This window comes from Romboutsia sp. LXY-2 (assembly GCF_056171995.1).
Window position 1 is genome coordinate 1 of record NZ_JBKFGI010000016.1, and the last position, 108,611, is coordinate 108,611.

107 protein-coding genes and 10 tRNA genes are annotated in these 108,611 nt (G+C 29.6%); 92 read left to right on the forward strand and 25 right to left on the reverse strand.

Annotated features, from left to right (window positions below):
* Positions 1 to 223: 223 nt before the first annotated feature.
* The 11 genes from ACI48P_RS19520 to dnaA all read right to left on the reverse strand — a co-directional run bounded on the left by ACI48P_RS19520 (position 224) and on the right by dnaA (position 10,827).
* Positions 224 to 1,000: a SigB/SigF/SigG family RNA polymerase sigma factor gene (locus ACI48P_RS19520; protein WP_475218826.1), complete on the reverse strand. Its 777-nt coding sequence runs from the start codon at positions 998 to 1,000 to the stop codon at positions 224 to 226.
* Positions 1,000 to 1,407 carry an ATP-binding protein gene (locus ACI48P_RS19525; RefSeq protein WP_475218828.1) on the reverse strand — a complete coding sequence of 136 codons (408 nt, stop codon included), beginning with the start codon at positions 1,405 to 1,407 and terminating at the stop codon, positions 1,000 to 1,002. The genes ACI48P_RS19520 and ACI48P_RS19525 overlap by 1 nt, the downstream gene beginning before the upstream one ends.
* A gap of 3 nt (positions 1,408 to 1,410) precedes the next feature.
* Complete coding sequence (locus ACI48P_RS19530; RefSeq protein WP_475218829.1) at positions 1,411 to 1,722, reverse strand: STAS domain-containing protein; 312 nt, start codon at positions 1,720 to 1,722, stop codon at positions 1,411 to 1,413.
* Positions 1,723 to 1,737: 15 nt separating this feature from the next.
* Positions 1,738 to 1,995 carry a DUF948 domain-containing protein gene (locus ACI48P_RS19535; protein ID WP_475218831.1) on the reverse strand — a complete coding sequence of 86 codons (258 nt, stop codon included), beginning with the start codon at positions 1,993 to 1,995 and terminating at the stop codon, positions 1,738 to 1,740.
* Entirely contained in the window at positions 1,995 to 2,279 is a 285-nt protein-coding gene (locus tag ACI48P_RS19540) for a YtxH domain-containing protein (RefSeq protein WP_475218832.1), read from the reverse strand. The genes ACI48P_RS19535 and ACI48P_RS19540 overlap by 1 nt, the downstream gene beginning before the upstream one ends.
* Positions 2,280 to 2,352: 73 nt before the next feature.
* Positions 2,353 to 4,782: a DNA gyrase subunit A gene (gyrA, locus tag ACI48P_RS19545; protein WP_475218833.1), complete on the reverse strand. Its 2,430-nt coding sequence runs from the start codon at positions 4,780 to 4,782 to the stop codon at positions 2,353 to 2,355.
* Between the two features lie 18 nt (positions 4,783 to 4,800).
* The gene (gene gyrB / locus ACI48P_RS19550; protein ID WP_475218834.1) at positions 4,801 to 6,702 is read right to left on the reverse strand and encodes a DNA topoisomerase (ATP-hydrolyzing) subunit B; all 1,902 of its coding nucleotides are present in this window, start codon (positions 6,700 to 6,702) and stop codon (positions 4,801 to 4,803) included.
* Positions 6,703 to 7,818, reverse strand: coding sequence for a DNA replication/repair protein RecF (recF, locus tag ACI48P_RS19555; RefSeq protein WP_475218836.1), 1,116 nt, complete (start codon positions 7,816 to 7,818; stop codon positions 6,703 to 6,705).
* A 15-nt stretch (positions 7,819 to 7,833) separates the two neighbouring features.
* A complete protein-coding gene (gene yaaA / locus ACI48P_RS19560) occupies positions 7,834 to 8,040 on the reverse strand; it encodes a S4 domain-containing protein YaaA (protein ID WP_475218838.1) in 207 nt (68 codons plus the stop codon).
* A gap of 119 nt (positions 8,041 to 8,159) precedes the next feature.
* Positions 8,160 to 9,266, reverse strand: a complete 1,107-nt coding sequence (gene dnaN / locus ACI48P_RS19565) for a DNA polymerase III subunit beta (protein WP_475218840.1) — start codon at positions 9,264 to 9,266, stop codon at positions 8,160 to 8,162.
* Positions 9,267 to 9,507: 241 nt separating this feature from the next.
* Positions 9,508 to 10,827, reverse strand: a complete 1,320-nt coding sequence (gene dnaA, locus ACI48P_RS19570; RefSeq protein ID WP_475218841.1) for a chromosomal replication initiator protein DnaA — start codon at positions 10,825 to 10,827, stop codon at positions 9,508 to 9,510.
* A gap of 657 nt (positions 10,828 to 11,484) precedes the next feature.
* Between dnaA and rpmH the strand changes: the two genes are divergently transcribed.
* The 37 genes from rpmH (at position 11,485) to ACI48P_RS19755 (ending at position 36,231) form a co-directional block, all read left to right on the forward strand.
* Positions 11,485 to 11,619 (forward strand): 50S ribosomal protein L34, encoded by a 135-nt coding sequence (gene rpmH / locus ACI48P_RS19575; protein WP_007285206.1) that lies wholly within the window; start codon positions 11,485 to 11,487, stop codon positions 11,617 to 11,619.
* Between the two features lie 78 nt (positions 11,620 to 11,697).
* On the forward strand, positions 11,698 to 12,042 hold the full coding sequence (rnpA, locus tag ACI48P_RS19580) for a ribonuclease P protein component (protein WP_475218843.1): 345 nt from the start codon (positions 11,698 to 11,700) through the stop codon (positions 12,040 to 12,042).
* Between the two features lie 39 nt (positions 12,043 to 12,081).
* On the forward strand, positions 12,082 to 12,333 hold the full coding sequence (gene yidD, locus ACI48P_RS19585; RefSeq protein ID WP_475218844.1) for a membrane protein insertion efficiency factor YidD: 252 nt from the start codon (positions 12,082 to 12,084) through the stop codon (positions 12,331 to 12,333).
* A gap of 32 nt (positions 12,334 to 12,365) precedes the next feature.
* Positions 12,366 to 13,085, forward strand: a complete 720-nt coding sequence (locus tag ACI48P_RS19590) for a YidC/Oxa1 family membrane protein insertase (protein WP_475218845.1) — start codon at positions 12,366 to 12,368, stop codon at positions 13,083 to 13,085.
* Entirely contained in the window at positions 13,057 to 13,680 is a 624-nt protein-coding gene (gene jag / locus ACI48P_RS19595) for an RNA-binding cell elongation regulator Jag/EloR (protein WP_475218846.1), read from the forward strand. The genes ACI48P_RS19590 and jag overlap by 29 nt, the downstream gene beginning before the upstream one ends.
* A 120-nt stretch (positions 13,681 to 13,800) precedes the next feature.
* Complete coding sequence (gene mnmE / locus ACI48P_RS19600; RefSeq protein WP_475218847.1) at positions 13,801 to 15,180, forward strand: tRNA uridine-5-carboxymethylaminomethyl(34) synthesis GTPase MnmE; 1,380 nt, start codon at positions 13,801 to 13,803, stop codon at positions 15,178 to 15,180.
* A gap of 79 nt (positions 15,181 to 15,259) precedes the next feature.
* Entirely contained in the window at positions 15,260 to 17,155 is a 1,896-nt protein-coding gene (mnmG, locus tag ACI48P_RS19605) for a tRNA uridine-5-carboxymethylaminomethyl(34) synthesis enzyme MnmG (protein WP_475218849.1), read from the forward strand.
* The gene (gene rsmG / locus ACI48P_RS19610) at positions 17,148 to 17,867 is read left to right on the forward strand and encodes a 16S rRNA (guanine(527)-N(7))-methyltransferase RsmG (protein WP_475218851.1); all 720 of its coding nucleotides are present in this window, start codon (positions 17,148 to 17,150) and stop codon (positions 17,865 to 17,867) included. Before mnmG ends, rsmG begins: the two co-directional genes overlap by 8 nt.
* Before the next feature lie 201 nt (positions 17,868 to 18,068).
* Positions 18,069 to 18,854 (forward strand): nucleoid occlusion protein, encoded by a 786-nt coding sequence (gene noc / locus ACI48P_RS19615; RefSeq protein ID WP_475218853.1) that lies wholly within the window; start codon positions 18,069 to 18,071, stop codon positions 18,852 to 18,854.
* 56 nt (positions 18,855 to 18,910) lie between these two features.
* Positions 18,911 to 19,684, forward strand: coding sequence for a ParA family protein (locus ACI48P_RS19620; RefSeq protein WP_475218854.1), 774 nt, complete (start codon positions 18,911 to 18,913; stop codon positions 19,682 to 19,684).
* A 1-nt stretch (position 19,685) separates the two neighbouring features.
* Complete coding sequence (locus tag ACI48P_RS19625) at positions 19,686 to 20,561, forward strand: ParB/RepB/Spo0J family partition protein (RefSeq protein WP_475218856.1); 876 nt, start codon at positions 19,686 to 19,688, stop codon at positions 20,559 to 20,561.
* A 20-nt stretch (positions 20,562 to 20,581) separates the two neighbouring features.
* Complete coding sequence (locus ACI48P_RS19630) at positions 20,582 to 21,724, forward strand: aminotransferase class V-fold PLP-dependent enzyme (RefSeq protein ID WP_475218858.1); 1,143 nt, start codon at positions 20,582 to 20,584, stop codon at positions 21,722 to 21,724.
* Between the two features lie 156 nt (positions 21,725 to 21,880).
* Positions 21,881 to 23,173 (forward strand): helix-turn-helix domain-containing protein, encoded by a 1,293-nt coding sequence (locus ACI48P_RS19635; RefSeq protein WP_475218860.1) that lies wholly within the window; start codon positions 21,881 to 21,883, stop codon positions 23,171 to 23,173.
* Positions 23,174 to 23,243: 70 nt separating this feature from the next.
* Positions 23,244 to 24,263, forward strand: coding sequence for a hypothetical protein (locus ACI48P_RS19640; RefSeq protein WP_475218862.1), 1,020 nt, complete (start codon positions 23,244 to 23,246; stop codon positions 24,261 to 24,263).
* Between the two features lie 96 nt (positions 24,264 to 24,359).
* Positions 24,360 to 24,950 carry a sulfurtransferase-like selenium metabolism protein YedF gene (gene yedF / locus ACI48P_RS19645; RefSeq protein WP_475218864.1) on the forward strand — a complete coding sequence of 197 codons (591 nt, stop codon included), beginning with the start codon at positions 24,360 to 24,362 and terminating at the stop codon, positions 24,948 to 24,950.
* Positions 24,951 to 25,025: 75 nt separating this feature from the next.
* Positions 25,026 to 25,289, forward strand: coding sequence for a putative Se/S carrier protein (locus ACI48P_RS19650; protein WP_475218866.1), 264 nt, complete (start codon positions 25,026 to 25,028; stop codon positions 25,287 to 25,289).
* Positions 25,290 to 25,303: 14 nt separating this feature from the next.
* The gene (locus tag ACI48P_RS19655) at positions 25,304 to 25,489 is read left to right on the forward strand and encodes a DUF951 domain-containing protein (protein WP_475218867.1); all 186 of its coding nucleotides are present in this window, start codon (positions 25,304 to 25,306) and stop codon (positions 25,487 to 25,489) included.
* Positions 25,490 to 25,587: 98 nt separating this feature from the next.
* Positions 25,588 to 26,790, forward strand: coding sequence for an aminotransferase-like domain-containing protein (locus ACI48P_RS19660; protein ID WP_475218868.1), 1,203 nt, complete (start codon positions 25,588 to 25,590; stop codon positions 26,788 to 26,790).
* Between the two features lie 289 nt (positions 26,791 to 27,079).
* Positions 27,080 to 27,358 carry a 30S ribosomal protein S6 gene (gene rpsF / locus ACI48P_RS19665; protein WP_475218869.1) on the forward strand — a complete coding sequence of 93 codons (279 nt, stop codon included), beginning with the start codon at positions 27,080 to 27,082 and terminating at the stop codon, positions 27,356 to 27,358.
* A gap of 37 nt (positions 27,359 to 27,395) precedes the next feature.
* Positions 27,396 to 27,842 carry a single-stranded DNA-binding protein gene (locus ACI48P_RS19670; RefSeq protein ID WP_475218871.1) on the forward strand — a complete coding sequence of 149 codons (447 nt, stop codon included), beginning with the start codon at positions 27,396 to 27,398 and terminating at the stop codon, positions 27,840 to 27,842.
* Positions 27,843 to 27,867: 25 nt separating this feature from the next.
* Positions 27,868 to 28,095: a 30S ribosomal protein S18 gene (rpsR, locus tag ACI48P_RS19675; protein WP_042277459.1), complete on the forward strand. Its 228-nt coding sequence runs from the start codon at positions 27,868 to 27,870 to the stop codon at positions 28,093 to 28,095.
* Positions 28,096 to 28,191: 96 nt separating this feature from the next.
* On the forward strand, positions 28,192 to 28,512 hold the full coding sequence (locus ACI48P_RS19680) for a MazG-like family protein (RefSeq protein ID WP_475218873.1): 321 nt from the start codon (positions 28,192 to 28,194) through the stop codon (positions 28,510 to 28,512).
* A 7-nt stretch (positions 28,513 to 28,519) separates the two neighbouring features.
* The gene (locus tag ACI48P_RS19685; RefSeq protein ID WP_475218874.1) at positions 28,520 to 29,476 is read left to right on the forward strand and encodes a DUF2232 domain-containing protein; all 957 of its coding nucleotides are present in this window, start codon (positions 28,520 to 28,522) and stop codon (positions 29,474 to 29,476) included.
* A gap of 10 nt (positions 29,477 to 29,486) precedes the next feature.
* Positions 29,487 to 31,481: a DHH family phosphoesterase gene (locus ACI48P_RS19690; protein ID WP_475218876.1), complete on the forward strand. Its 1,995-nt coding sequence runs from the start codon at positions 29,487 to 29,489 to the stop codon at positions 31,479 to 31,481.
* Entirely contained in the window at positions 31,482 to 31,931 is a 450-nt protein-coding gene (gene rplI / locus ACI48P_RS19695) for a 50S ribosomal protein L9 (RefSeq protein WP_475218877.1), read from the forward strand.
* A gap of 22 nt (positions 31,932 to 31,953) precedes the next feature.
* A complete protein-coding gene (gene dnaB, locus ACI48P_RS19700; protein ID WP_475218879.1) occupies positions 31,954 to 33,282 on the forward strand; it encodes a replicative DNA helicase in 1,329 nt (442 codons plus the stop codon).
* A 459-nt stretch (positions 33,283 to 33,741) separates the two neighbouring features.
* Positions 33,742 to 35,031, forward strand: coding sequence for an adenylosuccinate synthase (locus ACI48P_RS19705; protein ID WP_475218880.1), 1,290 nt, complete (start codon positions 33,742 to 33,744; stop codon positions 35,029 to 35,031).
* Positions 35,032 to 35,389: 358 nt separating this feature from the next.
* Positions 35,390 to 35,465: transfer RNA gene (locus ACI48P_RS19710), tRNA-Lys, on the forward strand.
* 5 nt (positions 35,466 to 35,470) lie between these two features.
* Positions 35,471 to 35,545 (forward strand) — tRNA-Glu (locus ACI48P_RS19715).
* Positions 35,546 to 35,552: 7 nt separating this feature from the next.
* Positions 35,553 to 35,628 (forward strand) — tRNA-Val (locus ACI48P_RS19720).
* Between the two features lie 11 nt (positions 35,629 to 35,639).
* Positions 35,640 to 35,716 (forward strand) — tRNA-Asp (locus tag ACI48P_RS19725).
* A 15-nt stretch (positions 35,717 to 35,731) separates the two neighbouring features.
* Positions 35,732 to 35,806 (forward strand) — tRNA-Thr (locus tag ACI48P_RS19730).
* A 7-nt stretch (positions 35,807 to 35,813) separates the two neighbouring features.
* Positions 35,814 to 35,889 (forward strand) — tRNA-Lys (locus ACI48P_RS19735).
* A 6-nt stretch (positions 35,890 to 35,895) separates the two neighbouring features.
* A tRNA-Glu gene (locus ACI48P_RS19740) sits at positions 35,896 to 35,970 on the forward strand.
* 7 nt (positions 35,971 to 35,977) lie between these two features.
* Positions 35,978 to 36,053 (forward strand) — tRNA-Val (locus tag ACI48P_RS19745).
* Between the two features lie 11 nt (positions 36,054 to 36,064).
* Positions 36,065 to 36,141, forward strand: a tRNA-Asp gene (locus ACI48P_RS19750).
* Positions 36,142 to 36,156: 15 nt separating this feature from the next.
* Positions 36,157 to 36,231: transfer RNA gene (locus tag ACI48P_RS19755), tRNA-Thr, on the forward strand.
* 133 nt (positions 36,232 to 36,364) lie between these two features.
* Here the strand turns inward: ACI48P_RS19755 and ACI48P_RS19760 are convergent.
* Together ACI48P_RS19760 and ACI48P_RS19765 are read right to left on the reverse strand one after the other, a co-directional pair.
* Positions 36,365 to 37,357 carry an ATP-binding protein gene (locus ACI48P_RS19760; RefSeq protein ID WP_475218882.1) on the reverse strand — a complete coding sequence of 331 codons (993 nt, stop codon included), beginning with the start codon at positions 37,355 to 37,357 and terminating at the stop codon, positions 36,365 to 36,367.
* A gap of 8 nt (positions 37,358 to 37,365) precedes the next feature.
* A complete protein-coding gene (locus ACI48P_RS19765; RefSeq protein WP_475218883.1) occupies positions 37,366 to 38,415 on the reverse strand; it encodes a DnaD domain protein in 1,050 nt (349 codons plus the stop codon).
* A 167-nt stretch (positions 38,416 to 38,582) separates the two neighbouring features.
* On the opposite strand from ACI48P_RS19765, the gene ACI48P_RS19770 reads away from it, so the two are divergent.
* The 5 genes from ACI48P_RS19770 (at position 38,583) to ACI48P_RS19790 (ending at position 44,473) form a co-directional block, all read left to right on the forward strand.
* Positions 38,583 to 40,055 (forward strand): M1 family metallopeptidase, encoded by a 1,473-nt coding sequence (locus ACI48P_RS19770; RefSeq protein WP_475218885.1) that lies wholly within the window; start codon positions 38,583 to 38,585, stop codon positions 40,053 to 40,055.
* Positions 40,056 to 40,142: 87 nt separating this feature from the next.
* Positions 40,143 to 40,937, forward strand: a complete 795-nt coding sequence (locus ACI48P_RS19775) for an MBL fold metallo-hydrolase (protein ID WP_475218887.1) — start codon at positions 40,143 to 40,145, stop codon at positions 40,935 to 40,937.
* Between the two features lie 37 nt (positions 40,938 to 40,974).
* On the forward strand, positions 40,975 to 41,454 hold the full coding sequence (gene rlmH / locus ACI48P_RS19780; protein ID WP_475218888.1) for a 23S rRNA (pseudouridine(1915)-N(3))-methyltransferase RlmH: 480 nt from the start codon (positions 40,975 to 40,977) through the stop codon (positions 41,452 to 41,454).
* Positions 41,455 to 41,698: 244 nt separating this feature from the next.
* Positions 41,699 to 42,097, forward strand: coding sequence for a hypothetical protein (locus ACI48P_RS19785; protein ID WP_475218890.1), 399 nt, complete (start codon positions 41,699 to 41,701; stop codon positions 42,095 to 42,097).
* Positions 42,098 to 42,718: 621 nt separating this feature from the next.
* Positions 42,719 to 44,473 (forward strand): methyl-accepting chemotaxis protein, encoded by a 1,755-nt coding sequence (locus ACI48P_RS19790; protein ID WP_475218892.1) that lies wholly within the window; start codon positions 42,719 to 42,721, stop codon positions 44,471 to 44,473.
* 103 nt (positions 44,474 to 44,576) lie between these two features.
* Here the strand turns inward: ACI48P_RS19790 and ACI48P_RS19795 are convergent, their stop codons facing one another.
* From ACI48P_RS19795 to ACI48P_RS19805, 3 genes are read right to left on the reverse strand one after another with little or no spacing between them, the layout of a single operon-like run.
* Positions 44,577 to 45,272 carry a YjjG family noncanonical pyrimidine nucleotidase gene (locus ACI48P_RS19795; RefSeq protein WP_475218893.1) on the reverse strand — a complete coding sequence of 232 codons (696 nt, stop codon included), beginning with the start codon at positions 45,270 to 45,272 and terminating at the stop codon, positions 44,577 to 44,579.
* A gap of 27 nt (positions 45,273 to 45,299) precedes the next feature.
* The gene (locus ACI48P_RS19800) at positions 45,300 to 45,755 is read right to left on the reverse strand and encodes a DMT family transporter (RefSeq protein ID WP_475219002.1); all 456 of its coding nucleotides are present in this window, start codon (positions 45,753 to 45,755) and stop codon (positions 45,300 to 45,302) included.
* A gap of 17 nt (positions 45,756 to 45,772) precedes the next feature.
* Positions 45,773 to 46,201 (reverse strand): DMT family transporter, encoded by a 429-nt coding sequence (locus tag ACI48P_RS19805; protein WP_475218895.1) that lies wholly within the window; start codon positions 46,199 to 46,201, stop codon positions 45,773 to 45,775.
* 86 nt (positions 46,202 to 46,287) lie between these two features.
* Here ACI48P_RS19805 and ACI48P_RS19810 point away from each other — a divergent pair, with 86 nt between their 5' ends.
* Positions 46,288 to 46,977 carry a Crp/Fnr family transcriptional regulator gene (locus tag ACI48P_RS19810; RefSeq protein ID WP_475218897.1) on the forward strand — a complete coding sequence of 230 codons (690 nt, stop codon included), beginning with the start codon at positions 46,288 to 46,290 and terminating at the stop codon, positions 46,975 to 46,977.
* A 90-nt stretch (positions 46,978 to 47,067) separates the two neighbouring features.
* Here the strand turns inward: ACI48P_RS19810 and ACI48P_RS19815 are convergent, their stop codons facing one another.
* Positions 47,068 to 48,396, reverse strand: a complete 1,329-nt coding sequence (locus ACI48P_RS19815; RefSeq protein WP_475218899.1) for an MATE family efflux transporter — start codon at positions 48,394 to 48,396, stop codon at positions 47,068 to 47,070.
* A 93-nt stretch (positions 48,397 to 48,489) separates the two neighbouring features.
* Between ACI48P_RS19815 and ACI48P_RS19820 the strand changes: the two genes are divergently transcribed.
* On the forward strand, positions 48,490 to 49,320 hold the full coding sequence (locus tag ACI48P_RS19820) for a MerR family transcriptional regulator (protein WP_475218901.1): 831 nt from the start codon (positions 48,490 to 48,492) through the stop codon (positions 49,318 to 49,320).
* Positions 49,321 to 49,448: 128 nt separating this feature from the next.
* Here the strand turns inward: ACI48P_RS19820 and ACI48P_RS19825 are convergent, their stop codons facing one another.
* Positions 49,449 to 50,075 (reverse strand): GntR family transcriptional regulator, encoded by a 627-nt coding sequence (locus ACI48P_RS19825; protein WP_475218903.1) that lies wholly within the window; start codon positions 50,073 to 50,075, stop codon positions 49,449 to 49,451.
* A 313-nt stretch (positions 50,076 to 50,388) separates the two neighbouring features.
* On the opposite strand from ACI48P_RS19825, the gene ACI48P_RS19830 reads away from it, so the two are divergent.
* The 4 genes from ACI48P_RS19830 to ACI48P_RS19845 all read left to right on the forward strand — a co-directional run bounded on the left by ACI48P_RS19830 (position 50,389) and on the right by ACI48P_RS19845 (position 55,984).
* A complete protein-coding gene (locus ACI48P_RS19830) occupies positions 50,389 to 51,921 on the forward strand; it encodes a BCCT family transporter (protein ID WP_475218905.1) in 1,533 nt (510 codons plus the stop codon).
* Positions 51,922 to 51,943: 22 nt separating this feature from the next.
* The gene (locus ACI48P_RS19835; protein WP_475218907.1) at positions 51,944 to 52,690 is read left to right on the forward strand and encodes a hypothetical protein; all 747 of its coding nucleotides are present in this window, start codon (positions 51,944 to 51,946) and stop codon (positions 52,688 to 52,690) included.
* Between the two features lie 429 nt (positions 52,691 to 53,119).
* Entirely contained in the window at positions 53,120 to 54,547 is a 1,428-nt protein-coding gene (locus ACI48P_RS19840; RefSeq protein ID WP_475218909.1) for a potassium/proton antiporter, read from the forward strand.
* A 171-nt stretch (positions 54,548 to 54,718) separates the two neighbouring features.
* Positions 54,719 to 55,984, forward strand: a complete 1,266-nt coding sequence (locus tag ACI48P_RS19845; RefSeq protein WP_475218911.1) for a hypothetical protein — start codon at positions 54,719 to 54,721, stop codon at positions 55,982 to 55,984.
* A gap of 36 nt (positions 55,985 to 56,020) precedes the next feature.
* On the opposite strand, the gene ACI48P_RS19850 is transcribed toward ACI48P_RS19845, so the two are convergent.
* On the reverse strand, positions 56,021 to 56,416 hold the full coding sequence (locus tag ACI48P_RS19850) for an HsmA family protein (protein WP_475218912.1): 396 nt from the start codon (positions 56,414 to 56,416) through the stop codon (positions 56,021 to 56,023).
* A gap of 235 nt (positions 56,417 to 56,651) precedes the next feature.
* On the opposite strand from ACI48P_RS19850, the gene ACI48P_RS19855 reads away from it, so the two are divergent.
* The 9 genes from ACI48P_RS19855 (at position 56,652) to ACI48P_RS19895 (ending at position 65,814) form a co-directional block, all read left to right on the forward strand.
* On the forward strand, positions 56,652 to 57,371 hold the full coding sequence (locus ACI48P_RS19855; RefSeq protein ID WP_475218914.1) for a response regulator transcription factor: 720 nt from the start codon (positions 56,652 to 56,654) through the stop codon (positions 57,369 to 57,371).
* A gap of 3 nt (positions 57,372 to 57,374) precedes the next feature.
* Positions 57,375 to 58,769, forward strand: a complete 1,395-nt coding sequence (locus ACI48P_RS19860; protein ID WP_475218915.1) for a sensor histidine kinase — start codon at positions 57,375 to 57,377, stop codon at positions 58,767 to 58,769.
* A gap of 155 nt (positions 58,770 to 58,924) precedes the next feature.
* Positions 58,925 to 59,980, forward strand: coding sequence for an ABC transporter substrate-binding protein (locus ACI48P_RS19865; RefSeq protein ID WP_475218917.1), 1,056 nt, complete (start codon positions 58,925 to 58,927; stop codon positions 59,978 to 59,980).
* A 306-nt stretch (positions 59,981 to 60,286) separates the two neighbouring features.
* Complete coding sequence (locus ACI48P_RS19870) at positions 60,287 to 60,628, forward strand: zinc ribbon domain-containing protein YjdM (RefSeq protein WP_475218918.1); 342 nt, start codon at positions 60,287 to 60,289, stop codon at positions 60,626 to 60,628.
* 199 nt (positions 60,629 to 60,827) lie between these two features.
* Positions 60,828 to 61,475 carry an HD domain-containing protein gene (locus ACI48P_RS19875; protein WP_475218920.1) on the forward strand — a complete coding sequence of 216 codons (648 nt, stop codon included), beginning with the start codon at positions 60,828 to 60,830 and terminating at the stop codon, positions 61,473 to 61,475.
* Between the two features lie 69 nt (positions 61,476 to 61,544).
* Positions 61,545 to 62,192 carry a YitT family protein gene (locus tag ACI48P_RS19880; RefSeq protein WP_475218922.1) on the forward strand — a complete coding sequence of 216 codons (648 nt, stop codon included), beginning with the start codon at positions 61,545 to 61,547 and terminating at the stop codon, positions 62,190 to 62,192.
* A gap of 193 nt (positions 62,193 to 62,385) precedes the next feature.
* Complete coding sequence (locus ACI48P_RS19885) at positions 62,386 to 63,876, forward strand: phytoene desaturase family protein (protein ID WP_475218923.1); 1,491 nt, start codon at positions 62,386 to 62,388, stop codon at positions 63,874 to 63,876.
* Positions 63,877 to 64,000: 124 nt separating this feature from the next.
* A complete protein-coding gene (locus ACI48P_RS19890; RefSeq protein WP_475218924.1) occupies positions 64,001 to 64,939 on the forward strand; it encodes an NAD-dependent epimerase/dehydratase family protein in 939 nt (312 codons plus the stop codon).
* A gap of 17 nt (positions 64,940 to 64,956) precedes the next feature.
* Positions 64,957 to 65,814 carry a metallophosphoesterase gene (locus tag ACI48P_RS19895; protein WP_475218926.1) on the forward strand — a complete coding sequence of 286 codons (858 nt, stop codon included), beginning with the start codon at positions 64,957 to 64,959 and terminating at the stop codon, positions 65,812 to 65,814.
* A gap of 88 nt (positions 65,815 to 65,902) precedes the next feature.
* On the opposite strand, the gene ACI48P_RS19900 is transcribed toward ACI48P_RS19895, so the two are convergent.
* Positions 65,903 to 66,628, reverse strand: a complete 726-nt coding sequence (locus tag ACI48P_RS19900) for a tRNA 2-thiocytidine biosynthesis TtcA family protein (RefSeq protein WP_475218928.1) — start codon at positions 66,626 to 66,628, stop codon at positions 65,903 to 65,905.
* A gap of 199 nt (positions 66,629 to 66,827) precedes the next feature.
* Here ACI48P_RS19900 and ACI48P_RS19905 point away from each other — a divergent pair, with 199 nt between their 5' ends.
* The 5 genes from ACI48P_RS19905 to ACI48P_RS19925 all read left to right on the forward strand — a co-directional run bounded on the left by ACI48P_RS19905 (position 66,828) and on the right by ACI48P_RS19925 (position 72,850).
* Entirely contained in the window at positions 66,828 to 67,283 is a 456-nt protein-coding gene (locus ACI48P_RS19905) for an S-ribosylhomocysteine lyase (protein ID WP_475218930.1), read from the forward strand.
* 1 nt (position 67,284) lies between these two features.
* The gene (locus tag ACI48P_RS19910; protein ID WP_475218932.1) at positions 67,285 to 68,001 is read left to right on the forward strand and encodes a vitamin B12 dependent-methionine synthase activation domain-containing protein; all 717 of its coding nucleotides are present in this window, start codon (positions 67,285 to 67,287) and stop codon (positions 67,999 to 68,001) included.
* Positions 67,991 to 70,372: a homocysteine S-methyltransferase family protein gene (locus ACI48P_RS19915; RefSeq protein WP_475218934.1), complete on the forward strand. Its 2,382-nt coding sequence runs from the start codon at positions 67,991 to 67,993 to the stop codon at positions 70,370 to 70,372. The genes ACI48P_RS19910 and ACI48P_RS19915 overlap by 11 nt, the downstream gene beginning before the upstream one ends.
* Positions 70,373 to 70,582: 210 nt before the next feature.
* Positions 70,583 to 71,542, forward strand: coding sequence for a carbohydrate kinase family protein (locus ACI48P_RS19920; RefSeq protein WP_475218936.1), 960 nt, complete (start codon positions 70,583 to 70,585; stop codon positions 71,540 to 71,542).
* A gap of 387 nt (positions 71,543 to 71,929) precedes the next feature.
* A complete protein-coding gene (locus tag ACI48P_RS19925; protein WP_475218937.1) occupies positions 71,930 to 72,850 on the forward strand; it encodes a gamma-glutamylcyclotransferase family protein in 921 nt (306 codons plus the stop codon).
* Between the two features lie 120 nt (positions 72,851 to 72,970).
* On the opposite strand, the gene ACI48P_RS19930 is transcribed toward ACI48P_RS19925, so the two are convergent.
* A complete protein-coding gene (locus tag ACI48P_RS19930) occupies positions 72,971 to 74,200 on the reverse strand; it encodes an aminopeptidase (protein ID WP_475218939.1) in 1,230 nt (409 codons plus the stop codon).
* Positions 74,201 to 74,472: 272 nt separating this feature from the next.
* Here ACI48P_RS19930 and ACI48P_RS19935 point away from each other — a divergent pair, with 272 nt between their 5' ends.
* The 5 genes from ACI48P_RS19935 (at position 74,473) to ACI48P_RS19955 (ending at position 81,435) form a co-directional block, all read left to right on the forward strand.
* Positions 74,473 to 75,288, forward strand: coding sequence for a nitroreductase family protein (locus ACI48P_RS19935; RefSeq protein ID WP_475218941.1), 816 nt, complete (start codon positions 74,473 to 74,475; stop codon positions 75,286 to 75,288).
* 404 nt (positions 75,289 to 75,692) lie between these two features.
* Positions 75,693 to 76,409 carry an orotidine-5'-phosphate decarboxylase gene (gene pyrF / locus ACI48P_RS19940; protein ID WP_475218943.1) on the forward strand — a complete coding sequence of 239 codons (717 nt, stop codon included), beginning with the start codon at positions 75,693 to 75,695 and terminating at the stop codon, positions 76,407 to 76,409.
* A gap of 13 nt (positions 76,410 to 76,422) precedes the next feature.
* The gene (gene carA / locus ACI48P_RS19945; RefSeq protein WP_475218945.1) at positions 76,423 to 77,469 is read left to right on the forward strand and encodes a glutamine-hydrolyzing carbamoyl-phosphate synthase small subunit; all 1,047 of its coding nucleotides are present in this window, start codon (positions 76,423 to 76,425) and stop codon (positions 77,467 to 77,469) included.
* A 34-nt stretch (positions 77,470 to 77,503) separates the two neighbouring features.
* Complete coding sequence (gene carB / locus ACI48P_RS19950; protein WP_475218947.1) at positions 77,504 to 80,719, forward strand: carbamoyl-phosphate synthase large subunit; 3,216 nt, start codon at positions 77,504 to 77,506, stop codon at positions 80,717 to 80,719.
* Between the two features lie 266 nt (positions 80,720 to 80,985).
* Positions 80,986 to 81,435, forward strand: a complete 450-nt coding sequence (locus tag ACI48P_RS19955; RefSeq protein ID WP_475218949.1) for a MarR family winged helix-turn-helix transcriptional regulator — start codon at positions 80,986 to 80,988, stop codon at positions 81,433 to 81,435.
* Positions 81,436 to 81,482: 47 nt separating this feature from the next.
* Here ACI48P_RS19955 and ACI48P_RS19960 read toward each other — a convergent pair whose 3' ends face one another.
* Together ACI48P_RS19960 and ACI48P_RS19965 are read right to left on the reverse strand one after the other, a co-directional pair.
* Entirely contained in the window at positions 81,483 to 82,121 is a 639-nt protein-coding gene (locus ACI48P_RS19960) for a nitroreductase family protein (protein WP_475218950.1), read from the reverse strand.
* A 209-nt stretch (positions 82,122 to 82,330) separates the two neighbouring features.
* Positions 82,331 to 83,074 (reverse strand): DUF3298 and DUF4163 domain-containing protein, encoded by a 744-nt coding sequence (locus tag ACI48P_RS19965; RefSeq protein WP_475218951.1) that lies wholly within the window; start codon positions 83,072 to 83,074, stop codon positions 82,331 to 82,333.
* Between the two features lie 227 nt (positions 83,075 to 83,301).
* Between ACI48P_RS19965 and ACI48P_RS19970 the strand changes: the two genes are divergently transcribed.
* From ACI48P_RS19970 to ACI48P_RS19995, 6 genes are all read left to right on the forward strand, one after another.
* A complete protein-coding gene (locus ACI48P_RS19970; protein ID WP_475218952.1) occupies positions 83,302 to 84,174 on the forward strand; it encodes a class I SAM-dependent methyltransferase in 873 nt (290 codons plus the stop codon).
* The gene (locus ACI48P_RS19975) at positions 84,174 to 84,842 is read left to right on the forward strand and encodes an RluA family pseudouridine synthase (RefSeq protein WP_475218954.1); all 669 of its coding nucleotides are present in this window, start codon (positions 84,174 to 84,176) and stop codon (positions 84,840 to 84,842) included. Before ACI48P_RS19970 ends, ACI48P_RS19975 begins: the two co-directional genes overlap by 1 nt.
* Positions 84,843 to 84,866: 24 nt before the next feature.
* Entirely contained in the window at positions 84,867 to 85,571 is a 705-nt protein-coding gene (locus ACI48P_RS19980) for a peptide arginase family protein (RefSeq protein ID WP_475218956.1), read from the forward strand.
* A 164-nt stretch (positions 85,572 to 85,735) separates the two neighbouring features.
* On the forward strand, positions 85,736 to 86,233 hold the full coding sequence (locus ACI48P_RS19985) for an SEC-C metal-binding domain-containing protein (protein WP_475218958.1): 498 nt from the start codon (positions 85,736 to 85,738) through the stop codon (positions 86,231 to 86,233).
* A 6-nt stretch (positions 86,234 to 86,239) separates the two neighbouring features.
* The gene (locus ACI48P_RS19990; RefSeq protein WP_475218960.1) at positions 86,240 to 86,401 is read left to right on the forward strand and encodes a hypothetical protein; all 162 of its coding nucleotides are present in this window, start codon (positions 86,240 to 86,242) and stop codon (positions 86,399 to 86,401) included.
* A 188-nt stretch (positions 86,402 to 86,589) separates the two neighbouring features.
* On the forward strand, positions 86,590 to 87,528 hold the full coding sequence (locus tag ACI48P_RS19995; protein ID WP_475218962.1) for a dipeptidase: 939 nt from the start codon (positions 86,590 to 86,592) through the stop codon (positions 87,526 to 87,528).
* Between the two features lie 143 nt (positions 87,529 to 87,671).
* On the opposite strand, the gene ACI48P_RS20000 is transcribed toward ACI48P_RS19995, so the two are convergent.
* Positions 87,672 to 88,595 carry a pseudouridine-5'-phosphate glycosidase gene (locus tag ACI48P_RS20000; RefSeq protein ID WP_475218964.1) on the reverse strand — a complete coding sequence of 308 codons (924 nt, stop codon included), beginning with the start codon at positions 88,593 to 88,595 and terminating at the stop codon, positions 87,672 to 87,674.
* Positions 88,589 to 89,683, reverse strand: a complete 1,095-nt coding sequence (locus ACI48P_RS20005) for a PfkB family carbohydrate kinase (RefSeq protein WP_475218966.1) — start codon at positions 89,681 to 89,683, stop codon at positions 88,589 to 88,591. The genes ACI48P_RS20000 and ACI48P_RS20005 overlap by 7 nt, the downstream gene beginning before the upstream one ends.
* Before the next feature lie 175 nt (positions 89,684 to 89,858).
* Between ACI48P_RS20005 and yabG the strand changes: the two genes are divergently transcribed.
* From yabG to ACI48P_RS20100, 19 genes are all read left to right on the forward strand, one after another.
* The gene (yabG, locus tag ACI48P_RS20010) at positions 89,859 to 90,719 is read left to right on the forward strand and encodes a sporulation peptidase YabG (protein WP_475218968.1); all 861 of its coding nucleotides are present in this window, start codon (positions 89,859 to 89,861) and stop codon (positions 90,717 to 90,719) included.
* Between the two features lie 144 nt (positions 90,720 to 90,863).
* Positions 90,864 to 91,130 carry a Veg family protein gene (locus tag ACI48P_RS20015; RefSeq protein ID WP_475218970.1) on the forward strand — a complete coding sequence of 89 codons (267 nt, stop codon included), beginning with the start codon at positions 90,864 to 90,866 and terminating at the stop codon, positions 91,128 to 91,130.
* 93 nt (positions 91,131 to 91,223) lie between these two features.
* On the forward strand, positions 91,224 to 92,774 hold the full coding sequence (locus ACI48P_RS20020; protein ID WP_475218972.1) for a DUF3794 and LysM peptidoglycan-binding domain-containing protein: 1,551 nt from the start codon (positions 91,224 to 91,226) through the stop codon (positions 92,772 to 92,774).
* 108 nt (positions 92,775 to 92,882) lie between these two features.
* Complete coding sequence (gene ispE / locus ACI48P_RS20025) at positions 92,883 to 93,764, forward strand: 4-(cytidine 5'-diphospho)-2-C-methyl-D-erythritol kinase (RefSeq protein WP_475218974.1); 882 nt, start codon at positions 92,883 to 92,885, stop codon at positions 93,762 to 93,764.
* Positions 93,757 to 94,437, forward strand: coding sequence for a GntR family transcriptional regulator (locus ACI48P_RS20030; RefSeq protein WP_475218976.1), 681 nt, complete (start codon positions 93,757 to 93,759; stop codon positions 94,435 to 94,437). The genes ispE and ACI48P_RS20030 overlap by 8 nt, the downstream gene beginning before the upstream one ends.
* Positions 94,438 to 94,529: 92 nt before the next feature.
* On the forward strand, positions 94,530 to 95,183 hold the full coding sequence (gene spoIIR, locus ACI48P_RS20035; RefSeq protein WP_475218977.1) for a stage II sporulation protein R: 654 nt from the start codon (positions 94,530 to 94,532) through the stop codon (positions 95,181 to 95,183).
* 31 nt (positions 95,184 to 95,214) lie between these two features.
* The gene (locus ACI48P_RS20040) at positions 95,215 to 95,757 is read left to right on the forward strand and encodes a cell wall hydrolase (RefSeq protein ID WP_475218979.1); all 543 of its coding nucleotides are present in this window, start codon (positions 95,215 to 95,217) and stop codon (positions 95,755 to 95,757) included.
* Between the two features lie 143 nt (positions 95,758 to 95,900).
* Positions 95,901 to 96,968, forward strand: coding sequence for a D-alanine--D-alanine ligase (locus ACI48P_RS20045; protein ID WP_475218981.1), 1,068 nt, complete (start codon positions 95,901 to 95,903; stop codon positions 96,966 to 96,968).
* Between the two features lie 13 nt (positions 96,969 to 96,981).
* Positions 96,982 to 97,791 (forward strand): glutamate racemase, encoded by an 810-nt coding sequence (murI, locus tag ACI48P_RS20050; RefSeq protein ID WP_475218983.1) that lies wholly within the window; start codon positions 96,982 to 96,984, stop codon positions 97,789 to 97,791.
* A gap of 127 nt (positions 97,792 to 97,918) precedes the next feature.
* The gene (locus tag ACI48P_RS20055; protein WP_475218985.1) at positions 97,919 to 98,332 is read left to right on the forward strand and encodes a YwiB family protein; all 414 of its coding nucleotides are present in this window, start codon (positions 97,919 to 97,921) and stop codon (positions 98,330 to 98,332) included.
* Between the two features lie 202 nt (positions 98,333 to 98,534).
* Entirely contained in the window at positions 98,535 to 99,920 is a 1,386-nt protein-coding gene (gene tilS, locus ACI48P_RS20060) for a tRNA lysidine(34) synthetase TilS (protein WP_475218987.1), read from the forward strand.
* A gap of 32 nt (positions 99,921 to 99,952) precedes the next feature.
* Positions 99,953 to 101,938 carry an ATP-dependent zinc metalloprotease FtsH gene (gene ftsH / locus ACI48P_RS20065; protein WP_475218989.1) on the forward strand — a complete coding sequence of 662 codons (1,986 nt, stop codon included), beginning with the start codon at positions 99,953 to 99,955 and terminating at the stop codon, positions 101,936 to 101,938.
* Between the two features lie 231 nt (positions 101,939 to 102,169).
* The gene (locus ACI48P_RS20070; protein WP_475218991.1) at positions 102,170 to 103,147 is read left to right on the forward strand and encodes a biotin--[acetyl-CoA-carboxylase] ligase; all 978 of its coding nucleotides are present in this window, start codon (positions 102,170 to 102,172) and stop codon (positions 103,145 to 103,147) included.
* Positions 103,148 to 103,318: 171 nt separating this feature from the next.
* The gene (locus ACI48P_RS20075) at positions 103,319 to 103,915 is read left to right on the forward strand and encodes an ECF transporter S component (protein WP_475218993.1); all 597 of its coding nucleotides are present in this window, start codon (positions 103,319 to 103,321) and stop codon (positions 103,913 to 103,915) included.
* 18 nt (positions 103,916 to 103,933) lie between these two features.
* Positions 103,934 to 104,704 carry a type III pantothenate kinase gene (locus ACI48P_RS20080; RefSeq protein WP_475218995.1) on the forward strand — a complete coding sequence of 257 codons (771 nt, stop codon included), beginning with the start codon at positions 103,934 to 103,936 and terminating at the stop codon, positions 104,702 to 104,704.
* Between the two features lie 119 nt (positions 104,705 to 104,823).
* Positions 104,824 to 105,798 (forward strand): tRNA dihydrouridine synthase DusB, encoded by a 975-nt coding sequence (gene dusB, locus ACI48P_RS20085; protein ID WP_475218997.1) that lies wholly within the window; start codon positions 104,824 to 104,826, stop codon positions 105,796 to 105,798.
* Between the two features lie 99 nt (positions 105,799 to 105,897).
* Complete coding sequence (greA, locus tag ACI48P_RS20090; protein ID WP_475218999.1) at positions 105,898 to 106,377, forward strand: transcription elongation factor GreA; 480 nt, start codon at positions 105,898 to 105,900, stop codon at positions 106,375 to 106,377.
* A gap of 15 nt (positions 106,378 to 106,392) precedes the next feature.
* On the forward strand, positions 106,393 to 107,898 hold the full coding sequence (lysS, locus tag ACI48P_RS20095) for a lysine--tRNA ligase (RefSeq protein ID WP_475219000.1): 1,506 nt from the start codon (positions 106,393 to 106,395) through the stop codon (positions 107,896 to 107,898).
* Between the two features lie 316 nt (positions 107,899 to 108,214).
* The gene (locus ACI48P_RS20100) at positions 108,215 to 108,400 is read left to right on the forward strand and encodes a hypothetical protein (RefSeq protein ID WP_475219001.1); all 186 of its coding nucleotides are present in this window, start codon (positions 108,215 to 108,217) and stop codon (positions 108,398 to 108,400) included.
* Positions 108,401 to 108,611: the final 211 nt, after the last annotated feature.

Sequence of the window (108,611 nt, forward strand, 5' to 3'; positions counted from 1 at the left end):
CCAGGATCAAACTCTCAAATAAAAGTTTAACGGGCTCAGATACTGTTATATATCTGGCTTTGTTTGGTTGTTTCAAATTCTATAAATTAACCTACTGTTTAATTTTCAAAGTTCATTATTACTTGCCACTCTGTGGCTTTTATGTTGTTGCCCTTTTCTTAAGGACAAGTAATAATATACTATATATCTAACAGTAGGTCAATACTTTTTCTATATTTTTTTATTAAATATTTTTTTCGTACTCTTTTCTTAATTTTTCTACGATCTTTTTCTCTAATCTAGAAACAGTCATTTGTGATGTTTCCAATTCTTTAGCTAATGCTGATTGAGTTTTGTCTAAGAAAAATCTCCCTTTAAATATTTTTATTTCTACCTCATTAAGGTTCTCCATAAATTTATTTATAAAGTCACTTTGTTCTATATTTCCAAAATTACTTTCTTCTTGCCCTAGTTTATCGCTTAGAGTAAGATCTTTTTCTTCTGAGTCATCATTACTTGATGCATCTAAAGATACCGGTTGATACCCGTAACTTGCTTCCATAGCTTCTAGTACGTCTTCTTCACTGCACCCTATATAATTAGCAATATCTTTTACTTTAGGATGTCTTTTATTTTCCTGCTCTAATGCTAATTTAGCTTCACTTATTTTTTTGCTTAACTCTTGAACTCTTCTAGGTACCCTTAAGGTCCATACTTTATCTCTAAAGTACTTTTTTATCTCACCTACTATAGTAGGTGTTGCAAAACTAGAAAATTCAAATCCTTTTTCAATATCATATCTATCTATTGCATATATCAGTGCTACTGATGCAACTTGATATATATCTTCAAAGTCTACACCCTTATTTATGTACTTTTTTGCTAATAAATTGGCTAAATACAGATGTCTTTCTATAAGAATATTTCTAACTTCTCTATTATCCTTATCATTACTATATATCTTGAATAGCTCTTTTGTATCCATATTTAGGTAAATTGTAGCATTAGCTACATTCTTCATTAGAAATCAACTCCTAAATATTTAGTCATTTTTATTATTGTTCCTTCTCCAGCTTTAGATTCCATACTTACATCATCCATTAATGCTTGTATTATGAATAATCCTAATCCGCTTTCTTTAGGTTCTTCTAAATTAGGTGTACTTATTGAGTTAATGTCATATCCTTGTCCATTATCTTTAATTTCTATGTTAATTCCATTTTCTAAAATATTAAACGTTATTATAAACTTCATATCCTTACTATGCTTTATTGCATTTGTGCAAGCTTCTGATACAGCAACTTTTAAATCTTCTATATCGTCAACAGAAAATCCTATCTTGTTAGCTATTCCTGAAGTAGTTAATCTTATAATACCTACATAATCGGGATTTGCAGTAAGCTCCATTTTTATAGTTTCACAAGTCAAAATCTATCCCTCCATCTTAAATATTTTATCTAGACCTGTTATGGTAAAAATCTTTTTCACATTGCTTCTAGGGTTTAGTATATATATTTCTTTATCATTTACTCTTAATTTCTTTAATACCCCTATAATAACTCCTAAACCAGTTGAGTCAATATATTCCAAATTCGTTAAATCAATTTTTACATCTAACATCTTTTCATCTACTATTTTGTGAAGCTGATCTTTTAACTTGTCTGCACTAGATACATCTAATTCTCCTTCTATACTTACATTCCAGAAATCATTATCTAGTTTAGAGTTTATGTTTATTGACATTCTTAGTCCTCCTAGCTATCTTTTAAAAATTCTAAACATCTTAGTTATGCTAGTTATATTACTAACCATATCCATTATTTCATCTGTGTTTCTTGTTATTGATGCCACATTTTCTATAGTTTCATGTATGTGTCTTTCATTATAATCTACAATTTTATAAACTTTGTCTGTGATTTTAGTAGCACTATTAAGTAGTTTGGCTATATATATTCCCACAATTAGTGCTGATGCACCAATTAAAACAGCCCCTATTTGCCATCCTAATGCATCCATTATCTAATCTCTCCCTCATCATCAAAACTCTTACTAATTATTATCTCATCTTCTGATATTTTTATATTATCTTCTTCTCTAGTATCATCAATAATATCAGTTATTTTTTCTCTAACACTAATAATAGTTTCTTGTAGAACTTCTTTTGGATTTTCTTTAACTTCGTCTAACTTTATTTTTGCTTCTTGTCTTAATTCAGAACCTTTTTTAGGTGCAAAGAATAAACCTGCTAAAAATCCTAGTATTGCTCCAAAGAATAAATATTTCCCTTTTCTACTACTCATACTACTACTCCTCTCATATATCTAAATCTATATGTATATCATTAATATTGAGAAAAAGAATAGGATAAATATCCTATTCTTCCTCGTTATTTATTTTAGCAATAGAAACCACATTAACTTCATCATTAGTCTTCATTAGTTTAACTCCACTTGTTACTCTTCCGAATAATGATATTTCACTAACTTTTATTCTGATTAGTACTCCGTCAGAGTTGATGATCATTATTTCATCATCTTCATTTACTAGTTCAGCTCCAACTATTGTTCCTGTCTTTTCTGCTATATTATAAGTCTTTATACCTTTTCCGGCTCTTATTTGACTTCTATATTCTTCTATGTCTGTTCTTTTTCCAAATCCATTTTCACTAACTACTAATACTTCTGTTCCTTCATCGCAAAGACTCATAGATACAACTTTATCATCATCTTTTGATAATGTTATACCCTTAACACCCATAGCAGTTCTACCCATAGGTCTTATATCATTTTCATCAAATCTTATAGACATACCTTCTTGAGTAACTAATAGAACTTCTTTTGAACCATTAGTTAATTTAACACCTATAAGTTCATCATCTTCTCTTAAACCTATAGCTATAAGTCCAGATTTATTGATATTTTTAAATTCTTCACGGTTAGTTTTCTTAACTATACCTTTCTTAGTAGCTAATAATATGAATTTATTATCATCTTGTACATCTATAGGAATTAGAGTAGCGATCTTTTCACCTGGAGCTAATTGTAATAAGTTTACAATAGCAGTTCCTTTAGCTTGTCTCTTTCCTTCTGGTATATCGTAAGCATTTAATCTAAATACTCTACCTTTATTTGTGAAGAACAATAATCTACTATGAGTAGTTGTCGATACAAGATGCTTAACGAAATCTTCTTCTCTTGTTGTAAGAGCTGATATACCTCTTCCGCCTCTTCTTTGACTCTTATAAGTATCTGCTGGTAATCTCTTGATGTATCCGAAGTGAGTAAGAGTTATTGCTATCTCTTCATCGCTTATAAGATCTCTCATGTCGATTTCCCCTTCAGCATGTCTTATTTCTGTTCTTCTTTCATCTGCATAGTTTTCTTTGATTATTAGCATCTCATCTTTTATTACGTTTAGAAGTAATCTTTCATCTGCTAATATTTCTCTTAATCTATTTATTTTCTTCATTAACTCTTCATACTCAGCTTCTATCTTATCTCTTTCTAAGCCAGTAAGTCTTTGAAGTCTCATATCTAAGATAGCTTGTGCTTGTATTTCTGATAATTTAAACTTAACTACTAATCCTTCTTTAGCTTCTTGAGTTGTCTTAGAAGCTCTGATTAAGCTTATAACTGCATCTATATTATCAAGTGCGATTCTTAAACCTTCTAATATGTGCGCTCTAGCTTCAGCTTTGTTTAATTCAAATTTAGTTCTTCTAGTAACAACATCTTTTTGATGCTCTACATAATGATATAATGCTTGCTTAAGGTTTAATACTTTAGGTTGTCCGTTAACTAATGCTAACATAATTATACTAAATGTATCTTCCATTTGAGAATGCTTATATAAGTTGTTTAATACTATATTAGCATTTGCATCTCTCTTAAGCTCTATAACTATTCTCATACCATTTCTGTTACTTTCATCTCTTAAGTCAGAGATTCCTTCTAACTTCTTATCTTTAACTAATTCAGCTATTCTTTCAACTAACTTAGCCTTATTTACTTGATATGGTATTTCAGTTACTACTATTTGTTGTCTACCTTTTGCTAGCTCTTCTATGTACGCTCTAGCTCTAACCTTAACTTTACCTCTACCTGTTTGGTAAGCTTGGTTTATATTTTCCTTACCCATTATTATTGCTGAAGTTGGGAAATCTGGTCCTTGTATAAATTGCATTAAATCTTCAACCATACATTCTGGATTTTCTATTAAATGCACAGTAGCATCTATTACTTCTCCTAAGTTGTGAGGAGGTATTGATGTTGCCATACCTACTGCTATACCATTAGATCCATTAACTAAAAGGTTAGGATATCTTGATGGTAATACTGACGGTTCTTTTAAAGATTCATCAAAGTTAGGTGTGAAATCTACTGTTTCTTTATCTATATCTCTTAATAATTCAAGAGCTAATTTACTCATTCTCGCTTCTGTATAACGCATTGCCGCTGGCGAGTCACCATCTACAGAACCAAAGTTACCATGTCCATCAACTAAAAGTCCTCTAGTTGAGAAATCTTGAGCCATTCTAACCATTGCAAAATAAACTGCAGTATCTCCGTGTGGATGGTACTTCCCTAGAACGTCCCCAACAATACGGGCAGACTTTCTATATGGTTTATCTGGTGTTAAGTTTAACTCACTCATTGAGTATAATATTCTTCTATGAACGGGCTTTAATCCATCTCTTACATCAGGAAGGGCACGACCAGCTATAACACTCATGGCATAATCAATGTATGAGTTTTTCATTTCATCAGCAATTTCAATAGGGAGTATTCTATTGTTTTCTTCCATTGTTACTTATCCCCTTTCTTATATATCTAAGTTTCTAACGTATTTCGCGTTTGTCTCTATAAATTCTTTTCTAGGAGCTACTTTATCACCCATAAGCATAGAGAATACCTCATCTGCTACAGCTGCATCTTCTACAGATACTTGTAATAAAGTTCTAGTGTCTGGGTTCATTGTCGTATCCCATAATTGCTCTGCATTCATCTCTCCAAGCCCCTTATATCTTTGAAGCTCTACACCTTGTCTACCTATTTCATCTAATAATTTATTTAATTCCTTCTCAGAGTAAACATAGTGTTCTTTCTTTTGCTTCTTAACTTTGTATAAAGGTGGTTGAGCTGCATATATATAACCATTATCAATAAGTGGTCTCATATATCTGAAGAAGAATGTTAATAATAGTGTTCTTATGTGAGCACCATCCACATCGGCATCGGTCATGATTACTATTTTGTGGTATCTTGCTTTTTCTAAATCGAAATCATTTCCTACACCACATCCAAATGCAGTTATCATATTCTTTATTTCATCAGAAGATAATATCTTATCTAATCTAGATTTTTCAACGTTTAATATCTTACCTCTAAGTGGTAATATTGCTTGAGAGTGTCTATCTCTACCTTGCTTAGCAGAACCACCGGCAGAATCCCCTTCGACTAAGAATATTTCACTCTTAGATGGATCTTTTTCAGCACAGTCAGCTAATTTCCCAGGTAATGAAGTACTTTCTAGTACACTCTTTCTTCTTGTTAATTCTCTTGCTCTCTTTGCAGCTTCTCTAGCTCTTTGAGCTCTAAGTCCCTTATCAACTATTATTCTAGCTGTTGTTGGGTTCTCTTCTAAGAATGCTCCTAACTCTTCTACTGTTACACTATCAACGATTCCTCTCATCTCAGTATTACCTAGTTTAGTCTTAGTTTGACCTTCGAATTGAGGCTCAGGAAGCTTAACAGATACAACTGCAGTAAGACCTTCTCTTATATCTTCTCCTAATAAGTTAGGATCACTATCTTTTAATAACTTGTTTCTTTTAGCATACTCATTTATAGTTTTTGTAAGAGCGGTTCTGAAACCAGCTAAGTGAGACCCACCTTCGTGAGTATTGATGTTATTAGCAAAAGAATATACGTTCTCTGTATAGCCATCAGTATATTGCATAGCTAACTCAACTACACAATCTTTCACTTTTTTATCTATATAAACTATATCTTCATGAATTCCAGTTCTTGTCTTATTTAAATATTTTACATATTCAACTAATCCACCAGTATAATGGAACTCCTTCTTTTTAGGATTTTCACTTCTTTTATCTTCAAATATGATTTTTATACCTTTATTTAAGAAAGATAATTCCCTAAGTCTATGCTCTAATGTTTCATATTTGAATTCTATTTCATCAAATATAGTTTCATCAGGCATAAACATTGTTACAGTTCCTGTATGAGTAGATTCTCCTACTATCTCAAGCTCTGATGTTGGTATCCCCTTCTCATAAGTTTGTCTATATACTTTACCATTTCTACTTACTTCTGCTACTAACCACTTAGATAACGCATTAACAACAGAAACCCCAACTCCGTGAAGACCTCCAGATACCTTGTATCCTCCTCCACCGAATTTTCCTCCTGCATGAAGAACAGTTAATACTGTTTCTAATGTTGATTTTCCTGTTTGTGGATGTATTTCAACAGGTATACCTCTTCCGTTATCCTTAACAGTTATACTTCCATCTTCGTTTATCGCTACATAGATATCAGTACAATAACCTTGTAAGGCCTCATCTATACTATTATCTACTACCTCATAAACTAAATGGTGTAAACCTCTAGGACCAGTAGAACCTATGTACATACCAGGTCTTTTTCTAACGGCTTCTAACCCTTCTAATACCTGTATCTGACTTGCACCATATTCTTGTTTCATTTAGTTCCCTCCATTCTCTATGCTAACAACGCATCCTTTGTCGATGTTGAAAATAGTAGTATTTTCTCTATCAAAGATATTTTTATGTGAAACTTCAGCCGTAGTTATAAACATTTGAACTACACTCAGGTTATCTACTAATAATTTTTGTCTTGTTTCATCTAGTTCACTAAAGACATCGTCTAAAATCAATACAGGGTATTCGCCTACTTCGTTGTTTATCAGCTCTATTTCTGATAATTTCAGAGATATAGAAGCTGTTCTTTGTTGACCTTGAGAGCCATAAAGCCTTACATCCAGGTCATTTACGAATATATTTAAATCATCTTTATGAATACCATATCTTGTAGTTCTTGTCTCTATATCACTATTTCTACTAGATGCTAACTTTTCAATAAATTTGTTGCATACAGTTTGTACACTATCTTCATCACATACGTTTATCTGATTCTTATATGTAATCGATAAATTTTCAATATCGTTAGTAAGGTTTTTATGCATTTCTCTAGCAATGTCTGCTATTTTTTTTATGAAATCTCTTCGAATTATATAAATATAGCTTCCATATTGGGCTAAGCTTTCATCATATACGTCTAATAACGCTTTATCTATATGATTACTTTTTAGCAATTTATTTCTTTGAAATAAAACCTTATTATAACTAGTAAGGTAGTTATAATATTTAGGCATTATTTGACTTATTTCTTTATCTATAAATAATCTACGTTCTTTTGGGCCATCTTTAACTAATTTTAAATCTTCAGGCGAAAAAATAACAACATTTAGATTCCCAAGTAATTCATGAATTTTTTGTATGTGTATTTTATTAACTTTAATACCTTTTTTATTTTTCCCAATACCAATTTCTATTAGACCATTTGTATGCATTTTGGAATAACTTCCTCCTACATATAAATTTTCGGTATTAAACTTTATAATCTCACGGTCTTTATTAGTCCTAAATGATTTTCCAAAAGATAACATGTAAATAGATTCTACAATGTTGGTCTTTCCTTGTCCATTTTTACCAACAAGAAGATTTACTTTTTCATTAAATTGTAAATGTAAATTATCATAGTTCCTAAAATTAACTAGCTGTAAACTATTTAGTCGCACAAAAGGCACTCCTTTTTACACTACTTTTATTAAATTTCCTTCTACTTCCACTAAATCTCCAGATCTTAGCTTTTTTCCTCTTCTAAGTTCAATTTCTCCATTAACTTTAACTAATCCTTCTTGAATTAAGAACTTAGCATGTCCTCCTGTTGAAGCAAGGTCCACTAATTTAAGGAATTGATCTAGCTTAATGTATTCTGAATCTATAGATATTTCGATCATGTTAATTCCTCCTATTTTTATATTTATAATTATTTTTCCAAACTTGTCTAAAAATATATTATATCACAAAATTACCTACAAAAACCCAACTTTATGATTAGTTGGGTTTTCTGTCTATACTATATGTTTGATGATATTCTAACAGGAAGTAATAAATAAGTATATTTTACACCATCTGCTGGTCTGATTATACATGGATTTACATTTGTCGTAAATTCTAAGAATATTTCTTCGCTATCTATATTTTTTAAACCTTCTAAGAAGTATCTAGAGTTAAATGCTATATCTAAATAATCTCCTTCTAGTTCTAAAGAAACTTCTTCGTATACATTACCTTTATCAGTATTTGAAGTTATAGCCATAGCATTATCTCTTATAGATAATTTTATAAGGTTATTCTTCTCTGATTGAGATAATAAAGAAGCTCTCTCAATACTATTTAAAAGTTCTTTAGTTTTTAATTTAACTTTAGAGTTATGTTCTCTAGGAAGTAATTTTTTATAATCTATAAAATCACCTTCTAGAAGTCTTGTTATTATTTTAGTCTCGTTTATTATAAATATTGCATTTTTATCGTCAAATCCAACTTTAACATCTTCCTCTGATGATAAAAGACTATTTACATCATTAAGTGCCTTACCTGGTATTATTACTTTTGTATTGTTCATAATATTATCAACAGAACAACTTCTTACTGCAAGTCTATAACCATCAATAGCAACTAAACTTATGTTACCATCTACTATCTCTAAAAGTTCACCCATTAATACAGGTTTAGTTTGATCTTGAGAAATAGCGAATACTGTTTGCTTTATCATATTTTTTAGTAAATCTTGAGGAATATTGTATAAATCTTCTTCATTTACTTCTGGTAATCTAGGATATTCTTTTGGAGAGTCTCCTTTTATTTTAAATCTAGAGTTTAAACAGTTTATATAAACATTATTTTCAGCATCTGTTTCTATTTCAACAAAAGAATCAGGTAATTTTCTTATTATATCTCCAAAAAGTCTAGCATTTACTACTATATCCCCTTCTTTTACTACTTCTGCTTGAGTATATGTTTCTATTCCGATTTCTAAATCATATCCAGTTAACTGTAATTGATCTCCTTTAGCAGATAATAGTATCCCTTTTAAAAGATCTAAAGTAGTTTTTGAGTTAATAGCTTTTTGAGCAATTCCTATTTTATGAGCTAAAAGCTTTTGATTACAAATTATCTTCAATGTGGATAACCTCCTTGTGGCATTTATATAAAAAAATAAATAAAAAAATTAGTAGTCATAGTAGTAGGTGTTGTTGATAATGTGAATAACTATCTACACCGTAATAAATGGAAAGATATCAACATGTGTATAAAATGTTAATATCTTTGTGAGTTTGAATATGATATTTTGTGTGTAATTTTTTGTCCAAAAAACTATGAACATGATATTAAGACGATACTAACAGACAAATGTGTATAACTTATCCCTTTAAATCAGAGATTATTTTGTCTATTTTCGTCTTTACGTCTTCCACTTCTTGGATATCTTTACTTATCTTGTCATGAGCATGAATAACTGTAGTATGATCTCTTCCTCCAAATTCTTCACCGATCTTAGGAAGTGATAAATCTGTAAGCTCACGAGATAAATACATTGCTATTTGTCTTGGGAAAGCAATAGATCTTGTTCTTTTTTTCGAATTAAAATCTTCCATTTTTAAATTAAAAACAGAAGCTACTTTTTCTTTTATTCTATTTACTGTGATTTCTTCATTTTTTGAAGTAGTTATAATATCTTTAAGTGCTTCAGCTGCAAGATCTAAAGATATCGTTCTATTTGTAAGAGATGAATATGCTACTACACGTGTTAGGGCACCTTCTAATTCTCTTATGTTTGATTTAATATTTTTCGCTATATAAGACATTACCTCATTTGGAACTTCTATGTTCTCCATTTGGGCTTTTTTTCTAAGAATAGCTATTCTAGTTTCAAAATCAGGAGCTTGAATATCTGTTATAAGTCCCATTTCGAATCTTGATCTTAATCTATCCTCTAATGTAGGTATTTCTTTTGGTGGCCTATCACTAGATATGATGATTTGCTTATTAGCTTCGTGAAGAGTATTAAAAGTATGGAAGAATTCTTCCTGAGTTCTCTCTTTGCCAGCTATAAACTGAATGTCATCTATTAGAAGTATATCTACATTTCTGTATTTATTTCTAAATTCTTCGTTTCTATCGTCCTTAATTGAGTTTATAAGCTCATTTGTGAACTTTTCTGAAGAAACATAAACAACTTTAGGATCCTTTTTTTGAGTCATTATATGATGCCCAATTGCATGCATTAAATGAGTTTTTCCTAATCCAACGCCTCCGTATAAGAATAATGGATTGTATGCTCTAGCTGGAGATTCAGCAACTGCAACGCATGCAGCATGAGCAAATCTATTACTATTTCCAATTACGAACGTATCAAAAGTATATTTAGGATTTAAATTTGGATGGTTCTTTTTTGTTGTTGCGGTATTATTTTCTTCACCTAAGCCTTCAACCTCTTGCTCACTTAAGACGAATTTAATATTGTATTTTTTTAATGATAGCTGATTTACTGAACTTTCTATGAGAGTTAAATATCTATCTTCTAATATGCTTTTGGTAAATTCATTAGGAACTAAAAGTATTAGATCATTCATGTAAACCTTTAAAGGTACTATTTGCTTGAAAAAAGCATTGAAACTAGGTGGAGATAACTCACCTTTTATTAATTGTAGTGTTTTGTCCCATAAAGAAACTATATCCATAATATAAACCTCCGAACAGAATAATTAACATTTTCCACAAAGTTATTAACAAAAAACAAAAAAATATATATAAATTTGAATAAATAACTAATGTTATGGATAAGAATGTGGATAAAATACTAATAACATAAATTATTCTAAAAAACTAAAAAGATATAAACAATATGTATATAAAGTTATAAATAGTATCAATATATAATAAGCATAGCTTATATCTAGATTATTAACATAAAGAAAATAAGTTATACACATTTATATCCACAGCTTGTGAATAAATTTAATAAGTTAATATATTTTATAAACATTATCAACAGGTATAATAATAATATCAGAATAAAAGCCAATTTTCAATAATTTATGGGAATTTATCCACAATATTAAACGGCTGTTGATAAATTTATACACTATATTATAAAATTCTATTTTTTATGAAAAATAATAACAGTTCATATTTGTTGGCAAATATTATTTCTAGGCTAACTTTGAAATTAAAAATATACATTAATATATATATAGCAATTTTATGATTTTCATAGTCCAAAAACTCGTTGACAAGCATTATAAAAGCATTTATAATTGTATGTGTTATGTTTACTTTTGAGGGTAAAGTTATTATTTTTATAAACGGAAAAACAAACCTGAAAGGCGGTGCAATAAATGAAAAGAACTTATCAACCAAAGAAAAGACAAAGAAAGAAAGAACATGGTTTCAGAAAGAGAATGAAGACGTCTAACGGAAGAAACGTGTTAAAGAGAAGAAGAGCTAAAGGAAGAAATAGATTAACTCATTAATAATTAAAAAGGCCGCTAAATAGTGGCCTTTTTGTGTAGGAAATAATATTTATTAGCTGTGTTTATGGAGGATTTAGCATGGACTTTAATAGAACTAAAGGATTGAGAAAAGACTCTGATTTTAGAAAGGTATATAAACACGGCAAGTCTTTTGCAAATAAGTATTTAGTAATGTATATACTTGAAAATAAATCAGAAGAGAGTAGACTGGGAATTTCAGTTTCTAAAAAAGTTGGAAAAGCGATTACAAGAAATAGAGTGAGAAGATTAATTAGAGAAGTATACAGACTAAATGTTGATGATAAAGTTAAAGCAGGATACGATATTGTGTTTATTGCTAGAATAGCAAGTAAAGATGCTACTCATAAGGATATAGAAAAATCAGTTAATTATTTAGTAAAAAAATCAGATATGTTTATATAGGGTGCAAATATTGAGTATTGACTCATGGAGGTTTTTAAATTGAATAAAATATCATATATATTGAAGGAAATGAATATGTATTTGTCGAAAGTATGTATTTGTTTAGTAAGGTTTTATCAAAAATATATATCTCCTTTAAAGGGTCCTACCTGTAGATTTTATCCTACATGTTCCCAATATTCGATAGAGGCATTTAAAAAATACGGATTAGTAAAAGGTTTTATCCTTACCATAATACGTGTATCGAAGTGCCATCCTTTTCATCCAGGAGGATACGACCCTCTAAAATAAAAATTAATTAAATACTTTAGGAGGTATGACAATTGAGTATCATAAGTAATTTGTTAGGTCACGCTCTTAGAATAATCTTTGAAGTTGTGAACAACTATGGGCTTTCTATAATACTATTTACAATATTTGTAAAAGTATTATTATTACCACTTACAATTAAGCAAACTAAGTCAACAAAGGCTATGCAGGATATACAGCCTAAGATAAAGGAAATACAAGAAAAATATAAAAATAAACCAGAAAAACAAAATCAAGAAATAATGAAGTTATACCAAGAAGCTAAGATTAATCCATTAGCAGGGTGTTTACCATTATTAATACAAATGCCAATATTATTTGGACTATATGCTGTGTTAAGAGAGCCTTGGGCTTATGGACTGTATGCTAACGAAGCGGCATTCCAAGCAGCAGACACAGGATTTTTATGGTTATCAAGCCTAACTCAAGCTGGAGGATTTACTCTACAGGGGCTAAGTATGGGGATACTTTCAGGGGGAAGTGCATATATAATGCAAAAGATAATGACTCCAAGTGATCAACAAGAAGGTACAATGAAGACTATGACTTATGTTATGGCTGCTATGTCTTTCTATTGGGGGATGACTTTCCCAGCAGGTCTTGCAGTATACTGGACAGCAAGTAACCTATTTACAATAGCACAATACTACTTAGTAATGAATCCTTTAAAGAAAAAGTTGGCTAACTCTAAGGAGGAAGTAGTTGATGAGAAAAAGCCTAGAATTAAAAAGTAAGACTAAAGAAGAGGCTATAAGTAAAGCCTTACTACAACTAAACGTTCAAGAAAAAGACATCGAAGTAGAAGTAATTGAAAATCCTACTAAAGGATTTTTCGGAATAGGTGCAAAAGAAGGTACTTATAAAATTACAGTTATAGAAACTGAAGCAGATATAGCTAAGAGTTTTGTAGAAAACATACTTAAAAATTCTAACGTGACTGCAAAAGTTAATGTAACTCAAGAAGATCATCTAATTAAAGTAGATATCGAAGGAAAAGATGCAGCATGTTTAATTGGTAGAAGGGGAGAAACTCTAGATTCAATACAATTCTTAACAGGATTAGCTCTTAACAAAATAAACAAAGACTCACACATGAGAGTACTTGTTGACATAGAAAACTATAGATCTAAAAGAGAAGAATCGTTAATAAGATATGCTAATAAAGTAGCTAGAGAAGTAGCCAAAACTAAAAAAACTAAAAAGCTAGACTATATGAACCCGTATGAAAGAAGAATAGTACATTCATCTCTTCAAAATGATAAATACGTAAGTACATATAGTGAAGGAACAGATCCTTACAGAAGATTAGTAATAGAGTATAAAAGATAAAACTTAACCTCCTATATGATAGGGGGTTTTATTTTTGCGATTTATTTTATATAATGTTAAGATTAAGGAAACAATTAAAATAATGATATAGATAAAATTATAATTTATGAGGTGATAAATTTGTTTTTAGATGATACGATAGCGGCAATAGCGACTGCACCTGGTGAAGGTGGTATAGGCATTATAAGAATTAGTGGAGAAAAGTCACTTCAAGTTGCGGAAAGTATATTTAAATCAATGTCTGGAAAGAAAATAGAAGACTATAAGACAAGAACTTTAATATACGGAAATATAGTAGATAGAGAAACTATAATAGATGAGGTATTAGTAGCATATATGAAAGGTCCAAATTCATATACAGCTGAAGATGTTATAGAAATAAATTGCCACGGTGGATTCATTTCTGTAAAGAAAATATTAGAATTAATCTTATCTAAAGATGTAAGATTAGCTGATGCTGGAGAATTTACTAAGAGAGCTTTCTTAAATGGAAGAATAGATTTATCTCAAGCTGAAGCTATAATAGATGTAATAAAAGCTAAAACAGAAGTTGCTCATGAAGTAGCACAAAGTCAATTAGAAGGTTCTTTATCTAATAAGATAAAGCAATTAAGATTAAATGTTACGGAAGTATTGGCTCACTTAGAAGTTGCGATAGATTTCTCTGAAGAAGATATAGAAGAAATAACATATCAAACTCTTAGAGAAAGAGCAGAAGAACTAAGATGTGAAATTAAGAAATTATATGATACAGCAGAGAGCGGAAAAATCCTTAGAGATGGTCTAAAGACTGTTATAGTAGGTAAGCCAAATGTTGGTAAATCATCATTACTTAACTCTATATTAGGAGAAAATAGAGCTATAGTAACTGATATACCTGGTACAACAAGAGATGTTATAGAAGAGTTTGTTAATATTAAAGGGATACCTCTAAAAATAGTAGACACTGCGGGTATTAGAGAAACAGAAGATGTAGTAGAAAAAATAGGTGTTGAAAAATCTAAAGAATCTTTCAGCAGTGCTGATTTAGTAATAATGGTTCTAGACTCATCTAGAAAATTAGACAAAGAAGACTTAGAGATACTAGAAAACTTACAAAATAAGAAGACAATAGTACTATTAAACAAAACAGATTTAGATCCTCAAATAGAAGAAGATAAGTTAAATCAATATGTTGACAGTAGTAGTATAATTAAAATATCGGCATTACAAAATGAAGGTATTGAAGAATTACAAGATAAGATAGAAGCAATGGTTTATAGAGGAAGTGTTAAAAGCTCTTCTAATCTAATGATAACAAACACTAGACACAAAGATGCATTAGCAAAATCTTATGAGTCTATAAATGATGCAATAACAGCTATAGATCAAAATATGCCATATGACTTTATAGAAGTAGACTTTAAGAATGTATGGGATTATTTAGGTTATATAAATGGAGATACTATAAAAGAAGATTTATTAGATACTATATTTAGTAACTTCTGTATCGGAAAATAGAAAATAATAATGACATTACTATATAAAATAAACTTTATGTTTTTCGTGAAACATTAATGTTTAACAGAAAGGAGTACACATGATACAGTTTGAAGCAGGAAAATATGATGTAATAGTAGTTGGAGCGGGACATGCTGGATGTGAAGCAGCTTTAGCAACTGCTAGAATGGGACATAAAACACTAGTTGTTACAATGTCTTTAGACTCTATAGCATTAATGCCTTGTAATCCATCTGTAGGTGGAACAGGAAAAGGGCAATTAGTAAAAGAGATTGATGCTTTAGGTGGGCAAATGGGTATAAATACAGACAAAACATTTATACAAAGTAGAATGTTAAACACTGCAAAAGGGCCAGCAGTACATTCACTTAGAGCTCAAGCAGATAAGTTTAAGTACCATACTGAAATGAAAAAAACTATGGAAAATGAACCAAATATAGATATTGTTATGGATGAGGTAATTGACATACTTCACGATAATAATGTTGTTAATGGAGTAGTAACAAAGTTAGGATGTAAATATGAGGCGAAGGCTGTAATATTAGCAACTGGTGTTTACTTAAACTCTAAAATATTTATGGGTGAAGTATCCTTCTACGAAGGTCCAAATGCATTAGGATACGCTAAGCACTTAACTGATTCATTAGTTGAGCTTGGATTAAACATGAGAAGATTTAAAACTGGTACACCTGCTAGAATCCACAGAGATAGTATAGATTTTTCTGTTATGGAGCTTCAAGAAGGTGATAAGAAAGTAACTCCATTCTCTTTCATGAATGAAAATCTTAATATAAACCAAGAACCATGTTATTTAACAAGAACTAACATGGGAACTCATGACATAATATTAAGTAATATAGAAAGATCTCCTATGTATGGAGGTAAAGCACAAAGTACAGGTGCAAGATACTGTCCATCAATAGAAGATAAAGTTGTAAGATTTAGTGATAAAGACTCACATCAAATATTCATTGAGCCAGAAGGTCTTGATACTAAGGAAATGTATATCCAAGGTATATCAACAAGTTTACCTTACGAAGTTCAATTACAAATGTATAAGAGTGTTAAAGGTCTAGAAAATGCAAAAATAATGAGACCAGCATATGCTATAGAGTATGATTGTATAGACCCTACTCAATTAAAAATATCACTTGAAATAAAGGGTGTTGAAAACTTATTTAGTGCAGGGCAATTTAACGGAACATCTGGATATGAGGAAGCAGCAGCTCAAGGTTTAATAGCTGGTATAAATGCTGCTATGAAGATAGAAGGGAAAGAGCCTTTTGTATTAGATAGATCAGAAGCCTATATAGGTGTATTAATAGATGATTTAGTTACTAAAGGAACTAATGAGCCATATAGAATGATGACATCTAGATCTGAGTATAGATTATACTTAAGACAAGATAATGCAGATATGAGACTTACTCAAAGAGGTTATGATATAGGTCTTGTAAAAGAAGATAGATATGAAAGATTCTTAAATAAGAAAGCTGAAGTAGAAAAAGAATTAGAAAGATTAAAAACAGAAAGAGTAACTCCAAAAGAAGTAAATCATCTTTTAGAGGAAATGGGAGCATCAGAAATAAAGGTAGGTTTACCTTTATATGAATTTATAAAGCGTCCAGAAGTTACTTATGAATTAATTGAAGCGATAGGAAAAGGTGCTTCTGATGAGGTTTCAGATGAAGTAAGAGAACAATGCGTAGTTATGACTAAGTACGAAGGTTATATAGATAAGCAATTAAAACAAATAGAACAATTTAAAAAGTTAGAAAATAAGAAACTTAGCGAGGATATAAACTATTCTTCTATAGATGGATTGAGAATAGAAGCTAGACAAAAGCTAGATGCAATAAAGCCAATATCTATAGGACAAGCATCTCGTATTTCTGGTGTTTCTCCAGCGGATATCTCAGTACTTCTTGTATATTTAGAGCAAATGAGAAGAACTAGAGGAGGAAACAATGAATAATAGAGAGATACTTAAAAAGGGAATAGAAGAGTTAGGTATATCGACTAATGACGAAATGTTAAATAATTTAAAGATTTACAGGGAAATATTAGTCGAATGGAATCAAGTTATGAATCTTACTGGGATAGAGGATGAGAAAGAAGTGTATATAAAGCACTTCTTAGACTCTATTTCTGCTGTTAAAAATGGCTATATAAAAGACGGAATGTCAATAATAGATGTTGGTACAGGAGCAGGATTCCCTGGTATGCCACTTAGAATATGTTTAGAAAATCTAAAGGTAACTCTTTTAGATTCTTTAAATAAGAGAATAAACTTCCTACAAGAAGTTGCTAAAAATGTAGGAATTGATGATATAGAATATATCCACGGTAGAGCTGAAGATTTTGGAAAATATGAAAAATACAGAGAACAATATGATATTGCTACTGCTAGAGCAGTTGCAGGTCTACCTGTATTAATGGAATTTTGTATACCTTTCGTAAAAGTAGGGGGCTACTTTATATGTTTAAAGGGACCAAATGCAAACTTAGAATTAGAAGAGTCGAAAGCTGCTATGGAAACTTTAGGTGTAGAGTTTATTGAGAAAATAAATGTTGATTTACCAGACTCGCAGTTAAATCATAATATTTTAGTTTTCAAAAAAGTAAAAAATACGCCGGAAAAATACCCTAGAAAAGCAGGTAAACCTGCAAAAAGCCCAATAAAATAATTCAGAAAATGATTTAAAATACTGTTATTTCCTAAGAAATAGCTAAAGTTATATTAAATTTAAAACAAAATAGAAGGATTATGTAAGTGTATGAAGAAATATTATACACTAGTATATATAATGCAATATTAAGTAGGAATTTTCGATTGAGAAGAAAATGACTAAATTAAAATATATTTATATTTATGAGAGAGGGATGTTATGGAAGAAAAAAGAGTTATGGAGATACCTATAGAGCAGATAGTTCCAAATCCATATCAACCAAGAAAAGTTTTTTCACAAGCTGCATTAGAAGAGCTAAGTAATTCTATAAGGGTTTATGGAATTCTTCAACCTATAACAGTAAGAATGAAGGGTGATACATACGAATTAATTGCTGGAGAAAGAAGATTAAGAGCAGCGAAACTTGCTAATCTTGAAACTGTACCAGTAATAATAAATAATATGTCTGATGAATCTTCTGCCGTATTAGCTTTACTAGAGAACTTACAAAGAGAAGATTTGAACTTCATAGAAGAAGCAATGGGATATGAGAATTTAATAAAGGAACATAGCTTTACACAGCAACAATTAGCAGAAAAACTAGGAAAGAATCAATCTACAATAGCTAATAAACTCAGAATATTAAGGCTTCCTAGTGAAATAAAAATAAAGTTAGTAGAAAATAGCTTGACTGAAAGACATGCTAGAGCACTTCTAAAACTACCTGATGAAGGGATAATGAAAGAAGTTCTAGATAAAATAATTAAAAATGAATTAACTGTTAAGAAAACAGAAAAATTAATAAAGGATATTCTTGAAGAGTTAGAAACTCCAGAAGAGCCTGAAAAAAAACAAAATATAAAGGGTGCTATGGGTATTAGAATATACTTAAATACCATGAAGCAAGCTTTTGACGCAATACTTGGTACAGGTATTGAGGCTAAGTATAATGAAATAGACAAGGGAGATTACATGGAAGTTGTTGTAAAGATTCCTAAAAAATAAAAAGGTTACTGCTTAGCAGTAATTTTTTTTTAAAAGATTTGAAGGGGGAAAATCTTATGGGAAAGGTTATAGCAGTATTTAATCAAAAAGGTGGAGTTGGGAAGACCACTACAAATGTAAATTTAAGTGCAAGTATAGGTCATTTAGGGAAGAAAACTTTAGTATTAGATTTGGATCCACAGGGAAATACAACTAGTGGATATGGTATAGATAAAAATGAAGTTGAGACTACAATTTATGATGTAATAGTTGATGAAGTAGGTATAGAGGAAGCTATTATAACTACTGAATTTGAAAATATAGACTTAGTTCCAGCACATACAGATTTATCAGGAGCCGAAATAGAGCTTACATCAAGAAAGGGTAGAGAGTACATATTAAAAAAGGCAATAGATAGTGTAAAGGACAAATACGACTATGTATTTATAGATTGTCCACCTTCTCTAGGTATGCTAACTATAAACTCACTTACTGCAGTTGATAGTGTTTTAATACCTATCCAATGTGAGTACTATGCTCTTGAAGGTGTTAGCCAGTTGATGGAAACTATAAAGTTAGTTAAATCAAGATTAAATCCAGATATAGATATACAAGGTGTTGTACTAAGTATGTTTGATGGAAGGGCTAATTTATCTATTCAAGTAGTAGAAGAAGTAAAGAGATATTTTAAGGGAAGTGTGTATACAACATTAATCCCTAGAAATGTAAGATTAGCTGAAGCACCAAGTCATGGTAAACCAATAATTTATTATGATGTTAGGTGTAAGGGTGCAATTGCATATCAAGAGCTAGCAGAAGAATTTATAGATTTAGAGGAGGATGTGATATAACATGGAAAATAAAGCGACTAAGAGAACTAATAGATTAGGAAGAGGACTTAGCGCATTAATACCTGACATAAAAGAATCAATAGATAATAAAGATATAACTCAAATAGAAATAAGTAAGGTATATCCAAATGAGAGCCAACCAAGAAAAATATTTGATCCTGAAAAAATAAGTGTATTAAGTGAATCAATAAAGAACTATGGAGTATTACAGCCAATAGTAGTAAAACCTGATGAAAATGGTAAGTATATGATTATTGCAGGGGAAAGAAGATATAGAGCTTCTAAAATGGCAAAATTAAAAGAAATTCCTGCTGTAATAAAAGATATACCTATGAAGGACATTATGGAAATTGCTCTTATAGAAAACTTACAAAGAGAAGATCTAAACTCAATAGAAGAGGCAATAGCATATAAGAGTTTAATAGAACACTACCATGTTACACAAGAAGAGATCTCAGAAGCAGTAGGTAAGAGTAGACCTCATATTACAAATACGATTAGATTATTAAATCTTGAAAAAGAAGTAATTGATATGATAGAAAGAGGAGACATTACTGCTGGTCATGGTAAAGCTCTTCTTAGAGTTAATGATGGTCCTATACAAATAGAATTAGCTAATAAAGTATTCCAAGAAGAACTTTCGGTTAGAGAAACAGAAAATATTGCAAAGAAAATTTGCGAAGAAAAAATGACTGAAGTTCCTAAAAAAGAAAAACAAAAAGATATATTTATAGTTGATGTAGAAGAAAAATTAAGAAATATTTTTGGAACAAAAGTAAACATATCTAAAGGTAAAAAGAAGGGAAAAATCGAAATAGAATATTATAATGATGAAGATTTAAACAATATAATATCTATGCTTCTTGAAGAAGATTAAAGAGAGGAAAGGGACAGCAAATGATTTATTTAGATAACGCAGCTACTACATATCCAAAACCACAAAAAGTATATGATTCTATATTAGATTGTATGACTAATTACTGCGCAAACCCAGGTAGAGCAGGTCACAAAATGGCAATGAGAGCAGGAAGAGAAATCTACGATGCAAGAGAAAATATAGCTAAGCTTTTCAATATAGATAATCCTATGACTATAGTATTTACTCATAATGCAACAGATTCTTTAAATCTAGCTATTAAGGGTTCAGTAAAAAAAGGGGATCATATAATTACTACAAGTATGGAGCATAATTCTGTAATAAGACCTATAAAAGCTCTTGAAGATAGAGGTATAGAAAATACTGTAGTTAAGTGCGATAAAGAAGGATTCTTAAATATAAATGATATAGAGAAAGCTATAAAGTCAAATACAAAGTTAATAGTAACAACACATGCATCTAATGTATGTGGAACTTTAATAGATATAAAAGGTGTCGGTGAAATAGCAAAAAAGCATAATATCTTATATTTAGTAGATGCATCTCAAACTGCAGGTGTGTATGATATAAATCTTAAGGAATTAAATATAGATATGCTAGCAGCTCCTGGTCATAAATGTCTTTTAGGACCACAAGGAACGGGTATATTATATATTAGGGAAGGTCTTAAGATAGATATATTAAAAGAAGGTGGAACTGGAAGTCAATCAGAAGATTTGTTCCAACCAGAATTATTTCCCGATAAATATGAGTCAGGAACACATAACACACCAGGTATAGCAGGATTAAACGAGGGCGTAAAATTTATACTTGAAGAAGGTATAGATAAAATAAGAAAACATGAAGAAGATTTATGTAAATACATGCTTGAGAGATTAGAAGAAGTACCTAATATATGCATATATGGGCCAAAAGATAGTAAAAAAAGAGCAGCAGTTATTTCGATAAACATTGAAAATATAGATTCGGGAGAGATAACTTTCTTATTAGATAGTGAATATGATATAGCTACTAGATCTGGAATACATTGTTCACCTCTTGCTCATCAGAGCTTAGGAACACTAGAGCAAGGTGCAGTAAGGTTTAGTTTTGGATACTTTAATACAAAAGAAGAGATTGATAATGCTATAGAAGCATTAAAAGAGATTTCTAATAATAATTAAAAGAAACAGGAATATAGTGTAAAAATTACACTTATATTCCTGTTTTTTTACGTAAAATGAATGAAATAGTAAAAAATTGTCAATTTTTATAGTGTTTTTAAAATAAATTTAAGTTATAATCATAGTATAAATACGCTTTCAAATGGGGGGAGTAATATGGAGATTCTGAGTTTAGGAGAAAAAATAAAAAAACTTAGAAAAGATAAAAACATGACGCTAAAAGAACTAGCGGGAGATAGAATAACAGCAGCACAGATAAGTCACATCGAAAGAGATAAATCACATACAAGTCACGAATTATTAGAATACTTATCAAAAAAATTAGATGTAAGCACGGACTATTTATTAGAAACCAAGGAAATGCAATCTAGAAAGATAACAGATAATCTTATACTTCAAATAGAAATACACATAAAATGTAATGAACTAGATAAAGCAGAAGAAAAAATAAGTGAAGCAATAAAAGTATGTAGTGAATTTGACTTAATAGAAAGTTATGGAAAATGTAATTTCTTACTAGCGACAATAAATCTAAAGCAAGAAGATTACAGTAAGGCGGTTAGTAACTTTGAAAAGGCACTGTATTTCTTTATAAAGAATAATGATAAAGATAATATATTTAAATGTTATATTGGGATAGGTAAAATATATATGAAAGAAGAATTCTTCAAAGGGGCAATAAGTCATTTTAATTTTGCAGAAGAGATATTAATAGAAAGCGTAAATGAAGATACAGATATATATAAAGATTTATACAGTAAGATGGCATACTGCTATATAAAATTAGATCAACCACAAAAATCATTAGAGTATATTGAAAAAGTAGATGTATTAGATAACAAAAATAACTCTAAGGAAGAAGTGGAGATGCTAGTTTTAAAAGCTAACAATTTATTTAATGTGGGGAAGTATGAAGAATCTAAAGAAAGCTTTAGGAAGGCTTTAGAGTTATTAGATAAAGAAGAAAATAAAAGTGAATTAGCAGATATATATCTGACTATATGTGATATCTATACAAAAATGGGGCATAGTGAAAAAGTATTAGAGTATTCACATAAAGTTTATGATATTAAGAAAAATGATGAAGATGAGTATATGATGGATGGGTTATGTAAAATAATAGAAGCGTATATTGAATCTAAAGAATATGAGCTTGCTAGAAGATATTGCAAGATAGCATTAGCATCGTCTATAAAGTACAAAAATAAGTTATATGAATATAAAGCGTTAAAGTATTACGCTGATATGCATGATAAACAAGATGAAAACGATTTAGCTATTGAGTACTTAACAAAATGTATAAAAATAATATCAGAATTAAATGAAGAAAAGATATTAGCAAACTTATACATAGAGTTGGGTCAATTATATTCTAGTATATCTAAAGAAAAAGAATTAGAGTACTACCAAAAAGGTGTGTTCATGTATAAAAACTTGCAAATCATATAATTATAAAGACTCTTTTAAAGGAGTCTTTTTTGTTTGTATAGAATAAGTAATACAAATGGAGGGGATGTAGGTGAAGAAGTGGATAGCCATAGTAATAGTAGTATTGATTTTAATAATAAATCCAAGTAAAGGAAATATGTTTAATAAAAAGGAATTAGATAAGAATAGTTTTAAAGAGCTTAATAATATTGAAGTTAATGGTGATTTAAAATATATAAAGTATCAAGATAATATTATACTAGGAGATAGTGAAGAGCTTATTGCTGTAAATTCTGAGGGGGAAGCTAACTCAATACTAAAGCTGAGTAAAGATATTAAAAATTTTGATATAGATAGTAATAGTTATATAGATATTATTGATAAAAAAGATAATAGGATTACAAGTATAAATGAAAATGGAAAAACAATATTTACAGACAAGGTTAATCAAGAAACATTAATGTATAAAAGTATAGACTCAAACTTATTTGTAACGGCTTATAAAAAGGATAATAATCAATATGTAAGAATACAAGATGAAGAAAAAAGTGTAGTCAATGAGATTGAGTATTCTAGCAAACTAACGCATATAGATAAAATAAATGAAAGTATTTTAGTAGCAGACCTTAAAACAGATAAAGGTTTATATAGTGAGATAAACCTATATGATTTTAATGGTGGAGAGAAGCAAAACCTTAAATTTGATGAAATAATTGTTGATGTAATCTGTGAAAATGATAATATTTACTTAGCATTTGAAAATAAAATATTAATATTAGACGAAAAACTAAAAGAAAAAGCTAAAATTAGTATAGAAGGAATCAAAAGCATAGAACAAGATAATAGCGGTAAACTTTATGTGATTGGTAAAGATAATAAGATAATTTGTATTAATGGTGAAGATGATAAAAATATTAAGAGTAAATCTGAGATAGTTGGTATTGAGCCAATAGGTGATGGATATATTACATATTCTAGCTCTAGTATTTTTAATCAAGAAAACAAAGAAATATCTAATGTTGGAAAAGAAATTAAAGATATTATAGCAATAGGTGAGAATATAGTGGTAGTGAATATTGAAGGTAATGTAAAAATATACAAAGTTTCCTAAGTTGTATCTATAAAGTAAATAGAAAATATCTATACCTAAGAAAATAGCATATATGATAAAATAGATTTGAATAATGCTAAGGAGATGAGATGGGTAATGATTATAGAAATAGATGCAAGGGGACTGGCTTGTCCAAAGCCTGTAATTAATACAAAAAAAGAATTAGATAAGATAGAATCAGGAATAGTTGTCACAACAGTAGACAATGATATAGCAAAAGAGAATATATTAAAGTTAGCAAACTCATTGGGTTGTGAAACAAATATCATAAAAGAAGAAGCTAATTTAATTTCAATAGAGATTAAAAAGGGAGAAAATGTTATAATAGAAGAGAAAAAAGACAATTCTTTAGACGATACTTGTGTGTTTATATCTTCTGATAAAATGGGAAGCGGAAATGACGAATTAGGAAATGTGCTTATAAAAGGATTTATATACACATTGACAGAAACTAAGCCTTATCCTAAAAGTATACTTTTAGTTAATGGTGGGGTAAGACTAAGTGCAGAAATTGAAGCGACTATAGAAAATCTAAAAATCCTAGAAGAAGCTGGAGTAGAAATACTTTCTTGCGGGACATGCTTAGACTACTATGGATTAAAAGAAAATCTACAAGTAGGAACAGTTACTAATATGTACACTATAGTGGATATATTAAAGAATTCGTCAAACACTATATCTATATAATGAATGCTTAAGGCTACATATAATTATGTAGTCTTTAATTACTTTAAATAACAAATAAGAAAGGTGAACAATACAATGAATGAAATGTATATAGTATCATTTAGCTCAACACATCATGCAATAAGAACAGACAAATTACTTGGAGAAAATGGTATAAAATGTACTACATTACCAACACCAAGGGAAATAACAGCAAGTTGCGGAATATCAATAAGATTTTCTTATGATGATATAGAGAAAGTAGAAAACGTACTTGAAGAAAATAGTATAGAGTACAAAGGGATATATAATATAAGTAGATTAGAAAACGGAAGTAAAGAAGTTAAAAAAATAAGCTAGGAGGAATATTAACTATGCCGATTGCTATTAAAGTGGGAGATATTGTAGAACTAAAAAAACAACATGCCTGTGGATGCAAAAATTTCGAGATTACAAGGGTAGGAATGGATATAAAAATAAAGTGTACTCAGTGTGAAAGATTAGTAATGTTAGATAGAGAAACTTTAGAAAAAAGAATCAAAAAAGTAGTTTCAGAGTGATATAAAAATAACATTCAAAAAGCAGAAACTATATATCGAAATATAACAATATTTGCTATAATTAAAGTAGGGAATTGCAAAAAAGGGGGGCTTTAATTATGGCTATAAAATTTGCTAATAGAATGGAAGGTTTAAAAGGATCTGAAATAAGGGAACTTTTAAAGCTTACAGAAAATCCAGAAGTAATATCATTTGCTGGAGGTTTACCAGCACCAGAGTTATTTCCAGTTGAGGAAATGAAGAAGATATCAGTTGAAGTTCTTGAAGAAGAAGGTAGATTGGCTCTACAATATGCTACTACAGAAGGTTTTCCACCATTAAGAGAGCATATTGCTAACAGAATGAACACTAAGAGTCAAACTAACGTAACAAAAGATAGTATATTAATAACTAATGGTTCTCAACAAGGACTAGATTTTTCAGGGAAGATTTTCTTAGATGAAGGTGATGTAGTATTATGTGAAAGTCCTTCATACTTAGGAGCAATAAACGCTTTTAAAGCTTATTGTCCAGAATTCATAGAAGTTCCTACTGATAAAGATGGAATGCTTATGGATGAACTTGAAAAAATATTAGAAACAACTGATAGAATAAAAATGATATACGTAATACCAGACTTCCAAAATCCTACAGGAAGAACTTGGCCACTAGAAAGACGTAAAAGATTCATGGAATTAGTAAACAAATTTGAAATACCAGTAATTGAAGATAATCCATATGGGGAACTACGATTTGAAGGAAAATGTTTACCTTCTCTTAAATCTATGGATGAAAAAGGATTAGTAGTTTATTTAGGATCATTCTCAAAAATATTCTGTCCAGGATATAGACTAGGATGGATCTGTGCATCACCAGAGATATTAAATAAGTATATATTTGTAAAACAAGGTGCTGATTTACAAGCATCAAGTATTTCTCAAAGAGAAGTAAGTAGATTTATGGATGAGTATGATTTAGATGCTCATGTTGAAAAGATAAAAGATGTATATAGAAAACGTAGAGATTTAATGTTAAGTATGTTAGAAGAAGAGTTACCAGAAGGTTTAGAATTCACTCGTTCTGAAGGTGGATTATTTACATGGGTAGAGCTACCAGAAAATTTAAATGCTAAAGAAATAATGGCTAAATGTTTAGAAAACAATGTAGCGTATGTTCCAGGAGGATCATTCTTCCCTAATGGAGGTAAAGAAAATACTTTTAGACTAAACTATTCTACTATGCCTGAAGAGAGAATTATAGAAGGTATTAAGAGACTAGGAGCAGTATTAAGAGAATTTATGGAAGTTAAATCAGAAGCTTAGATATAAATTAGATACATATGAAAAAAAAAGGGTGGTCATTTGACCACCCTTTTTAGGGGAGATTGGGATGAAATATATTTAAGTTATGGGGGCTATATATCTATATTATTATCTATATAAATCAAAGATATACGTATTAGAGTCAAAAAAAATGTAATAATAAAAAAGACAGTTAAAATAAAATTGACTTTTTGAAGAACCAATGTTAAAATGTGTAGGTATGAGATTTGAGTCTCATTTCTCTGCTCTGCTAAGCAGAGCCGTTAAGTCCAAAGGGAGGTGAATTATTGTGAAAAATTATGAATTAGTTTATGTAGTAAAGCCAAACTCTGATGAAGAAACTAGAGAAGCTGTACTAAACAAAGTTAAAGAAGTAGTTGCTACTGCTGGTGAAGTAGTTAAGGTTGACGTATGGGGTAACAAGAAGTTAGCTTACCCAATAGCTAAGTTTACTGAAGGTCACTACGTATTAGTTAACTTCAACTCTTCTGCAGATGTTCCTAAGGAAATAGACAGAAACTTAAAGATAAACGAAAACGTAATAAGACACATGATAGTTGTTGCTTAATAACTAGTCTTATTATATAAAAATAGGCGGTGTCAATATGAACCATGTCGTATTAGTGGGTAGATTAACTAGAGACCCAGAGTTAAGATACATCGCAGGATCAGGAACACCAGTTGCCAACTTTGCAATAGCTGTAGATAGAGAATTTGCAGGCAAAGATGGAAAAAGAGAAACTGACTTTATAGATATACAAGTATGGGGCAAATCTGCTGAAAACTGTGCGAACTATATCGGTAAAGGAAGTTTGGTAGCTATCCAAGGGTCTTTAAGAATAGATAGTTATCAAAATCAAGCTGGTGAAAACAGAAGAATTGCTAGAGTAAATGCTTCTAGAGTACAGTTCTTAGAAAGTAGAAATAAAGCGGAAAATTCATATAAAGGAAATCATCCTGGTTCAGAACCGAATTTTGAACCAAGCTTTGAGCCTACAGGACTAGATCCTCAAGGATTCCAAGCTATAGATGATGACGATATACCATTTTAAGTTTTAAGAAAAGGAGGGGACTACTATGATAAACAAGAAGAGACGTAAGAAGAAGAGAGTTTGTCAATTCTGTGCTTCTAAAGACGCTAGAATAGATTACAAAAACACTCAAAGATTAACTAAGTACGTAACTGAAAGAGGTAAAATATTACCAAGAAGAATCTCTGGAACTTGTGCTAAGCACCAAAGAGAATTAACAGTTGCTATAAAGAGAGCTAGAAACATAGCACTTTTACCATACACATTAGACTAAGAAAAGGACGAGCCTTCTGGCTCGTTTTTTTGTATATAAGGTTAAAACTAATATAATTTATGATATAATAATTATATAGTAAGGAGGGGGGCAGCTGTGAGATTAGATAAAGGTTCAGATATAACAAAGAATATAAAGATTATAGAATGGATGAAGACAGAAATACTAATGAGTGTTAGTGATTTGTTTAATCTTCTTTTTAAAGGGGTAAAACCATTAGATGAAACACTACAAGACACATTAGCAAATATTATAATGATTACATACCTTTTAGCAAAAAGAATGGGGATAAGTTTTAAAGAAATAGATTATAAGGTAAAAGAAAAGATAAGAATAGGAATAGATGAAGATCACAGTGTTGAGAGATGGTATGGAGATTTATCAAATCTAAAAAAACATATGGACAATAGGGAGTGATTCTAAATTGAACAATAATAACAAACTATCAAAGCCAGCTGGGTTAGTCATATTAGGTATAGTATTAGCTTTGATAGCAGCATATGTTCCAATGTTAGGCTTATTAGGACTAGTAGTAGCAGTTCCATACGCTATAATAGGTACATTAGCTGATAAAAAGTTCTATATAATATCTATAATAGTAACTTTTATAGTATTAATATTAAGTGTAGATCCGATGTATGCCATAAATATATGTGTGATAAGCGCAATACCAGGTTTAGTAATTGGTAGTATAGTAAAGAATAATATGAAAAATGATGATAGCAATAAATTTGAGCCCATATATGCAGGTACTATAATGTTTGTAGTATGTACAGTTGTGTTCTTCTTTGTTGCTAAAACAATATTTAAGGTAGATTTAATAGAAGAATTTATGACTATAATAGGTGAAAGTGTTAAATTACAGATAGAATTTATGAAAAACATAAATGCTGGGATGGTTGAAAGTATAGTACCAGATGATGTAGTTAATAGTGTTAGAAATATGATTCCTACAGCACTATTCTTTGAAGGTATGCTTTTAGCGCTTATAACTTATTGTTTATCATCATTTATATTGAGAAGAATGAAAAAAGTTGACTTAAGATTACCTAAAATTAAAGAATTTTATTTACCAGGAAATGCAGTAGTGACATCTTTTATGTTGTACATGCTTGTTTTATTTATAGAACTAATCGGATTAAATTTATATACTGACTTAATAATGGTAAACCTACAATTAGTATTTAATTTTATGTTTATGGTTCAAGGAATAGCAATTTGTTTATACTATATTAGCAAAATGAGAAGAGAAGGTCCCAATAAAATGATGTTATTTGGAGGAATCATGATATTTATATCAGGTTTCATGGGTATATCTTTTGTTGGAATGTTAGATAGCATTATTGACTTTAGAAAGGTAAGAAGCTACAAATCCACTTAGGAGGGTAGAAATGAGGAATAAACCAACATTTAAAATAAATATGCCAGAAACAAATCTATATATACTTATAGTTGGATTAGCTAGTACAATGCTACTTTTTTATAATGTGTATATAGGGTGTTTATTTTTCTTTGGTTTTATTTATATGGTCTTTCACAATTGGAGAATTACCAATATAAGAAGAAAAGAATGGATGAAATATATCCAAAACCTATCTTTGGATATAGATGAAACTACAAAAAAGGCCATAATGAATCTTCCAATACCTCTATGTATACTCGAATTTGATGGCAGTATATCTTGGTACAATGCTAAGTTTCAGGAGATGATAGAAGCTAAAGATTTATTAGGTATGAATATTGATGACATAGTTAAAAATCTTAATCTTAGAAAAGTATTGAATGAAAATAAAGAAATGTATACAGATGTAAGCTATAAAGAAAAAGAATATACAATAGTTTATAATGTAATAAAAAATGAACAAGAAAAAAACGCTAAGTACTTAATGATGTTATATTGGTTAGATAAAACAGATTATCTTAAACTTGAGAAAAAATACAATGAAGAAAAAAATGCAATTGTACTTATTCAAGTTGACGGATATGATGAAGTACTTAAGAGTGCATCGGAAGATAAAAAACCTTTGATTAATGTAGAAATAGAAAAGACACTATCTGCGCTAGAAGCGCATACGAATGGTGCATTGAAAAGGACATCAAAAGATAAGTTTTATCTTATTATGAATAAAAAAGAATTAAAAGAATTAGAGGCTGAAAAATTCTCTATATTGGACAAAATAAGGCAAATAGACACTGGAAACAACCTACCTGTAACGATAAGTATGGGTATAGGTATTGATGGTGATACAATAAATGAAAACTTAAAGCTTGCTACAGGGGCTCTAGATTTAGCATTAGGTAGAGGTGGAGACCAAGCTGTAGTTAAGACTAAAGACAAGTTTGCATTCTATGGTGGAAAGTCTAAGGCAGTAGAAAAGAAAACAAAAGTAAAATCAAGACTAATCGGTCATGCCTTAAGAGAAGTAATTCTTGAAAGTGATAATGTCTATATAATGGGTCATAAATATCCGGATATGGATGCTATGGGTTCAGCCGTTGGTATTTATGATATATGTAAGTCTTGTAATAAACCAGCAAACATAATATTAGATTCAAGTAATGAGTCTATAGATGAATTTGTAAAAAGATTAAATGAATTAGAATATTATAAAAATTTATTTATAGATAAAGATGAAGCAATTAAAAATTGTACTAAGAACACCTTAGTAGTAGTTGTTGATACGCACAGGCCAAACTATACAGAATGTGAAGAAGTGTTAGGATTATCTGAAAAGATAGTTGTAATAGACCATCACAGAAGAGGTGTGGAGTTTATCAATGATACAGTACTTCTATTCCATGAAATATATGTATCTTCTACTTGTGAGATGGTTACAGAATTAGTTCAATATATGGAAGAGGATGTTAATATTAATAAGCTTACGGCAGAAGGTTTACTTGCTGGTATAAGTTTAGATACTAAGAACTTTGCATTTAAAACAGGAGTAAGAACTTTTGAAGCTGCGTCATACCTAAGAAAGGTTGGAGCAGATACTATAGAAGTCAAAAAACTTTTCAATTCAGATGTAAAAGATTTTATTACAAAAGCAGATATTATAAGAAGTACTAAAATTATTAAAAATAGAATATGCTTAGCCTACTCAGACCAAGAACTAGACAATATAAATGTTGTTATAGCTCAAGCAGCTGATGAACTTCTAAACATAAAAGAAGTAGAAGCCTCATTTGTACTTGGTCAAAAAGAAGGTAAAGTATTTATTAGTGCTAGATCTCTAGGAAATATAAATGTACATGTACTAATGGAAAAATTAGGCGGAGGAGGACACATAGATATAGCTGGTGCACAGCTAAAAGATGTACCTCTACCAGAAGCATATAAATTAGTAAATGATATAATAGAGCAATATTTAAAGGAGGAAGACTAGATGAAAGTTATATTATTAAAGGATGTAAAAGGAACAGGGAAAAAGGGAGAAATGAAAGAAGTAAGTGATGGATACGCTAGAAACTTCTTACTACCTAAAAAATTAGCAGTATTAGCTGATAATACAGCAGTGAAAGAATTAAATGAAAAGAATAAATCTGCAGAAATAAAAGCAGAAAAAGAATATGAAGCAGCAGTTGAGCAAGGAAAGAAAATGGAAGAAATGAACGTAGTTATATACTCTAAAGCTGGAGATGGTGGAAGATTATTTGGTTCAATAACTTCTAAAGATATAGCAGAACAATTAAAGAAGCAACACGATATAGTAGTAGACAAGAGAAAAGTATTATTAGATGAGCCAATAAGAGTATTAGGTTCAAGATTTGTTGAAATAAAAATACATCAAAAAGTTACTACTAAAATCAGAGTAGACGTAAAAGAAAAACAATAGACATACACTTGAGGTGATAAATATGGAGGACATAACTAGAATTCCTCCACATAGTGTGGAATCAGAACAGTCTATATTAGGCTCCATATTGCTTGATAAAGAAGCTATTATAACAGTAACTGAGACTATTAGACCAGATGACTTTTATAAAGAGGCTCATAAAATTATCTATGAATGTATGCTAAAATTAAGCAACAAGGGAGAACCTATAGACTTAATAACATTAACAGAAGAATTAAGAAAGCAAGGTCATTTAGATGATGTTGGTGGTATAAGTTATATTACAAGCCTTTCTACCATAGTTCCAACAACATCGAATGTAAAATACTATGCTGATATAGTAAAAGAGAAATCAGTCCTTAGAAAGCTTATAAAAGCCTCTAACGATATAATAAGTTTAGGTTATGATGGAGCTACTAAAATAGAAGATGTTTTAGAGCAAGCAGAAAAAAGGATATTTGATATATCTCAAGAAAAAGCAAGTGATGATTTTAAATCAATAAATTCAGTGTTAATGGATACTTATGATCTTATAGAAAAGTTATATACAAATAAAAGTGATGTAACTGGAATAACTACAGGATTTAAGGATTTAAATAAAAAGATAAATGGTTTACAAAGAACAGACTTAATACTTTTAGCTGCCCGTCCTGCCATGGGTAAAACAGCATTTTCACTAAATTTAGTCCAAAATGCTGCTCTAAAAGGTGATGCATCTGTTGCAGTATTTAGTCTGGAGATGTCTAAGGAACAGCTTGTGCAACGTATGTTAGCCGCTCAATCACATGTTGAATTGAAGAAGATAAAAACAGGTACTTTAGATGAAAATGACTGGCCAAGAATCATTGATGCAATGGCCGTATTATCTAATGCTAAAATACATATAGATGATACTCCTGGTATTAAAATATCAGAGCTAAGATCTAAATGTAGAAAGCTAAAGATTGAAAAAGGTCTAGATTTTATAATGATAGATTATCTTCAACTTATGGAAGGTGAAGGTAACAACGAAAGTAGACAACAAGAAATATCAAAGATTTCAAGATCTTTAAAGATGATAGCAAAAGAACTTGATTGCCCAGTTGTTGCACTATCACAGCTATCTCGTGCTCCTGAGCAGAGAGCTGATCATAGACCTATGCTATCGGATTTAAGAGAATCTGGAGCCATAGAGCAGGATGCCGATATCGTAATGTTCTTATACAGAGATGAATATTATCATCCAGACTCAGAATTAAAAAACATAGGTGAAGTTATAATAGGTAAAAACAGACACGGTGAAACTGGATCTGTAGAGTTAGTTTGGTTAGGTGAAGTTCAAAAATTCGCTGATAAAGCTAGAGACCTGTAATATCAACAAATATCCACAGTGGATAATATGTTTCAAAAAGAAAATTGTGGATATTTGTCTGTTGATAACTGGAAACCTTGAAAAATAGATAAAAAATTATCCACACTATCCACAGAGTGCCTGTTGATAAATGTGAATAAATAAAAAAAGTGAGCTAAATGCTCACTTTTTTTACTTTTAAATTAGGAAATATACATAACTATTACCATGATAGGAAATATTAATAATGTTTTAAATTATAGAATGAAAAATCTACTCATTAAGTAATAAGTATAATTAACATATTAAAATTAAGATGATTAACTAATTTAGGTTTAATAATTAAAGTAAAATGGAATAAAATCCAATAAAGCATATATAAAATTAAAAAAAAATTAAAAAGTTTGAAATGGAGTCGAATATTTGATAAAATGTATTGGTAAAGTGTTCGATATATATATGAAAATAGAGGTGGATTACATGAAGACAGTTGCAATAGTTGGCTCTCAATGGGGAGACGAAGGAAAAGGTAAAGTTATAGATTACCTTGCAACACAAGCAGATGTTGTAGTAAGAGGTCAAGGCGGAAATAATGCAGGACATACAATAGTTATAGAAGGTAAGAAATTTGCATTACGTCTTATACCATCTGGAGTATTAAATCCTAATACTATAAATGTAATAGGAAACGGAATAGTATTTGATCCAAAAGGATTTTTAGAGGAAATAGAAACTTTAAATAAAGAAGATATAGATACAACTAATATAAAAGTAAGTGATAGAGCTCATGTTGTATTTCCATACCATAAAGAATTAGATGCTTTAGCTGAAGAAGCTAGAGGAGATAATAAAATAGGTACTACTAAAAAAGGTATAGGACCTTGTTATATGGATAAAACTGAGAGATCAGGAATAAGAATATGTGACTTAATGGATAAAGATATATTTGCAAAAAAATTAAAGTTACAAATAGATGCTAAAAATAAATTAGTTCAAGGTGTATATGGAAAAGAAGCTATGTTTGATTTTGAAACTATATACAATGAATATTTAGGATATGCAGATATAATAAGAAAGAATGTTGCAGATACTTCAGTTATAGTATACGATGCTATAAAAGCAGGAAAGAAAGTATTATTTGAAGGTGCGCAAGGAACATTATTAGATTTAGACTTAGGAACGTATCCGTACGTTACTTCTTCACATCCAACTTCAGGTGGATTCTCTGTAGGAGCAGGTGTTGGTCCTAATATGATAAAAGACGTAGTAGGAATAGTTAAGGCTTATACTACAAGAGTTGGAGAAGGTCCATTTGTTACTGAATTAGACAACGAAATTGGTGAAAGAATAAGAGTCCAAGGTCGTGAATTCGGAACAGTTACAGGAAGAGCTAGAAGATGTGGATGGTTTGATGCAGTAATAGTAAAGTATGCTGCAAGAGTTAATGGTATAACAAGTATATCATTCATGTTACTAGATGTTTTAAGTGGATTTGATAAAGTTAGCATATGTACAGGATACAAAATGGGAGATAAGATAATAACTGACTTCCCAGCATCATTAGAAGATTTAGCTAAATGTGAACCTGTATATGAAGAATTAGATGGATGGAATGAAGATTTAACTACAGTTGAAAAATACGAAGACCTTCCAGAAAATGCAAAGAAATATATAGCTAGAATAGAAGAATTAGTTGGAGTTAGTGTAGATATGGTTTCAGTTGGACCAAACAGAGCTCAAACTATAATAAGAAAAAATATATTTGCATAAGATATAAATAAGATATATGAGAAGCATAGTGAGATTGTAAAATTTCACTATGTTTTTTATTTACTAATTTTTTATAAAATAAAAAGACGAATATTAAATTTATATTTTCCTTAAAAAAGCACAAAAAAATTAAAATTTTATAAAAAAATAAAAAAAATGACAAAATCCTTAAAAAAATGCTAACATCAAAAAATAAGTATATTACACGGTTGTAGCCGTTTAAAATGTAGAAAAGTAAAGTTATTTTAAATAATAATTAAAAAAAATAAAAAAAATGTAGATAAAGTGTTGACGAAAAGGGTATAGCCTAATATAATAGTCTTTGTGAGTGAGCGACATACAAGTCGTAACACAAGATGATCCATTAGCTCAGTCGGTAGAGCACCTGACTTTTAATCAGGGTGTCCCGCGTTCGAGTCGCGGATGGATCACCACTTACGGCCCATTGGTCAAGCGGTCAAGACACCGCCCTTTCACGGCGGTAACAGGGGTTCGATTCCCCTATGGGTCACCAATTTCCCGGGACTATAGCTCAGCTGGGAGAGCACCTGCCTTACAAGCAGGGGGTCACAGGTTCGAGCCCTGTTAGTCCCACCATTTACATATGCGGCCTGGTAGTTCAGTTGGTTAGAATGCCAGCCTGTCACGCTGGAGGTCGAGGGTTCGAGTCCCTTCCAGGTCGCCAACAAAACACACTTATGCTGGTGTGGCTCAATGGTAGAGCAGCTGACTTGTAATCAGCAGGTTGTCGGTTCGATTCCGACCACCAGCTCCAAATAGATGATCCATTAGCTCAGTCGGTAGAGCACCTGACTTTTAATCAGGGTGTCCCGCGTTCGAGTCGCGGATGGATCACCAATTTATGGCCCATTGGTCAAGCGGTCAAGACACCGCCCTTTCACGGCGGTAACAGGGGTTCGATTCCCCTATGGGTCACCAATTTCCCGGGACTATAGCTCAGCTGGGAGAGCACCTGCCTTACAAGCAGGGGGTCACAGGTTCGAGCCCTGTTAGTCCCACCATTTACATATGCGGCCTGGTAGTTCAGTTGGTTAGAATGCCAGCCTGTCACGCTGGAGGTCGAGGGTTCGAGTCCCTTCCAGGTCGCCAATAAAACACGCTTGTGCTGGTGTGGCTCAATGGTAGAGCAGCTGACTTGTAATCAGCAGGTTGTCGGTTCGATTCCGACCACCAGCTCCAATAAAACTCTTAGATATCTAAGAGTTTTTTTATTTTGCATGTTTTGGCATAAACATGAGAGATTAACTACATACTTGAATTTTATTAAAAAAATCTCCATAAAAAATAGAAGAAAATATTATAATATTTTCTTCTATTTCTTTTTATCCCATCTTAAATCATTACCGACAAACTTAACCATCTTAAATCTATCGAAAATTCTTGAGAAAATTCTTTGAGCATAATCAGAACCTAACTGCATAGGAGATAAATTTGTAGATATTATAGTCTTTCTACCTGATAATAATCTTGTATTTATTATATTGAATAGCTCACTATTAGTAAAAGAGTTTGTAAGCTCTGTACCCAAATCATCTATTATTAAAAGGTCACAATCAAATAAGTTCTCATAATTATCCTTAGATATATGACTTTCACTATTTTTAAATTTATAGTCCTCTATAATCTCAAACATTTTAAAAGCAGTTTGGTAAATAACTACATGTCCTTTATCTAACAATGACTTGGCTATGCAGTTACACATAAATGTTTTACCAAGACCAGTATCTCCATAGAATAATAAGTTTTCACCATTATCCTTATCAAAATCCAATACAAATCCTTCACAAATAGGTAATATATTTCTTAACATATTTTCCTGAGGAGAAATATTAGAATCTGGTCCTATTTGAGAAGAAAATACAGATGCGTCAAAAGTAGAGAAGTTTTGGTTTTCAAGTACTCTTGATAAGTTAGACATTTTATAGGCTTCATTTATTATTTCTTGCTTGAGGCAATTACATTTTTGGCCATTTGATAAAAATCCTTTATCCTTACATGAGCTACACTCATACTGCATACTTAAGTACCACTTAGGAACTTTGTATGTATCTAGTACTTCTTGCTTTTTATTTTTAAGTTTATCCATTTCGATTTTTGACTCAGCAATAATTGTGTCCTTATCTGATGGATTTTGTAGAACTAATCTTGCCAGTTTTAGACCTATTTGGCTAATTTCTTTATCTATATTTTCAATTTCGGGTATTTGATTATATACATCCTTTTTTCTTTGCTCTAAGTCTGACTCAGCTTTATCTCTTTTTCTTTCATAAGAAGTAAGAATTTCTTTTAAAGTTGATTCTTTCATTTAATCACCTACTTAAATTTATCTTTTTGACTTTCTTGTAAAATCTTTTCAAGTTCTTCTGGTGTATACTTGGTGAAGGTTTGGTTAATATTATGGAATCTAGTTTTAACAGTTGGATTTGGTTTACTAGAAGAAGTAGCAGGTTTCTTTGCCTCTGTCTTAAGCTTATGTTCTTCATCTAATAATTTTATATCCTCAATATTTTTTACATTTTTCTTATTCCATCTTTCAATTATACCATTTATATAAGAAATAGATGGATTTGAAGTATTTTTTGATCTAGAACAAGCTTCAAGTATAACTTCAATATCTAATTTATCAAGCCAGTCGTCCATTATACGCTCTTCTGCTTTAGAAGCAGGTCTGTAGAAGCCTAATTCATTAAATATAGTCTTATACATAGCATATCGTTCACTTCTTACAGCAAAACTGTTTTGAACATCTTCAGGTGTATATAAATTAGAATCATACCAACTTCTAATAATTGACTCAATATATTTAACCGGTCTTGAAGAACCATGTTTATCCCTAACATATTCATAGGCATACACTATCATATCAGGGTCCATATTATATTTGTTCATTATATCTAATATATTAATTTTTTCACCAGGATCAAGGTATCTACCTACTATTTGATTTATTGAGTTAAACATTCTTCTTATGCTAGGATTTTCTGAAACAGAAACTACACTATCAGCATTAGATTTAATAGATTTTGTATTTACATGCATGTTATCCATATAAAACCTTTTTAAATCCATAAACTCAATGGAATAGTCAAAATCATTTAGTCCCTCATTTTTATGCATCTTGATTATATTCTTAGTTTCCCAAAATTTCCAAGCATCTATAACATCAGATAAAGGTATATTTAAATTCTTTGCTATTGAATTATTATCAAACTTAGGGTTAGCGCGAGGGTCACAAGCTTGTCTATATCCTAAAAGATAAACTTTTACGTATAACCCATTTGCCATTGGCATAAATATATCTATGAAGATATTGGCAATAGTAGTTTCACCTAAATCTATTTCGTTGACTTCTTTAAAAAACATTTTATCACCTCAGATTAGATTATATCACTAAATATTGTTTCCATATATATTTTAATGTTGAGTAATATATTATAACTCAAATAAAAAAATATATGACAAAAATCATCACAAAAATATCTTATATACATTGCTACAAAATATCCATATTAAATTAGGAGGGGGACGAATTGATAATTAATTTTAGCAAAAAAGTAAGACGAGTTCTAGGTACAGTGGTTGCAGTTTTAATAATATTAGGAGGCGGTGCATATTACCTAAAAGAAAATAAAAGTAGTATAGAGTCATTTAAGTTAGAAAAAGAGGCAAATATGAATCAGTACACTATGGATGTTATTTTTGACGATGAAAGTAAGCGTTTAATGTGCAACCAAAGTGTAGAGTACATAAACAATACAAAAAATGATTTAGATAAGCTGTATTTCCACATATATCCCAATGCTTTTTCAAAAAAAGAATTTGCACCTTTTGAAAAAGACGAGATGGAACAAGCGTATCCAAATGGATTTAATGAAGGTTACATAGATATTAAAAACATACTAACGTCTGGAAATAAGCTAAAGTATGAAATAAAAGGAGATAAGAATGATATTCTTCAAATAAATCTTGCTACAAAGATAAAGCCAGGAGAAAAGGTATTAATTGATATGAAATATAATGTTAAGATACCTAATTCAGTAGGACGATTTGGATATGGAGATAATACAATAAATGTTACGAATTGGTTCCCAATAGCTTGTGTTTATGATGATAGAGGTTGGAATTTAAAAAGTTATGAATCAGTAGGAGATCCGTTTTATAGTGAAACTAGTGATTTCTATGTAAAAATACTATCACCTATAAAATATGAACTAGGAAGCACTGGTAAAGTAATTAATAAAAAGGATGATAATGAAAAAGTGTTCTATGAAATTGAGGCTAAAAAAGTTAGGGATTTTGCATTTATATTAAGTGACAAATTTAATGTAGATAGCGACTCAGTAAATGGGATACTAATAAATACATATAATTTAAATAAAGACCTATCTAAGGTTTCAACACAAATTGCAAAGGATTCTATAAGAATTTTTAGTGATTTATTCGGCCAATATCCATATGATACATATTCAGTAGTAGCAAGTGATTTTTATATAGGGGGTATGGAATACCCAAATTTAGTAATGATTGACCAAAGTTTATATAATGAGAAAAATAAGTTTTTACTAGAGTATGTTATTGCACATGAAACAGCCCATCAATGGTGGTATTCAGTAATAGGTAATGATGAAATAAGTGAGCCTTGGATAGATGAAGCTCTTACAGAGTATTCAACAGTATTATACTTTGAAAATAAATATGGTAAAGAAACAGGACAAAAGCTTATAAAAACAATGGAAGTTCAAACAAGAAATCACTTATGTGAAAATATATTTAAACCTACTACTCAGTATAAAAACTCTACAGAGTATAGCTTAAATGTATATACTAAAGGTGCTGTGATTTTTAATGAAATTAGAAATACAGTAGGAGATGAAGTATTCTTTAGTACTTTACAAGAATACTACAAGACATATATGTACGAAAATGTAAATGGAGCCAAGTTTGTAGAATTATGGAACAGTAAAGGCATAGATATAGACAAAATAATAAGCGAATACAAGTAAATTTTAACTAGAGCATTAAATTTTTATTTAATGCTCTAATTTTTTGGTATAATATAATTTATTGAGTATAAGAAACGAGGTGACCTGATGCTAAAATATTGTTCAATAGGAAGTGGAAGTAGCGGAAACTGTCATTATGTAGGATATAAAGATACGTCTATATTAGTAGATGCAGGTCTTAGCGGCAAGAGAATAACAACAGGCCTTGATGATATAGGTGCAGATATAAATAAAATAAAAGGAATATTTATAACACATGAGCACTCGGATCATATTAAAGGGGCAGGGATAATGTCTAGGAAATATGATATACCAGTATTTGCAAATGTAAAAACATGGTGTGCTATGAAGGACAAGTTGGGAGAAATAAAAGACCATAATATGAAGGTATTTGAAAATGATAAAACTTATTCATTAGGTGATATTATAATAAGACCTTTTTCAATATCTCACGATGCATCAGATGCGGTAGGATATAATTTTTATGCAGAAAACGAAAAAATGTCTATAGCAACTGATATAGGGCATATTACAGAAAATATAAAAAGGCATTTATATAAATCTAAACTGGTAGTATTAGAATCCAATTATGATCCTAACATGCTAATGATGGGCTCTTACCCCTATGCATTAAAGAGAAGGGTAATGTCCGATGAAGGCCATTTATCAAATGAAGATGCAGCAAAATTCTGCGTAGAGCTAATTAATGAAGGAACGGAAAGAATATTATTAGCCCATTTAAGTAAGGAAAATAATTTTCCAGAGCTAGCATATGAGACATCAAAGGGAATACTATTACAAAATGATATAGTAGTAGGACAGGATGTTAAGTTAGATGTTTTATTAAGAGAAGACGTATCAGACATTTACAGTGTAAAATAGAGGATTCAATAAGTAGATCGGATTAAGGAGACATTTTATGAATATAACGGTTATTAGTGTAGGAAAACTAAAAGAAAAGTATTTAAAATTAGGAATAGAAGAATTTGCAAAAAGATTATCTAAGTATTGTAAGTTAGATATGATAGAGTTAGATGACGAAAAGTGTCCTGAAAACTTAAGTGAGAAGGACATGCTAATAGTAAAGGATAAGGAAGGCAAAAAAATCCTTAGCAAGATAAAGAATAATAGCTATGTAATAGCTCTTGCTATAGATGGAAAGAATTTATCTTCTGAGGAGCTAGCAGAGACTATAAGTAAATTAGCTGTCAGAGGTAATAGTCACATTACTTTTATAATAGGAGGCTCTCTAGGGCTTTCTGATGAAGTATTAAATAGAGCTGACTATAAGTTATCTTTTTCAAAGATGACATTCCCTCATCAAATGATGAAGTTAATATTATTAGAACAAGTTTATAGAGCATTTAGAATAAATAATAATGAACCGTATCACAAGTAAATGATAGTAGGTTAAAGTAAAAAAATATTAAATTTAATATTGTAAATTAGAGGTGAGAGTTATAAATTATATAAGAAAGTTCACAGATATATTTACAATTATATTTAGAGATATATCAATTTGCGTAGCTAGTATGTTTTTATTAGTTTTTTACTGTGTCTTTATTAGACGTGGAGAGTATTTTTTAGATTCTAAAGTTATTTATATTCCACTTATAGCGATATTGATTTTGAATGTTTTTGCTATGATTAGGTATAAAAAATATATTAGAAAATCATCAATAATAGGTGCTTTAATTGGTTTAATGATAATTATTGGGCTTAATGAAATAATATGTATACGATATACTAATTTTTCATCAGAGATATGGGCAAATAATGAGAATATTAGACATTTTATGGTTGAAGATCTGATGGAAAATTATTTGAAAAAGAATATGACTGTAACGGAAGTTGAGAAACTTTTAGGTGAAAATTTCCTTCATAAAAATGAAGGAAATATAGACCAAAATATTTCATATTGTTATTCATATTATGGGTATCACGAACGTGTATCTAATAATATGTATTTAGATATTTATTTTAATTCACAAAACAAAGTAGTGAGCTGGAAAACTTATGAAGAAAAAGCAGACTGGCTTTAAACGATTATAGTGAATAGATAAACAACTCTATGAATTTTAGAACAAAATCATATTATAAGATTTTAAATGATGATTTTGTTGAAAAGTTATTTTATAAGGATAATTATCCACAATTGGATAATATATAATCCCTTAAGATTATGAAAAATACCTTCTCTAGAGGTGTAACGGAGAACCGTATCATAAGTAAGTTCTTATTATATACGATAAAAGTGTGTGCTTGAAGTTTGACTAGATATAATGGTATATTTTACTGAAAATAACTAGAATATATAGACATTGTGGGGTAAAAAATGGCATATAAATGGTCTGATGACTTACTAAGGTGGCAGCACATATAAAAAATAATTAAATAAAATAGAAATCGTAGGAATATAAAAAAATTCAGATAATAATTTCGAGAGTAAATTATACTAACCTAGATTATAAAAATATAAAAGCGTAGACTTTGTCTACGCTTTTATATTTTTATAATTTTTTTGTACTATAATGCGAATATTTAATTTAAAGTTATATTAAATGTTAGGGTAAAGAATAAATATTTTTATTCGTATAAATATAAAGTGACAAAATATTACTAATTATTAAATATCATAAATGTTAAAATGGGGCGGAGAAAATATGAAGAAAAAACTAGATATTAAAAATTTAAAAATAAGTAAAAAGTTAGGGCTATCATTTTTGATAGTATTATTTATTGCAACTTTTACATCTTTTAATTCACTGGGTAAGTTAAAAACTGCTGAAAAGTGGACTACTGAACTATATGAAGGACCACATCAATTGGCAGTTGAAACAATGGGAATTCGTAGAGACATTGTTAGTGCTGCAAGACATATGAATTATGCATTTGCAACAAATGATCATGTTAATTTTAGACAAGATGTTATAGAACAATTTGAAACTATCAGGCAAAGACTTGGTCGAATTAACAATCTTACTATAGAAGATCAAAAAGTTGATGAGTATGTTAAAGAACTTGAAAATTTAGTAACTCAACTTAGAGTTGAATATGAAAAAATATATGAAGTAACGCAAAAAGAAGATTTTACAGGCTCTATATTAGATGTAGATATGACTAAATATGATGAAATATATATGACTGCCGTAGAAGTAGCAAAAGAACTTTCTAATGAAAGTGAAGTTGTAGGAGCTAAATTTGTAGAAAGAGTAGAGAACATAAATAAAAAATCTCAAGCAATTACACTTATGCTTTGTATACTTAACATACTAATTGGGATAACTATAACTTTATATATAACTAAAAAATTAAAACAACCTATAAGTGAAGTTGAAATAGCGGCGAATCAAATGTCTAAAGGGAATTTTGATGTAGATATTAGCTATGAATCGAAAGATGAATTAGGGATGTTAGCGAGTAGTATGAGGCAGATGTGTGCTAGCATAAATGAAATTATAAATGATACAGTTGATAACTTAGAAGAAGTTGCATCTGGTAACTTTGATGTAGAAATCGATATAGAATATATTGGAACATTTAAGAAAATCGAAGTTGCAATAAATAATATAACAGATGATTTAAGTAGTACAATATCACAAATAAATGTAGCATCAGAAGAAGTTCAACTAGCATCAGATCAAGTATCAAGTGGAGCACAAATGTTGTCGCAGGGTACAACAGAGCAAGCTGGGGCGATAGAGGAATTATCAGCAACAATATCAGATATATCTAATAAAGTCAAAGATACAGCTAAAAATGCGGCAAAAGCTAATGTATTGTCAGCAAGTGCAGGAAAAGAAGTACAAGAAGGAAATAAACAAATGGATCAAATGGTAAAAGCCATGGAAGAAATATCATATACATCAAATGAAATAGGAAGAATATTAAAAACAATAGATGATATAGCATTCCAAACCAATATATTAGCATTAAATGCAGCGGTAGAAGCAGCAAGAGCAGGTGAATCAGGTAAAGGATTTGCAGTTGTTGCAGATGAAGTTAGAAATCTAGCGGCGAAATCAGCAGAAGCTGCAAAAAATACAGCCAATTTAATAGAAAATTCTATAAAGGCAGTCGGTAATGGAAATGATATAGTAAGTAATACGGCACAATCGCTTCAAAAAATAATAGATACAACAAATAAAGCAAGAGTGATAATAGACGAAATAGCAAAAGCAAGTGAAGTGCAATCAAGTGCAATATCACAAGTAACTTTAGGGATAGAACAAATATCATTGGTAGTACAAACAAATTCAGCAACAGGTGAAGAAAGTGCAGCAGCAAGTGAAGAATTGAGTGGACAAGCACAAATGCTAAAAACACTAATAGATAATTTTAAGTTGAAGAATAAAAGTGAAAATTATAAAGATATAGTTAATGAGATGCAGATGAGAGAGTGTGAAATAATATATTAATCTTTATTTTTATAAAAGCTGATATACTCGGTCTATCTAATATTTAAAAAGATATAGAATTAGATTTAATTCTATATCTTTTTGCTATCATTTATAAATATTTTTATGAATTAAGTAGTAAAGACTTAAGTTCATCAAAGTTAGAAATCTCATAAGTAGGTTTTATTGAAGTTTCATTGGTAATATTGTTAGGGTTATACCAACAGGTGTCTATACCAAAATTTATACCACCTTGTATATCAGAACTTAAACTATCCCCTACTATTAAAATTTTGTTTTTATCAAAGAAATTTATATTTTTTAAAGTATGTTCAAAAATCGCAGGATTTGGTTTTGATACTAATATTTCTTCAGATATTACTATAGTCTCAAAAAATTTTGCTAGAGTAGATTTTCTGATCCTTTTATCTTGAACTAAGGTAAGGCCGTTAGTTACTATAGCAAGCCTGTAAGAGTTATTTAAAGTTTCTATAAGCTCGATACTGTTATCATATAAAAATGATGCATCGGCTAAATATTCCATATATAATTGGGCAAAGCTGGTTTCATCAAAACTTACTTCTAATCTATCTGATAATCTTTTAAATCTTTCTATCTTTAATTTTTCTTGTGTAATAAGTCCTTGTTCAAATTCTTTCCATAGAATCGTATTTATTTCTTGATAAATTTTTAAATGGTAATTCTCATCATAGTTTATGTTAAACTTGAGCATTGTATTTTTAAATGCTTCTCTTTCAGATTTTTTAAAATCATATAGTGTTTCATCTGCATCAAATAATATAACTTCATATTTCATCATATGTCCTCCAAATTTTATGTAAATAATTTAATTACTAAGTAATTTAAGTTGTTTTTGTTTATAGTTCTCATCAGATTTTGAATTAAGTATAATACCTATTAAAAATAGTACACATCCTACTACTTTCCCTATAGAAAAAATATTGAAGTATAAATAGTCTATAATTGCACTTGTAAGCATTTGACCTATAAAGCGAAGTATAACTGTATATACTGTTGGTATTTTATGAACTATTACATTAAATATATAAGTAGTTAAAACACCTATAGCCCCACCTAGAAAGTAAACTAAAGAAGTATTAGTCATAGTAGGAGTATTCGATATGAAATTTAACCCAATAAAATAGAAAATAATAGAAACTAATGTAGCAGTTAAGTAGTTTATAATGATGCTATTTATAGTACCTATTTTCTTAGATAATTCTCCATTTAATATAATACTTGTGACTACGAATACTCCTGTTAAAAATGAAAAAAAATATATACATTATATGCACCTCCTTATAAAAAAATCATAAATATTAAACCTATTATGATTAGTGAAAAGCTTAGTATTTTCTCTTTTCTCATTTTGTTAACTTTAACACCAAATAATCCGAAATGGTCTACTAGTGTAGACATTATAAGTTGTCCAAATAGACCCATACCTGCAGTAAGTGTTATTCCTATCTTGTGTGAAGATAGATTATTTAAAAATATCACTAAAACACTTAGTATACCTGATATAAAAAAGATAACAGGTATTTTACTTAGTTTAGGAAGCTTATTTCGTTTCAATACTGATACTAGTAAGATTAATATAAATCCTAAAATATGATAAATTAATGTACTAAGATATAAGCCTATCTTTTCTGATAGTACGCTATTGAAAAATATCATTATAGCGATAAGAATGCCATTTAAAACAGCCAAATTTTTATATGTATTCAAATGTAGCTCTCCTTTACAAGTTTATATAAATAGAATAATATATTTATAAAAGTTACAACATGACATTTGTCATGTTAGGAGGAGCTATGAAAAGAGTTTTTGATAGTAAGCTTTTAAGCTGCTATATTAAAAAATATAATATAGAAAGTATACTTGATGATGAAATATTAAAACATGCACAACTACATTTCTATGAAAGTGAAGAATACATATTAGAGTCAGGGGAAATTCTTGAGTATTATTATTTACTTGTTGATGGAAAAATTAAGATTTATTATCCTTTTGAAAATGGAAAGTCAATGACTTTAAAGTTTTATAACGATTTTAATACAATAGGAGATTTAGAACTTTTAAAAGATATACCTATACTGTGTAATATTGATGCAGTAGAAGATACTTTTTTGATAGCAATACCTTCTACTATACTTAGAGAAAAGTATTTTGATAATGTAAAACTTTTACACCATTTGGTAGATTCTTTAAGTGAAAAACTATATGGAACTATTAATAATAGCTCATATAACTTTGTATATCCACTTATCAATAGAGTAGCTAGTTATTTAGTTGAACATATTACAGACAAAAATTATATAATTTTGAATTCATCATATTTAGACATTGCTCAATTTTTAGGTACAACATATAGACATTTGAATAGAACTCTTAAAGAGATGGAATCAAAATCAATTATAAAATGTAGTGATAGAAAAATATATATATTAGACATAAACAAACTTAGAGAATTATCTAAGAATATTTATGTAAAACCACTTTAGTATATAATTTAAAATGATTTTATAATAAAAGCTCCAACAGTATGTAAATGTATTGTTGGAGCTTTTATTAGTGGTATTACTATTAAATTATTAATTATACAAGTAAAATGTTTTATATTTTCGTAAGAAAAATAGTGATACAAAAAGCGATACGGACTCTGCAAAAGGGATTACTAGCCATAATCCATTTAATTCAAATAGCTTAGGCAGTAATAAAAAACCTATAATGCAAAATATAAATGTTCTTAAAAATGAAAGCAATGCTGAAATTTTTCCGTTAGAGAAAGCTGTAAATAAACCAGAGGTATAAATATTTAAACCAGTAGATAAAAAAGAGAAAGCAAATATTCTAAGTCCATTTAGTGTCAAATTATATGTAATATTTGTCTCAGATATAAAGAATTTAACAAATGTTTTAGGAAAAGTAAAACAAATAATAAATATCATTATTGAAGAAAATAAAATAAAAACTTTTGAATATATATGATACTCTTTAATCTTTACTACATTATTTGCACCATAATTAAAACTAATTATAGGAGCAACGCCTGCAATAAGTCCTAAGTATACAGATACCATTATAAATTGGATATATAATATTATCGTAACTGCAGCGACGCCATTTTCTCCAGCGTATTTAAGAGCAATATAATTAAAAAATAAAGTAGTTATTGCAGTAGATAATTGAGTTACCATTTCAGATGAACCATTATATATACTGGCTAGTACTAATCTAGATTCTTTTTTTGGCATAATAAATTTTAGTGTGGATTTTTTGCCCATAAAATATAAAACACATAAAATAGTTGAAGTTGCAGCACCTATAAGGGTTGATAATGCAGCCCCTGAAATACCAAGATTTAATTTGTAGATGAATATATAATTAAGTATTAAATCAATAAGGCCCCCAAAAAGAGAAGCTAATAAGCTAAAGTTAAATGCACCATCTACTCTTGTAAAATATTCAAAAACCATTTTTAGTATATAAAATGGGGCGCATAGTAAAATAATTATTCCATAATCTTTACAATAGCTCATTAAAGTTTCCGTAGATCCTAAAATATAAAAAATCTCTTCATTATATATTATACCTACTATACTAAAAATAACTCCTAATAATAAAGCAAATAAAACAATTAAAGTAAACCTATTATTAGCTTCATTAAAGTTATTTTTTCCTAAAGAAATAGATATTAATGCACTACCACCAGTTGCAAACATAACGCCTATACCGCACAAGATACTAACAATAGGTAGTATTATATTAATGCTAGCTAAAGCATCAGTCCCAACTTTATTAGATATAAATACACCGTCCATAATTGTGTATAAAGATAAAAATAGCATAGATATAATGGGTGGAATAATAAAATTAAAATATTCCTTAATAGATGTTTTTTGTGAAAACTTATTTTGCATAGTTAATCCTCCGTTAGTTAAAATATTTACTAGAGTAATAATAAGGTATATAGTAACTATATATACAAGTGAATTTTTTTGAGGAGTTTAATTATGAATGATAAAGAGTATTTTTCTACAGCAGAATTTGCATCAATGGCAAACATATCTAAACAAACGTTGATTTATTATGATAATAGTGGTATTTTTCATCCTATTTATAAAGATGAAAATAATTTTAGATATTATTCATTGGAACAATTTGAAGCACTTGATACATTGATAAGCTTAAAGGATATTGGTGTGCCACTAAAGGAGATTAAGGAATATCTGACTAATAAAAATATTGAGAATTTAGTAGATTTGATGAAAAATAAAAAAGAAATGATAGATAATCATATTAATAACTTAATTCTCATCAGGGATAAAATAGAGAGCAAGACTTTAAAATTAGAAAGAGTTATAAAAAATCAACATATTACAGAACCATACTTTAAAATGTTTGATGAGGAGTATTTTTTTATATCTAGAGTAGATAGTAGTGATTATAAAAAAATAATGATTAAAATATCCAATTTTATTAAATGTATCAAGGATAATGATAAACTTGATAGTGGAAATTCCATTGGGGGAATTATTAAGAAACATGATATACTCAATGGGAACTTTAATAATATAAAGTATATTTGTATTAAGGTAAATAATAATACTATAAATTATAATATTCACATTAAGCCGAGTGGTATTTATGCATGTATAAATCATAGAGGTAGTTATAATACAACATATACTTCTTACACTAAGCTAATAAATTTTATAGAAAAGAATGGATATGAAATTATAGGTGATTCTTATGAAGATGAATTGATTGGATACCTTTTATCAAAATCGAAAGAAGAGTATTTAATACAATTATCTATTCCAGTTAAAAAAGTATATGAATAATGTATAAAAAACATCTGTAGCTTTATATTAAGTACTTACAGATGTTTTTATTTACACACAAATATAAAGAATTTTACTAATATTGATAATTTATATTATAAAACTTGATAAATTTTTAGAGAAGTTTTTTAATCTACTGAAGTTATGTAACTTTTTACTTTGTTTACGACATCATTTTCACCTACATAAATTATTATGTCATTTTCATTTATATTAAAATATGGACCAGGTGAAATAAATAATTTGTCATCCCTTTTTATACCGACTATTGTTGCGCCAGTATTGTGCCAAAAATTAAGTTCTCCTAAATTCTTACCAATTATTAAGCTATTAGGCTGAACTATGCTCTCGTAATGGGAAATAATACCTACATTTCTAAGTTGAGTTGCAAACTCTATCAAATTTCCGATTTTATTTTCTAAATTTTTTTCAAGGTCTTTTTTTTCATTAATCAGGCCATAAATTTCTTCTTTTAAATTTGTAAATTCACTTTTAGTTTTGAATGTTTCTAGGAATTTTGAAGCATTATTCTTGCTACGTATCCTAATACCGCTTTTTTCTTCAACTTCAACCACATCCATATCTTTTAATAAAGCAATTGATCTACGAATTGTCTCAGGTGAAACATTATATATGCTTACTAAAGTAGAGCGACCAGAAAGTTTTTCTCCTTCTAAGAACCCACCATTTACTATTCTAGAAGCAATATCAATAGATATCTTTAAATAGGCTGGAGTAGATATTTTTCTTGACACATTAAATCACCCCTATCAGTCAATAATTGTACCACAAATATTATAAACATAATAGCGATGAATTAATAGTTTTATATTTAAAATTTAATTTTTTTTGATTTTTGACAACTTATATGATACCATAAAGTTGTTAGATGCATAATATAAATTAAATATGTAATTTAAAACTGTATTAATTTTTTATATAATAATTTATTAAATGTAAAAATTAATTAATTGAACAAGTAATCACTTTAATATAAGCATATTGGAAGTTAATAAACAAACTGACAACTTTAGATATTGAAGAAAGTTGTCAAAAAGGAGTGTTGTTATGGAAAATTTAATCAAAAACTTAAGGAATAATATAACCTATTATTCAACGATTTTTATATCATTGGTAGTACTTGTGTGGGGGGGGATTTTTACTGACAATTTTAAATCTTTTTTTAACACTGCATATGAATTCGCAACAGAAAATTTTTCTTGGTATTTTATGATACTAATGGCTTTTTTCTTTTTATTTAGTATCTATTTATTATTTAGTAAATATAAAAACATTAAGCTTGGACCGGATGACTCTAAACCAGAGTTTTCAAATATTTCTTGGTTTGCAATGCTTTTTAGTGCGGGGATAGGTATTGGTTTAGTATTCTGGGGAGTTGCAGAGCCTTTAACTCATTACTTAAATCCAATTGGGGTTGAGGCTGGTAGTAAAGAAGCCGTTGAATTTGCATTTAGAAAATCATTTTTACACTGGGGGATTTCAGCTTGGGCTTGTTATGCATTACTTGCTCTTATAATAGGATATATGCATTTTAGAAAGGGAAAGCCGATTCTTTTAAGCTCAGTTTTAATTCCTTTAATAGGAGAAAAGAGAGCTAAAGGTTTTGTTGGAAAAGTTGTTGATATATTGACGATTTTTGTAACTATATCAGGTATACTTACATCATTAGGAATGGGGACATTGCAGATAAATAGTGGATTAAACTATTTATTTGGAGTACCAGAAACAAAGGCTGTGCAAGTAGCTATAATTACTATAATAACAGTTCTATTTTTAATATCAGCAACAACAGGTGTTAAAAAGGGAATTAAAATACTATCGAATTTAAACTTAGGAATAGCTGTATTATTTTTTGTAGGAGCATTTATTATGGTTCCTAAATTAGATTTATTAAATAACTTTGTAGCAAGTATAAGTGGGTACACTAAGGCACTAACTATTGATAAATTTAATATATTTGTAAAAGGTGAGTGGTATTCTGAATGGACTATATTCTATTGGGCTTGGTGGATTGCATGGGCTCCATTTGTTGCTATATTTATTGCAAGAGTGTCAAAAGGGAGAACAATAAAGGAATTTATACGAGGTGTATTATTAGTACCAGCAGGTTTTTGTATGGTTTGGTTTTTAGTATTTGGAACACTGGGTATGTCAGCACCATTAGATGTTGGAGCTGAGGCGATACAAAAAACAGAAACTGCACTTTTTGTAATTTTAAATGAGTTTAATGGAGCAGGACTGGTAATGAGTGTAATAGCTATAGCCTTATTATTTTCATTCTTTATTACATCAGCAGATTCAGCGACATATGTGTTATCCGTGATTGCAAGTGATGGATTATTAGCACCAAAGAATTCGAGAAAAATAGTTATAGGAGTTACTCAAAGTTTGCTTACAATAGCCTTTTTATTTGCAGGAGGGTTCAATATGATTCAGACCGCAACTATTGTAATGGCATTGCCATTTGGTATAATTATATTTGGTAGTGTAATATCATTTATGATAGAAGTTAAACGTGAAAATATTGATAAAATAGAGAATAAAGGGATAATATATAACCGTATTATAAGTAATAAATAGTAGAAACTAATGCGAGGGGCATATGAAAAAAACATTATATGGATATGAAAAAGTTATAAGAAAACTTCCTATAAAAGATAAATATGAAAAAAATGAATTATTGATAGATGATTTACTTATAGAGAGGAGCGGAAATATAGAAATATATTATGCTCCTCACAATGAGTATTCAAACTCAAAAGCTAGAATATTTATTATAGGAATAACACCGGGGTTTCAACAAATGAGCACAGCTATTTCTACGGCTAGAAAAGAACTAGAATTAGGAACTGATATTGATGAGATTCAATACAAATGCAAGGTAGCTGGTAGATTTAGTGGAAGCTTAAGAAAAAATATAATAAGTATGTTAGACGAAATAAAACTTAATGAAGCACTTAATATAAATAGTTGCTCTACCTTATTTGAAGAGAAAGACTATTTACTACATACTGTATCATTGGTGCCATATCCTGTATTTGTAAAAAAGCAAAATTACTCAGGCCATACACCAAAATTATTAAAGAGTGAGTTTTTAATGAAATATGTATATGATAATTTTATTGAAGAACTTAATAAAATTGAAAACTTCAAAGAAATATTATTAATACCTTTAGGAAAAGCAGTTGAGGAAATACTATACAAGTTATCTGAAGAAGGAATAATTTGCGAAAAACAAATTCTTAAAGGATTTCCACATCCATCAGGAGCTAATGTAAATAGGGTAGCTCAACTAGAAGAAAACAAAGAAAATTTGATTATACAAATTAAAGAAAGTATAAATTTATAATTGAATATTTAATATTTAATATTTAATATAATATAGTGATGAATATAGTATTAAGCTAGGTTTAAATAAAAAAAAATTCCTAGCTTATTTTATTTTTTGAAAAAGCTAAAAATCAGTGATACTGTCATTTTTAATATATAGTCTATTAATAAATACTATTATAAATATTGAAAATATTTAGTGAAATAAAATTATCAATTTGATAAAATTAATTATTTGTGTTAACATAATTATATAACATAGTTAGATTTTAAATAAAACTAACAAAAACCTATCGAAAATACTTTAAAAAACATACCTTATGAATTGAATTCAAATAAATATAAAAATTAAATAATAAAACTTCGTTATCTACAAAAACGTTGATTATAAAATCGTATAAAATTTAAATTTATGCATAAAAACTTAATACACAGAAGGAGGAATTTTATGACAGAATTAATGATAATAAGTGGATTAGTACTAATTATTTGTATAACTTCAAGTAAAGTACTATACAAGTTTGGTGTGCCAATGCTTCTTATATTTATTGTACTTGGTATGCTATTTGGATCAGATGGATTAATTGGAATCTATTTTGATAACTATGAATTGACTAGCCAATTGTGTTCTTTGGCACTAGTATTTATTATGTTTTATGGTGGGTTCGGTACAAACTGGAAAATGGCTAAGCCAGTAGCAGTTCCATCGGTGTTGATGTCATCATTAGGAGTTATAGTTACAGCAGGATTAACAGGATTGTTTTGCCATCTAGTAATAAAGACTACCTTATTAGAAGGAATTTTAATAGGTGCAATAGTGGCGTCTACAGATGCGGCATCTGTATTCGCAGTTTTAAGAGCGCAGAAATTAAACTTAAAAGGCTCATTAGCATCTCTTCTAGAAGTTGAGAGCGGAAGTAATGATCCGATTGCTTATATGATGACTATCATAATTTTGACTATGATGCAAAGTACAGGGGACTTAAGTTTAGGAAAAGTAGCTATTATAGTTGTAACTCAGATTGCAGTGGGTCTAATAGTAGGATTTTTAATTGCGAAGGTTACAGTGTATGTGCTTAGATATTCAAACTTTGAGATAGAAGGTTTTTACACAATATTTGTAACGGCAATTGCAATACTTTCTTATTCGCTTAGTGAATATTTAGGCGGAAATGGATATTTGAGTGTTTATATATCAGGAATAATAATAGGAAATAGTAAAATACCTCGTAAAAAAAGTATGTTCCAATTCTTTGATGGTATTTCATGGATTATGCAAATCGCATTATTCTTTATATTAGGTCTGTTATCTTTCCCATCAAGACTTCCTCAAGTTACAGCAACAGCAATGTCTATCTCTTTGTTCATGATATTAATTGCTAGACCATTAGCTACCTTTGTAATACTTGCTCCTTTTAAATTCACAGTAAAGGAAAAATTGTTTATATCTTGGGTTGGACTTAGAGGAGCAGCATCAGTTGTTTTTGCAATATTTGCAGTAACATTCGGGGTTAATATTGAAAATGATATCTTCCATATAATATTCTTTATAGCTTTATTCTCTGTTGCTATACAGGGTACGCTTATACCTAAGGTTGCAAACTTATTAGATTTAGTTGAGACTGAAGAAGAAAACTCTGTACTAAAAACATTTACGGACTACACAGGGGAAATAAATACTCAGTTATTAGAAGTTGTAATGACAGAAGAAAATAAATGGATAAACAAAAGTATTATGGAAGCAAATATTCCTGAGGAAATACTTATTGTTATGATAAAACGAAATGATAAGATATTAGTTCCTAAGGGATCTACTGTAATAAATGTTGGAGATACAGTGGTTTTAAGTGGTAATAATATAGAAAGTTTAATATAATAGGTGATTTTTAAAGAAAAAATTATATATGATTTTGACCATATATTATGAATAAAACTCATATTTGAAATAAGATGCGGCTAGATAAATACTTAGTACTTATCTAGCCTATTTTGTATTATAATTAGTAAAAGTAAAATATTATCTTGGTATAAAAGAAGAGGATAGACAATGAAAAAGCACAGAAATATTTTGAAAATGACACTTACTATTATCACAGCAATAATCTTTATTAGTATAGGTATAGTAATAAAAGATGTATATTCAATAAGTAATGACAAGTATACAAAAACATATATTAATGAAAATCTAGGGTTATTAAAAAATAAATTAACAGAAGATGAAGAAAATGAGCTTAAAGCATTGTTTACGGTGAAACTTTATTTAAGTGAAAAAAGAATAGATAAAAATAATCTAGAGATAGTAGGTCTTGAGCGAGTAGTATCAACCTATATAGACGAAATATTAAATGAGTATACAATCAAATATGAATTAGAAGGAACGGAATTTGAGTGGGATGATATTCAAAACACTTCTGAAGAAAATAGTACATTAGATAAATTAAAAAATACTTTAAGTAAAGAAGACTACAACACCTTAATAGAGCTATGCAAAGACTATGAAGAGGGAGATTATTCAGCTTTAGAAGTAATTGAAGATCTTATATCTAATTATGATGAAAAAAATAGTGATACAATAACTACTTACTTAACTCAAAGTAGTAATTTAGATTTAGAAGCAGTTTTTAATATAAGTAAAAATCTAGGCTTAAAATATGAAAGTGTAAAAAATATTACCCCTAAAGAATTATCAAAATCTGAAGCTGATACATATGAGAAAATCTGGAGTGAAGTAAGATATATTTTACCAAACTCAGATTTGAAAAAGTTTGATAAGATATTTTTTGCTACAGATGGAGAATATAACGAATTAGCATCTGTTACACCAAACAATTTTGAAGGAAGCAAATGGATAATAAATATAGACCCTATAGATGTAATAAACAATGAAAGAAAGTTGTTTTACGAAACAATACTTCATGAATATTTTCATTATCTAAGTTTAAATGATAATCAAGTAACATATACCTATGACTATGATATGAATAACTATTGTGAAGAAGGAATGGCTTCTAAGGATAAATCATACATAAATGAGTTTTATGATGAATTTTGGAAAGAGATAATAGATGATAGAAACATAGATAGAGAAAATTATTATTTTTATGAAAGACATAAAGATAGCTTCGTAAGCGAGTATGCTTCAACAGATCCAGCAGAAGATATAGCAGAGACTTTTGCATATTTTGTATTAAATGATAAACCTAGTGGTAATAGCGTTAAAGATAAAAAAATAAAATTTTTCTATCAATATGATGAATTGATAAAACTAAAAAAAGAACTACAAGAAAAGATAAATTCGCAAGTAAAAATATAAAAAAGGAGCTAAATAGCTCCTTTTTTATATTTTATATTATCCAGCCATTCCTATAAACATTCCTACAATGTATGGTATTAACCAAATTAACCATACTGTGATGCTGAACTTATGGAAAGTCTCTTTTTTCTTTTCATCATTTTTGTATAATACCCAAGTTGCCCAAACTGCATGGAATATCATTAATACTATTGCTAATAATCCAGTTATTCCGTGTATAGTTTGACTTGTAGCTGAAATTGCTTCTGCTCCAGACTTAGCAATGCTGCTCATAGTTAAAGTACCTATAGTATCACATACTAAACCAAGCCAAAAAGTAATTACATGTTTCTTCGTTAAACTTTTTGATTTTCTCTCTCCAAATACACCTGTTGTATAAAATACTAAAGCTAAAGTAATCGTAACAATTGCAAAAATTAATTTACTATCCATCTTATTATATTCTCCTTAAATTTATATATATATTTTATCTAAGTTTAGTCTAATATTATCATCTTTAATCGATATAAATTTAATCTTAAATCCATCTTAAATATATTATATTATAAAGAATTTAAGGCTTCTTTGATGATATTATATAACTAATGAATAAGGTTAATATTAATATATAGCTAAATAAAGTAGGACGAGTATTATAAAATAAAATATATGGGAAGGAATGTTATATATGAGTAATATATTTGATAAGTATAAAGTTTTATTAATAGATGATGAACAAGATATTATAGATATTTTGGATACTGTGTTGAAGAGAGAAGGTTTCAGCAATATTTTTATAGCTAATAATGGGAATGATGGAATAGAGCTATTTAAAAAAGTAAATCCAGATATTGTATTATTAGATATTATGCTGCCTGATATTAGCGGATACGATGTATTTAATGAGTTAAGAAAAATCAGTCAGGTTCCAATCTTATTTATATCTGCAAAGGGGGAAGAGGTGGATAGATTGTTAGGATTTGCTATTGGAGCAGATGACTATATAACGAAGCCATTTAGTGCAAAAGAGGTAGCATTTAGATTAAAAGCAAGATTGAAAGTATTCGATAATGCTACTAATAATGCAATTAAGAAAAAGAGAATAATTGAGTTTGGAGATATAAAAATAAATGAGGAGACAGGGGAAGTATATAAAAAAGATAAGAGCCTAGAACTTACAGCAAAGGAATTAAAACTATTAATGTATTTGGTAAATAATCCAAATAGAATAATTAGTAAAGAAATGATTTGTAAAGAAGTTTGGGGAGAAGACTTTTTTGGATATGATAATACAATTACAGTACATATAAGAAAACTTAGAATTAAAATAGAAGACATACCATCTAAGCCAAACTATATTACGACCGTAATTGGCTTAGGATATAAGTTTGTAATGAAGGGAGAATAACTTATGAAAGGGAAGCTTGCACTTCATTATTTTGTATCCTTTATAGTGGCATGTTCGGTTATTTTTATTGTAAATATTGCTTTTATGAGAGGAAATATTTATAAACAAGGAACATTATATAATTATCAACCAGATGATATAATATCAACCTTTCAAGAGTATATTTATCTATCAGAAGATAACAAAATATTAGTAAAAGATAAGGGTATAGAATTACTTAAAGAAGATAATATAGGTCTACAAATATTAGATGAAAGTAACAATGAAGTTTTTAATTATAATAAACCAAACACAGCACCTAACTTTTATTCAAATATATCTCTTATAGATATGTATACAGATAAAGAAGAAACTCTATTTTTAAATGAAAAAAAACTAAATGATGAGACCTATACATACTTATTATTTATGGATTCTAATAAAGTAAATAGAATAACTTATACTTATGATGTTACATCGCTTAGAAAAGCACATCATTTTCCATTATTAATTGGAATAAATATAGCCTTAATATTAGTAATGAGCTTTTTATTTACTTCTAGAATTACAAAACCAATAAGTAGAATAATTGATAAAATAGTAAATTTATCAAATGGAAATTATTTAAGGAATAATATTAATGAAGGTATATATTTTAATATAGAGGAGCAACTAAATCAATTAGGGGACAGGTTATATAGCAATGAGGCTGAAAGAAAAAGGCTTGAAGAAATGAAAGAAGAGTGGATTTCCAATATTACCCATGATATAAAAACACCTCTTACATCTATTATGGGGAATGCTGAGATACTAGCAGACACTGAATATGAAATAGATGATGAGGTTAGAGAAAAGTATTGTAATACTATAATAAGTAAGAGTGAGTACATTAAAACCTTGGTCGAAGACTTAAATCTATCAACTAGACTTAGAAGTAATGCCTTGGTTTTAAAGAAAAAGAATACAAACATAGTATCCCTAATTAGGCATGTTTTAATTGATATAATAAATGATGAAAAATATAATCAAAGTAATATAAGCTTTAAGTATTCGCATGAGGATATATATCTAGAGTTAGATGAACAACTAGTAAAAAGAGTTTTTGTTAATCTAATAATAAATTCATTTATTCATAACAATGATGATGTAAAAATTGACATTAATATACAACAATTAGATAACAATCAAGTTGCAGTATCTATAGCTGATAATGGAAAAGGTGTATCTCATGAGGAACTGAATAGTATATTTAAAAGATATTATAGAGGAACAAATACTAGAAAGAAAACTGAAGGCTCAGGTCTTGGAATGGCAATAGCTCACGATATTATAAAAGCTCATGGTGCTGATATTGAAGCTACAAGCAAACTAGGAGAAGGACTAAAAATATATATATTATTCAGTCAATACGTTAGGTAAATGATATTTATAAAATTTGATGATTTTATATCATTATATTTAACTATGAAGAATACATATGTATATTGAAAGTTAAATTAATATTAGATAAAATAGATTGACTTCTTTTAGTTTTGGGTATTAGAATAATCAAAAAATATGGAAGGAATTTTAGTATGAAAAAAGTATCGAAATTATTAAGCTTATTAGTTTGTATAGCCATGATGAGTACATTTTTTGTAGGATGTACGAAAAATTATTCAGAAGAAATAAACTTCTTTAACTATGGGGAAAACATAGATGAAGAAACTGTAAAAGAATTTGAGAAGGAATATGGTATAAAAGTTAATATTGAAACTTTTGATGATATGGAAGCCATGTATCAAAAAATTAGTAGTGGTGGAACCAAGTATGATGTTGTTCTTGTATCGGATGCACTAATGCCAAGAATGATCGAAAAAAATCTTGTTCAAGAATTAAACAAAGATAATATACCTAATATATCTCAAATAGATGAGGACTACCTAAACCTAGAAATAGATCCAGGAAATAAGTATTCAGTTCCTTATATGTTTGGAACAGTAGGACTTATTTATAATAAAGATGTTGTAAAAGAAGAAGTAGATAGCTGGGATATTTTATGGGATGAACAATATAAAAATAAGATATTCATGTTTGATACATATAGAGATACAATAGGAGTAGCTTTAAAGAAACTTGGATATTCTCTAAATACAGCTGACCCAAAAGAAATTGAAGAAGCTAAAGATTTATTACTAGAACAAAGAAAACTAGTAAAACCAATATATGGAGTAGATAATGGAACTACTATGATTCCAGCAGGAGAAACTGATATAAATATGATTTGGTCAGGTGAAGGATTAAACTTACAAGCTGAAAATCCTAACTTAGTATATGTTGTGCCTAAAGAAGGTGCAAACTTCTGGATTGATAGTTTATGTATAACTTCAAATGCTCAAAATGTTGAAGGTGCTGAAAAGTTTATAAACTTTGTAAGTGACAAGGAAAGTGCATTAAGAATAGCTGATGAAATAGGATATACAACACCAAACAAAGAAGCTAGATTAGAACAACCAGAAGAAGTTAGAAACAACCCGAATGCATATATGCCAAAAGAAATAATGGATAGATGTGAGATATACACTGATTTTCCTATGGATGTAAAAAGATTATATGATGATGCATGGCTAAAGATAAAATCTAATAACTAAGTAAAAAAAGAAAAGCTTTATAGCTTTTCTTTTTGTTTGTAAATGTAAATATATAATACAGGATTAGTTTTCTAGTTATAATAATAGATATAAATTGAATAATATAAAATATAGAGTAAGAATGAGTTTTAAAAAGAAGTGATATTGGAATATTTGTAAATATTTATAGAATATGATATTATTAAAGCCGATAATTAACGCCTTATGCTATTTTACAGGTCCGTGGTTAAAAAGAGGATTTAGTAGTATAAGGTTATAAAAATAAAGCATAAAATAAAATTGATATAATAAATGGAGGAATGAAAAATGGAAAATTTACCAAACTGCCCAAAATGTAATTCAGAATATACTTACGAAGATGGAAGCCTTCTTGTTTGCCCAGAGTGCGCTCACGAGTGGTCATTAGAAGCTACAAATGAAGAAGAAAATGTTATAAAAGATGCAAACGGAAATGTACTACAAGATGGAGATGCTGTTACAGTAATCAAAGACCTTAAAGTAAAAGGAAGTTCATCATCTATAAAAATAGGAACAAAAGTTAAGAGTATACGTTTAGTTCCAGATGCTGCAGATGGGCATGATATAGAATGTAAAATCGATGGTTTCGGAGCTATGAAGTTAAAGTCTAGCGTTGTTAAAAAAGCGTAATAAGAACTTTAATAACTAAAATAATAGAAGCTTTAAAAGTATAATACTTACTAATAAATAGAGAGCTAGGCAATATGCCTAGCTTTTTTACGTATAAGGGATTACAATTTTGAACAATAAACTACAAGGTTTCATATGAAACATGGTTATAATACACAAAATAAGGTAATATAATAAAAAAATATATAAGGAGGCAAATATGGACATAAATCAGATAATAGAGAATACAATTATTTTTGTAAAAAAAGAGCTTGAACATGATACAACAGGTCATGATTTTTGGCATATACACAGAGTAAACGAAATGGCTAAAAAAATAGCATTAGAAGAAAATGCTAATATATACATATGTGAACTAGCAGCTCTACTACATGATGTAGCAGATGGTAAGTTAGTAGCAGATGAAAAAGAAGGATTAAATAGAGTAAGGAGTTTTCTAAATGAAAATAAAGTGGAAGAAAATGATATAGAACACGTTATGGAAATTATATCAACCATGTCCTTTAAAGGTGGCAACAATAAAGAAATGAAAACTTTAGAAGGTAAGATTGTTCAAGATGCGGATAGGCTAGATGCTATAGGCGCAATAGGAATAGCCAGATGTATGTGTTATTCAGGGGCAAAAGGTAGACCTATATATGAACCAAATGAAGAAATAAGAGAAAATATGACAATAGAAGAATATCGAAGTAATAAAGGAAATGCAATAAATCATTTTTATGAAAAGCTATTTAAGCTTAAAGATAGTATGAATACTAATACAGGTAAAAATTTAGCAGAAGATAGACATAAGTATATGGAAAAGTTTTTAGAACAATTTTATAATGAATGGGAAGGAAAAATATAAAAAATAACTGTTAAAAACTTAAAAAGTTTGATATTCTAAATAAGCGACAAATTTTGAAAGGAAAGTGACATGAAGAAACAAAACATAATAAATTTAGTAAAAGACTATGTATTAATAACGTTAGGTGTTATTTTAGTTGCATTTGGTGTACAGTATTTCTATGCTCCAAATGAAATCGCTGGTGGTGGGTTGAGTGGATTAGCATTAGTAATAAGCCACTATATTCCAAATTTATCAGTTGGTACAATAATATTTTTAGGTAATTTAATTTTATTTGCAATAGCTTTCATATTAGTAGGAGGAGATTTCGGGGTTAAGACTATATATGCAAGTTTTGCTCTTTCTGTAGTTATGGATTTAATGGAAAAAGTATTTAACTCACATGCATTAACAGAGAACTTACTAGTAGCGGTAGTAGCTGGAACATTAATAATAGCAAGTGGATTAGCATTAGCATTTGCCTTAAATGCATCCACTGGGGGAACGGATATACTTGCTAAAATTTTAAATAAGTACTCAACGTTTAATATAGGAATTTCTTTATTATGTGTAGACTTATTTGTTGTAATCTGTGGAGGATTAACTTTTGGATTAGATAAAGGTGTATATTCTTTAATAGCAGTAGTTATAAATGGATTACTAGTAGATAAGGTAATATTAATGATAGAGAAAAAGCAACAAGAAAAGATATTAGAAGAAGAAAATCAAGCAGCATAATATATAAAAAGTCCTAAAGTGAATTTATCACTTTAGGACTTTTTTGCATTTAAGAAAGTATTCCTAGCTAGTCAGAAGTATTAATATTTATTTATTAATTATGTAAGTAAATTAATTAATAAATAAATATTAATAGTTTTACAAGGCATAATAAATATATTATTAATTATTTGGTAATTAAAGGAGAGTATCTATGAAAAAGGTAATAATTGTAGGGGCAGGTATTGGTGGTCTCTGCTCAGCAATAAGGTTATTAAAAAATGGATATAAAGTTACTATCTATGAAAAAGAAAATACAGTGGGTGGCAAGATTAATATAAAGCAGAATAAAGGTGCAAAGTTTGATCTTAGTGCGTCGTTATTAATGACACCGCATATATACACAGAAATTTTTGAATATGTAGGAAAAGACTATAGAGATTATATTGAATTGATTAAGGTAGACCCTATATACAGGGTAAACTATTATGATGGAAGTTCTTATGACTTTTATAGTGACATAAGAAAGATGATAGATACCTTAGAATATATGCAAAAAGGATTATCAGTTGAATATATGGATTTTCTAAACAGCTCTTACAAGAAATACCTAACGAGTAAAGAGAATTTTTTAGATAAACCAATGGTTAATAAAGAAGAGCTTCTAAATATGAATAGTATAAGCAACTTATTAGATATTAATCCTATTTCAAATACAGATAAATATATTCACAATAAAATAAGCAATCAAAAATTAAGAGAATATTTAATATTTCAATCAATGTATATAGGAACAAATCCTTATACTACATCAAACCTATATACATTAATACCGGCTATATCACATGCTTACGGATTATGGTATGTAAAAGGTGGATTTTATAAATATATCCTGGCACTAGAAAAACTTATAAAGGAATTGGGCGGAGAGATATATACAGGAAAAGAAGTAAAAGAAATACTAATAGAAAATAATTTAGCAAAAGGTGTATTAATTGATAATAAAATTTATATGTCGGATATTGTAATATGTAATGCTGATTTTCCTTATGCTGTTAAAAATTTATTTAATGATAATCTAGATGAGGGTATATACACATCTAAAAATATAGACAAAAAAGATTACTCATGCTCTGTGTTTACTATATATTTAGGGTTAAATAAAAAGTATAAAAAATTTAAAGTACACAATATATTTATAAGCGAAAAATTTAAAGAAAGTATAGAAGATGCTTTTGAAGGGAGATTACCGCATATGCCTTCAATATATGTATATTGCCCGAGTGCTTTAGATTCAAGTGTTTTAGGGGAGTATAAACAAATACTAAATGTAGTGGTAAGAGTACCTAATTTAAAAGCTAAAAACATAAGTTGGGATGAAAATACAATATCTGATTTAAGGAATACAATAATGGCTGAATTGAAGAAAGCAAAAGATTTAGGGGATATAGAAGATTATATAGGGTATGAAGAGTATCTAACGCCTTTAGACTTTGAAAAAAGCTTTAATTCTTATTATGGAACTGCATTTGGCTTAAGTCATAAGCTAAGTCAGACAACATACTTTAGACCTCATATAAAGTCTAAGTATATAAAAGGCTTGTATTACATAGGTTCATCAACACATCCAGGTAATGGTGTATCTGTAGTAATGGATGGAAGTAAGTTAGTAGAACAAAAAGTAAAAGAAGATTTTAATAAATAGGTTAAAAAAACTAAAATATATCATTGAGAAAAACATAACAATAATAGGCAAAACTAACTAATGAAGGTGCTAAATTTATGTGTTATCATTGTAGCAGAGACTTTTTTAAGGGGGATAATTAAAGATGAAATCTATCTTAGTTATGGGTGGAAGTGATTTTATAGGATCATCACTTTCTAAGTATCTAATTAAATGTGGCTATAGCATAGACATAATGACTAGGTGTAAAAGAGAACTAGAATATAAAGGATATAGAGAACACATAGTATGTAGTAGGCAGGATAGAAGTAAAATGGAAGAAAGTCTAACCGGGAGAAGTTACGAGTTTATTTTTGATATGACCGCATACTCTAAAGAAGATATAAAGAATCTTCTAGATTTTGTAGATCATGAGTGTCTAAAAAAATATGTTGTATTATCTTCTGGAGCAGTTTATAAAGACAGTAGCACAAGAGCAAAGGAAGACTGTGAAAAAGGTGAAAATAAAAATTGGGGAAGATATGGAGTAGACAAAAAAGAAGCTGAAGACTACATTGTAAATAGTAATATTCCATATGTTATAATAAGACCAACTTATATATATGGAGAACATAATAATTTCTATAGAGAATATTATTTCTTTGAGAGAATTTTACAAGAAAAAACTATACCAGTACCAGATGGTGAAAATGTGGTAACTCAGTTTATATATATAGATGATCTGGTAAAAGTATTAGAAAGTTTAATCCACAAGCCTAATGTAAGGGAAGCTTATAACGTAACTAATCCACAGCTTATATCGTGGAGAGAACTTATAGAAACCTGTGGAGAAGTTGTAGGCAAAGAGCCTATAATAAAACTTGTGGATATAAATAAAATAGAATATGATGAAAGAACCTACTTCCCATTTAGAAATATAAATTATACTTTAGAAATAGATAAGTTAATTGAGCATGGATTATATATACCAAATGTATTTCTAAAAGAGGGATTAGAAAAAACTTTTGATTGGTTTTTAGCAAATAATCCAAAGTTAGAAGATGCTAAAATGCATAAGGTAGAAGACATCGTAGGAATAATCTAAAGAATAAGGAGAAAAAATTGATAAATAAAAATAAGAAAATATTTAAGTTTGTAGTAATATCACTTTCATTACTGATAATATACTCTGCAATTATAGAGCCTAATTTATTAGTAATAAAAAAATACAACTTAAATAAAGATGGAAATCTTATTGAAAAAAAATTAGAAGAAAATGAAAATAATAAAATCCTTAAAGTAGTTCATATTAGTGATACTCAAATAGGATATTTTTACTCTGCAAAAAGACTTAAAAATTTATCTAAAAAAATTAATAATTTAGAGCCAGATTTAGTCGTATTTACTGGCGACTTAATTGACTACTCTAATAAAAATCCAGACATAGAAAAAATAACAGAAAACTTATCTAAGATAAATGCTAAGATAGGTAAATTTGCAGTGTTTGGAAATCACGATTATATGTATGATTTGCCTAAGTACTATGAGCAAATAATGAAAAATTCAGGATTTGAATTACTGGTAAATGAAAATAAATCTATTGATTTGGGCGATGGAAATTATATTAACGTAGTAGGATTAGATGAAAAATTAAATGGAAAACCTGCTGTAGAGGAATATGATGAAAAAATGAATCCAAATGATTTTAATTTAGTTTTATTACATAACCCAGATGTAGTAGACGAATTTAAAAACGATAAGATAGATTTAATGCTATCTGGTCATAGTCATGGAGGTCAGGTAAGTATTCCCATTAAGGGGGCTTTACTAACTCCGCCATATGGTAGAAAATATACAAAAGGTTTTTATGGGGTAAATGGAAACAATTTATTTGTAACATCTGGATTAGGTAGTACAAAACTTCCTTTTAGACTTTTAAATATACCTGAGATAATAGAATTTAGCATTGTTTTTGAATAAATAAAAAGTACAGCTTTGATAGAGTATTACCTTTATAGGCTGTACTTTTTACGTATTAAGAAATTATGATTTATTATTAAAATCTATTTTACTTAATTTTATCTTTGTCCCATATAAATAGTTTCTCTGGATTATTTAAAGCGCCAAATATATTTTTCTTAACACCTGGCATTTCTTTATTTAATCTATCTATAAATTCTTTCATATCTTGTCTTTTAGTATGACCATTAGCTGGGCAAGGATTTTGTATTACAGGATAGTTAAATTCCTTTGTGGCTTTTTTAGTCATATATTCTTCGATATAAATCATTGGTCTTATAATAGTTAAATCTTGTTTATCCATATGAGTTTTAGGTGAAAAACAATTTACTCTTCCTTCATAGAACATAGACATTAAGAAGGTTTCAACAGCATCATCCTTGTGGTGTCCAAGGGCTACCTTGTTACAACCTAATTCTTTAGCGTTAGAGTTTAAAGCCCCGCGTCTTAAATTTGCACATAAAGAGCATGGATTTTTTTCTTTTCTAATATCAAATACAATCTCTTTTATATCTGTTTGAATTTCATAAAATGGAACCTCTAAATCTTTACATAACTTGTGAAGTGGAGAATTATCTACTCCTCCTGGGTTTAAAGTTATTGCAATAAGTTCAAAATTTTGAGGTGAAAATTTTTGGTAATTTTTTAATATATGAAGTAAAGTTAAGCTGTCCTTTCCTCCTGAAAGACCAACAGCTATCTTATCATTTTCTTGAATCATATCAAAGTCTTGTATAGCTTGACGAGCTTTACTAAGAAGTTTTTGCATAGTCATTATGTTTTGACCTCCATTTTTAATTTTAAATGAATAACTAAAATAGTATAACAAAATTATACCCACTTAACAACGATGATAAAATTTAATGAATATTTAGAATTTAACACAAAAGTTGATGATAAGTATATAATTTGAAGTATAATAATATTACCGTGGAAATATACGAAAATTTCATCAAAAAATTGGAGGGGTAAGAATGCAAAAAGTAGAGAGTTTTAAACTAGATCATACAAAGGTAAAAGCACCATACGTAAGAAAATGTTGTGTATTAGATGGGGAAAAAGGGGATAAGGTAAGTAAATTTGATTTAAGATTTTTGCAGCCTAATAGAGATACATTTGGTACAGCTGCATTACATGGCTTAGAGCATTTATTAGCTACATATTTAAGAGATACACTAGATAATGTAATAGATTTATCTCCAATGGGATGTAGAACGGGATTCTACTTAATAATGTGGGGAGATGTAGAAGCAAGTGCTGTAAAAGATGGTTTAGAAAAAGCTCTAAAGATGGTATTAGAAGCGACTGAAATGCCTGCTGCTACAGCTATAGAATGTGGTAATTACAAAGATTTATCTTTATTTGGTGCAAAAGAATATGCTAAGGAAGCATTAGATAAAGGGTTCTCTCTAAATATTTACGGAGAATAATATGAATATAGATTTAAAAAATCTAAATATTAATTATGATGAGGTTTTAAGATACTTAGAGTACAACGGGCAAAATCTAAGTGAAGGCCTTAAGGAAACAATAAATCAATGTATAAATATTACAAAGAATAAGATAAACCCTCGATATATTTTGAGGGTTTATCCTATAGAGAGAAAGATTACTATAAATACTAAAGGGAATGAAGTATTTATAGTAAAAATAAAGGGAAGCAATGTAGAGTTAGAGAGTAAAGATATATTTAATTTACTAGAAGGCTGTAGTGAATGTGCATTGATAGCTACAACCTTAGGAGTAGAGATAGAAAGAGAAATAAGAAAGAATACATACAGTGATTTAACAAAGGGGATAATTATAGATTCATGTGCAACTACAGCTATAGAAGAAGTTTGTGATTGTATAGAAAATAATATAAAAGAGGATTTATTAAAAAAAGGAAAGTATATAACTAGTAGATATAGTCCTGGATATGGAGATTTACCAATAGAGGCAAATGCGCATATTATTAATCTCTTAGGTACTCAAAACAGAATAGGGCTTACCATTACAGAAAATAATATTATGATACCTAGAAAGTCGGTAATTGCAATAATAGGTATATCAGAAGCTAAAAAAATAAATAATAAAAAATCATGCTTAAGTTGCGATAAATACCATGATTGTAAATATAGAAAAGAGGTTGAGGATTGTGGAAATTAGAGAATATATTAAAGATAATATATTAATATTTGATGGAGCTATGGGAACTATGCTTCAAGCAAAAGGATTAAAAATAGGAGAAAATCCAGAAGTATTTGGATATAAAAATCCAGATAAACTTATGGAAATACATAAAGCATATTTAGAAGCTGGATCAAATGTAGTAACAACAAATACTTTTGGTGCGAATGAACTAAAGTTAGATAAATTAGGATATACAGTTGAAGAAATAGTTGATAATGCAATATGTAGAGCTAAAGAAGCTATAAATAGTGTAGATAAATCAAAACCTAGATATGTAGCTCTTGATTTAGGACCCATAGGAGAAATGTTAGAACCTATGGGCACATTAAGTTTTGATAAAGCTTATGAAATATTTAAAAGACAAGTAATACAAGGTGAAAAATCAGGCGCAGATGTGATTGTAATAGAAACAATGATGGACCTTTATGAAGCTAAGGCAGCAGTTTTAGCAGCTAAAGAAAATTCTAATCTACCTGTATTTTGTACTATGACTTTTGATGAAAATGGAAGAAGTTTTACTGGATGTATGCCAGAAAGTATGGTTGCTACAATACAAGGTTTAGGTGTAGATGCTATAGGAGTAAACTGTTCATTAGGACCAAAACAACTTCTACCTATAGTAAAAAAAATAGGAACTATTGCTAAAGTACCGGTTATGGTTCAGGCTAATGCAGGACTTCCAGATATTATTGATGGTCAAGCTATATACAATGTTGGAGAAGATGAGTTTTTTGAAGGAGTCCAAAACTTTGTCAGTGTAGGAGCTTCTATAATAGGTGGCTGTTGTGGGACAAATCCAAGTTTTATTAAGAAAATCTCTGATAATATAGATAAACTTAAAAAAGTAGAAATAGAAAAAAATAATGATTGTGTAGTTTGTTCACCATCAAAGTGCCTTGTTATTAATGGACCAACAGTAGTAGGAGAAAGATTAAATCCAACAGGAAGAACACTGTTAAAAGAGTCTTTAAAAAATGAAAGTTTAGATTATGTAATTAACTTGGCTCTAGAACAAGTAAAAGATGGAGCTCAAATTCTAAATGTAAATGTAGGCTTACCAGAAATAGACGAAAAGAAAATGATGCCTAAGGTAATCAAAGAGATTCAAGCAATTATTGATACTCCATTACAAATAGATTCATCAAATATTGAGGCATTAGAGTCAGGTGTAAGATACTATAATGGTAAAACAATTGTTAACTCTGTAAATGGAAAAGAGGAATCTTTAGAAAGTATTCTACCTATCGTAAAAAAATATGGATCAGGGGTAGTAGGACTTGCATTAGATGAAAAAGGAATACCGACTAGTGCAGAAGGAAGATTTGAAATAGCAAAAAAAATAGTTGATAGAGCTATTAGCTATGGAATAAATAAAGAAGATATATTTATAGATTGTTTATCATTAACAGTATCAGCGCAGCAAGAAGAAGCAATTGAAACCTTAAAAGCAATAAAAATGGTCAAGGAAAAACTAGGAGTAAAAACTATATTAGGAGTATCTAATATATCTTTTGGTGTACCTAATAGAAAAGCTATAAATCATACATTTTTAGCTTTGGCACTAGGAGCAGGGTTAGACTTAGCGATAATAAATCCGAATGAAGAATCTATGATTGAAACTATAAATTCATATAAAGTGATAAATAATCTAGATAAGGGATGTATAGATTATATAAGTAAATACTCAGATTTAAATAATAGCAAAAAAGAAGTAAAGAGTAAGAAAGAAGGCTTGTCTTTAGAAGAAATCGTGGAAAGAGGTCTAAAAGAAGAAGCCAAAGATGTTACGAAAGCATTATTAAGTGAACATAATGAAAACTATTTATTAGATAAAATACTTATACCTACTTTAGACCAAATAGGTAAGAAGTATGATTGTGGGGAAATTTTCTTGCCACAATTAATACAATCAGCTGAAACTGTAAAAATATCTTTAAATGTAATCAAAGAAAAACTACAATCAGAAAATGATAACAATGTTTCTAAAGGAAGAATAATAGTAGCTACAGTAAAAGGTGATATTCATGATATAGGAAAAAACATAGTTAAGATAATGCTAGAAAACTATGGATATGAAGTTATTGATTTAGGAAAAGATGTGCCTATAGAAGATGTTGTAAAAGTTGCTAAAAATCAAGATATAAAGTTAGTAGGCTTAAGTGCTCTTATGACTACAACAGTAAAAAGTATGAAAGATACTATAAAAGCACTGAGAGATTCTGATATAGATACAAAGGTTTTTGTAGGAGGCGCTGTACTAACAGAAGAATATGCAAATGATATAGGTGCAGATTATTATTCTAAAGATGCAAAATCAGCAGTTGAAATAGCAAAAATTAGCTTTTAATATCAGGAATAAAATATTTTAAAAACATAATAGTAATGATTAAGTATATAAGTTAAGTGAATTTTTTATAGGAAATTACAAAAAATAGAGGTATAACCTCTATTTTTTTGTAAAATTATGTATAAATAAGAATAAAGTGCGAAAAATGTAGAAAAAGCTCGCTAGTTTGTGATAAAATAGGTAGGTGATTCTTACGGGAGGGTGCTAATAATGATGGAAAATAAAGATCTGTATACGTTGGTTTTCGGAGTATCGGTTTTTGATATATGTGGATTTACAGATAATAATTATAGATGCAATGACTCTAATCCAGGAAAAGTAAAAACTTCTTTTGGTGGAGTTTGTAGAAATATTGCGGAATGTATGGCAAGAGTTGGTGTTAATACAAAGTTTATATCTATTTTAGGTGATGATGAGGCTGGAACGAGAATGCTAGAGCACTCTAAAGTTATGAACTATGATATGAGTGACTCTTTAATAATAAAAGGTGGGCATACTCCTACATACATGGCTATTTTAGATGAACAAGGTGAAATGGTCTCTGCTGTTGTGGACATGAAAATAATAGATATGTTTACAACGGAATTTATAGATTCAAAAGCTGAAATAATAAAAAATTCAGAGTATATGATACTAGATGCAGATAGGCCTGATATAGTAGAATATATAGTTACAAAGTTTAGTGGACATACTAAATTTATATTAGATCCGGTTTCTGCAGCAAAAGCGAAACACGTGAAACATTTAATAAAATACTTCCATACAGTAAAGCCAAATAGATATGAGGCTGAAATAATGTGTGGGTTTAAAATAAAAAGCGAAGAAGATTTAAGAGCAGCAGGTAAGTACTTCATCGATTTAGGAATAAAGAATGTATTTATAACATTAGATGAAGATGGAATATACTACAACGATGGAGTAGTAGAAGGAAAGATAAAAGCTAATAATGTAAAAGTAGTTAATGTTACAGGAGCAGGAGATTCTTTTGTAGCAGGTATATCTCATGGATATATGAGTAATAATAATATAGTTGATACTGTGAAATTTGCAATATCGATGTCTACTATTACAATAGCTACAGAAGATACAATACACTCAGACATGAGTTATGATTTAGTTAAAGAATATGTAGAAAAGATAGATTGGACAGAAACTGAATATCTTAAATAAAAAACATATTTTATAAAAAGATTACTATATATAACTCGAATTATGTAGTATAATAGTAATGTATTTGGTAGAAATTAATCTATTTGGGATTAATTAATATAAACAAATTGTCGTCAACATAGAAAAAGTTTGGGAGAAATTTATATTTCAACCAGACTTTTTTTATTTGCAAAAATAATATATAAATATATTTGAAAAAATTATTTTTTCATTACTCAAATCCAATATATAGTATATTGACATAATTTGTAAAATTTGTTATTTTAGATAAGGTTAAGTTTAGTCTAGATTAACTTAATACTTACAAACATAAAACAAATATATAGATAGTTTGTAATATCTAGGCATATTAAACTTGTAAAGATAAAAATAAATTGGAGGCAGTATATGAAAAAAATATTATTAGGGGTGTTATCTTCAATATTGATGCTTACTCTTGTAGGATGTAGTGCAACTAAAGAAGAAAATATCGAAAAGGTATTTGTATATGGGAGCTTAAGAAGCGACATGTTCAATTATGATGTTTATTTAAACGGGAAAGTTTCAGAGAACCAAAAGGCAACCATAAAAGGTGATTTATTTCACTTAGACAATAAAGGATATCCAGCTATAGTTCCAGGTGAGGGAGAAGTAGTTGGAGAATTAATGACATTTAAAGATTTTAAATCAACATTAAAAGACCTTGATGAACTAGAAGCTTATGTAGAAGGTGAAGAAAAAGAAAATGAATACAATAGAAAAGTTGTAGATGTAACTCTTGAAGATGGTACAGTCGAAAAAGCTTATTATTATGAATATAATCCATCTGCTGATTATAACAAAGATGATAAATTAATATCTGTTGAATCAGGTGATTGGAAAGAATATATGGAAAGTATTGAGATTAGTAGAGTATTTGTATATGGTAGTTTAAGAAGCGATATGTTTAATTATGATTTATACTTAGATGGAAAAGTTGAAGAAACGATAAAAGGCACAATCGAAGGTGACTTATTCCACATAGAAAACAAAGGATATCCAGCTGTAGTTCAGGGAGAAGGAGAAGTAGAAGTAGTTGGAGAACTAATGACATTTAAAGATTTTGAATCAACACTAAAAGACCTTGATGAACTAGAAGCGTATGTTGAAGGTGAAGAGAATGAAAATGAGTATAATAGAAAGATTGTAAATGTAAAAATTTCAGAAGGTACAGTTATAAAGGCTTATTACTATGAATATAATCCACCTGCACAATATAACAAAGATGATAAATTAGTTCCAGTTGAAAGTGGAGATTGGAAAAAGTATATGGAAGATACTGAAAAATAAAATTTAATAACTATGGATGTACTAAAAACATCTTATAAATAGAAAATCTAGTTAGAATAAGAATTAATTATATCTTATTCTAACTAGATTTTTAATTTTTATATAAAAATATATATTTGCTTAGAATGCCCAGTTTCCATCTTTAAAGATTTGCACTTCGTCACCATCATAAGTTATTCCTACTATATTCATATCAGGAGAACCTATCATAAAGTCAACATGAGTTAAACTATTGTTTACACCGTGAGCATCTAACTCTTCATCTTTTAACTCATCACCGTTTTCTATATTAGTTCTGTAAGCAGCACCAAGAGCAAAGTGACAAGATGCATTTTCATCAAATAATGTATTGAAGAAAACTATATTAGTATCAGATATTGGAGATTTGAAAGGTACTAGTGCTACCTCTCCTAAGTAGTGAGAACCTTCATCTGTATCAATAAGCTTTCCTAAAGTTTCTTTACCTTTTTCAGCAGTAAAATCTACTATTTTACCATCCTTGAAAGTTAAAGAGAAATTATCTATAACATTTCCTCCATAAACAAGTGGTTTTGTACTATAAACAACACCATCAACCTTAAATTTATGAGGCATAGAGAATACTTCTTCAGTTGGCATATTTGCATTAAATTGAACTCCGTTTGGATCTTTTGAAGCTCCACTTAACCATTTATGTCCTTTTGGTAATTCCATTACTAAATCAGTTTTTGAAGATTTAAACTTTAAAGTCCTAAAGTTTTTATCGTTTAAGAATTCCATTCTTAATTTTAGATCAGCATTATGCTTTTTCCAAGCTTCTATTGGATCTTCATTGTCTACTCTAGTACATTTGAAAATAGCTTCCCAAAGTTTATCTACAGCTTCTTTACTAGATACATCTGGGAATACTTTTGTAGCCCAAGATTCTGTAGGTATAGATACTATACTCCATTTACACTTGTCAGAAAGAGTATAAGATCTCCATTCCTTAAGAGCCATAGCAGATGCTTTTTGGAAGTTAGCTACTCTTTGAGGATCTACGTCTTTTAATAAATCTGGATTTTGAGCATATACAGTTAAGAATGCTCCTCCTTCTTTTGCTATATCCACATATTGGTCAGATATCCATCTAGGGAACTCATTAAAAGTTTCTTCTGGTGCATTTAAGTATTTTATTAAAGTAGATTCTTCATCAGACCATTCGATGTGTACGTTTTTAGCTCCACATTGATAAGCACACTTTAATACATTTCTTACGAAAGGTGCGCATTCGATTGGTGATCTTACTAATAAAGTTTGTCCAGGTTGTATATTAACTCCAACCTTAACGGCTAATTCAGCGTATTTTTCTAAATTTCTATTAAAATCCATATGATATCCTCCTGTTTGGTAAATATTAGTATGTACTATAAATATTATAACACTAGTTATATTGTAAGGCAGAAATAATATAAAAATACTAAAAATATAATACTTTTTATTATTAAAAACTATACAAAAATATACAAAAAAATTTATAATATAAAGATAGGATTAATATATTTTAAGGAAAAAATAAAAATATATTATATAAAGATAAAATTAATGATAAAGCATATTAAAATGTAGAAGTTATTGATATAAATTCGGTTAGGAGGAAGTAGATGGAGTTATATAATGCTATTTTTTATAGAAAGTCTATAAAAAGCTACTCTAATACAAAAATAAAAGCACCATTAATGGAAGAGGTCAAGAAGGTATGTAGCAATATAACTTATCTAAATGAAGGCTTAAATATTAAGGCTCATGTTGTAGATAGAGGCCATTTAATACATTTTCTATTGGGGAAAAATTGTAAGGTTAAAGCACCTCATTACATATTAGTAACATCTAATAAAGGTGAGGACTACCTTCAAAATATTGGATTTGCAATGGAAAGTGTTGTTTTACAATTAACAGCACTTGGTCTTGCAACATGTTGGGTAGAATGTACTTTAAAAAGGGATGATGTTGAAGAATTTGTAGATTTAGAAAAGATTGATGAAGAAAACGAAGAAATAGACTTAAGTAATATTGAAGAGCCATGTGCAATAATTGCATTTGGATATCCTGAGAAGTCAGAAGAACTATTTAGAAACTTAGAAGCAAAAGCTGACAGAGAAAAAATTAAAGATATATCGAAAAAAGTAGATTCAAACTGGAATACATGTTTAGAAGCAGTGAGAATGTCGCCATCAGTAAGAAACTGTCAACCATGGTTTTTTGTAAATGACAAAAAAGGATTCCATCTATATGAAAGAAATCAAAAGAAATCTATAGCTGACATGAGTAAGATAAGTATGGGGATAGCACTTAGACATTTTGACTTGGCTTGTGAAAAAGATGAGATTGAAGTTGAGTATGAGAAAATAGAAGCAAAGAAAAGAATAGGGAAAGAATACTTTGTTAGTATCTTCAAAAAAATAGAGACACAAGATTAATCGCAATTAATAAAGAACAAGTAAAAGAATAGTTGACATTAAAAGGAATAAGTGTAATAATTGTATAAAAGATAAAGCTTTAATATATCCCAGAGAGGATATTAAGTAATTAAAACTTACAAAAATAAAATTCCTTGAAGTTAGTCCAGAGAGGCTGAGAAGGTTGTATAACTATATTCGATTGTACTTATAACCTCTAGCCTTATAGCTAGAGGTTTTTTTAAAACATATAATTATAAAAATAAAATAAAGTCTTTTAAAATAGTCCAGAGAGGCTGAGAAAGATATCTATAAGTTATTCGGCATACAATGAATTCGCCAATAGATAAAATCCTTATACCTCTTTAGGTGTAAGGATTTTTTTAATATGGATAACAAGGCTTTATTAAAAAGGAGAGGTTAATATGACAAGAGGACAGGATAAATTAATAGTAGCAATAGACACTAACGAATTTGATAAAGCTAAAGAGTTAATAGATGTATTAGAAGATAGCGTAGACATATTTAAAGTAGGTCTTGAACAATATGTAGCGACTAGAGGTAAGACAGTAGATTACTTAAATGAAAAGGGTAAGAAAATATTCTTAGATCTTAAGTTCCACGATATACCAAATACAATGCAAAGCGCAGTAAGAGCAGCGGTAAGAGACAGAGTATGGTTAATGACAATACACGTATCTGATATGGAAGGCATGAGACAGTGTGCAATAGCTGCTAAAGAAGAAGCAGAAAGATTAAACATACCAAAGCCAATAATAGTAGGGGTTACAGTATTAACATCATTAAGTGACCAAGACTTACAAGATATAGGATGCAACATGACTACTGAAGAGTTAGCTATAAAGAGAGCTAAGTTAGCTAAGGAATCAGGAATAGATGGAATAGTTTGTTCAGCTCAAGAAGTTGATAAAATAGTAGAAGCTTGTGGAGAAGATTTTGTTAAAGTATGCCCAGGTATAAGACCAGCATCAGCAGAAGCAGGAGACCAAAAGAGAGTAGTAACTCCAAGTGAAGCGATAAACAAAGGAGCTAGCTACTTAGTTGTTGGAAGACCAATAACTAAAGCTCAAAATCCAAAAGAAGCAGCTCTTAATATAGTAAGAGAAATAGAAAATGCTTAGGAGGTAGGTTAATATGAAGGGGAAATTAATATTACAAGATGGAACAGTATTTGAAGGGAAAGCTTTCGGATATTTAAAAGATAGCGTAGGGGAAGTAGTATTTAATACTTCAATGACAGGATACGGAGAAGTATTAACAGATCCTTCTTACTATGGGCAAATAGTAACAATGACATATCCACTTATAGGTAACTACGGAATAAACCTAGAAGACGTTGAATCAACGGGAGTACACGTAAAAGGGTTTATAGTTAGAGAAAAAAGTGACGCACCTAACAATTTTAGATGCGAAATGGACATAGATACATACTTAAAGCAAAATAAAGTAATCGGACTTGAAGGGATAGACACAAGAGCGTTAACAAAGATATTAAGAAACAACGGAACTATGAAAGGTATAATAACTTTAGAAAATGCATCTTTAGAAGATGTTCAATCTAAGTTAGATGCTTTCTCAAATACAGAAGCAGTTAGAACTGTTACTAGAAAAGAAGTAGAACACATAAAAGGTGATGGGGCTAAGGTAGCAGTTATGGACTTTGGTGTTAAGCAAAATATATTAAGATCTTTTAAAGCAAGAGGATGTGATATAACAGTATTCCCAGCTACAACTAAGCCAGAAGATATATTAGCTATAAACCCAGATTTAATATTCTTATCAAATGGACCTGGGGATCCAGAAGATTTAGAAGATGTTATAGAAAACATTAAAGAATTAATAGGTAAAAAACCAATAGTAGGTATATGTTTAGGACATCAGCTTTTAGCTTTAACATTAGGTGGTCAAACAGGAAAGCTTAAGTTTGGACACAGAGGTGGAAATCATCCAGTTAAAGATTTAGAAGAAGGAAAAGTATTTATTACTTCTCAAAACCACGGATACTATGTATCAGAAATGCCAGAAAATATGGAAGTTACTCATATAAACTTAAACGATAATACAGTAGAAGGTATGAGACACAAAGATTTACCAATATACAGTGTTCAATATCATCCAGAGGCTTGTCCAGGACCAAAAGATAGTGATTACGTATTTGATAAATTCTTAGAATTAGTATAAGTTGTTATAAATATTGAGATAAGGGGAGAAATATATGCCTAAAATAGATAGTATAAAAAAGACGTTAGTATTAGGGTCAGGACCAATAATAATAGGTCAAGCAGCAGAGTTTGACTACTCAGGAACACAAGCTTGCCAAGCTTTAAAAGAAGAAGGCGTTGAAGTTGTATTAATAAACAGTAACCCAGCTACTATAATGACTGACAAAGAAGTAGCGGATAAAATATATATAGAGCCATTAACAATAGAATTTATAGAAAAGATAATAGAAAAAGAAAGACCAGATAGTATATTAGCAGGTATGGGTGGTCAAACAGCTCTTAACTTAGCTGTTGAATTACATGATGCAGGTATACTAGATAAATATAATGTAGCTATGATAGGTACTTCTGTTGAATCTATAAAAAAAGGTGAAGACAGAGATACTTTCAGAGAAGTAATGAGAGAAATTAACCAACCTGTAGTAATAAGTGATATAGTAACTGACTTAGAAAGTGGACTGGAGTTTGCAAATAAAATAGGATATCCAGTAGTAGTAAGACCTGCATACACTCTAGGTGGAACAGGTGGAGGTATAGCTGAAACAGTTGAAGAGCTTACTGAAATACTTACACAAGGATTACAATTAAGTCCAGTTAAGCAAGTATTACTTGAAAAAAGTATAAAAGGTTGGAAAGAAATAGAGTACGAAGTAATAAGAGATGGTAACGGAAACTGTATAACTGTATGTAACATGGAAAACATAGACCCAGTTGGGGTACATACAGGAGATAGTATAGTTGTAGCACCTAGCCAGACTTTAAGTGATAAAGAATACCAAATGTTAAGAAAAGCATCTATAGATATAATAAATGCCATAGAAGTTAAAGGTGGATGTAACGTACAGATAGCTTTAAATCCACACAGTTTAGAGTACGCAATAATAGAAATAAACCCAAGGGTATCAAGATCTTCTGCTCTAGCATCTAAGGCTACAGGATACCCAATAGCTAAGGTTGCAGCAAAGATAGCTTTAGGATATACATTAGATGAAATAGAAAATGCAGTAACTAAAAAGACTTACGCATGTTTCGAGCCAACACTTGATTACGTAGTAGTTAAGATACCTAAGTGGCCATTTGATAAGTTTAAGCAAGCAAATAGAAAGCTTGGAACAAAGATGATGGCAACTGGGGAAATAATGAGTATAGGAAGCAACTTTGAGTCAGCTTTATTAAAAGGGATAAGATCTCTTGAAATAGGAAAATACTCATTAGTTCATGCTCCTTCAGAAGAAAAGAGCTTAGAAGCATTAAAGAAAAGTGTAGTAGTACCAGATGATGAAAGATTATTCGACTTAGCAGAAATGATAAGAAGAGGATACAAAATAGAAATGATAGAACAAATCACTGGTGTAGATAAGTGGTTTATAAATAAATTCAAATGGATAGTAGAACAAGAAGAGAAGCTAAAAGGAATGAAAATAGATGAAATAAACAAAGATTATCTATTAGAATTAAAGAAAAAAGGATTCTCTGATAAAGGTATAGCAGACTTAATGAAGATAAGTCCAGAAAGATTATGTGAATTAAGAAAGTTATACAACATACAACCAGCATACAAAATGGTTGATACTTGTGGAGGAGAGTTTGATGCATTATCTCCATACTACTACTCAACATATGAGCAATATGATGAAGTAGAAGTAAGTGATAGAAAGAAAGTTATAGTACTAGGTTCTGGACCAATAAGAATAGGTCAAGGTATAGAGTTTGACTACTGTTCAGTACACTGTGTTAAGGCACTTAGAAAAATGAACATAGAAACTATAATAGTAAACAACAACCCAGAAACAGTAAGTACAGATTTCGATACATCGGATAAATTATACTTCGAGCCATTAACAGAAGAAGAAGTATTAAACATAATAGAAAAAGAAAATCCAGACGGAGTTATACTTCAATTTGGTGGTCAAACAGCTATAAAGTTAGCTAAGTTCTTAGATGAAAAGAAAATAAAAATATTAGGAACTGACTTTGCTGATATAGATGCAGCTGAAGATAGAGAAAAATTTGAAGAATTACTAGAAAAGCTAGATATAAACAGACCAAAAGGTAAAGGTGTATGGACTGTAAAAGAAGGTATAGAAGTAGCTAATAAGTTAGGTTACCCAGTACTAGTTAGACCATCTTATGTACTTGGTGGTCAAGGTATGGAAATAACTTATGATGAAACTAAATTAGCTAGATACCTAGAAGATGCCTTCTTAAGAGATAGCAAAAACCCTGTACTTATAGATAAATATCTAGTAGGTAGAGAAATAGAAGTAGATGCTATATGCGATGGTAGGGATATATTAATACCAGGTATAATGGAACATCTTGAGAGAGCTGGGGTCCACTCTGGAGATAGTATAACAATGTACCCAAGCCAAAATATATCTGATGAAATAAAAGCTAAGATAGTAGATTACACTAAGAAAATAGCTTTAGAATTAAATGTACTTGGAATGGTTAACATCCAGTTTATAGAATTCCAAAATGAACTATATATCATAGAAGTTAACCCAAGAGCAAGTAGAACAGTACCATATATAAGTAAGGTAAGTAATGTACCTATAATAGAATTAGCTACTAGATGTATGTTAGGAGAAGAATTACAAAACCTAGGATACGGAACTGGAGTATACAAAGAGCCTAAGTTAGTATCAGTAAAGGTTCCAGTATTCTCAATGTCAAAGTTAGCTAGAGTTGACGTAAGCTTAGGCCCTGAAATGAAATCAACAGGAGAGGTTCTAGGGGTAGGTGAAAACCTAGAAGAAGCTTTATACAAAGGATTTATAGGCGCTGGAAAGCAAATGTCAGATAAAAAAGGCGTTGTTCTTGCTACTATAAACAACTACGATAAAGATGAGTTTATACAAATAGCTAAAGACATGAAGGAGTTAGGATATACATTTGTTGCTACATCAGGAACTGCGAAGACATTACAAGAAAATGGAATTGAAGCAGATGTAGTTAACAGAGTAGAAGAAGCTAGACCGAACATATTAGATGCTATAAGAAATAAGCAAGTAGATATAGTGATAAACACTCCAACTAAAGGAAATGACTCTACAAGAGATGGATTTAAGATAAGAAGAACTGCTACTGAGTTCTCAACAGAAGTTATGACATCTTTAGACACATTAAAGGCTTTAGTAGAAGTTAAGAAAAAGCAAATAAAGAATAAAGAATTAGAAGTATATGATATAGCGAAAGAAGAGATTTAAACTATAAAGTAAAGTTATTAATATAGTTGTAGTTGTTATGAAAAAAAGGATTAAAGTCACGATGTCGTGACTTTAATCCTTTTTTTATGCAACATATGGAGTTATTGGAAATATGAAGTAGTTGGCGACTTAGGAACTCAAGTTAAGTTAATTTTATAGTATTAAATTATTTTAAAATTGATGAATCTATAAATAAAAAAATAATTAAATATGATATTATATATAAATAGATACAGCTAGAATTTTATCCAGACTGGAGGATTAAAATGAAAGATAAATATATTATTTATTTTATTAGCAGAACTAAAGCTAATATGATAAAGTTTATTGAAAATAAATTAAATGAAAATGATTTACATGATTTAATACCAACCCATGGAAATATACTGACCGCTCTTTATGAAAGCAATCAAAAGCTTACGATGAAAGAGATAGCGAGAAAGATAGGAAAAGATAAATCTACCGTTACTTCATTGGTAAACACGCTTATAAATTTGGGATATGTTAAAAAAGAAAAATCTACTACAGATAGACGAGTTACGTATATAAGCTTAACTCCAAAAGCTAGAGATATTGAGGAGAGATTTAACTTTATATCGTCTCAAGTTAAAGAAACTGCTTACAAAAATTTTACAGAAGAGGAAAAAGAGGAGTTTCTTAGATTGCTTAGAAAATTAAGCTCTAATTTTAAAACTGAAAATGATAAATATAAATAAGAAGTATCTCGTTAAGAGATACTTCTTATTTAATATATTTATAAAACCTAATCTATAAACGTTACTACTTCTTCAATAGGTTTACGTGGTGGCTTTGGATGCGTATTTTCTTCAGCAACACCTAAAGATATCATAGACATAAGTTCAAATCCAGGTTTATCAAATCCAATTAATTCTTCAATTTGAGTTTTAGCGTGAGTTGGTCCTGTCATATAACAAGTTCCATAGCCCATTTCTGTTGCAGCTAATAAGAAGTTTTCAACTGCAGAACCTATTCCTTGTGCAGCTGACTGAGGAGATACTAACATATCTAAAACTTCTTGAGGTGCATTGTTTTCTTTCAATATTTTATACTCTATCATTTTGTATTCTGAACCATATACCATTACTACTACTGGTGCATTTTTAAAACATGTGTAGTATTTTATTACACTCATATGTATTTTTTTATCTTTTTCAGTTTTTGCAATTTCACCTAAATTTTCATGGCTTTTAGTTACTATATCTGCCATTTTATTTATTATTTCACGATTAGTAAGTACAACAAAATTCCAATTTTGTTGGTGTTTTGGAGACGGAGCTTGTGTTGCTGCCTCTAGCATTTTTAATATATCTTCCTTTGGAACTACTTCATCCTTAAATTTTCGTACACTTTTACGAGCGTATATAGCCTCTAAAACATTCATTAATTATTCTCCTTTAGGTTGTTAATTTTTTAGTGTCTAAAGCTTATCTATACTATTTTTATATTAAATCATTCTGTTTATTATACTTAATTAGTTTTAATAAAAGAATCGATATATAGAAAGGTTTGACGTCAAACTAATTTTATAACAAATATAGTTTGACGTCAAACCTTTTTGGATTTATATATAATTAGGAATATATAAAGTATCTATATATTCATGAATTTAGAGTATCTACCGATAGAGTTAAAAGAGTTAGAAGGAGTACAGTAAAATCTAGGATTAATATAAGGAGCAAATTTATTAAAAGACATTTTGAATTTAGGTATTCCAAATTCAGATGGAGCAATTTCATCTAATCCAAAATAAATAACTAACCCATCATCTGTAATATAAAATGCTTGATCTTCAGGTATTTCAATATCAACATTGCTATAATACAAATCTTTATTTTGCCCTATCTTGTAATTAACATAGTCTGTAATAGCCTTAGTATAATTAATATTTTCGTTAAATACATCTTTTATAGTCAGTGTTTTTCCTGTAAGTAAATCAATATTATAATTATTCAGGTTATTGTATAAAGGACCATTACCACCTGTAAATGCCATAAGACTTTGGATAGTACTTAAGATATGATTTTTATTGAATGTAATAGCATAGTTTGAAACTACTCTATATGATTTTTTAGGAGTATTATTTTGTTCTGCTGACTTATTAAATTCTTCGGATTCATCAAATAGACCATTTTTAAAAGTATAAGCATCTGATTTAATTGTAGAGTTAATATTTGATAAAATCTGTGGTGAAACAGAAAAATATGAATTCGCTAAGTTGTAAAAAACAGGATATTGAATATCATAAGAAAAATATCTGTCTCTATTAAAATCTTCATTAAACTGAGTGTATAGTAAGTTAAACATGCAATTATTCATAGGTTGTGAGTTTTGCATTATAAGTTCCCCTCCATTAATATAAATTATATTTAAAACAAAGCAAAAGCTTACTAAAAAGCAATTACTATATAATATGCTTATTGGTAGAAGGTATATAATAATAAAATTTACAGATATAGTTAAAATGTATTTGTTTAAAGTATATAAAGTATTGAAAATACCCAAAATATAACGAATAATATGATATAATACATAAGATTGAGAGTAATTTTAGGAGGTAATCAATGTTATTATTAGCAGATAAATGGAAAGATTATGAACTTATAGATATGGGTAACGGAGAAAAACTTGAGCGTTGGGGAGATATAGTTCTAAGAAGACCAGATCCTCAAGTAATGTGGCCAATACCAAACGAAAGCGGATTATGGAAAAACCCACATGGACACTACCACAGAAGTAGTAGAGGTGGAGGAGAATGGGAACATAAGAAAAAGTACCCAGAAAAGTGGACAATAAGCTATAAAGAATTAAAGTTTAACATAAGTCCAACAGGGTTTAAGCATACAGGATTATTCCCAGAGCAAGCAGCTAACTGGGACTGGTCAATGGATAAAATAAGAAATGCAGGAAGACCTATAAAGGTATTAAACTTATTTGCATATACTGGTGGAGCTACTGTAGCTTGTGCAGCAGCTGGAGCGGAAGTATGCCACGTAGATGCATCTAAAGGTATGGTAACTTGGGCTAAAGAAAACTTAAATACATCAGGCTTAGGAGATAGAAAAGTTAGATTTATAGTTGATGATGTTGTTAAGTTTGTTGAAAGAGAAATAAGAAGAGGAAATAAATACGACGCTATAATAATGGACCCACCATCATATGGTAGAGGACCAAAAGGTGAAGTATGGCAAATAGAAGAAAAATTATATGGATTAGTTGATTTATGTACAAAAGTATTATCAGACAATCCTTTATTCTTCTTAATAAACTCATATACTACTGGATTATCTCCAATAATATTAGAGCATATATTAGATGCTACAGTAGAGAAAAAAGCTAAAGGCGGAAAAATATATGGTGGAGAAATAGGAATACCTACTTCTAGAGACGGAAAAGTTCTTCCATGTGGTATATTTGGAAGATGGGAGTCTAAGTAATGATAAAAGTCATATACGAAGATAATCATTTATTAGTTGTAGAAAAGCCAGTGAATATTTTATCTCAAGGTGATGACACTAATGACAAGGATATGGTTAATCTTTTAAAGCAATATGTAAAAGAAAAGTATAATAAACCAGGAAATGTATATATTGGTTTAGTTCATAGATTAGATAGACCTGTAGGTGGAGCTATGGTATTTGCAAAAACATCTAAGGCTGCATCAAGATTATCTGAGCAAGTAAGAAATAAGACTTTTAAAAAGACTTATAGAGCTGTTATACATGGAACAATGCCAAAAGATAAGGATACTCTAAAAGATTACCTTTATAAAAATAAAAAGACTAATATGGTAAGTGTAGTTAGAAAAGACCATAAAGAAGCTAAAAATGCAGAGCTAAGCTATGATACTTTAGCTAAAAAAGATGGATTTAGTCTTGTTGAAATAGATTTAAAAACAGGAAGATCACATCAAATTAGAGTGCAGTTTGCAAGTAGAAAGCACCCTCTATTTGGAGATCAAAGATATGGTCAAGCTGTAAACAAGGTTGGTCAGCAAATATCATTATGGTCACATAAAATAGAAATAGAACATCCAACTACAAAAGAAAAGATGGAGTTTACCTCAGAGCCACCACAAGAATATCCTTGGAATCTATATAAATAAAAGTTAAATTTCAAAGGAGCAGATATGGATAAGTATACTGGGTTTTATATTGATAAACCTGTTGGCAATAATAAATTTTCTTATGAAGATAGAAATAATAAAAAGATATATGTACCTAAGCTTATACAGGGAGACTTAGAAGATGTTTCTGTAGGAGATAAATGTGTATTCAATGAAATAGATGAAGATAAAGAAATAAATGCTTTAGGTTTAGAGCATATGGTAATGTATAATTTTGACCATAAAGACATTTATATTTTTGACAATCACAATCACGCACTTTATTTTTGGATAAAAAGTCTCAAAAATGAAAAATTTACAAAAGGGTGCAAATTGGTTCATGTAGATCAACACAAGGACATGAGAGTGCCTGAAAATTATGATGTAAACATGGAAGACATTAATGATGTATTTAGATACACCAATGAAGTACTTAATGTAGGTAACTTTATTAAGCCTGCATTAGAGCATAATATATTTTCTGAAGTAATTATAATAGATAGTTCTTATGTGTTTGAATTAGATATAGAAGGAGAAATTGTACTAGATATAGATTTAGATATTTTCTCTAAAGATATGGATTATATACCATATGATCTTAAAATTAGTAAAATACAAGAACTAATAAAAAGAGCGAAGGTAATAACAATAGCATCTAGTCCATTCTTCATAGACCAAGACTATGCTATAAAAGTGTTAAAAGAACTATTCAATTATGATATAATATAAGAGTTGAATATGTAAATATTTAAAAAAATAAACCGCTTTGGATTTGGGCAACGGAATGTGTAGTGACTTGTAGACTTAGGCAAACATGAATTAGCTCGCAGACGAGGTAGCTCAAGAGAAGCGAATTTTATAAAAAAGAATGAGATACTATAGGAGGAAAAGGTATGAGTTTATATACTGAATGGAGAAACTTAAGTGACAATCACGAAAATCAAGAACAAGAAATAAAGTTCTGGGAAGACTACTTAAAAGTAGAAGCTGGAATATACAATGAAATATTAAACAACAAGATGGAAGTAGTAGAAGGAACAGTTGCTGAATTAGCTGCTAAATTCAACACTTCAAATGAATACATAATGGGATTCATAGATGGAATAAGCGAAAGTTTAAAAGAAGATATAGAATTAGAAGCTGTAGAAGTTGATAAAGCTGTGTCTATAAAGATAGATTGGGAAAAATTATACGCTAACATGGTAACTGTTGAAGCTCACTGGTTATACAACTTACCAGGTTGGGAAACTATATTACCTGCTGAAGCAAGAAAGCAAATGCAAAAAGCTTATAAGAATTCTAAGACAGTAGTTAAGGAAGACAAAGTAGGAAGAAATGATGCTTGTCCTTGTGGAAGTGGTAAGAAATACAAGAAGTGTTGTGGAAAGTAGGTAGCAATGTTTGTCTTAAAGTTTATTGATGATGAAGATAACTTAGCTGTTAAAGAGTTTAACGCATTAACAGAATTGAAGGAATATGTAAGTCAAAATAATCTAGAAAGAACATGGCACCAAATAGAAGAAGTAAAGAAAGTAATACCTAACTTGCTAGAAGATTAGGTATTGTTATATAAAAAGATGGTTTCTGTGTTTATAGAAATCATCTTTTTTAATGCTACAAATTATAAAATCATAAATAATAAATATGTTTTGGAATATTAGTAAGTTATAATTAGGAATTTAAAGGAAATTAGACAAATATAGATAATATATATATAATAATATTGCTTAAAATTGGGAGGAAACATATGAAATTAATAGACTTACATTGTGATACTATAGACAAATTAATGTTAAACGTTGAAGAATATAATTTAAGAAGTAATGAGTTTAGTGTAGATATAGATAGGCTTAAGAAAGCAGATTCATTAGCTCAGACATTTGCACTTTTTGTAGATACTAGTGTTGTGAAAAATCCATATGAATATTGTACGAGTATGGCTAATAAGTTCTTTAAAGAGATGGAGAAAAATAAAGATGTTATATCTCTTGCTACTAACTATAAAGAAATTATGGAAAATCAAGCAAAAGATAAGATGTCAGCATTATTAGCAATAGAAGAAGGTGCTGTTTTAGAAGGTAAAATGGAAAATTTAAATAAATTATATGATTTGGGTGTAAGAATGATGACTTTAACTTGGAATCATCCAAATGAAATAGGATATCCTCATAATGTTGGTTTATCTAGGGAAAAAGGCTTAACAAAGTTTGGTAAAGAAGTAGTTGAGAATATGAATGAATTAGGAATGTTAGTAGACGTTTCTCATTTATCTGATGCTGGGTTTTATGATGTAGCTAATATATCTAAAAAGCCATTTATAGCTACTCATTCAAATGCAAGAAAAGTTATGGGGCATAGTAGAAACTTAACTGATGATATGATTAAGTTACTAGCTAATAATGGAGGGGTTACAGGACTTAATTTCTTCCATTCATTCTTAAGTGAAGATAAATTAAGTAAGACTGAATACATAGTAAATCATATGAAGCATATTGTAAATGTTGGTGGCATAGATGTACTTTCAATAGGTACTGATTTTGATGGTATAGACTCTATAGTAGAGATAAAAGACATATCTGAGATGGATAAGTTGGTAATAGCTTTAGAAGAATCAGGATTTACTCATGAACAAATAGAAAAAATATACTACAAAAATGCCCTTAGAGTTATTAAGGATGTATTATAAAACTGTAGTGAACCTATAAGAAATAGGTGAAAACTTATTATTAAGACTTTAATTATGTAGAATTAACCAAATAAAAAGTGTATCTAAGATATATATCCTAGATACACTTGTCTTATTTTAACTGACTATTAAAATAAGTTCTATTATTTACTGCTTATATCAGCTAAGTCTTTAGCTATTTGAGCAGCAACTTTAGCGTTGTTATATACTAATTCGATGTTAGAATCTAAACTCTTACCAGCAGTTATTATTTTAACTCTATCTAATAAGAAAGGAGTAACATTTTTACCACCTATGTTTTTCTCTTCAGCTTCTTTTAACGCAGATTCTATAGCGTTGTTTATAGTATCATAATCCATTTCGAATTCTTCAGGTATTGGATTACCTATAACCATACCACCTTTTAAGCTTAAGTCCCATTTAGCTTTTAAAGCTTCTGCAACTTCCATAGAAGAATCAACTCTGTAGTCAACTCCAAATCCACTTTTTCTTGTATAGAAAGCTGGTAATTCATCTGTCCCAAATCCTACTACAGGAACGCCGTTAGTTTCTAAGTACTCTAAAGTTAAACCTATATCTAATATAGATTTAGCACCAGCACATATTACAGCAACATCAGTGTTAGCTAATTCAAGTAAGTCAGCAGATATATCAAAAGTTTCTTGAGCGCCTCTGTGAACCCCACCTATACCACCAGTAGCGAATACTTTAACACCAGCTAAGTTAGCTAATATCATTGTAGTAGCAACTGTAGTAGCTCCTGTTAGCTTCTTTGATATTATGAAAGGTAAGTCTCTTCTACTAGCCTTAACAACATTTTTACTAGTTCCTAAGAATTCTATTTCTTCTTCAGTAAGACCAACTTTTAAAACTCCATCTATTATAGCTATAGTTGCAGGTATAGCTCCATTTTCTCTTATTATTTTACTAACATTTTTAGCCATCTCTACATTTTTAGGATATGGCATACCATGAGATATTATAGTTGACTCTAAAGCAACTACAGCTTGTCCTGCTTGTATTGCGTTTTGAACCTCTGGATGTACTTGTAAATATTTTTCTAACATAAGATCAGCTCCTTTAGTATTTTTTCTATGTTTTCAACCGACATATTCGGATTTATTGTATCTTCGTGAGATAAAGCTATTAATGATGCTCCAACAGCAAATTTAGCGCACATATCTAAGTCGAAGTTATTAAGATAACCATAAACAAGGGCAGCAGTGAAAGCATCACCTGCACCTGTTGCATTTATAATATCTATTTTTACTCCTCCAACAAATGTACTTTCATTTTCATTTGCACAGAATACACCATCTTTGCCAAGTGTAATATAAATATTTTTAGCACCCATACTTATTAAATGGTTAGCACAAGATTTTAAATCATCTTCATTGTTAATTTTTATATCACATAGAGCTTCAGCTTCATACTTATTTAATTTTATTGTATTAAAACGACCAACTATATTTTTTATTTTCATACACTTTGAAGTTGACACAGTATCAACAAAAACTGGTATATGAGAATAAGTAGAAGTTATGTAGTCTATAACTTCCTCTGATAAGTTTGTATCTAAAACTATTGCAAGAGAGTCATTTATAGATTGGTGCTTTGTTTCTAAGTAAGAAACATTTAGCTTATCTAAAATGTCCATATGTGATATTGCAAGTTGCATATCATTATCGTTATTAAGTATTGAAACATATATTGAAGTAGAATTTTCACTAGAAACATAACAATCATCAACATCTATTCCATAACTTTTACATTTAGATAATATTTCATTACCGTATAAATCATTTCCTACTGCAGAGATAAGCTTTACTCCTACCCCTAATCTACATATATTATCAGCGATATTCCTTCCGACTCCTCCTAAAGAAATATCAACCTTACCTGGATTAGAGTCACACATAACTAAGGCTTTGTTTGGTACACCTTGTATATCCATATTAGAACCGCCTATAACAGTTATGTAGCTACTTTTATTTAAGATATATCCTTTGCCCTTAATATATCCCTTTTTCATAAGGTTTGTTATATGCACAGCAACAGAAGAACGAGTAATACATAATTGATCAGCCAATTCTTGCTGAGAAATCATTGGATTTTCCTTTAAAATATCTAGAACTTCTTTTTCTCTTTCAGTCATATCATCACCGTTTATAAATATTTGTTTATAACACTAAGCAAATGCTTAATAACATATTATCATTATCTTAGTTATTTTTCAACAAAAAAATGATTTTTAAACATATTCTTATAGGAACAAAAAAAATAATAGTACATAGTATAGACTAAGACCGAAATAATTGGGGAGGACAAACATGAAAATAGGTGACATAGTAGCGCGAAAATCATACAACAAAGATATTCTATTTAAAATAACTGGTTTTAGCGAAGATGAGAGTAACCAACAAGTTGCTCATTTAAAGGGGATTGCATTCAGGATAATAGCTGATTCATATATAGATGATTTAGAATTAGTAAAGATGCCTGATATAAAAAATGTTTTAATAGATAAAAATGTAGAAACTTTGCTATATAGATCTATGAAAAAAGCAAAAGAAAGAGAAAGAAAAATGACTAGAGCGGTACCAAAATTACAAACAAATACTAATATTTTTGGTATACCTGGGAAAGTATTGCAAATAGATGGGGACAAAGAATACTTAAAAATATGTTTAGATGTATATACTCAGCTAGGGATTCCGGCTGTTGGAGTAGCTATACCAGAAGCGAATCAATATAAAGAAGTAAGAGCACTTTTAGAAAAGCATAACCCGGATATATTAGTTATAACAGGACATGATTCGCTAACATCAAGAAAAGGCAACATAAACGATATGTCTAACTATAGAAACTCTATGAACTTTATAAAAGCAGTAAAAGAGGCCCGTAAGTATCAACCAAATTTAGATAATTTAGTTATATTTGCTGGTGCATGCCAATCTAATTATGAACAAATAATAAAAGCAGGAGCAAACTATGCAAGCTCACCAGGAAGAATAATGATTCATGCATTAGATCCAGTTTTTGTAGTAGAAAAAATAGCTTGTTCAAGAATAGATATAGTAGTTCCTATAGATGAAGTAATTGATCAAACAGTTACTGGAATTAAGGGTATAGGGGGCTCGGAAACAAGAGGTAAATTTAGATGGGCAATGCCTAAAACTATGCTATATTGAAAAAGTTTTAAATTATACTGTATATCTTAAAAAATACTATTGACTTTTTCATGAAAAATATATAAAATAATTAGTTTAAACGTTTGACAGAAATCCTTTTTTATGATATTATGTAAACATACAAACGTAAAAGAGGGTGATATTATGGCTACAGTTCAGACTCTAGATAATATAAGAGCAAGTCTAGAGAGACACCTAGGTAAGAAAATTCTACTAAAAGCAAATAAAGGAAGAAAGCAGATTATTACTAAGAAGGGGATACTAGAAAAAGTTTATCCAAGTGTGTTTGTTGTAAGGTTAGAAGATGAGGCTAATGGATATACTAGAGTATCGTATAGTTATTCTGATCTACTAACATCTAATGTTAAATTGCAAGTTTTTAAAGATCAAAATAAATTAAATGCCAGTTAAAATTATACCTATTAAAAATAGGTGTAATTTTTTTTTTGTTCCTGAAATATAAATATAGTGTGATATTTATATATAAAACAAGGGGGAAAAAATATGGAATTGATAAAAGACGTAATAAAGGTTGATAATAGAATCGACTTTGGAAAGTTTCAAACATTTATTGAATCAGAGGCTGTAGTGCCAGATAAAAAATCAGATGTGTATGACATAGTTAAAACTGAAGGTTACATAGCTCTTAAAAAAATAGAAGTTGCAGATGGAAAGATACTTTGTAGAGGAACTTTTAACTATAATGTAATATACATTGCAGATGATAAGAGCACAGTTTCTAACGTAGATGGAAAAATAGACATAAATGAAGTTATAGAAAAAGATAATATATCTCAAGACATGGAGTACATGTTATTCCCAGAGGTAGAGCATATAGACTGTACAATATTAAATGAGAGAAAAATAAGAGTGGGAGCTCTTATGAATGTAAGAGGTAGCTTATTTGAGAAACATAGATTAGATATAGTTAAAGATGTATCTCAAGTAGAAGCAATACAAAAACACAGAAAAGAAATATGCTATCAAGATATAGTAGGAATAGAAAAATCAGAAAGTGTAATAAGAGACACGATAAGTATAAATACAGAAGAAGTTCAATCAATAATAAGCTTGAATCCATGTGCAAGAATAAAAGAAAGTAGAGTAACAGACAACAAGGTTATAATAGGTGGTGTAGTAGAAATAAATCCACTTGCTTGTACTTACGATGGAGAGCTTGTTGAGTTAGATAGAGTAGGAATAGACTTTACTCAATTTATAGAAGTTCCAGGTGCTTGTGATGGAATGGTAGAAGAAACTTTATTATCAATGGGCGACTTCAATTATATATTCAAGCAAAATGTAGAAAGTAATACTGGATTATTAGAAGTAGATTGTACAGTAGGTTGCAAAGTTAAGGTTACTGATGAAATAACAAGAGAGGTATTACAAGATGCATATTCACCACAAAAAATGATTAAATTTGACCATAAAACTATGGAAGTAAATAAATCTTTAAGTAGTGGTACTGAAACTTTCATAGTAAGAGAAAGTATAAGAAATGAAAATGATGATATACAAATAAAAGATATAGTAAGTGTATGCCCATCTATTTCCATAGAAAATTCTTATGTAGAAGGAGATAAGAGTGTAATTCAGGGCATAATAAAAATAGATATATTATACGTTCCAGTAGAAGGACTAAGATTAGTTTATAAGATAAGTGAAGAAATACCATTTGAGCATGATATAACTATAGAGAATTTAAGTGATACATCTACAGTATTTAATAAGGTATGTATTGAAAAAATAGAAGTAGACTTAAATAGAGATCAAATAGACGTTAATATTAAGATTAAGAGATTTACTGAGGCAGTAGATAAGAAATCCGAAAGCTTCATAGTAAAAGGTGAAGACCAAGGTCCTTATGATTTATCTAAGGCTCCTAGTATAATAATATATATTTGCAAAGAAGGAGATAATCTTTGGAATATAGCTAAAAAATACAACACAACTGAAAATGAAATAGCAGAGCTTAATGAGATAAAAGTAGACGAAAATCTTAAACCAGGAAAATGTTTAATATTAGAAAAAAAGTTAGTTCTAGCTGACTAATATACAAAAAAATAAAATAATAGGGGATACTAATCCCCTATTATTTTATTTTTTGTAGTATAATGTTTATAGTTAGGAAAGCATTGTATTATATACAAGGAGGCTAAAATGAATTCTATACAATTGAAAAGCAGAGCTAAAATAAACTTATCTATAGATGTGATAGGAAAGAGAACTGATGGATATCATTTAGTCGAAATGATAATGCAGACAATAGATCTATATGACATCATAACAATTGAAGAAATAGATACGGATAATATAATTATAAAAAGTAATAGTATCAATATACCTTTAGATAATAATAATATTGTTTATAAAGCTATTAGCTTATTAAAAAATAAATTTAACATAGATAAGGGTGTACAGGTGTTTATAGAGAAAAATATTCCAGTTGCAGCTGGTATGGCAGGGGGAAGCTCAAATGCAGCAGCAGTATTAGTTGGAATAAATAAATTATGGAATCTAGGATTATCAGAAGAAGAATTACAAACAATAGGTCTTAAGCTAGGAGCGGATGTACCATTTTGTATATCGGGGCAGGCGTCATTAGCTCAAGGTATAGGAGAAGAATTAACTAAGATTAAGGGGTTATCTGAAGATACAACAATATTAGTTTGTAAACCAAACTTATTCGTATCAACACAAGAAGTTTATAGAGGCTTAGACTTAAATAATATGGGAACAAGACCTGATAATAAGTTATTAATCCAATATTTAGAAGATGGAGATGTTAAATCTCTTGCAAAAAACATGGTGAATGTATTAGAAGGTGTTACAAGTAAAAATCATACTGAAATAAAAGAGATAGAAGCAGTTATGAATAACTATAATGCCCTAGGATCGATGATGAGTGGAAGTGGTCCAACGGTTTTTGGGTTATTTGAGAAATATGAAGAAGCAATGAAGTGCAAGGAAGAATTATTAAAAAAATATAGTCAGGTATATGCGGTAAAGAGCAGTGAAAAAGGAGTTGAGATTAGTGGATAATTTAGGAAAGTTAAATTTAGATGATTACAAACCATTAAGGGATGTAGTATTTGAAAACTTAAGAGAAGCTATTGTAGAAGGTAGATTAAAGCCAGGGCAAAGGCTTATGGAAGTTCAATTAGCAGAACAGCTAGGGGTAAGTAGAACTCCTGTAAGGGAAGCAATAAGAAAATTAGAACTAGAAGGATTAGTAGTTATGTTACCTAGAAAAGGTGCATACGTTGCTAATATGTCCCTAAAAGATATAATAGATGTCTTAGAGATAAGAGCTAGTCTAGAAGGATTAGCAGCGTCTTTAGCAGCAGAAAGAATACATGAAGCTGATTTAGAAAAAGTTTATAAAGTAGCAGAAGAGTTTAAGCAAAGCACAATAGATGCAGATATAGAAACGTTATTAAGAAAAGACGTTGAGTTTCATGAATGTATATTCAAGGCTACAAACAACAAAAAACTTCACCAAGTAATAAACTCTTTATGGGAACAAGTATATAGATTCAGAGTAACTTATATTTCTGATTATGATTCATCTATAAATATAGTAGAAGAGCATAAGCTTATAATAGATGCTATAGCAAAAGGTGATAGTGAGTTAGCTAAAAAATATGCTACAGAGCATATAGAAAAGGCAGAACAATTTATGATAGAAAGAGCTATGAATAATAAAGAATTGTAAAAAGAAGGATTAAACCTTCTTTTTTTTTATGTATAAAAACCAATCGAATGGACATACTCAAAATAGTAAAATATCTTTTAGGGGGATTAGATATGATGAGTAAAATAAAAATTAGATTGAGTATATTAATTATGAGTCTTATAGCCGTAATATCATTGATGACTATGACTATACACAGTGAGGCTGAAAAAATAGAAAATGTATCAGAAAATTATAAAGAAAAATTAATTAGATTTCATGTTATAGCAAATAGTGATAGTGATGAGGATCAAGAGCTTAAGTTAAAAGTAAGAGATGCTGTTATAGCATATTTGCAACCAAAGCTAGCAAAATCAAGCAGTATAGAAGAAAGTGAAGCTATCATAACAAGTGAGTATGATGAATTGGAAAAAATAAGTAAAGATATTATTTCAAAAAATGGATATAACTATGAAGTAAAGGTAGGAATAACATTAAGCAACTTTCCTGCAAAACAATATTCAAATATTGTACTTCCAGCAGGAGAATACAAAGCTTTAAAAGTAGTTATTGGTGAAGGTAAAGGTAAAAACTGGTGGTGCGTCATGTTTCCTCCGTTATGTTTTGTAAATGAAGATAATGGTGTTATAGATAAGGAAACAGATGAAAAATTAAGAGAAGTATTAACGGAAGAAGAGTATGATTTAATAGCTCAAAAAGATAAAAAACAATCTAGCAAGGTTAAAGTTAAGTTTAAGATAGTAGAAATATTAGAACAAATACTATAAAATTTTTATTTTAGAAGGAGTGACGCTTATCATGGACAGGTGCTACAAACTGATAGTATGTCTATTAGTTTTAAGTTATGTGCTTATTCCTACAAAAAACGTAGAAGCATTTTCATTAGTTTTGGATAGTACAAAAGATACAATCCAAACTATTGTGGAGGAGAATGAATCCGAAGTTCAAGCTATTAAGGCAACTCAAAGAAAAGAAGTATTAAATATCTCAAATGGAGACTTACTACTATTATCTAAGGTAGTAGCATCTGAAGCTAGAGGTGAAAGTTATGAAGGTCAAATTGCTGTTGCAGCAGTAGTTATAAATAGAGTGTTAGACCCAAGATTCCCCAATACTATAGAAGATGTTATATATCAAAAAAATGCATTTTCAGTAGTAAATGATGGTTCAATAAACATGGAGCCTACAGAAAGTGCTTATAAGGCAGCTCAAGAGGCTCTTTATGGTTCAGATCCAACTGGTAAATCAGTGTACTTTTGGAATCCGGATATAGCCACATGTAACTGGATAAAAACATTAAGTCCTCATATGAGAATAGGGAATCATGTATTTGCAAAATAATTCAAATAAAATACTGTGAATTTAAGGAAAAGGAGCTATTTGCTCCTTTATTTTTTTATGAAAATAAACTATAATAATCATTTAGATAACAAAATGCATATAATAATTGATAATAATAAATGACTATAGAGGTGATCTTAGATATGAAAAAACTTAATGTAGCTTTAATATTTGGTGGTAAGTCAGGAGAACACGAAGTTTCGTTATCATCGGCTGCTTCGATATATACACATATAGATAAAGATAAATACAACGTTTTTACTATAGGAATAACAAAAGATGGAAAATGGATGTACTACGAAGGTAATGAAGAAAATATTAAAAATGGAAAATGGGTTGATTTAGCAAATAAAAATGTAGAAATCAACCTAGTACCTGCAGGAAACAAAGAAATAGGATTAACATTTGAAGATGGAAGGCATGAAAGCCTAGATGTGTTATTCCCTGTTTTACATGGACCATATGGAGAAGATGGAACAATACAAGGTTTATTTGAGATAAGTCAAATACCTTATGTAGGATGTGGAGTATTAGCATCAAGTGTAGGTATGGATAAATTAATCTGTAAAAAAGTATTCTCTCAAATAGGATTACCTCAAGTAGATTACACATACACTAATAAATGGTCTTTCAATAAAGATAGTGAAGGAGAATTAGATTCTATAGAAGCTAAGTTAAACTACCCTATATTTGTTAAGCCAGCTAACTTAGGTTCAAGTGTAGGTATATCTAAAGCTAACGATAGAAAAGAGCTTCTAAACGGAATTGAAGAAGCTTTAAAATATGACTCAAGAATAGTATTAGAACAAGGTGTAAACGCTAGAGAAATAGAAGTTTCTGTTTTAGGAAATGATGAAGTTAAGGCTTCTATAGCAGGAGAAATAAAGCCAGCTAAAGATTTCTATGATTACGAAGATAAATATATAAATGGTGCATCTACTTATGATATACCAGCTAATATAAGTGAAGAAGATATGGAAAGTATAAGAACTATGGCAGTAGAAGCATTTAAAGGTATAGATGGCAAGGGTCTTTCTAGGGTGGATTTCTTTATAGATAGAAACTCAGGAGAAATATTCATAAATGAAATAAATACATTACCAGGATTTACAAATATAAGTATGTATCCTAAAATGTGGGAAGCTACAGGGTTACAATATTCAAATCTAATAGATGAGCTTATAAACTTAGCAGTAAATGCTAAAAAGTAAAGAAGGTGCGAAAATGAGCAATAGACCAATCGGGGTTTTTGATTCGGGCCTTGGGGGACTTACTGTATTAAAAGAGATAAAGAAGATACTTCCAGATGAAAATATAGTATACTTTGGAGATACAGCTAGAGTTCCTTATGGACCAAGATCTAAAGAAACTGTAATGAAATATACTTTTCAAGCTATAAACTTCTTAATCTCAAAGGATGTAAAAGCTATTGTAATAGCTTGTAATACAGCTACAGCTAGAGCGTTGAAGGAAGCTAAGGAAAAGTATGATATACCTGTTTTAGGGGTTATAGAGGCTGGTGCCAGAACAGCTGCATATTCTACAAAAAATAAGATTGTAGGAGTAATAGGGACAGCTGGAACTATAAACTCAAAGGCATATAATCAGGAAATAGGAAAAATAGACAAAGATATAAAAATAATAGATAAAGCATGTCCTTTATTTGTTCCTATAGTTGAAGAAGGTTGGGCAAATACAGATATAGCGCATTTAACAGCAAAAAGATATTTAGATGAGCTTAAAGAACAAAATATAGATTCTTTAGTGTTAGGATGTACTCACTACCCATTATTAAAAAGAACTATCGGTGAAATAGTAGGGCCTAAAATAAAACTTGTTAATCCGGCAAAAGAAACTGCGAAAGATTTAAATGATATATTAGAAGCTAATAATATAGTAAAAGATCCAGGCGAAGATCTAAGCTCTTGTGAGTACTATGTGTCTGATATACCGGATAAGTTTGCTGAAGTAGCTAAAGAATTTTTAAATGAAGAAATAGAAAATGTACAGCATGTAGAAATACAGAAATATTAATATTAAAATAATAAATAAACTTTGGATATTATCTAGAGTTTATTTATTATTTCTGATTATATTACTTAATTCGAGGATATTTTATAAGTATAGTGAGAAGCAGAAAGTTTGTAGGAGGTGAATTAAATTGAACGTAAAAATTGATATAGATACTATTCAATATGATGAAAATAGAAATAAAGATATAATGAGCACAAATGCAGAAGGTACTATGTACGAAAAAAATAATGATATATACATAGTTTATAAAGAAAAAGAAGATGGTTTAGAAATTACTAATACAATTAAAGTATCGAAAGATGAGATAACTATAAAAAAATTCGGTAGTACAAATTCTACAATGAAGTTTAAAAAAGGTGAAACTGATTTAGTTAAATATAGAACAGTTCATGGTTTATTCATAATAGAAAACAGTACAAAAGAATTACAAATCAGCATAGATAATGATAATATAAAAATAAAAATAGAATATAATATAAAAGTAATGGATTTATTTAACGGTACAAATGAAATAACAATAAACGTTAGAAAAGTTAACTAGAAATTTGCCGAAATTTAAGTATATAACTGATATTATATAAATTTTACAAAGGTAGTTAAAACACTACCTTTTATTTAATTTATTTGGTATTATAATAATTATACTAAATTTATATCTTTTAAAAAAAGATACAAGGGTTTAGCGTTTTTTTATAGAAAATATACATAAAAGTTAATAAAAACTAAATGTAAGAGGGATAAATATGATTTTTGAAAAAGTACTAAGTACTATAAATAAATATAACCTAATACAAAATGGTGATAAAATTGTATTGGGACTATCGGGAGGACCCGATTCGGTTTGTTTACTACATATATTAAATAGATTAAAAGAAAATTTAGATATTGAAATATACGCAGCGCATTTAAATCATCAAATAAGAGGGATAGAAGCTCAAAAGGATGCATTATATATAGCGGACCTTTGTGAAAAGATGGGTGTAACGTTTTTTGTAAAATCTATTAATGTTCCTAAGTATTGCGAAGATAATGGGTTGTCAGTAGAAGAAGGAGCTAGAAAGCTTAGATACGAAATGTTTTATGAAATAATGCATAAGACAAAATCTAATAAAATTGCAATAGGTCATAATCTTAATGACCAAGCAGAAACTGTTCTGATGAGAATGATGAGAGGAACAGGGCTTCAAGGATTAAAAGGAATAGACCATGTTAGAGATAATGTAATAATTAGGCCTATTCTAGATATAGATAGAGCAGATATAGAAAAGTACTGCGAAGACCAGGATTTAAATCCTAGAATAGATAAAACTAATTTACAAAGCATATATACAAGAAATAAAATTAGATTAGAACTTATTCCATATATGAAGGATAATTTCAATCCAAATATAATAGAATCTATAGTAAGGATGAGTAATAGTTTAAGAAGTGACAATGATTACATAGAACAAGAAGCAGAAGTTAAATTTAAAGAAGTATCATCTTTGAAAGAAGACTCAGTAGAAGTTGAATTAAAATATTATTTAAACTTACATAATGCGATAAAGGTTAGGGTTTTAAGAAATGCTATAAAACATATACTTGGAGATACTAATTTTGTAGATCAAAAACACATAGATGATATTATTGAACTAGAAGGTGAAAATAAAGTAAATAAAAGAATAACACTTCCTAGGGGAGTTTTTGTTTACAGAATGAAAGAAAGTATAATCTTAACTACTAAAGAAATAGTTAATGAGGAAATAGATTTTTGTTATAATATACCTAGTAATGGTTTTATAAAGATAAAAGAATTAGGTGTTGTTATTGAAACTCAAAAAATGTCTATAGAAAGATATAGAAGCATGAGAGCTGATAAAACATCTAAGGGGTTTGATTTTAATAAAATAAAAGGAGGTATAACTGTTCGAAGTAGAAAGCAAGGTGATAAAATAAAACTTGCTATAGGTAGCAAAAAACTTAAAGACTTATTTATTGATTTAAAAATCCCACGAGAAGATAGATGCAAAGTACCAGTAATCACAGATGAAGAAGGTGTAATCTGCGTAGGAGATTATAAGATGAGTGAGAACTATAAAATTGATTCAGGAACAAAAGAAGTCTTAAAGGTTAGCTTTAAGAAACTTTAGAATAAAATCAACTTACGAAAGGAGGGCTTCTTTTGAACAAACTTCTAAAAGGAGCAGGTTTCTACCTACTTATTTTTATAATAATAGTTGGAATAGTGCAGTTTTCAGGCAACCCTACAGACAAGATAGATGAAATGGAATTTTCTCAAGTATATAGGGAATTAAGTGATGAAAATATATCTAGGCTATATTTTATAAGTGAGACATATGTAGAAGGAACTATCAAGGATACAAACACTAAGTTTAGGTCATATGTACCAGAAGAAATAATGGGAAATCAGTTAGCTGATGAGGTTTTAACTCAAGCTAAGCAAGGTAAACTAGTATTTGGAGGAGAAGCAAAACCATCTGCGCCATGGTTTATTGAAATATTACCAACGTTATTACTAATATTCTTTATGGTAATACTTTGGTTTGTATTTATGAATCAGTCTCAAGGTGGAGGCGGAAAAGTAATGAACTTTGGTAAATCAAAAGCTAAGGTTCACAAAGATGATGAAAAAACAAGAGTTACATTTAAGGATGTAGCAGGATTGAATGAGGAAAAAGAAGATTTACAAGAAGTGGTCGACTTCTTAAAGAATCCTAAAAAATACATAGAATTAGGAGCTAGAATACCTAAAGGTATGCTTATGGTAGGCCCTCCAGGTACAGGTAAGACATATTTATCAAGAGCTGTAGCTGGTGAAGCAGGAGTACCATTCTTTAGTATAAGTGGTTCTGACTTCGTTGAAATGTTTGTTGGGGTAGGGGCATCTAGAGTTAGAGATTTATTCGAGCAAGCTAAGAAAAATGCACCAGCGATAATATTCATAGATGAAATAGATGCAGTTGGTAGAAAAAGAGGAGCAGGTCTTGGCGGTGGTCATGATGAAAGAGAGCAAACTCTTAACCAATTACTAGTTGAAATGGATGGGTTTGGTGTAAACCAAGGTATAATAATAATGGCTGCTACAAACAGACCTGACATACTTGACCCAGCACTTCTTAGACCAGGAAGATTTGACAGACAGGTAGTTGTTGGAGCGCCAGACGTTAAAGGTAGAGAAGCTATATTTAAAGTTCACTCTAAAAACAAGCCATTAGCAGATGATGTTAAGGTTGAAGTTTTAGCAAGAAGAACACCTGGATTTACTCCAGCTGATATAGAAAACTTAATGAATGAAGCTGCAATACTTACAGCAAGAAAAAGAGAAAAGAAAATAGAAATGGCAACAATAGAAGAAGCTATAACAAAAGTTATTGCTGGTGTTGCTAAAAAATCTAGAGTAATAAGTGAGCCTGAAAGAAGACTTACAGCATATCATGAAGCAGGTCATGCGGTATGTGCTCATATACTTGAACATGTAAGTCCAGTGCATCAAGTTACAATAGTACCTAGAGGTAGAGCTGGAGGATTTACAATGCAACTTCCAGTTGAAGATAAGTTCTATGCTACTAAAAACGAAATGAAGGAAAATATAATAGTTTTACTTGGTGGTAGAGTAGCAGAAGAATTAGTTCTTGATGATATATCTACAGGAGCATCAAATGATATAGAAAGAGTAGCATCAACTGCTAGAGATATGGTTACTAAATATGGTATGAGTAGTAAACTTGGACCTATGGCATTTGGTGATAATTCAGATGAAGTATTCTTAGGAAATAGCTTCTCTAGTAAAAGAAACTATTCTGAAGAAGTTGCTTCTGAGATAGATAAAGAAATAAGAAGAATAGTTGAGAATTCACATAGAGAAACTAAAAAAGTATTAGAAGAAAATATGGATAGACTAGAATATGTTGCTCAAGCATTACTAGTTTATGAAACTTTAGATGCAGATCAATTTATAAAGGCGTTCAATAAAGAATTACCTTTAGAAGTTCAAGAAGAAGCTGTAACTAAAGAAACTACTATAGATTTATCAAAAGAAGAAAAATCAGAAGATGTAGTAGAAGTAAAGGAAGAAAAAGTTACTAAGATAGACTTTAGTAAGCCAGAAGATACTACAAACAATGATGACTCAAAAGAAGATAAATAAGTAATTAAAAGGACCTAAATTTTAGGTCCTTTTTGCGTGTAAAAAAATTTGAGGAACTTGATAAGTAGTTGGTGCTATAAAGTGATTCGATGATCTAGTTGATCAAGTGAAATTATTATATAGAGAATAGAAAAGAATAATTTGTACATAAATTAATATATAAATATTAGATTAATGAGGTATAATTATTTTATTAGAATATCAAGAAAATTAAATTACATGAGGTGTAATATGAGAGATAAAATAATAGGAATTATATTAAATAACGAAAATGAATTTATATCAGGAGAAGATTTATCAAAACAACTTGGGGTTTCAAGAGCTGCTATATGGAAGCATATTAAATCATTAAGGGAAGAAGGTTATAATATAGAGTCTGTAAATAGGAAAGGGTATAGGTTGGCGGAAAAACCGATTGACTTGTTAACACCTCAAAATATACTCCATGATTTAAATACTAATTTTATAGGGAAAAATATTATACATTTTGATACAATTGGTTCAACAAATGATTATGGAAAAGAAATCGCGGGTAAAGAAATAGAGGGTACTGTAATAATAAGTGAAGAACAAACTAAGGGGAAAGGTAGACTGGGTAGAAATTGGCACTCTAAAATAGGCGAAGGTATATGGATGAGTATTATATTAAAGCCTAGCATGACTCCTTATAAAGCACCTTTTATTACACTAATTGCGGGTGCTAGTATAGTTAAAGCATTAAATGAATTAGGTATAGATGCGTCTATTAAGTGGCCTAATGACGTAATAGTTAATGGAAGAAAAATATGTGGAATATTAACAGAATTATCAGCAGAAATAGAGAGAATAAATCATATTGTGTTGGGAATGGGTATTAATGTTAAAACTATGGACTTTTCCCCGGAAATATCTGATATTGCAACTTCTTTAAGTAAAGAAGGGTATAATTTGTCTAGGGTGGAGATAGTTAAACATATTTTAGAACAATTTGAAAAATTATACATGGATTATGTAGAAAATGATAGTACATATGAAACTATAAAAGTATGTAAGCAGTATTCTGCAGTTATTGGGAAAGACATATACGCTATAAGAGGTGAAAATAAAGAACTTGTAAAGTGTCTAGATATTGATGAAAATGGGAATCTTATAGTTAGAAATTCTGATGGAGAAGTAAAAGAGATAATGTCTGGAGAAATATCAATAAGAGGATTAAAGGGATATATATAACAATCATTGACAAGGTAAATTACTATTGATACAATTGTTTTTGTTACAGCTGGTATCCTATAGCTAGGAGCCTGACTAATACAAAGAGAATATAAATTTAAAGCAACAAAGAAAAAACTAAAAATTAAAATGTCCGGCATCTTTATGAGCTGGAACGGGGGTGTATTTTTTATGATGAACACACAAACATCTAAAAGAAGTGTGAATGTAAGAAAGATGACCATAATATCGGTACTCTCAGCTATATCTATTATGCTGTCTATGATTCCTTTTGTAGGATTCATACAAATAGGTCCGATAGCTATAACTACCATGTATATTCCTGTGATTATAGGAGCTATAATGGAAGGACCTATGGCTGGAGCAGTAATAGGTTTAGTATTTGGAGCATCAAGCCTTATTAGGGCTCTTACAATGCCAACAGTAACATCTTTTGCATTTATTAATCCGCTAGTATCTATACTTCCAAGAGTGTTGATAGGACTATTAGCTTATTATGTATATGAGTTGTCAATGAAGTTGACTAAAAATGTATATATATCTGGATTAGTAACAGGAGCAGCAGGAGCTATAACTAATACAATAGGTGTATTAGGTATGATATATGTTTTATATGGAGCTAGATATGCTGAGGCTATGGGTGAAAGTGCTTCTGCAGCTAAAACATTAATAATGACTATCGCAGCAACCAATGGAATTCCTGAAGCAATAGGTGGAGCATTAGTAGTAGCGGCAGTTGCTGTTATACTTAAGAAGAGCAAAAAATAGAAAGAAGGTTAAAAATATATGCTTTTAGTATTTGACGTTGGAAATACCAATATGGTTTTAGGTATATATGAAAATGATGAACTATTAAGATATTGGAGAATAAACACTGATAAGGAAAAAACATCTGATGAATATGGGATGCTAATCAATAATTTATTCCAATATGAGAACTTAGAGTTAAAAGATATTGATGATGTAATCATATCTTCTGTGGTACCAAATGTTATGCATTCTCTTGAAAATTTCTGTATTAAATACTGTAACAAACAACCAATAGTAGTTGGTCCTGGAATAAAGACTGGACTAAACATAAAATATGATAATCCTAAGCAAGTAGGAGCAGATAGAATAGTAAATGCTGTGGCAGGTATAGAAAAGTATGGATATCCTCTAATAATAGTCGATTTCGGTACAGCGACAACTTTCTGTGCAATATCTGATAAAGGTGAGTATCTAGGTGGAACAATAGCTCCTGGTATAAAGATATCTAGTGAAGCATTATTCCAAAGAGCGTCTAAACTACCAAGAGTAGAATTAGTTAAGCCGGGTTCAACTATTTGTAAAACTACTGTAGAAGCAATGCAATCAGGTGTCATATATGGCTACGTAGGGTTAGTTGATAAAATAATAGAAATGATGAAAAAAGAATTAAATAATGATGATGTAAAAGTAATAGCGACAGGTGGATTATCAACATTAATAGCATCTGAAACTAATAGTATAGATAACGTTGATAAGTTCTTAACTCTAGAAGGATTAAAACTTATACACGCAAAGAACAAAGAATAGCAAGGGGGGAATTGGATTATAATCCAGTTCCTTTTTTGTGATAATGTATGAATTGGATAGGAATTAATAAAAAACTCTAATCATAAAAATTATTGTCTTAAAATATAAGGAGAAAAAATATGAAGATTGGTAATGTAGAATTAAAAAACAAAGTATTTCTATCGCCTATGGCAGGTGTAACAGATTTACCTTTTAGATTAATGTGTAAAGAACAAGATTGTGGTCTATTATATACAGAGATGATAAATGCAAAAGCTCTTTCATATGATGATGAAAATACTAAAAAGATGTTAAGAATAGAAGAGGAAGAACATCCTGTAGCAGTACAAATATTTGGTTCAGATCCACAATTCATGGGAAGAGCAGCAGAAATCATGAATGATTACCCTAATGAAATATTAGATATTAACATGGGATGTCCAGCTCCTAAGGTTGTTAAAAATGGAGATGGTTCTGCATTGATGAGAAATCCTAAATTAGCAGAAGAAGTATTAAAGTCAGTAGTTAAAAACTCTAACACGCCTGTAACTTTAAAAATAAGAAAAGGATGGGACGATGATAGTGTAAATGCTGTAGAAATAGCAAAAATAGCAGAAGCAAGTGGAATAAGTGCTCTTGCAATTCACGGAAGAACAAGGGAACAATATTACTCTGGAAAAGCAGACTGGGATATAATCAGAGAAATTAAGGATAATATTAGTATACCTGTTATAGGAAATGGAGATGTATTTAGTGTAGAGGATGCAATAAATATGTTAGACAAAACAAACTGTGATGCTATAATGATAGGTAGAGGTGCGCAAGGTAACCCGTGGATATTTAAGAGAATTAATCATTACATGGAAACCGGAGAAATATTACCAGAACCTTCTATAGAAGAAAAAATGAATACAGCGCTTAAGCACCTAAAATTAGCGGTAGAAGTTCATGGTGAATATGTGGCAGTAAGAGAAATGAGAAAACATATTGCATGGTACTTAAAAGGTCTTAAAAATTCAGCTAGAGTAAGAGATGAAGTTAATAAGATTGAAAGCTATGAAGGAGTTGTAAATAAGCTTACTAACTACATGGAAGAGTCCTTGACATTAGAATAATAGTGACTTATAATATAGCGCATAAATTAAAATGGTATAAATAAAATTTAAATACAAATTAGGTCAAACCTAAAATAGAGCGAAGGAGTTGTGGGGTTAATGGAAGATAAGAAAGAAATATTATTAACGCAAGAAGGATATCAAAAGATGGAAGATGAGTTAGATCTTCTTAAATCTGTTAGAAGAAGAGAAGTTGCAGAGAGAATAAAGGTTGCTATATCTTTCGGAGATATATCTGAAAATGCTGAGTATGATGAAGCTAAAAATGAGCAAGCTCAATTAGAAGAAAGAATATTAAAGCTAGAAAGTATGCTTAGAAGAGCTGTTATCATAGATGAAAGCAAAATAGACCTTAACATAGTTACAATAGGATCTATAGTTAAAGTTAATGATATTGAGTTCGAGGAACAAGTTGAGTACACTATAGTAGGTTCAGCTGAAGCTGATCCATATGATGGAAAGATATCAAATGAATCTCCAGTAGGAAAAGCTCTATTAGGTAGAACTATAGGAGATGTAGTAGAAGTTCAAGTTCCTGATGGAATAGCTAAGTTTGAAATATTAGAAATAAGAAGATAGTCTGGAGGAAGCATGATGAATAACGATCAAATACAAGAAGATCTTAGTGAAGTTCTTCAAGTAAGAAGAGACAAGTTAGCTAAGTTACAAGAAATGGGAAGAGATCCTTTCCACCAAAGCAGATACGATAGAACTAGTAATTCAGTAGAAATAAAAGATAACTTTGAAGCTTTTGATGGTAAAGTTGTTAAATTAGCTGGACGTATAATGAGCAAAAGAATACAAGGTAAAGCTGGTTTTATAGATGTACAAGATCAAGCTGGAAGAATTCAATGTTACGTAAGATTAGATAGAATAGGTGAAGAAGAATATTCTATATTCTCTACATATGATATAGGTGACATAATAGGTGTTGAAGGTGAAGTATTCAAAACTAAGAAAGAAGAGATATCAGTAAAAGCTAACGAAGTAGTTTTATTATCTAAATCTCTTCAAATACTACCAGAAAAATACCATGGATTAAAAGATCAAGATTTAAGATACAGACAAAGATATGTAGACTTAATAGTTAATCCAGAAGTTAAGGAAGCTTTCTTAACTAGAACAAAAGCTTTAAAAGCTCTAAGATCTTTCTTAGATGAAAGAGGATTCTTAGAAGTTGAGACTCCAATATTAAACACAATAGCTGGTGGAGCAAACGCTAGACCGTTTATAACTCACCACAATACTCTTGATATACCAATGTACTTAAGAATAGCTAACGAGTTATACTTAAAGAGACTTATAGTTGGTGGATTTGATAAAGTATATGAAATGGGAAGAATGTTCAGAAATGAAGGTATGTCTATAAAGCATAACCCAGAATATACTGCTATGGAATTATACCAAGCATACGCAGACTACACAGATATGATGGATATAACAGAAAATCTTGTATCTCATATGGCTGAAGTAGCTACTGGAAGTATGAAAGTAGATTATCAAGGTACTGAAATAGACTTCACTCCTCCTTGGAGAAGAATGACTATGGAAGACTGTGTAAAAGAATATGCAGGTGTAGACTTCTCTACAATAAATACTGATGAAGAAGCTATAGCTGTAGCTAAAGAACATAATATAGAAATAATGCCAGGAATGAGAAGAGGAGAAATAATAAATGCCTTCTTCGAAGAATTTGGTGAAGATAAATTAATACAACCTACATTTATAACTCATCATCCAGTTGAGGTATCTCCTCTTGCTAAGAGAAGTGTAGATGACCCAAGAAGAACGGATAGATTCGAAGCTTTCGCAAATGGATGGGAATTAGCTAATGCTTTCTCTGAACTTAATGACCCAATCGACCAAAAAGGAAGATTTATGGATCAAATGAGAAAGAAAGAATTAGGTGATGATGAAGCTTGTGATATGGACGAAGACTTCATAAATGCTTTAGAAGTAGGTCTACCTCCGACAGGTGGTCTTGGTATAGGTATAGATAGAACTATAATGTTATTAACTAACTCTACATCTATAAGAGACGTTTTATTATTCCCTACTATGAAACCAATAGAAAACAACCAAAATAAAATAGAAGAATAATTTATATAAATACTCATGTGATAATTTTGTTATCATATGAGTATTTTTTATTTGTTTAATATATTAAAACCTGTATTTATACTTTTAAACTTAGAATATTATTGAATTTATATGAAATCTAATAAAAATATTTTAGAATATATCAACAGTAAAGCCTAAGAATTGATAGTTAATCATGTTAAGGAAGCTTTAATGGTGTATAAAAGTTAAAAATATGAAGAAAATATGTAAATATTAGAAAAAAATTTTGTGAAGGAAAGAGGAATATTTATTAAGAATATATATTTATATTAAAAAAATACTGGGGGTAATGTGTATGTTTCAAATTTTTAACTGGATATGTTTAATATGTATATGTTTTTTGGTTGTTGAAATAATGATTTATTTTTGTAAAGATGCAATAAATTTATACAATGGAGCAAATGTTAAAAAAGCTAAAAATGTTGGAAAACGTAAGGTTGAAGGTGTTATGTATGAATACCAAAATAAAATAGCAAAATAAATATAAAAAAATAATAGAAAAAGTATTGACCATATAAAATAATGATGATATAGTATTACTTGTCCGAGAGATAAGGACGAAAAAACAAAAGAAAAAAAGAACTTTGAAAATTAAACAGTAGGTTAATTTATAGAATTTGAAACAACCAAACAAAGCCAGATATATAACAGTATCTGAGCCCGTTAAACTTTTATTTGAGAGTTTGATCCTG

What these genes read in the sequence shown, in the direction of transcription:
- ACI48P_RS19520 (WP_475218826.1), bottom strand. Translation starts at nt 1,000, where the DNA reads ATGAAGAATGTAGCTAATGCTACAATTTACCTAAATATGGATACAAAA.
- ACI48P_RS19530 (WP_475218829.1), bottom strand. Translation starts at nt 1,722, where the DNA reads ATGTCAATAAACATAAACTCTAAACTAGATAATGATTTCTGGAATGTA.
- ACI48P_RS19535 (WP_475218831.1), bottom strand. Translation starts at nt 1,995, where the DNA reads ATGGATGCATTAGGATGGCAAATAGGGGCTGTTTTAATTGGTGCATCA.
- ACI48P_RS19540 (WP_475218832.1), bottom strand. Translation starts at nt 2,279, where the DNA reads ATGAGTAGTAGAAAAGGGAAATATTTATTCTTTGGAGCAATACTAGGA.
- gyrA (WP_475218833.1), bottom strand. Translation starts at nt 4,782, where the DNA reads ATGGAAGAAAACAATAGAATACTCCCTATTGAAATTGCTGATGAAATG.
- gyrB (WP_475218834.1), bottom strand. Translation starts at nt 6,702, where the DNA reads ATGAAACAAGAATATGGTGCAAGTCAGATACAGGTATTAGAAGGGTTA.
- yaaA (WP_475218838.1), bottom strand. Translation starts at nt 8,040, where the DNA reads ATGATCGAAATATCTATAGATTCAGAATACATTAAGCTAGATCAATTC.
- dnaA (WP_475218841.1), bottom strand. Translation starts at nt 10,827, where the DNA reads ATGGATATAGTTTCTTTATGGGACAAAACACTACAATTAATAAAAGGT.
- rpmH (WP_007285206.1), top strand. Translation starts at nt 11,485, where the DNA reads ATGAAAAGAACTTATCAACCAAAGAAAAGACAAAGAAAGAAAGAACAT.
- rnpA (WP_475218843.1), top strand. Translation starts at nt 11,698, where the DNA reads ATGGACTTTAATAGAACTAAAGGATTGAGAAAAGACTCTGATTTTAGA.
- jag (WP_475218846.1), top strand. Translation starts at nt 13,057, where the DNA reads ATGAGAAAAAGCCTAGAATTAAAAAGTAAGACTAAAGAAGAGGCTATA.
- mnmG (WP_475218849.1), top strand. Translation starts at nt 15,260, where the DNA reads ATGATACAGTTTGAAGCAGGAAAATATGATGTAATAGTAGTTGGAGCG.
- rsmG (WP_475218851.1), top strand. Translation starts at nt 17,148, where the DNA reads ATGAATAATAGAGAGATACTTAAAAAGGGAATAGAAGAGTTAGGTATA.
- noc (WP_475218853.1), top strand. Translation starts at nt 18,069, where the DNA reads ATGGAAGAAAAAAGAGTTATGGAGATACCTATAGAGCAGATAGTTCCA.
- ACI48P_RS19620 (WP_475218854.1), top strand. Translation starts at nt 18,911, where the DNA reads ATGGGAAAGGTTATAGCAGTATTTAATCAAAAAGGTGGAGTTGGGAAG.
- ACI48P_RS19625 (WP_475218856.1), top strand. Translation starts at nt 19,686, where the DNA reads ATGGAAAATAAAGCGACTAAGAGAACTAATAGATTAGGAAGAGGACTT.
- ACI48P_RS19630 (WP_475218858.1), top strand. Translation starts at nt 20,582, where the DNA reads ATGATTTATTTAGATAACGCAGCTACTACATATCCAAAACCACAAAAA.
- ACI48P_RS19635 (WP_475218860.1), top strand. Translation starts at nt 21,881, where the DNA reads ATGGAGATTCTGAGTTTAGGAGAAAAAATAAAAAAACTTAGAAAAGAT.
- yedF (WP_475218864.1), top strand. Translation starts at nt 24,360, where the DNA reads ATGATTATAGAAATAGATGCAAGGGGACTGGCTTGTCCAAAGCCTGTA.
- ACI48P_RS19650 (WP_475218866.1), top strand. Translation starts at nt 25,026, where the DNA reads ATGAATGAAATGTATATAGTATCATTTAGCTCAACACATCATGCAATA.
- ACI48P_RS19655 (WP_475218867.1), top strand. Translation starts at nt 25,304, where the DNA reads ATGCCGATTGCTATTAAAGTGGGAGATATTGTAGAACTAAAAAAACAA.
- ACI48P_RS19660 (WP_475218868.1), top strand. Translation starts at nt 25,588, where the DNA reads ATGGCTATAAAATTTGCTAATAGAATGGAAGGTTTAAAAGGATCTGAA.
- ACI48P_RS19670 (WP_475218871.1), top strand. Translation starts at nt 27,396, where the DNA reads ATGAACCATGTCGTATTAGTGGGTAGATTAACTAGAGACCCAGAGTTA.
- rpsR (WP_042277459.1), top strand. Translation starts at nt 27,868, where the DNA reads ATGATAAACAAGAAGAGACGTAAGAAGAAGAGAGTTTGTCAATTCTGT.
- ACI48P_RS19690 (WP_475218876.1), top strand. Translation starts at nt 29,487, where the DNA reads ATGAGGAATAAACCAACATTTAAAATAAATATGCCAGAAACAAATCTA.
- rplI (WP_475218877.1), top strand. Translation starts at nt 31,482, where the DNA reads ATGAAAGTTATATTATTAAAGGATGTAAAAGGAACAGGGAAAAAGGGA.
- dnaB (WP_475218879.1), top strand. Translation starts at nt 31,954, where the DNA reads ATGGAGGACATAACTAGAATTCCTCCACATAGTGTGGAATCAGAACAG.
- ACI48P_RS19705 (WP_475218880.1), top strand. Translation starts at nt 33,742, where the DNA reads ATGAAGACAGTTGCAATAGTTGGCTCTCAATGGGGAGACGAAGGAAAA.
- ACI48P_RS19760 (WP_475218882.1), bottom strand. Translation starts at nt 37,357, where the DNA reads ATGAAAGAATCAACTTTAAAAGAAATTCTTACTTCTTATGAAAGAAAA.
- ACI48P_RS19765 (WP_475218883.1), bottom strand. Translation starts at nt 38,415, where the DNA reads ATGTTTTTTAAAGAAGTCAACGAAATAGATTTAGGTGAAACTACTATT.
- ACI48P_RS19775 (WP_475218887.1), top strand. Translation starts at nt 40,143, where the DNA reads ATGCTAAAATATTGTTCAATAGGAAGTGGAAGTAGCGGAAACTGTCAT.
- rlmH (WP_475218888.1), top strand. Translation starts at nt 40,975, where the DNA reads ATGAATATAACGGTTATTAGTGTAGGAAAACTAAAAGAAAAGTATTTA.
- ACI48P_RS19785 (WP_475218890.1), top strand. Translation starts at nt 41,699, where the DNA reads ATGATTAGGTATAAAAAATATATTAGAAAATCATCAATAATAGGTGCT.
- ACI48P_RS19790 (WP_475218892.1), top strand. Translation starts at nt 42,719, where the DNA reads ATGAAGAAAAAACTAGATATTAAAAATTTAAAAATAAGTAAAAAGTTA.
- ACI48P_RS19795 (WP_475218893.1), bottom strand. Translation starts at nt 45,272, where the DNA reads ATGATGAAATATGAAGTTATATTATTTGATGCAGATGAAACACTATAT.
- ACI48P_RS19810 (WP_475218897.1), top strand. Translation starts at nt 46,288, where the DNA reads ATGAAAAGAGTTTTTGATAGTAAGCTTTTAAGCTGCTATATTAAAAAA.
- ACI48P_RS19815 (WP_475218899.1), bottom strand. Translation starts at nt 48,396, where the DNA reads ATGCAAAATAAGTTTTCACAAAAAACATCTATTAAGGAATATTTTAAT.
- ACI48P_RS19820 (WP_475218901.1), top strand. Translation starts at nt 48,490, where the DNA reads ATGAATGATAAAGAGTATTTTTCTACAGCAGAATTTGCATCAATGGCA.
- ACI48P_RS19830 (WP_475218905.1), top strand. Translation starts at nt 50,389, where the DNA reads ATGGAAAATTTAATCAAAAACTTAAGGAATAATATAACCTATTATTCA.
- ACI48P_RS19835 (WP_475218907.1), top strand. Translation starts at nt 51,944, where the DNA reads ATGAAAAAAACATTATATGGATATGAAAAAGTTATAAGAAAACTTCCT.
- ACI48P_RS19840 (WP_475218909.1), top strand. Translation starts at nt 53,120, where the DNA reads ATGACAGAATTAATGATAATAAGTGGATTAGTACTAATTATTTGTATA.
- ACI48P_RS19845 (WP_475218911.1), top strand. Translation starts at nt 54,719, where the DNA reads ATGAAAAAGCACAGAAATATTTTGAAAATGACACTTACTATTATCACA.
- ACI48P_RS19850 (WP_475218912.1), bottom strand. Translation starts at nt 56,416, where the DNA reads ATGGATAGTAAATTAATTTTTGCAATTGTTACGATTACTTTAGCTTTA.
- ACI48P_RS19855 (WP_475218914.1), top strand. Translation starts at nt 56,652, where the DNA reads ATGAGTAATATATTTGATAAGTATAAAGTTTTATTAATAGATGATGAA.
- ACI48P_RS19860 (WP_475218915.1), top strand. Translation starts at nt 57,375, where the DNA reads ATGAAAGGGAAGCTTGCACTTCATTATTTTGTATCCTTTATAGTGGCA.
- ACI48P_RS19865 (WP_475218917.1), top strand. Translation starts at nt 58,925, where the DNA reads ATGAAAAAAGTATCGAAATTATTAAGCTTATTAGTTTGTATAGCCATG.
- ACI48P_RS19870 (WP_475218918.1), top strand. Translation starts at nt 60,287, where the DNA reads ATGGAAAATTTACCAAACTGCCCAAAATGTAATTCAGAATATACTTAC.
- ACI48P_RS19875 (WP_475218920.1), top strand. Translation starts at nt 60,828, where the DNA reads ATGGACATAAATCAGATAATAGAGAATACAATTATTTTTGTAAAAAAA.
- ACI48P_RS19880 (WP_475218922.1), top strand. Translation starts at nt 61,545, where the DNA reads ATGAAGAAACAAAACATAATAAATTTAGTAAAAGACTATGTATTAATA.
- ACI48P_RS19885 (WP_475218923.1), top strand. Translation starts at nt 62,386, where the DNA reads ATGAAAAAGGTAATAATTGTAGGGGCAGGTATTGGTGGTCTCTGCTCA.
- ACI48P_RS19890 (WP_475218924.1), top strand. Translation starts at nt 64,001, where the DNA reads ATGAAATCTATCTTAGTTATGGGTGGAAGTGATTTTATAGGATCATCA.
- ACI48P_RS19900 (WP_475218928.1), bottom strand. Translation starts at nt 66,628, where the DNA reads ATGACTATGCAAAAACTTCTTAGTAAAGCTCGTCAAGCTATACAAGAC.
- ACI48P_RS19905 (WP_475218930.1), top strand. Translation starts at nt 66,828, where the DNA reads ATGCAAAAAGTAGAGAGTTTTAAACTAGATCATACAAAGGTAAAAGCA.
- ACI48P_RS19910 (WP_475218932.1), top strand. Translation starts at nt 67,285, where the DNA reads ATGAATATAGATTTAAAAAATCTAAATATTAATTATGATGAGGTTTTA.
- ACI48P_RS19920 (WP_475218936.1), top strand. Translation starts at nt 70,583, where the DNA reads ATGATGGAAAATAAAGATCTGTATACGTTGGTTTTCGGAGTATCGGTT.
- ACI48P_RS19925 (WP_475218937.1), top strand. Translation starts at nt 71,930, where the DNA reads ATGAAAAAAATATTATTAGGGGTGTTATCTTCAATATTGATGCTTACT.
- ACI48P_RS19930 (WP_475218939.1), bottom strand. Translation starts at nt 74,200, where the DNA reads ATGGATTTTAATAGAAATTTAGAAAAATACGCTGAATTAGCCGTTAAG.
- ACI48P_RS19935 (WP_475218941.1), top strand. Translation starts at nt 74,473, where the DNA reads ATGGAGTTATATAATGCTATTTTTTATAGAAAGTCTATAAAAAGCTAC.
- pyrF (WP_475218943.1), top strand. Translation starts at nt 75,693, where the DNA reads ATGACAAGAGGACAGGATAAATTAATAGTAGCAATAGACACTAACGAA.
- carA (WP_475218945.1), top strand. Translation starts at nt 76,423, where the DNA reads ATGAAGGGGAAATTAATATTACAAGATGGAACAGTATTTGAAGGGAAA.
- carB (WP_475218947.1), top strand. Translation starts at nt 77,504, where the DNA reads ATGCCTAAAATAGATAGTATAAAAAAGACGTTAGTATTAGGGTCAGGA.
- ACI48P_RS19955 (WP_475218949.1), top strand. Translation starts at nt 80,986, where the DNA reads ATGAAAGATAAATATATTATTTATTTTATTAGCAGAACTAAAGCTAAT.
- ACI48P_RS19960 (WP_475218950.1), bottom strand. Translation starts at nt 82,121, where the DNA reads ATGAATGTTTTAGAGGCTATATACGCTCGTAAAAGTGTACGAAAATTT.
- ACI48P_RS19965 (WP_475218951.1), bottom strand. Translation starts at nt 83,074, where the DNA reads ATGCAAAACTCACAACCTATGAATAATTGCATGTTTAACTTACTATAC.
- ACI48P_RS19970 (WP_475218952.1), top strand. Translation starts at nt 83,302, where the DNA reads ATGTTATTATTAGCAGATAAATGGAAAGATTATGAACTTATAGATATG.
- ACI48P_RS19975 (WP_475218954.1), top strand. Translation starts at nt 84,174, where the DNA reads ATGATAAAAGTCATATACGAAGATAATCATTTATTAGTTGTAGAAAAG.
- ACI48P_RS19980 (WP_475218956.1), top strand. Translation starts at nt 84,867, where the DNA reads ATGGATAAGTATACTGGGTTTTATATTGATAAACCTGTTGGCAATAAT.
- ACI48P_RS19985 (WP_475218958.1), top strand. Translation starts at nt 85,736, where the DNA reads ATGAGTTTATATACTGAATGGAGAAACTTAAGTGACAATCACGAAAAT.
- ACI48P_RS19990 (WP_475218960.1), top strand. Translation starts at nt 86,240, where the DNA reads ATGTTTGTCTTAAAGTTTATTGATGATGAAGATAACTTAGCTGTTAAA.
- ACI48P_RS19995 (WP_475218962.1), top strand. Translation starts at nt 86,590, where the DNA reads ATGAAATTAATAGACTTACATTGTGATACTATAGACAAATTAATGTTA.
- ACI48P_RS20000 (WP_475218964.1), bottom strand. Translation starts at nt 88,595, where the DNA reads ATGTTAGAAAAATATTTACAAGTACATCCAGAGGTTCAAAACGCAATA.
- ACI48P_RS20005 (WP_475218966.1), bottom strand. Translation starts at nt 89,683, where the DNA reads ATGACTGAAAGAGAAAAAGAAGTTCTAGATATTTTAAAGGAAAATCCA.
- yabG (WP_475218968.1), top strand. Translation starts at nt 89,859, where the DNA reads ATGAAAATAGGTGACATAGTAGCGCGAAAATCATACAACAAAGATATT.
- ACI48P_RS20015 (WP_475218970.1), top strand. Translation starts at nt 90,864, where the DNA reads ATGGCTACAGTTCAGACTCTAGATAATATAAGAGCAAGTCTAGAGAGA.
- ACI48P_RS20020 (WP_475218972.1), top strand. Translation starts at nt 91,224, where the DNA reads ATGGAATTGATAAAAGACGTAATAAAGGTTGATAATAGAATCGACTTT.
- ispE (WP_475218974.1), top strand. Translation starts at nt 92,883, where the DNA reads ATGAATTCTATACAATTGAAAAGCAGAGCTAAAATAAACTTATCTATA.
- spoIIR (WP_475218977.1), top strand. Translation starts at nt 94,530, where the DNA reads ATGATGAGTAAAATAAAAATTAGATTGAGTATATTAATTATGAGTCTT.
- ACI48P_RS20040 (WP_475218979.1), top strand. Translation starts at nt 95,215, where the DNA reads ATGGACAGGTGCTACAAACTGATAGTATGTCTATTAGTTTTAAGTTAT.
- ACI48P_RS20045 (WP_475218981.1), top strand. Translation starts at nt 95,901, where the DNA reads ATGAAAAAACTTAATGTAGCTTTAATATTTGGTGGTAAGTCAGGAGAA.
- murI (WP_475218983.1), top strand. Translation starts at nt 96,982, where the DNA reads ATGAGCAATAGACCAATCGGGGTTTTTGATTCGGGCCTTGGGGGACTT.
- tilS (WP_475218987.1), top strand. Translation starts at nt 98,535, where the DNA reads ATGATTTTTGAAAAAGTACTAAGTACTATAAATAAATATAACCTAATA.
- ACI48P_RS20070 (WP_475218991.1), top strand. Translation starts at nt 102,170, where the DNA reads ATGAGAGATAAAATAATAGGAATTATATTAAATAACGAAAATGAATTT.
- ACI48P_RS20075 (WP_475218993.1), top strand. Translation starts at nt 103,319, where the DNA reads ATGATGAACACACAAACATCTAAAAGAAGTGTGAATGTAAGAAAGATG.
- ACI48P_RS20080 (WP_475218995.1), top strand. Translation starts at nt 103,934, where the DNA reads ATGCTTTTAGTATTTGACGTTGGAAATACCAATATGGTTTTAGGTATA.
- dusB (WP_475218997.1), top strand. Translation starts at nt 104,824, where the DNA reads ATGAAGATTGGTAATGTAGAATTAAAAAACAAAGTATTTCTATCGCCT.
- greA (WP_475218999.1), top strand. Translation starts at nt 105,898, where the DNA reads ATGGAAGATAAGAAAGAAATATTATTAACGCAAGAAGGATATCAAAAG.
- lysS (WP_475219000.1), top strand. Translation starts at nt 106,393, where the DNA reads ATGAATAACGATCAAATACAAGAAGATCTTAGTGAAGTTCTTCAAGTA.
- ACI48P_RS20100 (WP_475219001.1), top strand. Translation starts at nt 108,215, where the DNA reads ATGTTTCAAATTTTTAACTGGATATGTTTAATATGTATATGTTTTTTG.